The sequence below is a fragment of the Billgrantia saliphila genome (assembly GCF_002930105.1).
Classification (GTDB): domain Bacteria; phylum Pseudomonadota; class Gammaproteobacteria; order Pseudomonadales; family Halomonadaceae; genus Halomonas; species Halomonas saliphila.
Genome location: NZ_PJRN01000002.1, coordinates 113,352 through 226,239 on the forward strand (window position 1 = coordinate 113,352; position 112,888 = coordinate 226,239).

General features: G+C 65.6%; 107 protein-coding genes and 1 tRNA gene (2 of these 108 only partly in view). 42 read left to right on the forward strand and 66 right to left on the reverse strand.

From position 1 onward, the window contains the following. Positions 1–597: the 5' portion of an ion transporter gene (locus CYJ07_RS02645; protein ID WP_104202125.1), read on the reverse strand. 237 nt of this gene lie to the left of the window's left edge; the window shows 597 of its 834 coding nt (coding positions 1–597); it begins with the start codon at positions 595–597; its stop codon lies beyond the left edge, outside the window. A gap of 242 nt (positions 598–839) precedes the next feature. Between CYJ07_RS02645 and CYJ07_RS02650 the strand changes: the two genes are divergently transcribed. Further along, positions 840–1,694, forward strand: a complete 855-nt coding sequence (locus CYJ07_RS02650) for an SDR family oxidoreductase (RefSeq protein WP_104202126.1) — start codon at positions 840–842, stop codon at positions 1,692–1,694. Positions 1,695–1,797: 103 nt separating this feature from the next. On the opposite strand, the gene CYJ07_RS02655 is transcribed toward CYJ07_RS02650, so the two are convergent. From CYJ07_RS02655 to pgi, 6 genes are all read right to left on the reverse strand, one after another. Beyond that, positions 1,798–2,055 (reverse strand): TIGR02647 family protein, encoded by a 258-nt coding sequence (locus CYJ07_RS02655; protein WP_104202127.1) that lies wholly within the window; start codon positions 2,053–2,055, stop codon positions 1,798–1,800. 51 nt (positions 2,056–2,106) lie between these two features. After that, positions 2,107–3,327: a phosphoserine phosphatase SerB gene (gene serB, locus CYJ07_RS02660; RefSeq protein WP_104202128.1), complete on the reverse strand. Its 1,221-nt coding sequence runs from the start codon at positions 3,325–3,327 to the stop codon at positions 2,107–2,109. After that, positions 3,324–5,576 carry a DNA topoisomerase IV subunit A gene (gene parC, locus CYJ07_RS02665; protein ID WP_104202129.1) on the reverse strand — a complete coding sequence of 751 codons (2,253 nt, stop codon included), beginning with the start codon at positions 5,574–5,576 and terminating at the stop codon, positions 3,324–3,326. The genes serB and parC overlap by 4 nt, the downstream gene beginning before the upstream one ends. Positions 5,577–5,694: 118 nt before the next feature. Continuing rightward, on the reverse strand, positions 5,695–7,575 hold the full coding sequence (gene parE, locus CYJ07_RS02670; RefSeq protein ID WP_104202130.1) for a DNA topoisomerase IV subunit B: 1,881 nt from the start codon (positions 7,573–7,575) through the stop codon (positions 5,695–5,697). A gap of 96 nt (positions 7,576–7,671) precedes the next feature. Next, on the reverse strand, positions 7,672–8,289 hold the full coding sequence (locus tag CYJ07_RS02675; protein WP_104202131.1) for a YqiA/YcfP family alpha/beta fold hydrolase: 618 nt from the start codon (positions 8,287–8,289) through the stop codon (positions 7,672–7,674). Between the two features lie 39 nt (positions 8,290–8,328). Further along, on the reverse strand, positions 8,329–10,008 hold the full coding sequence (gene pgi, locus CYJ07_RS02680) for a glucose-6-phosphate isomerase (protein WP_104202132.1): 1,680 nt from the start codon (positions 10,006–10,008) through the stop codon (positions 8,329–8,331). Between the two features lie 213 nt (positions 10,009–10,221). Between pgi and cmoA the strand changes: the two genes are divergently transcribed. Next, positions 10,222–10,965, forward strand: coding sequence for a carboxy-S-adenosyl-L-methionine synthase CmoA (cmoA, locus tag CYJ07_RS02685; RefSeq protein WP_104202133.1), 744 nt, complete (start codon positions 10,222–10,224; stop codon positions 10,963–10,965). Position 10,966: 1 nt separating this feature from the next. Next, positions 10,967–11,959, forward strand: coding sequence for a tRNA 5-methoxyuridine(34)/uridine 5-oxyacetic acid(34) synthase CmoB (cmoB, locus tag CYJ07_RS02690; RefSeq protein WP_104202134.1), 993 nt, complete (start codon positions 10,967–10,969; stop codon positions 11,957–11,959). Here cmoB and CYJ07_RS02695 read toward each other — a convergent pair. Together CYJ07_RS02695 and CYJ07_RS02700 are read right to left on the reverse strand one after the other, a co-directional pair. After that, the gene (locus CYJ07_RS02695) at positions 11,956–13,275 is read right to left on the reverse strand and encodes an erythromycin esterase family protein (protein ID WP_104202135.1); all 1,320 of its coding nucleotides are present in this window, start codon (positions 13,273–13,275) and stop codon (positions 11,956–11,958) included. The genes cmoB and CYJ07_RS02695 overlap by 4 nt on opposite strands. An 83-nt stretch (positions 13,276–13,358) precedes the next feature. Next, complete coding sequence (locus tag CYJ07_RS02700; protein WP_104202136.1) at positions 13,359–14,033, reverse strand: zinc metallopeptidase; 675 nt, start codon at positions 14,031–14,033, stop codon at positions 13,359–13,361. A 146-nt stretch (positions 14,034–14,179) separates the two neighbouring features. Here CYJ07_RS02700 and hemP point away from each other — a divergent pair, with 146 nt between their 5' ends. The 6 genes from hemP (at position 14,180) to CYJ07_RS02730 (ending at position 20,231) form a co-directional block, all read left to right on the forward strand. Next, on the forward strand, positions 14,180–14,371 hold the full coding sequence (hemP, locus tag CYJ07_RS02705) for a hemin uptake protein HemP (RefSeq protein ID WP_104202137.1): 192 nt from the start codon (positions 14,180–14,182) through the stop codon (positions 14,369–14,371). 82 nt (positions 14,372–14,453) lie between these two features. Further along, entirely contained in the window at positions 14,454–16,451 is a 1,998-nt protein-coding gene (locus CYJ07_RS02710; protein WP_104202138.1) for a TonB-dependent receptor domain-containing protein, read from the forward strand. Between the two features lie 10 nt (positions 16,452–16,461). Further along, the gene (locus tag CYJ07_RS02715) at positions 16,462–17,520 is read left to right on the forward strand and encodes a hemin-degrading factor (RefSeq protein WP_104202139.1); all 1,059 of its coding nucleotides are present in this window, start codon (positions 16,462–16,464) and stop codon (positions 17,518–17,520) included. Continuing rightward, a complete protein-coding gene (locus CYJ07_RS02720; RefSeq protein ID WP_104202140.1) occupies positions 17,517–18,434 on the forward strand; it encodes a heme/hemin ABC transporter substrate-binding protein in 918 nt (305 codons plus the stop codon). Before CYJ07_RS02715 ends, CYJ07_RS02720 begins: the two co-directional genes overlap by 4 nt. After that, on the forward strand, positions 18,424–19,476 hold the full coding sequence (locus CYJ07_RS02725) for a FecCD family ABC transporter permease (RefSeq protein ID WP_104202141.1): 1,053 nt from the start codon (positions 18,424–18,426) through the stop codon (positions 19,474–19,476). The genes CYJ07_RS02720 and CYJ07_RS02725 overlap by 11 nt, the downstream gene beginning before the upstream one ends. Next, entirely contained in the window at positions 19,470–20,231 is a 762-nt protein-coding gene (locus tag CYJ07_RS02730; RefSeq protein ID WP_104202142.1) for an ATP-binding cassette domain-containing protein, read from the forward strand. Before CYJ07_RS02725 ends, CYJ07_RS02730 begins: the two co-directional genes overlap by 7 nt. 81 nt (positions 20,232–20,312) lie before the next feature. Here the strand turns inward: CYJ07_RS02730 and CYJ07_RS02735 are convergent, their stop codons facing one another. From CYJ07_RS02735 to CYJ07_RS02770, 8 genes are all read right to left on the reverse strand, one after another. Beyond that, positions 20,313–20,804: a 20S proteasome subunit A/B gene (locus CYJ07_RS02735; protein WP_104202143.1), complete on the reverse strand. Its 492-nt coding sequence runs from the start codon at positions 20,802–20,804 to the stop codon at positions 20,313–20,315. A gap of 166 nt (positions 20,805–20,970) precedes the next feature. Next, on the reverse strand, positions 20,971–22,071 hold the full coding sequence (locus CYJ07_RS02740; RefSeq protein WP_231489511.1) for an App1 family protein: 1,101 nt from the start codon (positions 22,069–22,071) through the stop codon (positions 20,971–20,973). Between the two features lie 177 nt (positions 22,072–22,248). After that, a complete protein-coding gene (cysN, locus tag CYJ07_RS02745) occupies positions 22,249–23,691 on the reverse strand; it encodes a sulfate adenylyltransferase subunit CysN (RefSeq protein WP_104202144.1) in 1,443 nt (480 codons plus the stop codon). Beyond that, complete coding sequence (gene cysD / locus CYJ07_RS02750) at positions 23,691–24,662, reverse strand: sulfate adenylyltransferase subunit CysD (RefSeq protein WP_231489512.1); 972 nt, start codon at positions 24,660–24,662, stop codon at positions 23,691–23,693. The genes cysN and cysD overlap by 1 nt, the downstream gene beginning before the upstream one ends. 119 nt (positions 24,663–24,781) lie before the next feature. Further along, on the reverse strand, positions 24,782–25,516 hold the full coding sequence (locus CYJ07_RS02755) for a metallophosphoesterase (RefSeq protein ID WP_104202341.1): 735 nt from the start codon (positions 25,514–25,516) through the stop codon (positions 24,782–24,784). Then, positions 25,516–25,965 (reverse strand): DUF1249 domain-containing protein, encoded by a 450-nt coding sequence (locus tag CYJ07_RS02760; protein WP_104202145.1) that lies wholly within the window; start codon positions 25,963–25,965, stop codon positions 25,516–25,518. The genes CYJ07_RS02755 and CYJ07_RS02760 overlap by 1 nt, the downstream gene beginning before the upstream one ends. A 1-nt stretch (position 25,966) precedes the next feature. Next, positions 25,967–26,611 carry an NUDIX domain-containing protein gene (locus CYJ07_RS02765; protein WP_104202146.1) on the reverse strand — a complete coding sequence of 215 codons (645 nt, stop codon included), beginning with the start codon at positions 26,609–26,611 and terminating at the stop codon, positions 25,967–25,969. An 80-nt stretch (positions 26,612–26,691) separates the two neighbouring features. Further along, a complete protein-coding gene (locus CYJ07_RS02770; RefSeq protein WP_104202147.1) occupies positions 26,692–27,327 on the reverse strand; it encodes a tetratricopeptide repeat protein in 636 nt (211 codons plus the stop codon). A gap of 179 nt (positions 27,328–27,506) precedes the next feature. On the opposite strand from CYJ07_RS02770, the gene greB reads away from it, so the two are divergent. After that, complete coding sequence (gene greB / locus CYJ07_RS02775) at positions 27,507–28,055, forward strand: transcription elongation factor GreB (protein ID WP_104202148.1); 549 nt, start codon at positions 27,507–27,509, stop codon at positions 28,053–28,055. Here the strand turns inward: greB and CYJ07_RS02780 are convergent. From CYJ07_RS02780 to CYJ07_RS02790, 3 genes are read right to left on the reverse strand one after another with little or no spacing between them, the layout of a single operon-like run. Continuing rightward, a complete protein-coding gene (locus tag CYJ07_RS02780) occupies positions 28,025–29,035 on the reverse strand; it encodes a methyltransferase (RefSeq protein ID WP_104202149.1) in 1,011 nt (336 codons plus the stop codon). The two genes, greB and CYJ07_RS02780, sit on opposite strands and share 31 nt — an antisense overlap. Then, positions 29,032–29,847 (reverse strand): methyltransferase domain-containing protein, encoded by an 816-nt coding sequence (locus CYJ07_RS02785; RefSeq protein WP_104202150.1) that lies wholly within the window; start codon positions 29,845–29,847, stop codon positions 29,032–29,034. The genes CYJ07_RS02780 and CYJ07_RS02785 overlap by 4 nt, the downstream gene beginning before the upstream one ends. A 33-nt stretch (positions 29,848–29,880) precedes the next feature. Beyond that, a complete protein-coding gene (locus tag CYJ07_RS02790) occupies positions 29,881–31,407 on the reverse strand; it encodes an amidase (protein WP_104202151.1) in 1,527 nt (508 codons plus the stop codon). Positions 31,408–31,486: 79 nt separating this feature from the next. Here CYJ07_RS02790 and CYJ07_RS02795 point away from each other — a divergent pair. The 4 genes from CYJ07_RS02795 to CYJ07_RS02810 all read left to right on the forward strand — a co-directional run bounded on the left by CYJ07_RS02795 (position 31,487) and on the right by CYJ07_RS02810 (position 33,698). Beyond that, positions 31,487–31,563 (forward strand) — tRNA-Arg (locus tag CYJ07_RS02795). A 302-nt stretch (positions 31,564–31,865) separates the two neighbouring features. Beyond that, the gene (locus CYJ07_RS02800; RefSeq protein ID WP_104202152.1) at positions 31,866–32,834 is read left to right on the forward strand and encodes a YihY/virulence factor BrkB family protein; all 969 of its coding nucleotides are present in this window, start codon (positions 31,866–31,868) and stop codon (positions 32,832–32,834) included. A gap of 146 nt (positions 32,835–32,980) precedes the next feature. Next, positions 32,981–33,355, forward strand: a complete 375-nt coding sequence (locus tag CYJ07_RS02805; RefSeq protein ID WP_104202153.1) for an SPW repeat domain-containing protein — start codon at positions 32,981–32,983, stop codon at positions 33,353–33,355. A gap of 85 nt (positions 33,356–33,440) precedes the next feature. Further along, complete coding sequence (locus CYJ07_RS02810) at positions 33,441–33,698, forward strand: hypothetical protein (protein WP_104202154.1); 258 nt, start codon at positions 33,441–33,443, stop codon at positions 33,696–33,698. Between the two features lie 319 nt (positions 33,699–34,017). Here CYJ07_RS02810 and CYJ07_RS02815 read toward each other — a convergent pair whose 3' ends face one another. The 10 genes from CYJ07_RS02815 to CYJ07_RS02860 form a co-directional block, all read right to left on the reverse strand. Beyond that, positions 34,018–35,109, reverse strand: a complete 1,092-nt coding sequence (locus CYJ07_RS02815; RefSeq protein WP_104202155.1) for a porin — start codon at positions 35,107–35,109, stop codon at positions 34,018–34,020. 463 nt (positions 35,110–35,572) lie between these two features. After that, entirely contained in the window at positions 35,573–36,724 is a 1,152-nt protein-coding gene (locus CYJ07_RS02820; RefSeq protein ID WP_231489513.1) for a ProQ/FINO family protein, read from the reverse strand. A 130-nt stretch (positions 36,725–36,854) separates the two neighbouring features. After that, the gene (locus CYJ07_RS02825; RefSeq protein WP_104202156.1) at positions 36,855–37,379 is read right to left on the reverse strand and encodes a dihydrofolate reductase; all 525 of its coding nucleotides are present in this window, start codon (positions 37,377–37,379) and stop codon (positions 36,855–36,857) included. Then, positions 37,376–38,215 carry a thymidylate synthase gene (locus CYJ07_RS02830; RefSeq protein ID WP_104202157.1) on the reverse strand — a complete coding sequence of 280 codons (840 nt, stop codon included), beginning with the start codon at positions 38,213–38,215 and terminating at the stop codon, positions 37,376–37,378. Before CYJ07_RS02830 ends, CYJ07_RS02825 begins: the two co-directional genes overlap by 4 nt. A gap of 78 nt (positions 38,216–38,293) precedes the next feature. Beyond that, positions 38,294–39,091: a prolipoprotein diacylglyceryl transferase gene (gene lgt, locus CYJ07_RS02835; protein ID WP_104202158.1), complete on the reverse strand. Its 798-nt coding sequence runs from the start codon at positions 39,089–39,091 to the stop codon at positions 38,294–38,296. A gap of 7 nt (positions 39,092–39,098) precedes the next feature. Beyond that, positions 39,099–39,893 carry a sulfite exporter TauE/SafE family protein gene (locus tag CYJ07_RS02840; protein WP_104202159.1) on the reverse strand — a complete coding sequence of 265 codons (795 nt, stop codon included), beginning with the start codon at positions 39,891–39,893 and terminating at the stop codon, positions 39,099–39,101. Further along, complete coding sequence (locus CYJ07_RS02845; RefSeq protein WP_197038240.1) at positions 39,890–41,296, reverse strand: response regulator; 1,407 nt, start codon at positions 41,294–41,296, stop codon at positions 39,890–39,892. Before CYJ07_RS02845 ends, CYJ07_RS02840 begins: the two co-directional genes overlap by 4 nt. 34 nt (positions 41,297–41,330) lie before the next feature. Next, entirely contained in the window at positions 41,331–42,131 is an 801-nt protein-coding gene (locus CYJ07_RS02850; RefSeq protein WP_104202161.1) for an NRDE family protein, read from the reverse strand. 6 nt (positions 42,132–42,137) lie between these two features. Further along, positions 42,138–44,399: a phosphoenolpyruvate--protein phosphotransferase gene (ptsP, locus tag CYJ07_RS02855; RefSeq protein ID WP_104202343.1), complete on the reverse strand. Its 2,262-nt coding sequence runs from the start codon at positions 44,397–44,399 to the stop codon at positions 42,138–42,140. 125 nt (positions 44,400–44,524) lie between these two features. Beyond that, on the reverse strand, positions 44,525–45,016 hold the full coding sequence (locus tag CYJ07_RS02860) for an RNA pyrophosphohydrolase (RefSeq protein WP_104202162.1): 492 nt from the start codon (positions 45,014–45,016) through the stop codon (positions 44,525–44,527). 206 nt (positions 45,017–45,222) lie between these two features. On the opposite strand from CYJ07_RS02860, the gene CYJ07_RS02865 reads away from it, so the two are divergent. After that, positions 45,223–45,879, forward strand: a complete 657-nt coding sequence (locus CYJ07_RS02865; protein WP_104202163.1) for a histidinol-phosphatase — start codon at positions 45,223–45,225, stop codon at positions 45,877–45,879. A gap of 240 nt (positions 45,880–46,119) precedes the next feature. Here CYJ07_RS02865 and CYJ07_RS02870 read toward each other — a convergent pair whose 3' ends face one another. Beyond that, positions 46,120–47,094 carry a malate dehydrogenase gene (locus CYJ07_RS02870; RefSeq protein WP_104202164.1) on the reverse strand — a complete coding sequence of 325 codons (975 nt, stop codon included), beginning with the start codon at positions 47,092–47,094 and terminating at the stop codon, positions 46,120–46,122. Positions 47,095–47,347: 253 nt separating this feature from the next. Here CYJ07_RS02870 and CYJ07_RS02875 point away from each other — a divergent pair, with 253 nt between their 5' ends. Both CYJ07_RS02875 and CYJ07_RS02880 read left to right on the forward strand, forming a co-directional pair. Further along, positions 47,348–48,454: an efflux RND transporter periplasmic adaptor subunit gene (locus CYJ07_RS02875; protein ID WP_104202165.1), complete on the forward strand. Its 1,107-nt coding sequence runs from the start codon at positions 47,348–47,350 to the stop codon at positions 48,452–48,454. Between the two features lies 1 nt (position 48,455). Continuing rightward, on the forward strand, positions 48,456–51,539 hold the full coding sequence (locus CYJ07_RS02880; protein ID WP_104202166.1) for an efflux RND transporter permease subunit: 3,084 nt from the start codon (positions 48,456–48,458) through the stop codon (positions 51,537–51,539). A 121-nt stretch (positions 51,540–51,660) separates the two neighbouring features. Here CYJ07_RS02880 and rsd read toward each other — a convergent pair whose 3' ends face one another. Next, positions 51,661–52,152: a sigma D regulator gene (rsd, locus tag CYJ07_RS02885; RefSeq protein ID WP_104202167.1), complete on the reverse strand. Its 492-nt coding sequence runs from the start codon at positions 52,150–52,152 to the stop codon at positions 51,661–51,663. Positions 52,153–52,553: 401 nt separating this feature from the next. Between rsd and CYJ07_RS02890 the strand changes: the two genes are divergently transcribed. From CYJ07_RS02890 to CYJ07_RS02950, 13 genes are all read left to right on the forward strand, one after another. Next, positions 52,554–54,839, forward strand: a complete 2,286-nt coding sequence (locus CYJ07_RS02890; RefSeq protein ID WP_104202168.1) for a bifunctional salicylyl-CoA 5-hydroxylase/oxidoreductase — start codon at positions 52,554–52,556, stop codon at positions 54,837–54,839. Continuing rightward, on the forward strand, positions 54,836–55,594 hold the full coding sequence (locus tag CYJ07_RS02895; protein ID WP_231489514.1) for an SDR family NAD(P)-dependent oxidoreductase: 759 nt from the start codon (positions 54,836–54,838) through the stop codon (positions 55,592–55,594). The genes CYJ07_RS02890 and CYJ07_RS02895 overlap by 4 nt, the downstream gene beginning before the upstream one ends. Beyond that, positions 55,591–56,061, forward strand: a complete 471-nt coding sequence (locus CYJ07_RS02900; RefSeq protein ID WP_104202170.1) for a MarR family winged helix-turn-helix transcriptional regulator — start codon at positions 55,591–55,593, stop codon at positions 56,059–56,061. Before CYJ07_RS02895 ends, CYJ07_RS02900 begins: the two co-directional genes overlap by 4 nt. Next, positions 56,058–56,867: an enoyl-CoA hydratase family protein gene (locus CYJ07_RS02905; RefSeq protein ID WP_104202171.1), complete on the forward strand. Its 810-nt coding sequence runs from the start codon at positions 56,058–56,060 to the stop codon at positions 56,865–56,867. Before CYJ07_RS02900 ends, CYJ07_RS02905 begins: the two co-directional genes overlap by 4 nt. Before the next feature lie 20 nt (positions 56,868–56,887). Continuing rightward, entirely contained in the window at positions 56,888–58,018 is a 1,131-nt protein-coding gene (locus CYJ07_RS02910) for an acyl-CoA dehydrogenase family protein (protein WP_104202172.1), read from the forward strand. 84 nt (positions 58,019–58,102) lie between these two features. Then, the gene (locus tag CYJ07_RS02915; protein WP_104202173.1) at positions 58,103–59,740 is read left to right on the forward strand and encodes a benzoate-CoA ligase family protein; all 1,638 of its coding nucleotides are present in this window, start codon (positions 58,103–58,105) and stop codon (positions 59,738–59,740) included. Between the two features lie 66 nt (positions 59,741–59,806). Next, entirely contained in the window at positions 59,807–60,952 is a 1,146-nt protein-coding gene (locus CYJ07_RS02920) for an ABC transporter substrate-binding protein (RefSeq protein WP_104202174.1), read from the forward strand. Positions 60,953–61,159: 207 nt separating this feature from the next. After that, positions 61,160–62,074, forward strand: coding sequence for a branched-chain amino acid ABC transporter permease (locus CYJ07_RS02925; RefSeq protein WP_104202175.1), 915 nt, complete (start codon positions 61,160–61,162; stop codon positions 62,072–62,074). Next, positions 62,067–63,110, forward strand: a complete 1,044-nt coding sequence (locus CYJ07_RS02930) for a branched-chain amino acid ABC transporter permease (RefSeq protein WP_104202176.1) — start codon at positions 62,067–62,069, stop codon at positions 63,108–63,110. The genes CYJ07_RS02925 and CYJ07_RS02930 overlap by 8 nt, the downstream gene beginning before the upstream one ends. After that, positions 63,107–63,850, forward strand: a complete 744-nt coding sequence (locus CYJ07_RS02935; RefSeq protein ID WP_104202177.1) for an ABC transporter ATP-binding protein — start codon at positions 63,107–63,109, stop codon at positions 63,848–63,850. The genes CYJ07_RS02930 and CYJ07_RS02935 overlap by 4 nt, the downstream gene beginning before the upstream one ends. 1 nt (position 63,851) lies before the next feature. After that, positions 63,852–64,532, forward strand: coding sequence for an ABC transporter ATP-binding protein (locus CYJ07_RS02940; protein WP_104202178.1), 681 nt, complete (start codon positions 63,852–63,854; stop codon positions 64,530–64,532). Between the two features lie 10 nt (positions 64,533–64,542). Continuing rightward, complete coding sequence (locus CYJ07_RS02945; RefSeq protein WP_104202179.1) at positions 64,543–64,968, forward strand: acyl-CoA thioesterase; 426 nt, start codon at positions 64,543–64,545, stop codon at positions 64,966–64,968. Beyond that, complete coding sequence (locus tag CYJ07_RS02950) at positions 64,961–65,377, forward strand: RidA family protein (protein ID WP_104202180.1); 417 nt, start codon at positions 64,961–64,963, stop codon at positions 65,375–65,377. Before CYJ07_RS02945 ends, CYJ07_RS02950 begins: the two co-directional genes overlap by 8 nt. Before the next feature lie 12 nt (positions 65,378–65,389). Here CYJ07_RS02950 and CYJ07_RS20530 read toward each other — a convergent pair whose 3' ends face one another. The 6 genes from CYJ07_RS20530 to CYJ07_RS02975 all read right to left on the reverse strand — a co-directional run bounded on the left by CYJ07_RS20530 (position 65,390) and on the right by CYJ07_RS02975 (position 71,193). Then, on the reverse strand, positions 65,390–65,536 hold the full coding sequence (locus tag CYJ07_RS20530) for a hypothetical protein (protein WP_231489515.1): 147 nt from the start codon (positions 65,534–65,536) through the stop codon (positions 65,390–65,392). Then, positions 65,497–66,240, reverse strand: a complete 744-nt coding sequence (locus tag CYJ07_RS02955) for an alpha/beta hydrolase (RefSeq protein WP_231489516.1) — start codon at positions 66,238–66,240, stop codon at positions 65,497–65,499. Before CYJ07_RS02955 ends, CYJ07_RS20530 begins: the two co-directional genes overlap by 40 nt. Positions 66,241–66,257: 17 nt before the next feature. Beyond that, the gene (locus tag CYJ07_RS02960) at positions 66,258–66,779 is read right to left on the reverse strand and encodes a disulfide bond formation protein B (RefSeq protein ID WP_104202181.1); all 522 of its coding nucleotides are present in this window, start codon (positions 66,777–66,779) and stop codon (positions 66,258–66,260) included. Further along, positions 66,779–68,395: a glutamate--cysteine ligase gene (gene gshA / locus CYJ07_RS02965; protein ID WP_422666939.1), complete on the reverse strand. Its 1,617-nt coding sequence runs from the start codon at positions 68,393–68,395 to the stop codon at positions 66,779–66,781. Before gshA ends, CYJ07_RS02960 begins: the two co-directional genes overlap by 1 nt. Positions 68,396–68,512: 117 nt before the next feature. Continuing rightward, complete coding sequence (locus CYJ07_RS02970; protein WP_104202183.1) at positions 68,513–70,879, reverse strand: Tex family protein; 2,367 nt, start codon at positions 70,877–70,879, stop codon at positions 68,513–68,515. A 71-nt stretch (positions 70,880–70,950) separates the two neighbouring features. Beyond that, the gene (locus tag CYJ07_RS02975) at positions 70,951–71,193 is read right to left on the reverse strand and encodes a DUF1127 domain-containing protein (protein WP_104202184.1); all 243 of its coding nucleotides are present in this window, start codon (positions 71,191–71,193) and stop codon (positions 70,951–70,953) included. Between the two features lie 106 nt (positions 71,194–71,299). On the opposite strand from CYJ07_RS02975, the gene CYJ07_RS02980 reads away from it, so the two are divergent. Continuing rightward, the gene (locus CYJ07_RS02980; RefSeq protein WP_104202185.1) at positions 71,300–72,154 is read left to right on the forward strand and encodes a LysR substrate-binding domain-containing protein; all 855 of its coding nucleotides are present in this window, start codon (positions 71,300–71,302) and stop codon (positions 72,152–72,154) included. A gap of 206 nt (positions 72,155–72,360) precedes the next feature. Continuing rightward, positions 72,361–74,028 carry a methyl-accepting chemotaxis protein gene (locus CYJ07_RS02985; protein WP_104202186.1) on the forward strand — a complete coding sequence of 556 codons (1,668 nt, stop codon included), beginning with the start codon at positions 72,361–72,363 and terminating at the stop codon, positions 74,026–74,028. Between the two features lie 21 nt (positions 74,029–74,049). Here CYJ07_RS02985 and msrB read toward each other — a convergent pair whose 3' ends face one another. Further along, positions 74,050–74,547: a peptide-methionine (R)-S-oxide reductase MsrB gene (gene msrB, locus CYJ07_RS02990; protein WP_104202187.1), complete on the reverse strand. Its 498-nt coding sequence runs from the start codon at positions 74,545–74,547 to the stop codon at positions 74,050–74,052. Between the two features lie 169 nt (positions 74,548–74,716). Here msrB and CYJ07_RS20880 point away from each other — a divergent pair, with 169 nt between their 5' ends. Both CYJ07_RS20880 and CYJ07_RS03000 read left to right on the forward strand, forming a co-directional pair. Then, positions 74,717–75,097 carry a DUF2946 family protein gene (locus tag CYJ07_RS20880; RefSeq protein ID WP_422666941.1) on the forward strand — a complete coding sequence of 127 codons (381 nt, stop codon included), beginning with the start codon at positions 74,717–74,719 and terminating at the stop codon, positions 75,095–75,097. A gap of 68 nt (positions 75,098–75,165) precedes the next feature. After that, entirely contained in the window at positions 75,166–76,557 is a 1,392-nt protein-coding gene (locus CYJ07_RS03000; RefSeq protein WP_231489517.1) for a PepSY-associated TM helix domain-containing protein, read from the forward strand. 55 nt (positions 76,558–76,612) lie between these two features. Here the strand turns inward: CYJ07_RS03000 and CYJ07_RS03005 are convergent, their stop codons facing one another. The 4 genes from CYJ07_RS03005 to yrfG all read right to left on the reverse strand — a co-directional run bounded on the left by CYJ07_RS03005 (position 76,613) and on the right by yrfG (position 80,525). Then, complete coding sequence (locus CYJ07_RS03005) at positions 76,613–78,169, reverse strand: phosphoenolpyruvate carboxykinase (RefSeq protein WP_104202190.1); 1,557 nt, start codon at positions 78,167–78,169, stop codon at positions 76,613–76,615. A 317-nt stretch (positions 78,170–78,486) separates the two neighbouring features. After that, entirely contained in the window at positions 78,487–79,362 is an 876-nt protein-coding gene (gene hslO, locus CYJ07_RS03010) for an Hsp33 family molecular chaperone HslO (RefSeq protein WP_104202191.1), read from the reverse strand. Positions 79,363–79,427: 65 nt separating this feature from the next. Next, complete coding sequence (hslR, locus tag CYJ07_RS03015; protein WP_104202192.1) at positions 79,428–79,814, reverse strand: ribosome-associated heat shock protein Hsp15; 387 nt, start codon at positions 79,812–79,814, stop codon at positions 79,428–79,430. A 15-nt stretch (positions 79,815–79,829) separates the two neighbouring features. Further along, positions 79,830–80,525, reverse strand: coding sequence for a GMP/IMP nucleotidase (yrfG, locus tag CYJ07_RS03020; protein ID WP_104202193.1), 696 nt, complete (start codon positions 80,523–80,525; stop codon positions 79,830–79,832). Positions 80,526–80,638: 113 nt separating this feature from the next. Between yrfG and nudE the strand changes: the two genes are divergently transcribed. Continuing rightward, positions 80,639–81,226, forward strand: a complete 588-nt coding sequence (nudE, locus tag CYJ07_RS03025; protein ID WP_104202194.1) for an ADP compounds hydrolase NudE — start codon at positions 80,639–80,641, stop codon at positions 81,224–81,226. Positions 81,227–81,253: 27 nt separating this feature from the next. On the opposite strand, the gene CYJ07_RS03030 is transcribed toward nudE, so the two are convergent. The 5 genes from CYJ07_RS03030 to CYJ07_RS03050 form a co-directional block, all read right to left on the reverse strand. Then, complete coding sequence (locus CYJ07_RS03030; protein ID WP_104202195.1) at positions 81,254–82,351, reverse strand: oxidoreductase; 1,098 nt, start codon at positions 82,349–82,351, stop codon at positions 81,254–81,256. 81 nt (positions 82,352–82,432) lie between these two features. Continuing rightward, positions 82,433–84,277, reverse strand: coding sequence for a dihydroxy-acid dehydratase (gene ilvD / locus CYJ07_RS03035; protein ID WP_104202196.1), 1,845 nt, complete (start codon positions 84,275–84,277; stop codon positions 82,433–82,435). Positions 84,278–84,411: 134 nt separating this feature from the next. Then, the gene (locus CYJ07_RS03040) at positions 84,412–84,957 is read right to left on the reverse strand and encodes a hypothetical protein (protein ID WP_104202197.1); all 546 of its coding nucleotides are present in this window, start codon (positions 84,955–84,957) and stop codon (positions 84,412–84,414) included. Between the two features lie 24 nt (positions 84,958–84,981). Continuing rightward, positions 84,982–86,793: a TRAP transporter permease gene (locus CYJ07_RS03045; protein ID WP_104202198.1), complete on the reverse strand. Its 1,812-nt coding sequence runs from the start codon at positions 86,791–86,793 to the stop codon at positions 84,982–84,984. 63 nt (positions 86,794–86,856) lie between these two features. After that, the gene (locus tag CYJ07_RS03050) at positions 86,857–87,834 is read right to left on the reverse strand and encodes a TAXI family TRAP transporter solute-binding subunit (RefSeq protein ID WP_104202199.1); all 978 of its coding nucleotides are present in this window, start codon (positions 87,832–87,834) and stop codon (positions 86,857–86,859) included. Between the two features lie 122 nt (positions 87,835–87,956). Between CYJ07_RS03050 and CYJ07_RS03055 the strand changes: the two genes are divergently transcribed. Further along, complete coding sequence (locus tag CYJ07_RS03055; protein WP_197038242.1) at positions 87,957–88,700, forward strand: SDR family NAD(P)-dependent oxidoreductase; 744 nt, start codon at positions 87,957–87,959, stop codon at positions 88,698–88,700. 62 nt (positions 88,701–88,762) lie between these two features. Here CYJ07_RS03055 and lon read toward each other — a convergent pair whose 3' ends face one another. From lon to CYJ07_RS03105, 10 genes are all read right to left on the reverse strand, one after another. Then, positions 88,763–91,201 (reverse strand): endopeptidase La, encoded by a 2,439-nt coding sequence (gene lon / locus CYJ07_RS03060; protein ID WP_104202201.1) that lies wholly within the window; start codon positions 91,199–91,201, stop codon positions 88,763–88,765. Positions 91,202–91,298: 97 nt separating this feature from the next. Then, positions 91,299–92,537: a DUF945 family protein gene (locus CYJ07_RS03065; protein WP_104202202.1), complete on the reverse strand. Its 1,239-nt coding sequence runs from the start codon at positions 92,535–92,537 to the stop codon at positions 91,299–91,301. 53 nt (positions 92,538–92,590) lie between these two features. After that, positions 92,591–93,064, reverse strand: coding sequence for a phosphatidylglycerophosphatase A family protein (locus CYJ07_RS03070; RefSeq protein WP_104202203.1), 474 nt, complete (start codon positions 93,062–93,064; stop codon positions 92,591–92,593). Continuing rightward, on the reverse strand, positions 93,061–94,014 hold the full coding sequence (thiL, locus tag CYJ07_RS03075) for a thiamine-phosphate kinase (RefSeq protein ID WP_104202204.1): 954 nt from the start codon (positions 94,012–94,014) through the stop codon (positions 93,061–93,063). The genes CYJ07_RS03070 and thiL overlap by 4 nt, the downstream gene beginning before the upstream one ends. A gap of 10 nt (positions 94,015–94,024) precedes the next feature. After that, positions 94,025–94,531: a transcription antitermination factor NusB gene (gene nusB / locus CYJ07_RS03080; RefSeq protein WP_104202205.1), complete on the reverse strand. Its 507-nt coding sequence runs from the start codon at positions 94,529–94,531 to the stop codon at positions 94,025–94,027. After that, complete coding sequence (ribH, locus tag CYJ07_RS03085; RefSeq protein ID WP_104202206.1) at positions 94,528–95,031, reverse strand: 6,7-dimethyl-8-ribityllumazine synthase; 504 nt, start codon at positions 95,029–95,031, stop codon at positions 94,528–94,530. The genes nusB and ribH overlap by 4 nt, the downstream gene beginning before the upstream one ends. Positions 95,032–95,130: 99 nt before the next feature. Next, entirely contained in the window at positions 95,131–96,285 is a 1,155-nt protein-coding gene (gene ribBA / locus CYJ07_RS03090; RefSeq protein WP_104202207.1) for a bifunctional 3,4-dihydroxy-2-butanone-4-phosphate synthase/GTP cyclohydrolase II, read from the reverse strand. A gap of 220 nt (positions 96,286–96,505) precedes the next feature. Continuing rightward, entirely contained in the window at positions 96,506–97,642 is a 1,137-nt protein-coding gene (ribD, locus tag CYJ07_RS03095) for a bifunctional diaminohydroxyphosphoribosylaminopyrimidine deaminase/5-amino-6-(5-phosphoribosylamino)uracil reductase RibD (RefSeq protein ID WP_104202208.1), read from the reverse strand. A gap of 63 nt (positions 97,643–97,705) precedes the next feature. Further along, complete coding sequence (gene nrdR, locus CYJ07_RS03100) at positions 97,706–98,188, reverse strand: transcriptional regulator NrdR (RefSeq protein ID WP_104202209.1); 483 nt, start codon at positions 98,186–98,188, stop codon at positions 97,706–97,708. Positions 98,189–98,331: 143 nt separating this feature from the next. Beyond that, on the reverse strand, positions 98,332–98,799 hold the full coding sequence (locus CYJ07_RS03105) for a copper chaperone PCu(A)C (protein ID WP_104202210.1): 468 nt from the start codon (positions 98,797–98,799) through the stop codon (positions 98,332–98,334). 228 nt (positions 98,800–99,027) lie between these two features. Between CYJ07_RS03105 and dsbG the strand changes: the two genes are divergently transcribed. Next, on the forward strand, positions 99,028–99,783 hold the full coding sequence (gene dsbG, locus CYJ07_RS03110; RefSeq protein WP_104202211.1) for a thiol:disulfide interchange protein DsbG: 756 nt from the start codon (positions 99,028–99,030) through the stop codon (positions 99,781–99,783). 136 nt (positions 99,784–99,919) lie between these two features. Here the strand turns inward: dsbG and glyA are convergent, their stop codons facing one another. From glyA to CYJ07_RS03130, 4 genes are all read right to left on the reverse strand, one after another. Continuing rightward, the gene (gene glyA / locus CYJ07_RS03115) at positions 99,920–101,185 is read right to left on the reverse strand and encodes a serine hydroxymethyltransferase (RefSeq protein WP_104202212.1); all 1,266 of its coding nucleotides are present in this window, start codon (positions 101,183–101,185) and stop codon (positions 99,920–99,922) included. Between the two features lie 123 nt (positions 101,186–101,308). Next, on the reverse strand, positions 101,309–102,724 hold the full coding sequence (locus CYJ07_RS03120; RefSeq protein ID WP_104202344.1) for a hypothetical protein: 1,416 nt from the start codon (positions 102,722–102,724) through the stop codon (positions 101,309–101,311). 139 nt (positions 102,725–102,863) lie between these two features. After that, a complete protein-coding gene (locus tag CYJ07_RS03125) occupies positions 102,864–105,482 on the reverse strand; it encodes an ABC transporter permease (RefSeq protein ID WP_231489518.1) in 2,619 nt (872 codons plus the stop codon). Next, entirely contained in the window at positions 105,479–106,231 is a 753-nt protein-coding gene (locus CYJ07_RS03130; RefSeq protein WP_104202213.1) for an ABC transporter ATP-binding protein, read from the reverse strand. The genes CYJ07_RS03125 and CYJ07_RS03130 overlap by 4 nt, the downstream gene beginning before the upstream one ends. On the opposite strand from CYJ07_RS03130, the gene CYJ07_RS03135 reads away from it, so the two are divergent. Then, positions 106,230–106,904, forward strand: a complete 675-nt coding sequence (locus tag CYJ07_RS03135; RefSeq protein ID WP_104202214.1) for an arylesterase — start codon at positions 106,230–106,232, stop codon at positions 106,902–106,904. The genes CYJ07_RS03130 and CYJ07_RS03135 overlap by 2 nt on opposite strands. Here CYJ07_RS03135 and CYJ07_RS03140 read toward each other — a convergent pair. Both CYJ07_RS03140 and CYJ07_RS03145 read right to left on the reverse strand, forming a co-directional pair. Next, on the reverse strand, positions 106,895–107,788 hold the full coding sequence (locus tag CYJ07_RS03140) for a DMT family transporter (RefSeq protein WP_231489519.1): 894 nt from the start codon (positions 107,786–107,788) through the stop codon (positions 106,895–106,897). The two genes, CYJ07_RS03135 and CYJ07_RS03140, sit on opposite strands and share 10 nt — an antisense overlap. Before the next feature lie 17 nt (positions 107,789–107,805). Continuing rightward, entirely contained in the window at positions 107,806–108,075 is a 270-nt protein-coding gene (locus CYJ07_RS03145) for an Rdx family protein (RefSeq protein ID WP_104202215.1), read from the reverse strand. A 55-nt stretch (positions 108,076–108,130) separates the two neighbouring features. On the opposite strand from CYJ07_RS03145, the gene CYJ07_RS03150 reads away from it, so the two are divergent. The 4 genes from CYJ07_RS03150 (at position 108,131) to ettA (ending at position 112,239) form a co-directional block, all read left to right on the forward strand. Continuing rightward, complete coding sequence (locus CYJ07_RS03150; protein WP_104202216.1) at positions 108,131–109,447, forward strand: MFS transporter; 1,317 nt, start codon at positions 108,131–108,133, stop codon at positions 109,445–109,447. Between the two features lie 105 nt (positions 109,448–109,552). Next, complete coding sequence (locus CYJ07_RS03155) at positions 109,553–109,987, forward strand: PAS domain S-box protein (protein ID WP_104202217.1); 435 nt, start codon at positions 109,553–109,555, stop codon at positions 109,985–109,987. 210 nt (positions 109,988–110,197) lie between these two features. Continuing rightward, the gene (locus CYJ07_RS03160; protein ID WP_104202218.1) at positions 110,198–110,416 is read left to right on the forward strand and encodes a PA3496 family putative envelope integrity protein; all 219 of its coding nucleotides are present in this window, start codon (positions 110,198–110,200) and stop codon (positions 110,414–110,416) included. 161 nt (positions 110,417–110,577) lie between these two features. Beyond that, positions 110,578–112,239: an energy-dependent translational throttle protein EttA gene (ettA, locus tag CYJ07_RS03165; protein ID WP_104202219.1), complete on the forward strand. Its 1,662-nt coding sequence runs from the start codon at positions 110,578–110,580 to the stop codon at positions 112,237–112,239. An 83-nt stretch (positions 112,240–112,322) separates the two neighbouring features. Here ettA and CYJ07_RS03170 read toward each other — a convergent pair whose 3' ends face one another. After that, entirely contained in the window at positions 112,323–112,481 is a 159-nt protein-coding gene (locus CYJ07_RS03170) for a DUF1328 domain-containing protein (protein ID WP_104202220.1), read from the reverse strand. Between the two features lie 149 nt (positions 112,482–112,630). After that, positions 112,631–112,888 carry the 3' end of an LpxL/LpxP family Kdo(2)-lipid IV(A) lauroyl/palmitoleoyl acyltransferase gene (gene lpxL, locus CYJ07_RS03175; protein ID WP_104202221.1) on the reverse strand. 657 nt of this gene lie beyond the right edge of the window, so 258 of the gene's 915 nt are visible here — the last part of the coding sequence; its start codon lies off the right edge, out of view — the gene reads right to left on this strand; the stop codon is at positions 112,631–112,633.

The following is a 112,888-nucleotide window of genomic DNA, read 5'->3' on the forward strand; positions in this document are numbered from 1 at the left end:
CATGGTCGGGTAGAGCACCGCGGTGGCCCAGCTCTCGAAGGTAGCCACCTGGAACAGCGTCAGCATGGCCAAGGAAATATTGCCCCATAGCTTCTCGTCGACGCTGGCGAAAAGAAAACTGCCGATGGCGCCGTAGATGTAGAAAATGATGAACATCAACAGCGCCACATAACCCATCCGCGGGATCGACTTGAACAGCGCCGCGATCAGCATGCGCAACTCGGGAATCATCGATACCAGGCGCAACACGCGGAAGATGCGCAGCAGCCGCGCCAGCAGAACCATCTCGGAGTCATCCATGGGGATCAGGCTGGCGGTGACGATGAGAAAGTCGAAGACGTTCCAGCCGCGCTTGAAGAAGTTTCGAAGGCGCTTCTCCGCCGCCATGCGAATCAGAATTTCTACCAGGAAGAAGACGGTCACCGCCATGTCGAGCAGCAGCAGCCACTCCTGAAAAGGGCTGACTTCCTCCTCGTAGGTCTTGGCACCGATCAGCAGGGCCGAGACGACGATGATGGCAATCACCGTCAGCTCGAATGCCTTGTGCGCACGCAGCCGCTCGAAGCGGTCGCGCCAGGTCTCAAAGGTCGCACTCATGGGTATTCTCGAAAGCACTCTATGACAATAAGACGAACCCGCCGGAACCCTGAAGCCCCGCAGTCGCCCGGGCGGCGTGATGGTAGCACGCGTGCGAAACGAGGGGGCATACCCAGTGCGGACAGGCGAACTCACCCGACGTTACGGCAGCGAAACCTTTATTAACGCTCCCCGCCTTGTCCAGCCTGTCGCGTGCTGCCTACTTTCAAGTCATCACCTGCAACGGGAAAAGGAGTCCTGCCATGAGCGAACGGAAGCAACCTCCTCAGGAACAAGCCCATCAGCCCGGCGCCGAGTACAAGATGGACCCCAAGCCGGAGTACATTCGCACCAGCTACCGGGGCGTCGACAAGCTGAAGGACAAGGTGGCGATCATCACCGGCGGCGACAGTGGCATCGGCCGTGCCGTGGCGGTGCACTACGCCCGCGAAGGGGCAGACTGCACCATCGTTCACCTGGAAGAGGATACCGACGCCCGAGAGACCCAGTCGCTGATCGAGGCAGAGGGTCGGCGCTGTCTGGTGCTCAAAGGGGACGTAGGCGACCCGCGATTCTGCGACGAGATCGTCGACAAGACCCTGGCGGAATTCGGCAAGCTGAACATCGTGGTGCACAACTCGGCAGAGCAACATGCCTGGGACGACATCACCGATATTCCTCCGGACCAGTTGCAGCGCACCTTCCAGACCAACGTCTTCAGTCACTTCTATCTGACCAAGGCGGCCTTGCCCCACATGCACGAAGGCGACAGCATCATCTGCACGTCGTCGATCAATGCCTTCAAGGGCAACCCTTCACTGATCGACTACACCGCTACAAAAGGGGCGATCCAAGGCCTGGTGCGCTCACTGGCCAAGCCGCTGGCTGAAAAAGGCATCCGCATCAATGCCGTGGCACCGGGACCGGTGTGGACGCCGCTTATCCCGGCAAGCTTTCCCGCCGAGAAGGTCGAATCCTTCGGCGGCCAGGTCCCGATGGACCGTGCCGGCCAGCCTTCCGAGATGGGCCCGGCCTACGTCTACCTGGCCTGCGAGGAGTCCTCGTACATGAGCGGCCAGACACTGCACCTCAACGGTGGCGTAGTGCTCAACACCTGATGGCGAACCGCCCGCAAGACGCCCGCTCCATGTTTGGGGCGGGCGTCTTGCGTCGCGATTCCGCGCTGACATCGCGGCCGCTCGCTGGGGGAGAGAGAGCGGCTCAGGTGGTCAGCGGCGTCGGGGCGAGCAGCCCCAGCAACTCCTGGGCATGGTGAGCGGCCTCGCGACCCAGCGGGGTCATGTAGCCGCCGTCCGCCTGGGTCACGAGCCCCTTGGCGTGCAGACGCGCCGTGGCGGCGATCGCCGCAGGCGAGGCACTGGAGTGCACCTTGATGCCCTCCTGGTTGGTATCGAGATTGAACAGGCAGAGCACGTTCAGCTCTTCCAGCAAGTCAGCCGAAAACTGCGCTTGGGACATGATGACCTCCGATGCGATGGCGTCCTTCGAAGTTAAGCCAGTTGGGCTTGCTCAACCAGCGCGACCTTCGTCTTCAAGGTCTCCTTCGCGATAGCCCATGAGGAAGAGCACCGCATCGATGCCCAGGGTCGAGATCGACTGCCGGGCCTGGCTGCGTACCAGCGGCTTGGCGCGAAACGCGATGCCGAGCCCGGCGGTGGCGAGCATCTTGAGATCGTTGGCGCCGTCGCCCACGGCGATGGTCTGCTCCAGGGCCAAGCCTTCGCGCTCGGCGATCTCGCGCAGCAGATCGGCCTTGCGGCTAGCGTCGAGGATCGGCTCGCGCACCTCGCCGGTGACCTTGCCGTTCTCGATGACCAGTTCGTTGGCGTGGATCTCGTCGAAACCGAGCTTGTCCTGCAGGTGGCGAGCGAAGTAGGTGAAGCCGCCGGAGAGGATCGCAGTCCGATAGCCCAGGCGCTTCAAGTGTTTCATCAGCCGCTCGACGCCATCCATCAACGGCAGTGCCTCGGCGATCTCGGCGAGCACCGCCTCATCGAGCCCCTTGAGCTTGGCCATGCGCTCGCGAAAGCTCTGCTGGAAGTCGAGTTCGCCGCGCATGGCGCGCTCGGTGACTGCCGCCACGTCCGCGTAGACGCCGTGGCGGCGCGCCAGCTCGTCGATCACCTCGGCCTGGATCAGGGTCGAATCCATGTCGAAGCAGACCAGGCGACGATGGCGGCGCCAGATCGAATCCTCCTGAATGGCGATGTCGACTCCGTGCATGGCCCCTAGCGCCAGAGCCTTCTCGCGCAGGCTGTCGAGGTCGATCTCGTCGCCACGCAACCAGCACTCCACGCACGAACCGAACGGCGGCGCCCCGCCATCGAGCGGCTCACGGCCGGAGAGGCGGTGTATCAGCTCCACGGTGAGGCCGTGCTCGGCGGTGAGCGCGCCGACTTCGGCCAGGATGCCGGCCGGCAGGTGCGGTGCCAGCAGGGTCAGGATCAGACGCGGCCGGTTGGCCTGCATGCTCCAGCGCTGGTAGTCCTCGGCTCCGACCTGAATGGCTTGCACGTCGAGCCCCAGCGTGTCGCCGGCCTCGGCCAGTGCGCCTTCCAAGTCGCTGTCGCGATCCAGTCCCACCAATGCCTCGAGCGAAACCATGCCGAAGGTCACACTCTGGTTGATGTCGAGCAGCCGTGCGCCGCTGCGCGCCATGGCCTGGCCCAGGCCGGCCAACTGGCCGGGTCGTGCCGCGCCGGTGGCGCGAATCAGCAGTCGTCGTGTCATTCCCCACTCTCCAGCCTATCGACCTTCTGCAGGCCGCGGGGCAACTTGCTGCCGCGACGCCCACGCTCGCCGCGATAATAGTCCAGGTCGCCATCCTTCAGGGTCACGTGGCGTTTGCCGGAATGTACCACCAGCGCCGCTCCGGTGGGCAGCACGACGAAGTCGCGCATCAGTTCCTCGCGCCGGGCCGCCCGGGCACCGGGAATGTCGATCATCTTGTTGCCCTTGCCCTTGGCCATCTCCGGCAACTGCTCCAACGGGAAGACCAGCAACCGCCCTTCGTTGGAAACGGCCGCCACCCACAGATCCTCGCCCTCCGGCACGCGGACCGGCGACATGACACGGCAGCCCTTGGGCACCGAGAGCACGGCCTTGCCCGACTTGTTCTTGCCGATCAGCTCATCGAGACGCGCGACGAAGCCGTAGCCGCCGTCGCTGGCCAACAGGTAGCGTGCATCCGGCGACGCCAGCATCAACCCCGCCATGTGAGCGCCGGCCACCACGTTGGCCCGGCCGGTGACCGGCTCGCCCTGGCTACGGGCGCTGGGCAGGTTGTGGGCGGCCAGCGTATAGGCGCGCCCGGTGTCGTCTAGCAACACCAGCGGCTGGTTGGTCTTGCCGCGAACGGACAGGGCGAAGCGATCGCCGGACTTGTAGGAGAGCCCTTCCGGGTCGATGTCGTGCCCCTTGGCGGCACGAATCCAGCCCTTTTCGGAGAGCACCACGGTGATGGGGTCGGCGCCGACCAGCTCGACTTCCGACAGCGCCCTGGCCCCTTCGCGCTCGACGATGGGCGAGCGGCGTTCGTCGCCGTGCTCGCGGGCCGCCTCGCGCAGCTCTTCCTCGATCAGGTCGGTGAGCTTGGCCTCGCTGCCGAGCAACTCCTTGAGGCGCTTGCGCTCGGCCTCGAGCGCATCCTGCTCACCGCGGATCTTCATCTCCTCGAGCTTGGCCAGGTGGCGCAGGCGCAGCTCGAGGATCGCCTCGGCCTGGCGGTCGGAAATGCCGAAGGCCGCCATCAGGGCACTCTTGGGCTCGTCCTCCTCGCGGATGATGCGGATCACCTCGTCGATATTGAGGTAGGCGGTAAGCAGGCCCTCGAGGATATGCAGACGATCCTCGACCTTGCCCAGGCGGTACTCCAGGCGCCGGCGCACCGTGGTGCGACGGAAAGTGAGCCATTCGCCCAGCATGTCGGGCAGCGGCATCACCCGCGGGCGGCCGTCGAGTCCGATCACGTTGAGGTTGACCCGGATATTCTTCTCGAGATCGGTGGTGGCGAACAGGTGCGCCATCATCGCCTCGATGTCGACGCGATTGGAGCGCGGCTCGATCACCAGCCGGGTCGGCTCCTCGTGGGTCGACTCGTCGCGCAGATCGTCCACCATTGGCAGCTTCTTTGCCTGCATCTGCGCGGCGATCTGCTCCAGCACCTTGGATCCACTGACCTGGTAAGGCAGCGCGGTGACTACCACCTTGCCCTCTTCCATCACGTAGCGGGCACGCAGCTTCACCGAGCCGCGACCGCTCTCGTAGAGCTTCTGCAGATCGGCGCGCGGAGTGATGATCTCAGCCGCGGTGGGAAAGTCCGGTGCCGGCAAATGGTGGACCAGGTCGGCGGTGGTGGCCTCGGGGTGGCGCAGCAAGTGACAGGTGGCCTCGACCACTTCATGCACGTTGTGCGGCGGGATGTCAGTGGCCATGCCCACGGCGATGCCGGTGCCGCCGTTGAGCAGCACATGGGGCAGCCGCGCCGGCAGCACCACCGGCTCGTTCATGGTGCCGTCGAAGTTGGGCGTCCAGTCGACGGTACCCTGGCCCAGCTCGGCGAGCAGGACCTCGGCGAACTTCGAAAGCCGCGACTCGGTGTAGCGCATCGCCGCGAACGACTTGGGATCGTCGGGGCTGCCCCAGTTGCCCTGGCCGTCCACCAGCGGGTAGCGGTAGCTGAACGGCTGCGCCATCAGCACCATCGCCTCGTAGCAGGCGCTGTCGCCGTGCGGGTGGAACTTGCCCAACACGTCACCGACGGTACGCGCCGACTTCTTGTACTTGGCGCTGGCGTTCAGCGCCAGCTCGCGCATGGCGTAGACGATGCGACGTTGCACCGGCTTCATGCCGTCACCGATGTGCGGCAGCGCCCGGTCGAGGATGACGTACATCGAGTAGTCGAGGTACGCCTTCTCGGTATATTCGCGCAGCGAGAGACGCTCGACGTCGCCCTCCGCCACCTGGATATCCATGGTCATGGGGTTAGCGCCCTTCTACCATCGATGAAAATTCGCGGACAGTGCCCGCACGAAACGTTCAGGAGAGCTCCGAGCCGCGAGCTTCGGGCTTCACACCCCGCGGCTCGTAGCTCATAGCTCAGACTTCGATATCCGCAAGGTTGCCGTAGTCCTCGAGCCAGCTCTTGCGATCCGAGGCCCGCTTCTTGGCCAGCAGCATGTCCATCATCTCCATGGTGCCGTCGCCGACCTCGCGGGTGAGCTGCACCAGACGACGGGTCTCCACCGCCATGGTGGTCTCGCGCAATTGCAGCGGGCTCATCTCGCCCAGGCCCTTGAAACGCTGCACATTGGGCGTGCCGCGCTTGCCCTCGAGCCGACGCAGGATCGCCGCCTTCTCACTCTCGTCCAGCGCGTAGTGCACCTCCTTGCCCAGGTCGATGCGATAGAGCGGCGGCATGGCGACGTAAACGTGGCCGGCATCCACCAGCGCCGGGAAGTGACGCACGAACAGTGCGCACAGCAGCGTGGCGATGTGCAAGCCGTCGGAATCGGCATCGGCAAGAATGCAAATCTTGTGGTAACGCAGTTGGGTGAGGTCGTCGCTGCCCGGGTCCATACCCACGGCCACGGCGATGTCATGCACTTCCTGGGAGCCGTAGATATCGTGGCTGTCGACTTCCCAAGTGTTGAGGATCTTGCCGCGCAGGGGCAGGATCGCCTGGGTTTCGCGATTGCGCGCCTGCTTGGCGCTACCGCCGGCCGAATCGCCCTCGACCAAAAACAGCTCGCCCTGAGCCGGGTCCTGACCGGAGCAGTCGGCCAGCTTGCCGGGCAACGCCGGGCCGGCGGTGACCTTCTTGCGCGCCACCTTCTTGGCGCTCTTCTGGCGCCGCTGGGCGGCGCTGATGACCAGCTCGGCGAGTGCCTCGGCCTGGTCCACATGGTGATTGAGCCATAGCGAGAAAGCGTCCTTCACCACGCTGGAGACGAACGCCGCCACGGTGCGCGAGGAGAGGCGCTCCTTGGTCTGGCCGGCAAACTGCGGGTCGAGCATTTTCACCGAGAGCACGTAGGCGACTCGCTCCCACAGGTCCTCGGGAGTCAGCTTGACACCCCGCGGCAGCAAGCTGCGGTATTCGCAGAATTCGCGCAGTGCCTCGAGCAGCCCCGAGCGCAGGCCATTGACGTGGGTGCCACCCTGGGGGGTGGGGATCAGGTTGACGTAGCTTTCCATTACGGTCTCGCCGCCTTCGGGAAGCCACTGCACCGCCCAGTCCACGGCCTGCTCGTCATCGGCGAAGTGGCCCACCAACGGCGAGGCGGGCAGCACCTCAAAACCGTCGGTGGCCTGAGCCAGGTAGTCGCGCAGGCCGTCCTCGTACTGCCAAACGCTCTCGGCACCGTCGGTTTCCACCAGAGTGACCTTGAGTCCCGGGCAGAGCACCGCCTTGGCCCGCAGCAAGTGCTTGAGCCGACCCATGGCCAGCCTGGGGCTGTCGAAGTAGGACTCATCGGGCCAGAAGCGCACCAGGGTACCGGTGGTACGCTTGGACACGCTGCCGATCACGGCCAGCTCCGAGACCTTGTCGCCATGCTCGAAGGCCATGGCGTGGCGATTGCCGTCGCGCGACACCTCGACCTCGAGGCGGCGCGACAGAGCATTGACCACCGAGACGCCGACGCCATGCAAGCCGCCGGAAAAGCGATAGCTGGACTGAGAGAACTTGCCGCCTGCGTGCAGCCGGGTCAGGATCAGTTCGATGCCGGACACCCCGTGTTCAGGATGGATGTCGATCGGCATGCCGCGGCCGTCGTCAGCGACTTCGACCCCGCCATCGTCGAGCAGCCGGACGACGACCTCCCGCGCGTGACCCGCCAGCGCCTCGTCGACGCTGTTGTCGATGACTTCCTGGACCAGGTGGTTGGGGCGGGAGGTGTCGGTGTACATGCCGGGGCGCTTGCGCACCGGGTCGAGGCCGGAGAGAACTTCGATCGAGCTGGCACTGTATTGTGTCATGCGTGTTCCGTAGCCGTTACAGAATTCGGTGGCGCTTCCCGCGGTTTGCTTGCTTCTTCCCTGCGGCCATCCCCGCTTCCGCCGGGTTGGCAGTCACTACCCCGACGTCCCCGGCGCCAGGCGATGCCCGCCATGAGCGAAGATCGCGGGCAGATAGTTCGCCAGCGGGCTGAAGACATGATCGCCACCCGGATGGATGACGGTTCTGGCGCCGCGATAGAGCGCGAAGGCATCGGCCGGGTCCAGGGTCTTGTCGGCGGAACCCAGCAGCAGCAGATAGCGCTCGGGCGCAACGACCCGCGGCGTCAATGCATCCAGCTCGTCGCGGTGGACCGTCTCGACGGTGAAGCGTTCGCCGGTGTGCTCGTTGATGAACGCCTCGCCGATCCATTCCGAGACCAGCCGCGCCGGCCGCACCGCCGGGTTGATCAGCGCCGCCGAGAGGTCGTGGCGCTCGGCCAGACAGGTCGCCAGGAAGCCGCCCATGGAACTGCCGACCAATAGCGGACGGGGGCCGAGCTTCGTCAGCAGCGATTCCGCCAGCCGCAACGCCGCCAGCGGCCGGTGCGGCAGCTGCGGCGTCTCGCAGGGCAGCGCCAGCGCCGTACAGGCATCGCGCATCAATGCCGACTTGGGCGAACCGTAGCCGCTATTGAAACCATGCAGATAGAGAACCCCGCTGGCCTGCTGCGGCGTCAGTGGCACAGTCAGCATACCCAAGTCACTGTATACATTACCAGCGCTTCCCTTGCATCAACGTTTGCTCTCTTTCTCCATTCTCCATACCGCCTCGATCAACGCCCGGGTGGAGGCGTCCATGCCCTCGTGGCCGCCATGCTCGGCCAGGATGCGCTCGGTCTCGCCGGCAATCTGCTTGCCCAGCTCCACGCCCCACTGATCGAAGGAGTTGATGCCCCAGATGGTGGCCTGGACGAATACCTTGTGCTCATAGAGCGCGATCAACGCCCCCAGCGTCGCAGGCGTCAGGCGGTCGAGCAGCAGCGTGGTGGAGGGTTGGTTGCCCCGGTAGCGCTTGTGCCCCGGCCGCTCGCCGGGCTCGTCGATGGCGTCGTCACCGAGCATCAGCAGGCGCGATTGAGCAAAGCAGTTGGCCAGGGTCAGTCGGTGCTGGGCCTTGAGATGCTCGCGGGTCGCTGCGTCCTCGACGTCGTCGTAGCGCCTGAGCGGGGCGATGAAGTCGCAAACGACCGGCTGCGTGCCCTGGTGCAGGAGCTGATAGAAGGCATGCTGCGCATTGGGACCGAGCTGCCCCCACAGTACCGGGCAGGTCGAATAGCTTACTTGACGCCCGTCGTGGGTCGCCGACTTGCCGTTGGATTCCATCTCGAGCTGCTCGAGGTAGGCGGCGAAGTACTCCAGACGGCCATCGTAGGGCAGGATCGAGTGGGCGCGAATGTCGATAAAGTTGACATTCCAGATGCCCGCCAGCGCCAGCAGTACCGGCAGGTTGTCACCCAGCGCGGCCTGCTCGAAGTGGCGGTCCATGGCGTGGGCTCCGGCCAGCAGGTCGCGGAAGTGCTGCATGCCGATGACCAGGGCAATGGGCAGACCGATGGCGCCCCATAGCGAATAGCGACCGCCGACCCACTCCCAGAACAGCAACTGGTTGGACTCGGCGATGCCCCACTCGCTCATCTTGTCGGGCTTGGCGGAAACGCCGATGAAATGCTGGCGCATGACCATCTCTTCGTCGACGCCCTGAATGCCGTCCTCCACCAGGCGCGCCAACAGCCAGTCACGAGCGGTGCGAGCGTTCGACAGAGTGTCGATAGTGGTGAATGACTTCGACGAGATGACGAACAGCGTGGTCTCGGGATTGAAACGGGCGAGATAGTCGACGAGCTGGGAGCCGTCCATGGTGGAGGCGAAATGCACGTCGACATGGTGGGCGTCGTGGGGGCGGCAGTCGGCCAAGGCGTGGGTCACCATCAGCGGACCGAGGTCGGAACCGCCGACACCCAGATTGACCACGTCATGGATCGGCCTTCCGGTGGCGCCGCGCCACTGGCGAGCGTGGAAGCGCTCGACCATGGTGGCCATGCGATCCAGCGTGGCGTGAACGCCGGGCACCACATCTTCGCCGTCGACCTCGAGCGCAGCCTCCGGCGGCAGGCGCAGCGCGGTATGCAGCGCCGGACGATCCTCGCTGACGTTGACATGCTCACCGCTCAGCAGAGCCCGGATGCCTTCCGGCACACCGGCCTCGCGGGCCAATGCCAGCAGCAGTTCCAGCGTCTCGCCATCCCAACGCTGCTTCGACAGGTCGAGGGTGAGTCCCGCCGCCTCGCGGGTGAAGACCTCGCCTCGCGAGGCGTCCGTGAACAGCTCGCGCAGATGGCGCTGTCGCATCTCCTCGGCGTGCTCCGCCAGCCGCGTCCAGGCGGCCGTCCGGTCGATGGGGGCTTGGTTCATGTCAATCCTCCTTGACGTCGTTTCGCAAAGCGACTACTTCGGCGCCGGCGCAACGGCGCCGGGCGGGCATTCCATCGCCTCACAGGCTAGCCTTGTTTCCGCCTGTAAATCTACATTGGGCGTTTGTCATCGAAACATCGGCAGGGCCGCAGCCGTGCAGCCATGGGCCAGCCGGCGTAGAATGCGGGCCTGACCCATGCAACCGGCCCTATCATGAGTGACGCATCTTATCGCGACGCGATCTTCACCACACCCCTGGATAAAGTGGCGCGCTTCTCCTTCGACGAGCGGGTGGTGGCCTGCTTTCCCGACATGATCCGCCGCTCGGTGCCGGGCTACGGCCAGATACTGGGCATGCTGGGGCTGATTGCCGCCCGTCACCTGCGTCATGGCGCCCACGTCTACGACCTGGGTTGCTCGCTGGGCGCCGCCAGCCTGGCGCTCGCTGGTCAACTCCCCCCGGATGCCTTCCGTCTCACCGCGGTGGACATCTCGCCGGCGATGGTCGCCCGCGCTCGTGAGACGCTGGCGGAAGAGTGCCCCCGGCATGCCATCGAGGTCATCGAAGGCGATATCCGCAATCTGGACTATGAGCCGTCGGGCATGGTTATCCTCAACTTCACCCTGCAGTTCCTGCCGCCCGCGGATCGCGAAAGCCTGCTGGCTCGCCTCTATGCAGCGTTGGAGCCGGGGGGCGTCTTGGTGCTTTCGGAGAAAGTGGTGGATCCCGACGAGCGCGACAACGCCTGGCGGGTGGAGCGCTACCACGATTTCAAGCGGGCCAACGGCTACAGCGACCTCGAGATCAGCCAGAAGCGCACTGCGCTGGAGAACGTACTGGTGCCGGACACCCTCGAGGCGCATCACGACCGTCTGACCCGCGCCGGCTTCTCGCGCTCGCTGACCTGGTTTCAGTACCTCAACTTCGCCTCGCTGGTCGCGTTCAAGGAGGCCTGACGTGGCGATTCCTCCCGAACAGCGCCCGCTCTATCGCGCCTTCATCGACCAGGGCCTGGATACCTGGCTCTCGCGCCTGCCCGCGCAGATGGCGCGCGGACTCGACCGCAGGCGCTACGGCGATCTGCCGGCCTGGGAAAAGGCGGTGGCCAAGCTGCCCACCCTGCCCCAAGCTCGCGGCGTACGGCTGGACTGCGACATAGTGACGGTCGACTGTCGGCTCGACGACAGCCAGCGCCGCCAGTGCGAGAATCTGCTGCGCAAGCTGATGCCTTGGCGCAAGGGCCCCTATTCGCTGGCCGGCATTCATATCGATACCGAGTGGCGCTCCGACTGGAAGTGGCGGCGGGTCGCCCCGCACCTGGCCCCGCTGGCCGGCCGTCGCGTGCTCGACGTGGGCGGCGGCAGCGGCTACCACGCCTGGCGCATGGCCGGCGCGGGAGCGGCCTTCGTGCTGGTGATCGACCCCTCGCCACGCTTCTACTACCAGTTCCAGGCCCTGCGCCATTTTGTCGGCGATGCCGACAATGGGCGCACCCACTTCCTGCCGGTGGGCGTCGAGGACGTGCCCGAGAAGCTCGCCTTCTTCGATACGGTGTTCTCCATGGGCGTGCTCTACCACAGACCCTCGCCGCTGGAGCATCTGCTGCAGCTGAAGGATGCCCTGCGTCCCGGTGGCGAACTGGTGCTGGAAACGCTGGTGGTGGAAGGCGACGAGACCACCGTGCTACTGCCCGGCGAGCGCTATGCCGCCATGCCCAACGTCTACTTTCTGCCCTCGTCCAAGGCGCTGTGTCAGTGGCTCGTGCGCTGCGGCTTCGACAACGTGCGGATGGTGGACGAAGCGCCCACTTCACTCGACGAGCAGCGCTCCACCGAGTGGATGACCTTCCAGTCGCTGGCCGACTTCCTCGATCCGAATGACCCGACGCGCACCCGGGAAGGCTATCCCGCGCCGCGTCGGGCCGTAGTCATGGCCGAACGACCGAGCTAGATCCCGAAGGGATAGGTATCGGGGACTTCCTCGGGCCGCCACAGCTCGCCCTTGTCGAACGGTTCCACGGCGCGAGTCTCGTCTACATGGAAGACGGCGTCGAACTGATCGGCCACCGATGTCTGGAAATAGTGGCTGATGCGTTCCGACTCGGGGCGGTAGATCACGCCGATGGCGCGTTCCCATAGCGGTTCCTTCAGCGGCGCGGCACGCTCGCCGAGCGACAAGTAGAAATCGCCGACACCGCTATCGTGGAACAGCCGCTCGACACTGCCTGCCATGGAGGGCCTGACCTTGCGATGCTCCACCGGGCCGTCCCAGTCGCGGGCGGCCGAGACGAAACCGGTATGGGTGGTGAAGCCCACCAGCAGCGCCTGGTCGGCACCGAAACGGTGGCGCACCAGCTGGCCGACGTTGTGCTGGCCGCGGTGCCAGCCCATGTCGGTGAACGAGGCATCGCCCAGGTGCGAGTTATGCGCCCACACCACCACCTTGCCCTGGCCGCCCTGGCGACGCAGGTGTTCGCGCAGCTCGACGATGGTGTCGGTCATGTGCTCATCGCGCAGGTTCCAGGTATCCACCCGGGAGCCAAACATGGCGCGATAATAATGCTCCGCATTGACCACCACTCGGGCGTTCTGTTCGGCGAAGAACTGCTCGTCCTGCGAGCACCGGCCATCTTCATGCAGGTAACCGCTCGATTTTTCGAGCAAGTCGGCGAGCAGGCGCACGGCGGCATCCTCGCAGATTCGGCTCAGGCCGAAGGCGGCATCGTGCCCATAGCGAACCGGGTCACCACCGTGATCGAGACAGCCGTAGCCCTCGCGGGCGAGGCGCGCCTGCTCGGGGTCGATGCCCTCGAGATACTCGATCACCGCCTCCGCCGAGCGGTGCAGGCTGTAGATGTCCAGGCCATGGAAGCCAACCTGACGCTCGGCAGGCAGGTCCGCATTGTGCTCCTTGAGCCAGCCGATGAAGTCGCGCACCTCGGTATTGCGCCACATCCACTGGGGAAAACGCTGGAAGTCGTCGAAGGCCGTTTTCAGTGAATCGTCGCCTTCGCCGCGCGTATAGCGATTGAGCCGTAGCGCATCGGGCCAGTCGGCCTCCACGATGACCGCCTCGAAGCCCTTCTCGCGGATCAGGCGCCGGGTGATCTCGGCGCGCATGCGGTAGAACTCGGCGGTGCCGTGGGACGCCTCGCCGAGCAGTACCAGTGAGCGCTCACCCACCTGATCCAGCAGGCCGTCGTAATCGGTACTACGGCCGGCAAGCGGTATGGCGTTGTCACGCACGAAATCCTGGGGAGTCGTCATGATCGCACCTCCTCCTTGAAGGTCGGGCACTGCTCCCAGAACTGTAGAAACTCGCGCCGCTTACGCTCAAGGTGTGGTGTGGGTCAGCGACGAAGGATCACCAGCCAACGCCCCAAGTTAAGGATGCTCGCCAACGATGCCGCTACGTAGGTAAAGGCGCAGGCGGTCAGCACATGGCGCGCGCCGGGCATGTCGTAAGGAGGCACATACTCCTTGAGCAGCGGCAGGGCGCGCTGAAAGCTGGCGTCGAACTCCACCGGCAGGGTAACCAGATGGACGAGGGCCGCCGTACCGAAGCTGATCACCGCGGCCGCCACCACGATGGCAAGGCCACCCGGCAGACGCGTCAGCACGAACAGGAAGGGGGCCGCCATCATCAGCAGGGCGCCGAGCTTCTCGGCCCGCTGCGCCACGCCGACCATGCGCGCCCGGGCGATCAGCGGCGCGTAGCCTTCGTGATGCTGGATCGCATGGCCCACCTCGTGGGCGGCGACCGTTACCGCGGTGAGCGATCGCCCTTCGTAGTGCTCGCGAGAGAGGCGCACCCGCCGCGCCTCGGGATCGTAATGGTCGCCCTGCTCGGTCATCTCCACCTTGACCCCTTCGATACCGAGACGGCGCAGCAAGTGGTCGGCCAGCTCGGCGCCGGTGCCGGGATAGTCGTCGCGGCCGCGGGAGTGACGCGCCAGCACCCAGCGCGCCCAGACGTTGGGCAGGAGAAAGATGGCCAGCAACAGGGCGATCAGCAGAACGATCATGGGCGTAGGAAACTCGGTTCGTTGTCACGTTTAGGACCAGCGTACCCGTTCCCGGTTCTCGTTGTCGCGAAGAGGAGACTTGACGCCACACTCCATACAAACAATAATTATTCGCGTTTGATACAATAACCCATCAGGCCCTCGCCATGTGCGCAACATCCCCGGACCCATCCACACCACGCGCGCCAACCGCGGCGTCCGGTGACGCATCGCGTCCACCCGGCATCGTCGAGAGCAGCGCCCTGCTCGACGCACAGGGCCAACTCATCATCGAACACCGCGGCAAGCGCTATCAACTGCGCGAAACCCGCAACGGCAAGTTGATACTGACCTCCTAACCCCGACGACAACGCCAGCCAGGTAGCCCACGCCACCCAGCCAGCCGCTCATCGCCTGATTCGACAAGGGAACTTCAGGAACATGAAGCGAGCAACGAGCTGTACCGGCGCCCTGGCGCTGTTCCTCCTGTCACCGCTGGCCCAAGGCCAGGCGGCCCCGATGACACCGGCAATGCAGCCCGAGCTGCCTCCGCTGGTGGTGACCGGCACCCGAACCCCCACCGACACCTTTCGCGCACCGCTGATCATTGACGTGATCGGGCGGGACGACCCGGCGCTCTCCACCGCATCGCGGGTGGAGGACATTCTCGCCGACCAGCCCGGCCTGCACGTGGCCGGCCAGGGACGGCGCAACGGCCAGACACTGAGCCTGCGCGGCTTCGACAGGAGCGGCGTGTTGGTGCGCCTCGACGGCGTGCGGCAGGACATCGACACCGGCCACATCGGCAACTTCTTCGTCGACCCTGCGCTGCTGCGCGAGGTGCAGATCGCCCGCGGCGCGCTGTCGAGCCTCTACGGCAGCAATGCCATGGGCGGCGTGGTCAGCTTCGAGACGGTGGACGCCGAGGACCTGTTGCGCCCGGGCGAGACGCGTGGCGCACGCCTCTCGCTGCGCGGCGCCACGGCCAGCGACGAGCTCGGCGCAACGTTGACCCTGTTCGGCCGACGCGATACCGCCGCCGGCCCCGTCGACGGCCTGCTCGCCATCGGGCGCAGCGAATCCGGCGACATCCGGCGCGCCGGCGGCCAGACCACGCCGGAGGACGCCAGCCTGAACAGCCTGCTGGCCAAGGGCGGCTGGCGCCTCAGTGACGACCACCGCCTCTTCGCCAATTGGCAGCACTATCGGGAAAATGCCGAGCAGCCGCCTAATCCGCAAAGCCTGACCGTCGAGAACGACGCTCTACGCGATCGCGATACCACCAGCGACAACGTACAGCTCGGACATCGCTGGTCGCCCGCCGCCGTCACCCAGCTCGATACACGTGTCACCCTGAGTCGCCAGGAGGTCGAGGAGCCCGCGGCGGAGCGTACCTTGCAGCGACTCGGCGTGCAGAGCGACGGCTATCATCGCCTCGAGCACGGCTGGCTGTCGCAGACGCTGGCCTTCGGCGCCGAGGCGAGCCGCGCCACCCAGCGCCCGGGAGGCACCGCCTCGGGGTTCCCCGACGCGGATATCGATAGCACCGCGTTCTATCTCGACGACACGCTCACCGTGGGCCGCTACCTCGACGATGGCGGTGTCGGCGAGTTCGACCTCGGCCTGGGTGCGCGCCACGACCATTACCGCGCCGAGGACAACGAAGGCCGCGAGAGCGACGAGAGCCGGCTCTCGCCGCGTCTGAGGCTGGCCTGGAGGCCGAGCGACGACCTGATGTTCTACAGCGGATACGCCGAGGCCTTCCGCGCCCCCACCCTCTCGGAGCTTTATGCCGACGAGCGGCACTTCGGCGGCTTCTGCATGGGTCCCTTCGTCTGCGTTCCCGACAACTTCTGGGTGCCCAACCCCGACCTGAAGCCGGAGACCAGCAAGAGCTGGGAGAGCGGCCTGGCCTGGCGCTTCGGCGACTGGGGGCTGCGCGCCAGCTATTTCGATACCCGAGCCGAGGACTTCATCGACACCGTGGTCGACATCTTCGCCGGCACCACTCAAGACGTTAACGTCAATCGCGCCCAGCTTTGGGGCTATGACGCGCGCCTCGACTGGTCGCCTTCGGGCGCTCCCGTCACGGCCTTCGTGGGCCTCGCCGAGGTCAGCGGGCGCGACCGCGACAGCGGCGAGCCGCTAGGCAGCCTGACCCCGCTGGAGGCGCTGACCGGCCTCGACTATCACCTCGCCCACCCGAACCTGGTCCTGGGGTGGCGCGGCCGCTTCGCACAATCCTTCAACGAACAGGCAAGCGACGACGAAACGCTGCCCGGCTACGGCCTGCACGACCTGCAGCTGGCCTGGCAGTTCACGCCCATGCTCAGCGCATCGCTCAAGCTGCGCAATGTCGCCGACAAGGAGTGGTACCGCCCCGACGGCAGCCTCGGTGACGGTCGCAGCCTGCTCGCCAACGTCAGTCTGCAGTGGTGAAGGAGTTTTCATGAACGCAACGACACAGACCCGACAAGCCATTCTCGACGCCCTCGACGCCACCCGTGCCGCAACTCCGCACTTGCCGGCGCGGGACATCGCCCAGCGCCTCGGCATCAGCGAGGGCGAGCTACAGGCCGCGCGGCTCGGCCGCGACGTGCTCACGCTGCCGCTGTCGCCCCATGCGCTGGCTGCACGCTTCCAGCAACTGGGCCAGGTCAAGGCGTTGACCCGCTCGCGCCATGCCGTACTCGAGCAGAAGGGGCAATATCCCGCACTGCGCGGCTCGGAGCAGGCCGGCCTGCTGCTCGATCCGGGCAGGCTCGATTTGCGCCTGCATCTGGCCCGGTGGCACTGGGCCTGCCTGATTCGCGATCAGTTGCCCAATGCCGTGGGCGACGGCGAGACGCGACTGAGCCTGCAGGTTTTCGATCGCCACGGCCGCGCCCTGCACAAGATCTTCTCCCTGGCAACTGACGCGCTGGCGGCTTGGCAAGCTCTCGAGGCGCTGGGCGACACGCAGGCACCCGCCTTCACCCAGCTCGCCGAGCCGCAGCCGCGCCCCCTGCCGCAGATCCCCACGCTTGCCGATGAATGGTCGCGCATGCGGAACGTCCACCAATTCCTGACCCTGCTGCGACGCCATGCGCTGCGCCGACACGAAGCCAACGCTCTGATGGAGGGACGCTTCACGCGAGCGCTTTCGCCCGCGGCCTGCGCTCAGGCCCTGCACCGGGCCGCCGAGAGCGGATTGCCGCTGATGCTGTTCGTGGCCAGCCCCGGCTGCGTACAGATCCGCACCGGCCGCATTCCGGCGCCCCAGCGCATGCGCGGCTGGCTCAACTTGTTCGACGACGACTTCACGCTGCACCTGAACGATGCCGGCATCGTCACGGCCTGGCAGGTGCACAAGCCCAACCGCGACGGTGGCGTCACCAGCCTGGAGCTCTTCGACGCTCAGGGCGGGTTGGTGCTCCAGATCTACGCCGAGCGACGCGAGGGCCAGGTCGAGAGAGATGAGTGGCGACAACTGTTGGACGATCTCGACGCCCGGGAGGTCGCGGCATGACCCCGACTCGCCACCTGCGTCTGGTCGTGACGCTGGTGGCCTGCCTGTGGCCAGGCTGGCAGGTGGCATTTGCCGACTCGACTCCACGCAGCGTGGTAATCGGCAGCGACATCGCCGAGATCATGGCCGCCCTCGATGCACTGGGAGGCGTGGTGGGACGCGACGATACCAGTCAGTATCCCGCGGCAGTCGCCGCCCTGCCCTCGGTGGGCTATCTGCGACACCTGGCGGCGGAAGGGGTACTGTCACTGGCCCCCGAGCGCGTGCTCGCCGCCGCGGCGGCCGGGCCTCGAGAGGTGCTTGCGCAGCTTGAAGTCGCCGGCGTCGAAGTCGTGCGCGTCGAACAAGGAGCCAACCTCGCGGCGCTGCCCGACAAGGTTCGGGCCGTGGCTCGAGCCGTCGAGCGCGAGCGTCATGGCGAAGCGCTGGTGGCCGACATCGAGGCGGATCTCGCTCGCCTTGAGGAACTGCGCAACGCCACCCAGTCAGTCGCTCCGCGTGCCATGTTTCTGCTCAGTCACAGCGGCATGACACCCATGGCGGCGGGCCGGGACACCGCGGGCCAGGTCGTGATCGAGGCCGCCGGCGGACGTAACGCCTTCGAGCAGTTCGGCGGCTACAAGGCGGTGGGCGCCGAGGCGCTGGTGGCCCGTTCACCGGAGGTGGTGATCGCCACCCGCAGCGGTCTCGAGGGCATCGGCGGCACGGCCCGGCTATGGCAGTTGCCGGGACTAGCCATGACCCCGGCGGGGCGCGAACGCGCCCTGATCGTCTGCGACGACCAGGCCCTGCTCGGCTTCGGGCCGCGTACCCCGACCGCGCTGATCGCGCTCCACCGCGCCCTGCATGCGGCGACGGAGGACGCGAACGACCATATCAGGGAAGCCTGCGGGAGAGTCGCAGATGAGTCGTAGCCTTGCCTCTCCCCTCCGCTGGCGCCCCCGGGTTGAACGCCGACTGACACGTCCTCCCGCCACAGTGCTCACCGCGCTGGCCCTGGCCACGCTGCTGGCGCTGATGATTGCCGCCATGAGCGGCAGCGTCGGGCTATCGCCCAAGGTGCTGCTCGGCGACTGGCCAGCTCCGCTCGCCTGGCAGGTGTGGTGGCAGTTGCGCCTGCCACGGCTGATCCTGGCTGCCCTCATCGGCGCCATGCTGGCCGGTAGCGGTGCGGCCATGCAGGGGTTGTTCCGCAATCCGCTGGCCGATCCGACCCTGCTGGGCCTGGCCAGCGGCGCGGGGCTCGCAGTGGCGCTGTGGGTCGTGTTGCTGGAGGGTGCCGCCGGCGCCTTGGGGCTGTACGGACAGTTCCTGGCCGGCTTTCTCGGCGCACTGGGCGTGTGCGTGCTGGTGTTCGCGCTGGGCGAGCGCCAGCGCGGCCAGGAAGCGCTGTTCACTCTGCTGCTCGCGGGCCTGGCGATCAATACCCTGGCCGGCGCGCTTGGCGGCGTGATGGCCTTCATCGCCAGCGACGAGCAGCTGCGCCAGCTCAGCCTGTGGGGCATGGGCAGCCTGTCGCATGCGCTGTGGAGCGCTGCGCTCGGTGCCCTGATCGGCATTCCGCCGGCGCTCTGGTGGCTACTGCGCAGCGCCCCGGGGCTCGATCTGCTGCAGCTCGGCGAACTGACCGCCCACGGCGCCGGGCTCGACGCCCCACGACTCAAGCGCCGGGTGGTACTGGCCACGGCGCTGGGTGTCGGGCTCTGCGTGGCGCTGGCCGGCATCATCGGCTTTCTTGGGCTGCTCGTGCCGCACTGCCTGCGCCTGTGGCTGGGACCGGGACACCGGCTGCTGCTGCCCGCCTCGATGCTGGGCGGCGCCCTGCTGTTGATCGTGGCGGATACGCTGGCCCGCACTCTGGCGAGTCCCGCCGAGATACCGGTGGGGCTGATCACCAGCCTTCTCGGCGGCCCCTACTTCCTGTGGCTGCTGCTCAAACGGAGGATGCCATGCTGACCCTGTACAATGCCGGCTTCATCGCGTCCCCTTCGCTCGCCCCCATCAGCGACCGGCTCCAGCCTGGCGAACTGCTCGCCATCGTCGGCCCCAACGGTGCCGGCAAGAGTACATTGCTCACGCTGCTATCGGGATACCGCCGCCCGGATCGCGGCAGCGTCTGCCTGGGCGGCGTGCCGCTGCATTGCTGGGATCCCAGGCAACTTGCGCGCCGCAGGGCCCTGGTGGCGCAGAAGCTCACCCTCGGCTTCGACTGGCCGGTGCGCGATCTGGTGGCCCTGGGCAGCGATGCCGCACCGGACGAAGTCGAGGCAGCGCTGTCTCTGCTCGACCTGCAACCGCTGGCAGCGCGCGGGGCGCAGCACCTTTCGGGAGGAGAGACCCAGCGCGTCATGGTGGCCCGGGCGCTCTGTCAATTGGGGCTGGGGAGTATCGCGGGCATGCCGCTGGGCGGCATGCTGTTGCTCGACGAGCCGACCAGCGCACTGGACATCGGTCAGCAGCAACGGCTGATGCGCCTGCTGCGCCGCCTGGTGGAGGTGCAGCGCATGACCGTCTGCTGCGTGCTGCACGATCTCAACCTGGCGGCGCGCTATGCCCACCGGGTCTGGCTGCTGGAGCGCGGCGAGCGCATCGCCGCCGGCACGCCCGAGGCCGTACTCACGCCGGGCTGCCTGGCCCGCGTCTTCGATGCCGAACTGGACGTCAGCGTATCGCGAACGGATAACGCACCGCTGGTATTGCTGGCTCCCTGAGCGAAGTGCAGACGGCGAAGCCCCGGCCTTGGCCGGGGCTTCGTACTGTCCGCTAGCGCGATACCAGACGCGATCGAGAGGCTATGAGAACTGCGCCTCGGCGGGTGTCGTCTCGACGTCGCGCATCAGCGTCTCGAAAGGCATGCCGGCCCGCGTCGCGGGCGTGACCGACTGCACCTCACCGCCGGTGTCGTGGTCGCGGGTGATGGCGTACCCGACCGCTTCGATGGCGCTCTTGCCGTGATCGATAGCGGCCAGCGCCCACTTCCAGCCAGTGCCATAGGCAACCGGGCCGTGAACCGGGATTCGCACCAGCTTGTTGAACATTTCGAAGACCCCGTCTGGGCCGGCAATGATCATTTCAACACGCGTTACGTGAGGCTTGGCATCCCTTGGTGCCCCGGCATTGAGCCATTCCATGACCTCCCACCACTCCTGCTGTTCGCCGGCGAAGGCCACCCACTCACCGCTGTCGAGCTGGAACAGCTTCTGCGCGTGGTTGTAGGTCGAGCCATTGACACTAATCAGCGAATCCGTCGCGAGAGTCGTTCCATCCCATACAATTGTGGTCATGTGGGCACCTCGGTATTGATAGTGCGCGGGCTTCAACGTCAATTCACGAAGCCCCTTGCGTCAAGCGCAGGGTAATGAACAAAAACGCAAGAAATCGATACATAGCGTAACGCTTTCGCTGGGTGTCAAAAGGCTCGACAGAGCGAATCCGTGACGCTAAATCGAGCTATCGGGAGGATTCCCGGCGCACCTTTTCCAGCCCCGTTTGGGAGATGAGATTTTGCTCGAAGGCATGCTCGGCCATGGCGACGCTGTCTTCGGCCAGCATCAGATCGCAGCCGGTATGGCGGATCTCGTCGCGCAGTCGGTCGATGGCGCGCTCACGATCAGGCTTGCGCTCGACCCGCCGTATATAGACCGCGCGGACCCGCTCGGGGAATTCATGCACGATTCGCGTATAAACCTCGGGATCGTGCTGGCCGCTGTCCCCGATCAGCACGCAGGGCAGATCGTCGCGCATCGACAGCATGTGCAGGATCATGTCGTACTTGTGATCCTCGGCACGGCGCGGCCATGGCTTGCGCCAGGAGATGCCCCACTCGCGCAGGAACAGGATCGGCCCGACGGGGATGCGGTTGAGCTGAAAGAACTCCTCGAGCATTTCGTAGATGCTCCAGGGCCCGCGGGACACATAAAGGATCGGCCGTTTGGCATGCCCGCTCGCCCCCGCGTGCAGCGCCTGGTACAACGCCGCCGCGCCGGGAAAGGCCATGCGCTGGTGCGCCTGCTTGACGAACAGGCGGTGCAACATGCGCAGCTTGTTGGCCACCCCGGTATACATCACCGTGTCGTCGATATCACTGATCACCAGCAGATCGGCATCCGCCGGCGGTATGTAGACCTCGGCGAAGGAGTGGACCGGCTTCGCCTCGGGTAGCACCACGTGCAGCTCGGCATGGTGCCAGGCGGTATCCGCCGGCAGCGGACGCTCGAGGGGAAGATGCACGTCGAAGTAACCGTCGCGGTCGGTGGTCACGGTCGTGACGTTCTCGCCCAGGCTCACTTCCACATCCACTTCAGGCAGCCCGCGACGGATGATTCGTCGGAGTAAATCCGCCAAATCGCGCAGGACACCGTAGCGGGGAATGCGATCGCTCAGCGCCGTCTGGCGAAAGACCCGGCCCATCAGGAACACTTCGCTACGCGAGCCATAGCCGCGGTACGGGTGCACGAAACAACCGCCGCGTCCACGATCGCCCCACATGGGCCGTGCCGCGATGCGCAGCAGACGTCGCAGGAAGCCCCCGGCTCGACGCCGACCTACCATTGGCCGCCTCGCCCGGCGCCCCGTGATCCGTGAAGGCTCGGTCTTTCTTGGCGTGGGTCCATAGCGTCCTCCCTGACACTCGACGTGACCCGGCCCAATGACCGGGTCACCTACAGTGTGGAGGATCGGGAGACGAGATCAACCGTTAGAAAGAGACGCTTCGTTAACCTGCATCTTTCAGTGCTTGAGCAGCTCGCGCACATCCCTGGCTTCCCAATGGGGGAAGTGGCGACGAATCAACGCGTTCAGCTCGATCTCGAAAGCCGCCCAGTCGACCTCGCTCCGAGCAGGCTGCCCCGCCTCGGCGGCCGCACGGATCATCCCCGCGCCCACGGTGACGTTGGAAAGCCGGTCGATGATGATGAAGCTGCCGGTACCGGGGCTCTGCTCGTAGGGGTCGAGCGGCACCTCGGCGGTCAGCTCGACCCGGCAACGGGCGATGGCGTTGAGCTCGAGGCGCTCGGCGGCATGCCGCTCCAGCGTGTTGACATCTACCTGATGCTGGATGGCACTCACCTGCCCCGCCACCGAGCGACCCGCCAGGCGAATGTCGTACTGTCGTCCCGGCAGCAGCGGCTGCTCGTGCATCCAGACGATGTCGGCGTCGAAGGCGTTGGCGAGCGCCACCTCGGCATCCTCGGCCACGATCCAGTCACCGCGAGAGATGTCGATCTCGTCCTCCAGCGTGACGGTCACCGCCTGGCCGGGCCAGGCCGCCTCCAGGTCGCCGTCATAGGTCACCACACGTTCGACACGACTGGTCTTGCCCGATGGCAGCGCCTTAACGACCAGGCCGGGGCGCAGCACGCCGGCCTCCAGCGTGCCGGCATAGCCGCGGAAGTCGAGATTGGGCCGGTTGACGTACTGCACCGGAAAGCGCAGGTCCACCAGGTTGCGATCACGGGTGACCTCCACCGTTTCCAGCAGCTCGAGCAGCGCCGGTCCGGCCTCGTTACCGTGGCGATACCATGGCGTCCGGTCGCTGCGGTTGACCACGTTGTCACCCTCCAGCGCCGAGATCGGCACGAAGTGCAGGTCTCGCACCGAGAGCTGCTCGGCAAAGCGACGGTAGTCGGCGACGATTTCGTCGAAACGCGCCTGCGAAAAGTCCACCAGGTCCATCTTGTTGACCGCGATGACCAGGTGCTTGATGCCCAACAAATCGGCAATGAAGCTGTGCCGGCGGGTCTGGGTCTGCACGCCGTAACGCGCGTCGATCAGAATGATCGCCAGGTTGGCGGTGGAGGCCCCGGTGGCCATGTTGCGGGTGTACTGCTCATGGCCCGGAGTGTCGGCAATGATGAACTTGCGCTTGTCGGTGGAGAAAAAACGGTAGGCAACGTCGATGGTGATGCCCTGCTCGCGCTCCGACTGCAGCCCATCCACCAGCAGCGCCAGATCCACGGCGTCGCCGGTGGTACCGCTCTTCTTCGAGTCACGCGTTATCGCCGCCAGGTGATCGTCGAAGATCATCTTGGAGTCGTGCAGCAGCCTTCCGATCAGGGTCGACTTGCCGTCGTCCACGCTGCCGCAGGTGATGAAGCGCAGCAGGTCCTTGTTCTCGTGCTCGTGCAGGTACTGCTCGATGTTGTCGGCGATCAGTGTCGATTGATGTGCCATCAGAAATAGCCCTCACGCTTTTTCTTTTCCATCGAGCCCGCCTGGTCGTGGTCGATGGCGCGGCCACTGCGCTCGCTGGTACGGGTGAGCAGCATTTCCTGGATGATCTCCGGCAGCGTGTCCGCCTTCGATTCCACCGCGCCGGTCAGCGGGTAGCAGCCCAGGGTGCGGAAGCGTACCCACTTCTCCTGCGGCACTTCGCCGGGCTCGAGCGGCAGGCGCTCGTCGTCGACCATGACCAGCATGCCGTCGCGCTCGACCACCGGGCGCGGAGCGGCATAGTAGAGCGGCACGATGGGAATCCGCTCGAGGTGGATGTACTGCCAGATATCGAGCTCGGTCCAGTTGGAGAGCGGGAAGGCACGAATCGATTCGCCCTTGTTGACCCGCGCGTTGTACAGATTCCACAGTTCGGGACGCTGGTTCTTGGGGTCCCAGCGATGGTATCTGTCGCGAAACGAGAACACGCGCTCCTTGGCGCGGCTGGCCTCCTCGTCGCGACGGGCGCCGCCGAAGGCGGCATCGAAGCCGTACTTGTCCAGCGCCTGCTTGAGCGCTTGGGTCTTCATCACGTCGGTGTAGCCGCTGGAGCCGTGATCGAACGGGTTGATGCCAGCAGCACGACCCTCCTCGTTGATGTACTCGATCAACTCCATGCCGGACTCGGCCGCCATGCGATCGCGGAAGGCGATCATCTCGCGGAACTTCCAGGTGGTGTTGATGTGCATCAGCGGAAACGGCGGCGGCCCGGGATAGAAAGCCTTGCGCGCCAAGTGCAGCATCACCGAGGAGTCCTTGCCGATCGAGTAGAGCATCACCGGGTTACGGAATTCGGCCGCCACCTCGCGGATGATGTGGATCGACTCGGCCTCAAGCTGCTGGAGGTGGGTCAGGCGGCGATGGGGCAGGGATGCCGACTTGCCGGCGATCTCGTCGGCCGGCTTCTTCTCGGGAGCATGGAGACTGGTCATCGGCCCGGGTACCTCGCATGACGATGGGCAAAGGGAATCATGCGAGACAGGGTAACGTCAGGCCGGAAATAACGTAAAAGAATGATTACCTATCTTTTTAGCTCAAAAAAGAATATTCGCTAGAGATCGACCCGCTCCACCCAAGTGAGCCATTCGTCAGCCTGCAGATCCACGATCCGGTAACCGGGGCGCGAAGCCTCGTCGACAGCAAAGTCCTCGGCGCCGGGCAGGAACTGGTCGGTGGTGGAGGGGCAGCCATAGATCGCCACTTCGCCGTCGGGCAGCGCCTGGCGAGCGTGGAACGCCTGATGGATATGACCGCACAGGATCAGCTTCAGTTGAGGAAATGGTGCCAGGGTCTGCCACAGCGCGTCGCGATCCTTAAGCCCGATCCGATCCAGCCAGGCCGACCCGACGACAACGGGCGGGTGATGCATCGCCAGCAATGTCGGTCGCTCATCCTCGCCCAGGCGCTCGGCGAGCCGCGCCAGGCGCTCCTCGCCCAGCTCGCCGTGGGCCTGGCCCTTGACGCCGGTATCGGCGATCAACAAGCGCCAGCGGTCGAGATCGATCTCCTCGTGAACAGCGTGCACGTCCGCCATCAGCGAGGGCTGATCGTGATTGCCTCCCAGCCAAAACCAGGGGCACTCCAGCCGCGACAACGCCTGCTCGGCCAATTCATAGGACCCCGCCGTCTCGTCCTGGCTGACGTCACCGGTCACCAATACGACGTCCGGACGCTCGCCACGCACGGCCTCGACAACGGCCTCGAGCTGGCGCAGGGGAAAACCGGCACGTGAACGGGCCCAGGGATCGGCGTGCAGATGACAGTCGCTGATCTGGACCAGGCGCATCATCCCGGCAGTTCCGTCACGCTGGTCGGGTGGCCGTGGGCCAGGCCATGGGCCAGCCACTCGCCGAGAAAGCGGTTGAGCTGCAGCTTCTCGTCGGGCTGGAACATGCGCACGTTGGGATAGCGATAGCGGCCGTTGAAATGGCGCTCGCGCTGGAAATCGGTGACCTCGGCCATGCGCACGTCGTGATAGAGGTGCACGCGCATGCGCGGCGGTTCGATGACCGCATCCATGAGGCCGCTCTGGCTCACCCGAGCGATAGTGGTATAAGGCGCCTGCTCAAGCACCGACAGCCAAAGAGTACCGAAGCGGCCACGCTTGCCGCTCAGCTCGAGCTCGAGCGTCTCGCCCTCGCCGAGATCGCCCAGCAGGCGCGTCAGACGCAGGTAGTTGGCGCTGCATTCGCCCTGCAGGCTCTTCAGATCGGTGACATAGGCGGTTCTCGCCACGCTACCCCCTTGCTCGTAAAGATGCTCGTTCGCCTGCCAGCCAGTAGAAGGCGATCAGACACATGGCATTGTCGAGTCGACCCGCCTGCAAGAGTTCCCAGGCGCGATTAAACGGTAGCACGTGGACACGGATGTCTTCATGTTCTTCCTCCAACCCGTGCACGCCGCCCAGTCCATCGCAGTCGACCAGAGCACAGAACAGCGTGACCCGCTCGTCGCAGGCACCGGGGCTGGGATAGTAGGTGTGCAGTTCGATCAGCTCGTTGACCTCGCAGTTGGCCTCCTCCAGCGCCTCGCGCCGCGCCACCTCGGCCGCATTCTCACCGGTCTCGACCAGGCCGGCCACGACTTCGAGCTTCCACGGCGAAACGGGATCGTCCATGGCACCGGCCCGGATCTGCTCCACCAGCACCACGGCGTCGCGCTCGGGGTCGTACAGCAGCACCCCCACGGCATCGTGGCGATGGTGCACCTCGCGCACGACTTCATCGCTCCAGCCGCCCTCGAAGAGCCGATGGCGCAGATGTACCTCATCCAGGCGGAAAAAGCCCTGATGCAGGCAGCGACGCTCGATCAGCTCGGCGTCGCTGCTGTTGAACGAGGGAAGGCGGTCGACATTTCGTCCATGGTCACGGTTGTCGGTCATGCGATTCTCCGAATCGACGAATGGCGACCATTATCATGACCCCGGGCGGGTATGCCAACCGCCGCAGTGACGGGCGTGGCTCAGAGCCGCGACTGCAGGCGGCGAGCCTGCTCGCGCAGGGCCTCGTCGGAAGCCTGGCGATCCTCGCGTGCCGTGCCTTCCACGGCACGACGCGCGTGCTCGCGAGCCTCATCCAGGCGTCCCTCGTCCTCGAGGAAAGCCGCATAATAGTAATTCACGTCGATGCCGTCGGGGCGGATCTCCAGCGCTCGCTGAAACATGCGCTCGGCGGTATCGCTGTTGCCGAAGCCGAGCGGGCGGCCCGGGGCACGGTCATAGAGCGCCCCCAGCGTGACGTAGGCCGAGCCGTTGCCGCCCTGCGGGTCGAGCTCGATGGCCTGCTCCAGCGCCTTGCGCGCGCTGCGGGCACTGCTGAGCGCCCCCAGGCCGCTGCGCTCCCGCGCATGAGAGGCCTCGATGATGCCGTACCAGACCAGTGGCTGAGCCTCACCTGCGTTGGCCTCCGCCACACTCTCGGCCTCGTCGGACAGCGATTTCAGCGCGGCGCGGCGCTCGCCCTCGGCTTGCTGCGTGTTGATCTGTTCCCAGCGCTGCTTGAGCGACTCCACCTCGCTCTCCCATGCCAAAGCTCCGGCAAACGGGGCGAGCAGTAGACCGGCACCCAGGGCGGCACCGATGAGCTGACGTCGTAGCATGTCCAGACTCCTTCCTTATCCATCGAGGATTGTTCTTGGGGTACGGCACTGCCGCACTCAAAATGTAACGAACGTTTGAATGATACGCCAGTTCTCTTCACCCCGCCTGGCTCCACAACAGGGAATGACGTATGTTGCCTCTCTTGTCGTCACCGCGACCGAAGGAGGATAGAAACGGCATGAAAGGCCGCAACATGACGCGCTGGCGCGACCCGGCCAAGGATCCGCGCCAGGAGCCGAAGAGCAACCTGATCACGGCCGAGGGCGCCGAGCGCCTGCGCGGCATCCTCGATCACCTGTCGCGGATCAAGCGCCCCGCCCTATCGGCCAAGGTCGGCGAAGCCGCCGCGCTGGGCGATCGCAGCGAGAACGCCGACTACACCTACAACAAGAAAGAGCTCAATCGGGTCATCGCGCGCATCCGCTACCTGACCAAGCGGCTCGACGAATTGCAGGTGGTGGATCGCCTCCCGGCGGATACCGGTCGGGTCTATTTCGGCGCCTTCGTCACGCTGGAGGACGAGGACGGCGAGGAGATGAAGATACGTATCGTGGGCCATGACGAGACCGATACGGCCAAGCGCTGGATCAGCGTCGACGCTCCGCTGGCCAAGGCCTTGCTGGGCAAGTCCCTGGACGACGAGTTCACCGTGGCGGCACCGGCCGGCAACACCACCTACGTGATCACCGAGATCGGCTACCGCGACCCGGCCAGGCAGGCCCGATAGACTCGAAAGCGACGGTCGTCGGCAAGAATCTCGAATCCGCCGAAGGCCTGCTGCAGCAGATCCGCATAGGGCAGGAAGGCATTGGCCACCAGTACGAGCTGCCCCCCCGGTTGCAAGTGTGCGGGCGCCTCGCGAATCAAGCGGCCCGCCGGACCGTAGTCGATGCTGCGCTCCTGATGGAACGGCGGGTTGCTGACGATGGCGGCAAAGCGGCGAGCCGGCAGCGCCGAGTAGACATCGCTGGCCAGGGTGTGCCCAGCGAGCCCGTTGGCGGCCAGGGTGCGCCGGGCCGCCTCCACGGCGAAGAGGTTGACGTCCACCGCCGTCACGGCGTGGCCACGGCGCGCCAGCCAGGCCGAGAGAATGCCGTCGCCGCAGCCCATGTCGAGGACATCGCTCGCACCGCTGGAGCCCGGCAGCACGCCGGGAAGGGTCTCCAGCAGCAAACGGGTACCGTCATCGAGCTTGCCGTGGCCGAACACCCCCGGGTGGCTGGCAAGCGTCATTCCCTCGGCCTCGAACGCCGTCCAGGCGGCCTCGGGCTCGATCCCCACCCGCCCCAGGCGCGTCTCGACCAGAAGGCAGCGCCGGGCGCTGTCGCGCTTGCGACAGCCAAGCCCGAGCGCCGCCAGTACCTTGAGCACGCGCTTGATGCCGCCCTGGTTCTCCCCCACCACCTGCAGCGGAGTGCCTTCCGGCAACCCGGCGCACAGCCATAGTAGCCACCATTCGCCCAGCGCATGGCTCTTGGGCCAGAACAGCACCGCGCCGGGCGGCTCGGCAACCTCGGGGCCATCGAAGGGAGAAAACGCCGGGCGACCCCGCTCACGCCACGCCTTCAGTACGCCATGATCGCCGCTGAGCACGCTGCCCTCCCCGCCCTCCAACCAGGCATCCCGCGGCGGCGCCACCCAGAGCCAACCGCGGTAGTCGAGGTCTTGACGCTCCAACAGCTGACAGACGGGAGTCTCGGCACTCATCGGACAGGCTCCTCCTTGGCTGGCGAGGCAGCCTCGCCGGCGACGAACGTATAGAGCAGGTAGCGCCCCAGGCGCCAGTGCGGCTCGCTGCGGCAATAGCGCTGCTCCAGCGCCACCAGCCGCTCCCAGTCGGCTTCGCTCGCCGGCGGCTGGCGCAGATAGTCATGGAAGACGCGAATCCCGGCCACCGCCTGGAGCGATAGCCCGCACTCGCGGCTCCAGGCGACGATCCACTCATGACTCAGAGGCGAGATGGGAGTCAGGCGCTGACGCTTGCCGGTGCCCTCCAGGCGATCGTCCAGCGCCTTCTGCAGGTTACCCTTGACCACATTGGAGAATCGCAGGGCATCGCGGTTGAACACCATCAGCGACAGCTGCCCGCCCGGAGCGAGCCGGCCGGCCAGGATGTTCAGCGCCGTACGGGGATCGTGCATCCACTCCAGCACCGCGTGGCAAGTGATCAGCGGCCAGGGGCCGGCGGCCCGGCTGGGCAAATCCTGCAGCGAGGCCTCCACGTAGCGTACCGGCAGGCCCTCGAGTTCGAGCCGGGCCCGCTCGAGCATGTCCCGGGCGGGCTCGAGCAGCGTTACCGCGTGCCCGCGCCGGGCGAACCAGGCAGCCAGTTGACCCAGGCCGCCCCCCACGTCGAGCATCGGCTGGCCGTCGAGGGCGAGCATCTCCGGCAGCAGCCGGTCGAGCAGGGCCAGGCGCAGCGCCCCGCGCGGGCCGCCGTAGAGGCTGCCGGCGAACTTATCGGCCAGGCCATCGAAGTGACGATCGCCGGCCGGCGAAAGCGATGTAGGATCGGACATGGGGCAACTCGAGCGGCGGCTGTGCCGCGCATTCTACTCGCCACGGCCGGGTGACGAAACGCGCGTGGCCATGGGCAGGCGCGGCGCCCAGGGCGTAGCGGCTTCCACCTGCGCGGCCAACGCCAGCAAGCGACGCTCGTCGCCCATGCCGCCCAGCACCTGCACACCCACCGGAAGGCCCTCCGGCGTGACATGCAGCGGCAGTGACATGGCCGGCTGGCCGGTCAGGTTGGCGAGCTGGGTGAAAGGCGTGCGAGCCAGCGCATCCCGCGTCAAGTGGTCGAGCGCCCCCGCCTTGAGTGCCAGCCGGGCCACGCCGGGTAGTGCCAGCAGCGACATCAGCCGCTCCCGCGCCGGGCTCGGATAGTGCTCTCCCAGGCGCGGCGCGGGCGCCGCCGTCACCGGCATCACGAGCACATCGAAACGGTCATGAAATTCGCCCATGGCACGCGCCGCCGCGTTCCAGTCGCGCTTGGCCAGCTCGTAGTCGCGTACCGGCAGATGCCGGCCCAGGCGGCCGATGGCACGGGTCGAGGGTTCGATGGCCAGGCGTGGCACGGGCACACCGGTCTCGTGGGCGATCCAGGCCAGGTCGGCGCTGACATGCCCCAGGTAGAGAGTCAGGTAGGCACTGGCCAGACGCGCGCCATCGACGGGCGGGTCGGCCCATTCCACTCGATGGCCGAGCGAATCCAATTGGCTTGCGGCACGCTCGACCGCCAGGCGTACTTCGGGATGGATCACGGTACCCAGCGGCCCGCCGAGCGGTTCGCCCAGCGACACCGCCACTCGCAGCGACTCGGGCGGCCTCTCCAGCGCTGCCAGGAATCCTCGCTCTTGTGGCAGCGGGCAAGAGGCGCCCCGGTCCATGCCGTTGATTGCATCGAGCAGTGCCGCGCTGTCACGCACGCTACGGGTTACGGCGTGCTCCACCACCGCACCCTGCCACACTCCGGCATATAGCGGCCCCTGCGGCACGCGCCCGCGCGAGGGCTTGAGGCCGAACAGGCCGCAATAGCTGGCGGGAATGCGGATCGAACCGCCCCCGTCGCCGCCCATCGCCAGTGGCACCAGCCCTCCGGCCACCGCCGCGGCCGCCCCGCCGCTGGAGCCGCCGGGAGAATACGAGGGCTGCCACGGGTTCACCGGATGGGGAAACGCTCGAGGCTCGGTGATCCCCATCAGACCCAGTTCGGGGGTGGCCGTCTGACCGAGGATGACGAAACCTGCCAGGCGCAGGCGGGAAACGAGAGTCGAATCAGCCGGCGCCTTCCACTCGGCCAACGCCGCGCTGCCGAAGGCCAACGGCTCCCCTGCGAGTGCCGTGAGCAGGTCCTTGGTCAGGGTCGGTACCCCGGCGAAGGGAGCGGCGGTATCGATCGCTTCCAGCTCTAGCCGCGCCCGCTCGAAGCGAGTGCGCACCAGCGCATGAAGTCGCGGGTCGTTTCGCTCGATGGCCAGGCAGGCAGCCTCGAACACCTCCGCCCGGCTCACTTCTCCGACGCGCAGCAACTGTGCCAGACCGAGTCCGTCATATCGTTGGTATTCCTCGATCCGCATCCGTCCCTCCGCGCCTGGCGGGTCCAAGCCCGACCGGTTTATCTTGCCGCCCTGAGCCCGTATAATGCGCAGCCGTACGGCCCCCATAGCTCAGCTGGATAGAGCGTCCCCCTCCTAAGGGGAAGGTCCCAGGTTCGAATCCTGGTGGGGGCACCAGCAACCCCCTTCGTGATCGATTTTTCCGCAAGCCTCTTCTTACCCTATTTTGCAAGCTAATGTAGCAGCAAGCGTTTGAGACTTCCGTTTACCAAAAAATGACTCTGATGTTCCGAGCCAAGATAGGCAGGTCACATCTTCATTGACGTTAGTTAAAGTAGCGCCAAGGATAGGCTAAACGCCGCGCGAACGAATGCCTGCATTTTCCAACAGACCGTAACCCTTTGCGCTTTGCAGAAGCTATTCACGTTACCTATTTTTTAATGTGAAGCTAATCTTGCTTTGCTATTCAGGGACGAAACATGGCAAACCGCAACGCGGCAACTTCCCAGCGTGGGCGGCAAGCAGACCGTCCAGGTCAGATACCCAAGCCCGGCTGGAAGGATATTCTCAAGCGAACCAAAGAAGAAATGGCCCGTGATCATGTCTCGATAGTGGCAGCGGGCATTGCTTTCTATGGGCTGCTGGCCATCGTTCCGGCCATCGTGGCGACTATCTCCATCTGGGCGCTCGTGTTCGATCCTCAACAAATCACTCAGCAAATCTCGAGCATCAGTCATCTGCTTCCTGAAGAAGCCGCAGATATCATCCAGCAACAGGCCGAGCAGGCCAGCCAGGACGCTGGCGTAGGCATGAGCCTGGCAGCCATTTTCGGGATATTGCTTGCTGTCTATAGCGCTTCACGAGGCATTGATGGGCTCATGGAAGGGCTGAACATCATCTACGACGAACAGGAAAACCGGGGAGTCATCAAAAGAACGGCGCTGAAGTTGATCCTGACGTTAGGTGCGATTCTCATGACGCTTGTAACGCTAGGCGTCATTACGGCCATCCCCGCCATCGTCGAGCTAATCGGGCTGCCCGATGTCTTCGGCACCCTTGTCAACTTGGTGCGCTGGCCACTGCTGATGATCGTTGTCATGCTGGCAATTGCAGTACTTTATCGTTATGGCCCGGATCGCGATAAACCCCGCTGGCAGTGGACAAGCATCGGCTCGTTCGTTGCCGTCCTGCTATGGATCGTGGGCTCGATCGCTTTTTCAATCTACGTGCGCAATTTCTCCAGCTACAACGAAACCTACGGATCCCTGGGCGCGATCATCATACTGCTGATGTGGTTCTGGCTCTCAGCGTTCATTGTACTCATGGGAGCGGAGCTCAATAGCGAAATGGAACATCAGACAAAGCACGATACCACGGTGGGCGGAGACGAGCGAATGGGTGAGCGAAACGCGCATGTGGCCGACACCGTAGGCAAAAGCAATACATGACCCCGACTCCGGCGCGCTTACGGTTCGTCAACCGGCGCAACATAAACGCACAATAATCCGAGATATAGAGTCTCCTCCTATGCCATGCTGAATTAGACTTCGGTATATGCCGAGGTTGTGACCCCTGGCTTACAAGGAGGATAGCCATGCGTTTCATCTCGACTCGTGTACACGGAATGGTCGATTACCTGATGGGTCTGCTGCTCATCGTGGCGCCTTTCATTTTCGGCTTTGCCACCGGTGGTGCCGCCCAGTGGGTGCCGATCATTCTGGGCGTGGTAATGCTGGCCCAAGCCATCATGACGAAGTACGAGCTTGGGCTCATGCATCTCATTCCCATGCCGACCCACCTCATCATGGACTTGCTCAGTGGTGTCTTGCTGCTGATCTCACCCTGGCTGTTCGGTTTTGCGGACGTCGTGTACTTGCCGCACGTGATTCTTGGTCTGCTCGAGATCGGTGCCAGCCTGACCACGGAGAAGGAGCCACGAGGGCTACGCTCGACGACTCATCATCCATGAAGATGGTGACGTGAACGACTCCCATACACGAGGAACCGTGTTAGGATAAAAGCGCCATTACTTGAACTTCAGGCAGGAGGCCAGAATGTTTCAACGTCCAAGGAAGGTTGCATGTCCCGAATGCAGCGGTAGCAATTACTGGAAAGCCAATCCGAAGCCAACGGATGTGCTGCATTGCCGCTACTGCCACGCTGCGATCGCTTCGTACGAAAAGTACGTGCAAGTCACGGCCCAGCAGGAAGCACAGCGGCTGCTGGCGGAGTTCGTCGAAAGCGACGTCTCGCGCGATCTCGCGCATCTGAAGGCCGTTCTGGCCACTCCCGAACTGCGCTCCAGTCTGTAAGCGGCGAGCCCCCCAAACCTAGTAACGGCCACCTTCGCGGTGGCCGTTTTCGCTTCAAGCCACAGCCGTAACCTTGGCCTTGGCACGACTTGGCGGACCATCCTCTCCTCTGCCACTGACACCAGCGCCGGGTAGTCGTGGATGGTCATCTCACGACCGGCCAGCGTCACCCCGTGCGAAACATGCCATTTCCGGCAAATGCTCAGCTTCCTTGACGCAAATCAACCATGCCGTTGAGAACATGGAGGCAATAAAAAACCGGCCCCGAAGGGCCGGTTTGTCGTCGATCGCTCGACGTATCTCGCTGTGCGAGGCTCGCTTAGAAGTGGTAGCGAGCGCCGGTCAGCCAGTACATGTCAGAGCCATCATCAACTTCGATACCACCGGAGCCGATAGTGGCATCCGGCTGATCTGCCTGGTGCAGCTCAAGGAAGACGTCGAAGTTGCTAGCGAGCTTGTAGTAGGTGCCAGCGGCCCAAGCCAGACGCTCATCGGAAGCATCTTCTGAGTCCACGTTGTAGACATCAGCGTTAAAGGCCCACTGACCCATGGCATAGGTCATACCCAGGCCCCAAGTGTCGAAGCCGCCGCCGTAAGTCTCGTTGTCGTCACGGGTTTCGTAACCCAGACGAGCAGAGAACTGGTCGTTGAAGGCGTAGGCGGCAGTGGCACCGTAGCGTACCTCGTCGTTGCCAACCGCATTGCTGTTGGTCAACCTAGCTCCGCTGGCATCCACGATGGCCTCGTCGTCGACATAACCCAGCGCCAGGCGCAGGCCGCCCACTTCGTACTTCACACCGCCCTGAGTGACGGTTTCAGAAGACGCTTCAGATGCTTCAAGGGTATTGCGATCGCTGTAGTGCTTGGCCTGCAGGAAGGCCTGGAAGCCGCCCAGATCCGGGGTGTAGTAGCCGATGGAGTCACCGCGGGAGTGAGTTCGATGACTGGCGAACTCGAGGCCGCGGTCGATGTAGACATCGAACGGGCTGGAGACGAACATGTTGTACATGCTGTCGAAGTTACCGGCCTGAACGGTACCGAAGGAGGCGCTGCGCAGGCCAAGGTACGCCTGGCGGGTCTCGCTGAAGGCATCGAAAGAGCTGACACCGTTGGAGCCGGCCTCGTCGGCACGGAAGCGCCACTCGAGGTGAGCGAAGGCGCTCAGGTCGCTGTTGATCTGCTGCTGGCCGCGCAGGCCCAGGCGGGAATAGACGTCGACAAACTCGGCGCCATTGTCGATCTCATTGCCCGCGCCGTCGTATTCGTCACCGCCGCCGGCGATACCCATGGCAATACGGCCGTAGACATCCAGACGGGTGCCGTCCTGGTCGTAAACGGTGGCAGCTTGGGCAGAAGTGGCGCCGTAGACCATGGCACCGGCAATGGCAGTCGCTAACAGTGTCTTTTTCATCGCGATAGTTCCTTTCACTAGCTTACTGTTTCGATCGTTACTGCACGGATCGGCGATCGGTGCAGGTAGCTTGCCGGGCATGGGTCCCGCCGTGCTTGGCTGGGTTCCTTCTCAGGAAGCGCCTGGGCCGGTCATGACCGCAGCGAAGCCTTGTTATAGTCCAATGCTCGCAGGTAGAACTCTATACCGGGAAAAATGGGAACGCAATAAGAAAAAACACTGTTTTCCTTCGAGCCCCACTTCCCCTGCGGAACTTTACCCTGCTTTTGCGGTCGCGGGCTTTCCCGCCTCGTGACCGCCTGCCGCAGGCGGCATACAGCAGCTTGCCTGGCAGCGATGAGCCCGCACATGATGCCCCGCTGATACAAGGCTGGCAAGCATGGGCGATTCCACGCTTTTCGCTGCTTCCAAATCAAATAGTTAGGTAAACCCAAGGATAAAGGGTCATCGCGCTCGCGCGTCTTCAGTGCCCTTTCGCCCCGCCGTTGTGCTTGGCCAGCAGCGCCGAGAGCTTGGCTTCCATGCGCTCCTTGGGATTCGTCGGTTCAGCGGAAAAGATGGGCTGGCCCTCCGCGGCGCTCGCTCGGCGCGACTCGGGCGCGGCGTTGTCTGGCGCCTTCGCCTGGGCGCGCCGCGAATTTTCTTCACGCCGTTTGGTTTTGCCCTGCCGAACGGCCCTATCCTCTTTCTGACCCTTGTGATCCTGGCCCTTGTGCGGGTTCGCCCGTCGCGGGGAGTCTCCTGCCGCACCGCTGCGGCGACGGCGTTCGACCTGTAGGCGCTCCAGCTTACGCTTTGCATGCTCGGCCGCCTGGGTGTCGACCTCGCCAGCGGGCTTGCCTTCCAGGTCGATGCGCTCGGCGCCCTCGCGTACGGCCTTAAGGTAGCGCGGCAGGTTTACGTAGCCCGCCAGTGCCCGACGCACCAGCTTCTCGGGCCAGGGCTCGCGCTCGGCCAGGTCCTGGTGAATGCCCACCTTGAGGGGACGGGTATGCCCCTTGAAGAACGTCGCGGGATAGCGCTGATACCACTGCGCCAGAAGCGCATCGGCGGAGGGCGCCTGCTCGATGGCGAGCGCCCCCTGGCGCTCGGTGTCGGCTTGGGCGGCCTTGTCCGTCGCGGCCGGCTCCGCGGTAGTCGGACGCCAGAGGGAAGCGGAAGCAGATGACGGTGCTGATGCTGGTGCTGGTGTTGGTGTTGGTGCCACAGCTTCGGCATCGTCCCGGATTGCGGCATCGTTGCCGCCACTCTCTTCTGCAGGACGCGCTTCCGCAGCAGGGCGCGGCGGCTCCTCCCGCGTGCGCCCCATCAGCGCGGCGAGCCCTTGGGCCCGACGCGTCGGGCCGGGAAAGGTCGGGGCCGGCTCGCCTTTGCGCAGCCGTTCGCGCAGCCGTCTGTTGTCTTCCTCGAGCTCGCGGTTCTGCTCGTCGAGCTCGCGGTTCTCTTCCATCAGTTCGAGCCGCGCCGCTTCCAGCTCCTGGCGCGCCGCTTCGGATTCGGCGAGCCGGGTCTCCAACTCCTGCAGTCTGGCGCGACAGTGGCGCAGCTCGTCGAGGGCGCTTTCGGCGCGCGCCTCGAGGGCACTGAACAGGTGGGGTGAGGGTTCTTTGATCAAACCGGCATCCTCCTAGGAAAACAACGCTTCCCTGCGAGCTCACGCGAACGGCGACAGCGATAGGCAGCAGTGGCGCATCCTTGATCCAGCAAGTGTGTGCCAGAAGCGAGACGCTGACAAACCATCCGACTCAATCCAGCCGACGGCGGTACTCGACGAAGCTGTAGTTCGGCTGCCCTTCCGCCGGCGAACCGGGCATCCGCTGCACCTCCTCCCATTCCCGCTCGTCCAGCTCGGGGAAGCGAGCGTCGCCCTGCACCTCGACATCCACCTCCGTCAGATAGATGCGACTGGCATGGGGCAGCGCCTGGGCATAGATCTGGCCGCCGCCCATCACCATGATCTCATCACAGGCATCGATGGTGGCCTGCTGGTCGGCCAGGAACAGCGCCGATTCGAGATCGTGACAGACCCGCACGCCCTCGTGGTGAAAGCCAGTGTCGCGCGTTATCACGATATTGAGCCGACCGGGCAGCGGCCGGCCGATCGAGGCGAACGTCTTGCGTCCCATGACCAGCGGCTTGGCCTGGGTCATGCGCTTGAAGAACTTGAGATCTTCGGGCAGGTACCAAGGTAGCTTGTTGTCGATGCCGATCACGCCGTTGCGCGCCACCGCGGCGATCATGGCCACCGGCACCAGGGTCTCGTCTCTCATACCGCAACCTCGGCCTTGATATGGGGATGGGGGTCGTAGCCTTCGATGGCGATGTGCTCGAAGCGAAAGTCGAACAGGTCGTCGATAGACGGGTCGAGCACCAACCGTGGCGCAGGACGCGGCGTGCGAGTCAGCTGCAGTTCGGCCTGCTCCAGGTGGTTGAGATAGAGGTGCGCATCGCCCAGGGTATGCACGAAGTCGCCGGGCTCGAGCCCCGAGACCTGGGCGACCATTTGGGTCAGCAGCGCATAGCTGGCGATATTGAACGGCACGCCGAGGAAGATGTCCGCGCTGCGCTGATAGAGCTGGCAGGAGAGTCGTCCCTCGGCGACATAGAACTGAAACAGGCAGTGGCACGGTGGCAGCGCCATCTCATCGACCAGCGCCGGGTTCCAGGCCGACACGATCAGCCGCCGGGAGCGCGGGTTGGTGCGGATCTGCTCGAGCAGCTTGGCTATCTGATCGACGTGACCGCCGCGCGGGTCGGGCCAGCTGCGCCACTGGGCGCCGTAGACCGGGCCGAGATCGCCGTTCTCGTCGGCCCACTCGTTCCAGATGCTGACGCCGTTCTCCTTGAGGTAGGCAATGTTGGTATCGCCGCGCAGAAACCACAGCAGCTCGTGGATGATCGAGCGCAGATGCAGCTTCTTGGTGGTTACCAGCGGAAAGCCCCGCGAGAGATCGAAGCGCATCTGATGGCCGAAGAGGGAGCGGGTGCCGACCCCGGTGCGATCGGCCCGCTCTACGCCTTGCTCTAGCACCAGATGCATAAGGTCCAGATAGGGCTGCTCGAGAGCGGGTTGCTCGAGCACGGGCCGGGCGTTGACGTCAGGCATGGTTGGCGAACTCTGCAAATGGTCGATAGGAACGAGAGTCTACCTCTCCCGTCCTCCGCTTCCTATTCCAGCTCCGTTTCACTCGGTGACCCCCACAGCATCCACCGGCTTGCGGCGCGACCACAGGATCAGTAGCACCCCGAAGGCGATCATCGGCAGGGTCAGCAGCATGCCCATGGTGAACCAGCCGAAGGCGAGATAGCCGATATGGGCATCCGGCAGGCGGAAGAATTCGACCATGAAGCGAAACACGCCATAGAGCAGCAGGAACAGGCCGGAGACCAGGCCACGCCGACGCGGCTTGGCCGACACCCACCACAAGATGACGAACAGCACCAGGCCCTCGAGCAGCGCCTCGTAGAGCGACGTCGGATGCCGCGGCTCCGGCCCCATGCCGGGAAACGGCATGCCCCAGGGGAGATCGGTCGTCCGCCCCGGCAGTTCGCGATTGATGAAATTGCCGATGCGTCCCGCGCCAAGGCCGATCGGTACCATCGGAGCGATGAAGTCGGTCAGGGTGAAGAACGCCAGGCGTTTCCTGCGGGCGAACCAGAGCACGGCTAGCAGAACCCCGATCAGACCGCCATGGAAGCTCATGCCACCGTCCCAGACGCGAAATACCCATAGCGGATCGGCCAGCCACTGTCCCATGCCATAGAACAGGGCGTAACCCAGCCGACCGCCGATCACCACGCCGAGGGCGGTATAGAACAGCAGGTCGCCGATGTCGTCGTGGGTCAAGCCGATGCGTGCGGCGCGCCTGCGCCCCAGCCACCAGGCGCCGGCGAAGCCGATGACGTACATCAAACCGTACCAATGGACCTGGAACGGCCCCAGCGAGATGGCGACGGGATCGATATCGGGATAGTCGAGCATGGTTACCTCAGAACAGGAATGTCAGGCCCACGAGCAGCAGCAGGCCGGCAAAGGAGAGTCGCAATACGCGGGCGGGAAGCGAATGGGCCAGCCGTGCGCCGATCCGCGCGCAGGGTACGCTGGCCATGACGATTCCCAGGAAGGCGGGCCACATTACGAAACCGGTCGCCCCCGCAGGCAGCCGCGGATCGTTCCACCCGACCGCAATGAAGGTTACCGCACCGAACAGGGCGATGGGCATGCCGCAGGCCGCCGCGGTGCCCACCGCCTGGGCCATGGAGGCACCGCAGCGTGAGAGCCAGGGCACGCACAGGGTACCGCCGCCGATACCGAACAGCGCGGAGACACCGCCGATCACACTGCCGGCCACGCCCATCACCGGCCGGCTCGGCATTCGACGCCCCAGCCTGGGGCCAAAGCCCATGGCCATTCTCGACGCCATCAGAATGACGAAGATGCCGAACAAGGTCCCCAGCAGGCCGCCGGAGAGCGCACCGGCTACGAAAACGCCGGCCACCGCCCCCAGCATGAGTCCGGGCAGCAATGCCAGGAAGGCGTCACGCTGAACGCTGCCTCGCTGATAGTGCGCCCAGGCCGAGGAGCCTCCGGTGATCACGATGGTGGCCAGCGACGTGCCAATGGCCAGGTGCATGGCGATGCCGGCGTCGACGCCCTGCAGGCCGAAGGCGAAGACCAGCGCCGGGACGATGACAAGCCCTCCGCCGACGCCGAACAGGCCCGCCATCAGGCCGGCAACCGCTCCCAGGGCAAGATAGCCTAGCAGTGTCAAAGCCAGGGTCATGACGTGAAGGTTTCCTCGAAGGCGTCGGGTCGCCAGCGCCGGAGCAGATCGAGCAGTGCGCGTGGGCCATAGGGCTTGGCCAGATAGTCGTCCATGCCGGCCTCCTGAAAGCGCCGGCGATCGCTCTCCGTGGCGTTGGCCGTCAGCGCGACCAGCACGCTGCGCCGGCGCTCCGTCATCTGCGCCTCCTGCTCGCGCCAGCGCCGGGCCGCCTCCACGCCATCCATGTCGGGCATGAAGATGTCCATCAATACCAGGTCGTAGGCCTGCCGCTGCTGACGCTCCAGCGCCTCCTGGCCGCCGGAGACGCTGTCGACCCGAAACCCACGCCCTTCCAGCACCTGGCGGGCGAGCATGCGATTGACGGGCCCGTCATCGACCACCAGCACTCTCAATGGCGCCTTCCGCTCCAGGCGAGGGGCTCCTTCGAGCTGGGTTTCATCCGCTGCATCGGGGTCGCGTTCGCCCCGCCCGTCACCGGCCAGGCTGCTGACCAGCAGCATCACATCCGCCATGCGCTCGCGCAGCTCGGCGAGATGGCGGGGGTCGTCACGCTCCGGCACCTTCTCCATCTCTCGCCCGAGATCGGTCAGCAGCGGCTCGAGCTCGCGCTGCAGCAAGGTCAGGTAATGCGACTTGAGTCGCGAGTCCTCGCGCGCGCGCTCCCGCGCAGCCACCAGATTGCCCAGGTGCGGCGTTCGCTCCTGATGAAAGAGCAACAGCTGGTAAGGCGACGCATCCAGGCATTCCATCTGCAGCGGCCGCCAGCGCCCTTCGGCATCCAGCATGCGTACTTCGGTCGGTCTGTCGCCGCTCTCCTCGTCTCTCTTCATGCGCGTCGAGAGATCCTGGCCCCTCAAGGACTCGGGACTGTCCCCGAGCAACTGCTCCATGGCCACATTGGTGCCGATGACGCGGCCATGGTAGAGCAGCAGCGCCGGTCGCGGACTCGCCACCAGCAACTCTTCAAGATTCGGTATCCGTGTCAAGCGCACCTGCAGCTCGGCCAAGCGCTCCTGCAAGCGCTCCAGGCGTCTAGGCAGGACGTCCTCCCTGGCTTCGCCCTGCTCGGGCGCACCTAGCCAATGGGGCAGCCCCCGTTCGGTCTCGCCCAACAGCCGCTCGATGCGGCTCAGGCGAGCGGTCATCTGGGCTTCGTAATCGCGTATGCGGTAGCGCAACTGCAGCAGGAAGGCGGTAGTGGTCAGCGTCGTGCCGATCAGTAGGGCCAGCAATAGCCATCCCGACTCAGCCCAGGACGTGGGGTCGGGGGTAGCCAGCCACAGCACCAACCCCACCACCAAGCACAGCAACACGAGTGCGGCCTGAGCCAACAGCAGCGGCCAGAGCAGCGGCCATACGAGAAACGACCAGAAGCGGTCCTTGCGCGTTGCGACGGGCATTCTCATCCTTATGCCATGCGACGATGCCGTGAGTTTACGCCGCCGGGCCTCGGCTGTCATGGCGGTGCAGCAATGCCACGCGCTCGCGATGCGTTCCCTGCGGATGCCCGTAGGGACCGTAACGCCGCTCCTCCAGCTCGATGACGCCGGCTTCGCCATGCCATGTCAACCAAGTGGTGGCGCGCGTCCCGTACTGTTCGCCGACAATGAAGGGTGCCGACAGCAGCCGCTCCAGCTCCAACCCCACTCCTGTATCGGGCAGGTGGGCGTCGTCCGCCGGGGTGTCGTCGTTCATCGCGATGAGGGCATCGTCCGGCCACTTTCGGCGCAGCGCGGTCAACAGCCCCTGGCGCGCGGCAATCAACTTGGGCCACGGCGTGTCCAGGCTGGCATTGGAGAGTCCATGCACGCCGGGCGCGACCCGCGTGAGCACCAGGCGTTCGCGTCCCCGATGCAGATGCCAGAGCCGTTCGCCGTCGCCGGCCAGCAGATTGAAGCCGGCGTATTTCCACCCGTCCCCCGCGGCCAGGGCCTCCATCCAGGCGCCCAGGTCGTCGCACTCGAGCGCCCGTTTCACCAACAGACCGCGACTCGGCGCATCGGCCGATACTCTGAGCGACGGGTCGCGCACGTTGGTCACCGCCGCCAGTCGCCCGCGACGATGCACGGCCAGCCAGCTGCCGCCGGCCTCCAGGTCCCGCCCACCGACGATATCCGGGACTTCCTCCCAGGCGCCCAGTGGCGCTGTGGGGCGATGATGGAATTCGTCGCGGTTGGCCACCAGCCGCAGCGGCACGGGGCTTCCGGGGCGATGGTCGAAGGCGATCAGACACATGCGCAGTCAGTCCCGGGGCGGCAGCAGATGCGCCAGCTGCCATTCGCTAAGGCGCGCGAACAGATGGCTGCGCACGGCGGAAGGCGTGTTCAGAGCCAGCGTCTCGTCCACCAGTTCCCGCGCCGCGTGCAGCGACACCCGGCGAATGGCGGCGCGCACCCGCGGTAGGCTGGGGGCATTCATCGACAGCGAGTCGAATCCCATGCCCATCAGCAACAGAGCGCCTGCCGGGTCGCCGGCCAGTTCGCCGCAGACGCAGATGGGCCGTTTCAGCCGCGCCGACTCCTCGGCCAGCCGCGCCAGAGCGCCCAGCACCGCCGGATGGCAGGAATCGTAGAGGGCGGCGACACGGGGATTGTTGCGATCGACAGCGAGCAGATACTGGGTCAGATCGTTGCTGCCGACGGAGAAGAAGTCGACTCGCTCGGCCAGCGCATCGAGCTGGTAGAGAGTAGCGGGTACCTCGATCATCACGCCGACTCTGGGCCGCGTCGCCTCGATGCCCTCCTCGCCCAGCTCGCGGATGGCGCGGTCGAGCAGGCGCAGGGCGTCGTCGACCTCGTCGACGTTGGTCACCATTGGCAGCAGCACTTGCAGATTGTCGAGGCCGTGGGAGGCACGCAGCATGGCCCGCAGCTGTACCATCAACACCTCGGGATGATCCAGGGTGACGCGAATGCCGCGCCAGCCAAGGAAAGGATTGGCCTCCTCGATGGGGAAATAGGGCAAATCCTTGTCGCCGCCGATGTCGAGGGTACGCATGACCACCGGCAATGGGGCGAAGCTTTCCAGTTGATCGCGATAGAGTCGCGCCTGCTCCTGCTCGCCGGGAAAGCGCTCGGCGATCATGAACGGCACCTCGGTGCGGTACAGGCCCACGCCGCTGATGCGCTTTCTCAGCGATACGGTGGTATCGATGGCCAGGCCGGTATTGACCATCAGCGGCATCTCATGGCCGTCGGGCGTCTCGCTGGGCAGGTCCTGCTCGTGCTCGAGTACCTCGGTCAGCGCCTGTTCCTCTGCGATCAGGCTGCGATAGCGGTTCTTGAGCTCGTCCGAAGGACGCACGAAGAGCCGCCCACGATGGCCGTCGAGCACCACCTCGGCCCCGGAGAGACGGGGTAGCGGCAGGTCGACCATGCCTAGTACGGTGGGTATGCCCATGGCGCGGGCGACGATCGCCACGTGAGAGGTGCTGGAGCCGCGCGCCGACACCAGGCCGGCCAGGCGTTCGCGCGGCACCTCGCCCAGGGTGGCGACGCTGATCTCGTCACCCACCAGAATGGTGCTTTCGGGAAAGACGTCGGGTATCTGCGGCGTCTCCTCCTGCAGGTGAGCCAGCACTCGACGCCCGAGGTCACGCACATCGGCGGCCCGCTCACGCAGGTAGTCGTCGTCGACGCGTTCGAGGTACTGCACGTGGCGTCGCACCACGTCGGCCAGCGCGCCGGGCGCCCACTGTCCCTCGCGGATACGCTTCTCGACTTCCTGGGAGAGCGCCGCCTCGCTGAGCATCTGCTGATAAACCTCGAACAGCGCCAGCTCCTGGGCCGAGATTCGGTTGGCCAGGCGCTCGCCGGCGGCGCGAATCTCTTCGCGGACCCGCCCGATGGCCTCCTTCAGCCGCGCGATCTCGTGCTCGACATCGGTGGGGATCAGATCGGGCACGCTATTGAGGTCGGCCAGCGGCGCCACCACCACTACCTCGCCGATGGCCATACCGGGCGAGGCCGCCACTCCGTTGAATAGCGCCTGGCCGCCGGGCAGCGTGGGCCGAGTCAGGCTACCGGTGGCCAGCGCATGCGCCAACACCCCGGCGAGCTGAGCCCCCATGGTGATGAGGAAAGCTTCATCTTCCTCGTCGTAGCGGCGCTTTTCGCTCTGCTGCACGACCAGCACCCCGAGCATGCGGCGCTGGTGGATGATCGGCACGCCGAGGAAGCTGGAGTAGCGCTCTTCACCGGTGGACTCGAAATAGCGGAATCGAGGATGCGCGCGCGCATCCTCGAGATTGAGCGGCTCCTCGCGCTCGGCCACCAGGCCCACCAGGCCCTCGCCCACGCGCAGGCTCACGCGCCCCACGGCCTGGCTGTGCAGACCGATGGTTTCCATCAGCACCAGTTGCTCGATCTCCCGGTCATAGAGATAGAAGGAGCAGACATCGGTACGCATCGCCTTGCGGATTCGGCGCACCATGGTGGCCAGTGCCGCGTCGAGGTTGCGAGCCCCGTTGACTTCCTGAATGACCCGGCGCAACACCTCCAGCATCGGCGTCTTGCTTTCCATTATTATCGTCCCCCGCCTGGCTGAGGAAACTAGGCCTTGACCGTCACCGAAGGCAGACGGGTCATCGTCTTGGGGCTCTGCGTCGGCCCCGGTCGTACTGCATGGACTCAGCGCCCTTCCAGCGCCAGCCGCTGTGCCCTGGGCGACAGCTCGCTCAACGCACGGCGATAGACCTCGCGCTTGAAAGGCACCACCTGGCCCAGCGGATACCAGTAGCTGACCCAACGCCAGCTATCGAACTCGGGCTTGGCCGAACCGTCCATGCAGATGCGGTTCTCCTGGCAGCGGATGCGCAGCAGGAACCACTTCTGCTTCTGGCCGATACAGACCGGCCGAGAATTCATGCGTACCATACGTCGCGGCAGGCGATAGCGCAGCCAACCCCGGGTACAGGCGAGAAGTTCGACATCGGCGGCGGTCAGCCCGATCTCCTCTTCCAGCTCCCGGTACAGAGCCTGCTGTGGTGTTTCGGTCGACTTGATGCCTCCCTGGGGAAACTGCCACGCATTCTGTCCTACCCGACGCGCCCAAAGCAGCTGCCCCTGGGCGTTGGCGATGATAATGCCAACGTTGGGGCGAAAGCCGTCAGCGTCGATCACGGACGTCACCTTGTAAATTCGTCATTGCAGCCATTCTTCCACATTGCCGCGAATGGCATCAATACAACAAAGAGGCAGTGTCAAGCGTTGTCAGGCGGCACGGCACACACGACAGCGGGCTTAGCAGCGCGATCGTTGTCTGACATAATCGCGTGCTTTCACGAAACAGCGGTACTTCTTTACTCAACGTCTGCAAGGGGCACGCCGTGAGCCTGGCCATCTTCGACCTGGACAACACCCTGCTTTCCATCGATAGCGACCACGCCTGGGGCGAGTTTCTGCTCGAACAGGGGGCCGTGGAACCACAGGCCTACCGCGAGGCCAACGACCGCTTCATGGCCGACTATGAAGCGGGCACCCTTGACATTCACGCCTTTCTCGCCGTGGCGCTCAAGCCCCTTGCGGACAATACCCCCGAGCAGCTCGCGGCATGGCACCAGCAGTTCATGGCCAGCAAGGTCGAACCCAGCATCCTGCCCAAGGGCGAGGAACTGCTTGCACGTCACCGTAGCCGTGGGGACACCCTGCTGATCGTGACCGCCACCAACCGCTTCATCACCGCCCCCATCGCCCAACGCCTGGGGGTGGATCATCTGATCGCGGTCGAGCCGGAAGTGGTGGACGGGCGCTACACGGGCAAGATCAGCGGCACCCCGAGCTACCGGGAAGGCAAGGTGAAACGACTCGAGGCGTGGCTCGCCGACACGGATTTCACCCTCGATGACGCCTGGTTCTACAGCGACTCTCACAACGACCTGCCGCTGCTGGAGCAGGTCGAGAACCCGGTGGCGGTGGACCCCGACCCCATCCTGCGCGAGGAAGCCGAACGGCGCGGCTGGCGCATCATGAGCCTGCGCGGCTGACCGACTTCGCCGGTTCAGAGTCGTAGGAACTGCGCTTCGCGCCTGGAAGAGTAAAGGCGAAAGACAAGAAAACCCCGGAGGCCTGACACCTCCGGGGTTTTTCTCGCTGGCTATGCTATGAGCAAATAGCCGAGCGAAATGAAGCGCAAGGCGCGCGGCGCACAGGAACCCGAGCATATGGGGTATATGTGAGGGTTACGAGCACCGCGCAACACAGCGATTCACTCGCGCAGGCATTTGTCAGCCCAGCAAGTGCTCGACGGCAGCGCGCTCTTCGCGAAGCTCGTCTTCGGTAGCCTTCATCTTGGCGCGGCTGAATTCGTCGACTTCAAGACCCTGGACGATCTCGTAGTCGCCGTTCTTGCAGCGCACCGGGTAGGAATAGATGATGCCTTCGGCGATGCCGTAGCTACCGTCGGAGGGGATCGCCATGCTCACCACCTGATCGGTACCCAGCGCCCAGTCGCGCATGTGGTCGATGGCGGAAGATGCCGCGGAAGCCGCAGAAGAGGCCCCGCGCGCCTTGATGATGGCGGCACCGCGCTGTTGCACGGTGGGGATGAAGTCGTTCTCGTACCAATCGCGCTCGACCAGATCGAAGGCCGGAGTGCCGGCCACCTTGCAGTGAGCCAGGTCGGGGTACTGGGTGGCGCTGTGGTTGCCCCAGATGATCATGCTGTCCACGTCCGTGACGCGCTTGCCGGTCTTCTGGGCCAGCTGGGTCAGGGCGCGGTTGTGGTCCAGGCGGGTCATGGCAGTGAACTGGCGCGGATTGAGGTCCGGCGCGTTGCAGGAGGCGATCAGCGCGTTGGTGTTGGCCGGGTTGCCCACCACCAGTACGCGCACGTTGCGGCTGGCGTTGTCGTTGAGCGCCTTGCCCTGCACGGAGAAGATGGCGGCGTTGGCCTCGAGCAGATCCTTGCGCTCCATGCCCGGGCCGCGCGGACGGGCACCCACCAGCAGGGCGAAATCGACATCCTTGAAGGCGACATTGGGGTCGTCGGTGGCCACGATGTCCTGCACCAGCGGGAAGGCGCAATCGTTGACTTCCATCACGACGCCGTTGAGCGCGTCCATCGCCTGCGGGATCTCGAGCAGCTGGAGAATGACGGGCTGATCCGGGCCCAGCATGTCACCCGCCGCGATACGGAAGATAAGGGAGTAGCTGATCTGGCCGGCACCGCCGGTGATGGCAATACGTACGGGATCTTTCATCATTGCTCCTTCGATTAGGTCGCCGTGAGGATGAGCCTTGCGGATCCGCGTCCGCCCTGGCCGAAATCCGGACCGCCAAGATGTTATGCCTGCACCGCACAAAACTCAATCCGACCTCCGGCTAGGGAGGCGCGGGCCGTGGCCCGTGCGCCCTCGATGAGCATTGGCTGATGCGCAGCTCGACCTGAGGTATGCTGTGCCGACTCGCGCCTAATCGCCACCTCGTCGTCAATCGCACTCCAGGGAAGGTTGCATGCTGAGACGCCCCCCCATTTCCGTTCTGCTGGCCATTCTCGTGCTGGTAGCGCTGCTGCTGTGGCTGGCCCTCGGCGACATACAGCGTTTCCAGAGCGAACCTCCCGAGTCGTCCGCCGCGACGGAAGACACGCCGACGCGGGTCGAGTACCGGCAGAGCCGCGCCACACCGCATACGCCACGCCTGGTGGCCCAAGGCCAGCTGGAGGCGGTGCGCGAGGTAGAGCTGCGCACGCGCCATGCGGGACGCGTCGTCGAACTGCCGGTCAACCAGGGTGCCTCGGTGTCGGCTGGCGATCGCCTGCTGGCGCTGTCCCGCGATGCGCTGGAAGCCCAGCTCGAGCGGGCCGAGCAACAGCTCGAGCTGGCTCGGGCCGAGCTCGCCGGTGCCGCCGACCTGCGCCGGCGCGACCTGATCTCCCAACCGGAATACCTGCGCTTGCAGAGCAGCGTCAGCGTGGCCGCAGCGGAGCTGGCCGAGCTACGCCAGACACTCGACGAGACGCGTCCGAGCGCTCCCTTCGACGGTGTGCTCGACCGCCTCGACGTGGAGCTGGGCGAGGTGCTGCAGGTCGGCGAGGCCTACGGTCGCCTCGTCGACGACCGTCGACTCGTCGCCAGCGCCTGGGTCGCCCAGCGCGATGTCCTGAAGCTGAGCCCCGGCCTGCCGGTCGAGGTGCGCCTGCTGGATGGGAGCCAATTGCCCGGCGAGCTGACCCATGTCGCCAGCCGTGCCGACGACGCCACCCGCTCCTTCCACATCGAAGCCGAGCTCGACAACCCGGAGCGGCGGCGCCTGGCCGGCGCCAGCGCCACTTTGTCGATCGTCCTGCCCGAGCGAGAGGTGCACCGCTTTTCTCCGGCCCTGCTGGAACTCGACGACCAGGGCCAACTGAGGGTCAAGCACCTCGACGACGACAGCCGCGTGGTCAGTACCGCCGTCGAACTGGTGGAAGCCGATGCCAGCGAGGTCAGCGTCGTGGGGCTGCCCGAGACGATCCGTCTGATCACGCTGGGCGGCGGTTTCGTCGCGCCCGGCGAACGTGTCACCGCCGTCACCGCCGATCAGATCGACGAGAACCCTCTTACCCAGGAGCTGCCCTGACATGCGCACGCTGATCGAGGCCGCCCTGGATCGTTCGCGCACGACCCTGCTGCTGCTGGTCACGTTGCTGTTGGCTGGTCTCGCCGCCTGGCAGGCGGTACCCAAGGAGGCCAACCCCGATATCGCGATTCCCATGATCTACGTCTCGCTGACGCTGGAGGGCGTGAGCCCCGAGGACGGCGAGCGGCTGCTGGTGCGCCCCATGGAACAGGAGCTGCGCACCATCGAGGGGGTGCGCAAGATGACCGCGCAGTCCAGCCAGGGTTATGCCGCCGTCACCCTGGAGTTCGATGCCGGCTTCGATCCGCGTCGGGCGCTGGCCGACGTGCGCGAGCGAGTCGACATCGCCAACGCCGAGCTGCCTGAGGAAGCCGACGAACCGCGGGTCATGGAGGTCAACGTGGGGCTCTTCCCGGTCCTGACGCTGGGCATCTCCGGGCCGATCGAGGAGCGCCAGCAGTTGGCCATCGCCCGCCGCCTGCAAGATGCCATCGAAGGTATCCCGGAAGTACTCGAGGTGGAGATCGGCGGCGAGCGCGAGGAACTGATGGAGATCGTTCTCGACCCGCTGGTGCTCGACAGCTACGGCGTCGACTTCGACCAGCTGTTCAACCTGGTCACCCGCAACAACCGGCTGGTCGCCGCCGGCAGCCTCGATACCGGGGCGGGGCGCGCGCCGGTCAAGGTGCCGGGGGTGATCGAGACCCTCGAAGACGTCATGAACATGCCGGTCAAGGTCGACGGCGACCGGGTCGTGACCTTCGCCGACGTGGCCTGGATCCGCCCCACCTTCAAGGATCCCCAGGGCTATGCCCGCATCGATAACGAGCCCGCTCTGGTACTGGAAATCGCCAAGCGCGCCGGCGCCAACCTGATCGCCACCATCGAGAGCGTGCACGACATCCTCGCCGAGGCCGCCCCGCTGCTGCCCGAGGAACTGACGGTCACCACCATCATGGATCAATCGGTAACCGTCGAGCAGATGCTCTCGGAGCTGCTCAACAACGTGCTCACCGCGGTGGCACTGGTGCTGATCGTGATCCTCGCCGCCATGGGGCTGCGCTCGGCGCTGATGGTGGGCCTGACCATACCCGGCGCCTTTCTCACCGGCATCCTGTTGATCTGGGCGGTGGGCTACACCCTCAACATCGTGGTGCTGTTCGCCCTGATCCTGGTCGCCGGCATGCTGGTGGACGGTGCCATCGTGGTCAGCGAGCTGGCCGACCGCCACCTGCGCGAAGGCCAGGCGCCGCGCGAGGCCTGGATCAACGCCGCCTCCCGCATGAGCTGGCCGGTCATCGCCGCCACCGCCACGACCCTCGCCGTGTTCTTCCCGCTGCTGTTCTGGCCGGGCGTGGTGGGCGAATTCATGAAATATCTCCCGGCCACGGTGATCCTCTGCCTGCTCGCCTCGCTGGCCATGGCGCTGATCTTCCTGCCCACCCTGGGTGGAGTGTTCAGCTCGCGCCGCACCAAGGCTCAGCATGGCGACGAATTGATCAGCGCCGGGGGGCGATGGTATCGCGCCGTGCTTGCCCGCCTGCTGGCTCGGCCAGGCATCACGTTGCTGTTCACCCTGCTGCTGATGGCCTTGATCTTCGTCGGCTACGGCCGCTTCAACCACGGCGTGGAATTCTTTCCCGAGGTGGAGCCCGACAATGCCCAGGTAGTGATCCGCGCCCGCGGCGACTACGCCACCGACGAGAAGGACGTCATCGTGCGCCGGGTCGAGGCGCGGCTGGCGGGCATGAGCGAAGTGCAGGCGCTCTACGCCCGCTCCTACGGCGCGCCCGACGAGCAGATCGGCAGCGATGTGATCGGCGTGGTGCAGTTCCAACTGATCGACTGGCAGCAGCGGCGTCCCGCGCGAGTCATCATGAACGAAATGGCCGAGCGTACCGCCGACCTGCCGGGGGTGGTGCTGGAGTTTCGCGAACAGGACCAGGGGCCCAGCGGCGGCAAGCCCATCGTTCTCGAGATCAGCGCCCGGGAAGCCTCCGAGGGCGAGGCCGCCGTCGAGGCCATTCGTCGCGAGATGGGGCGGCTCGGCGGCTTTCGCGACATCGAGGATAACCGCAGCCTGCCCGGCGTGGAGTGGCGGCTGAATGTGGATCGTGCCGCCGCTGCGCGCCTGGGAGCCGACGTCGCCGCGGTGGGCAGCGCCGTGCAGCTGATCACCAACGGCTTGCAGGTGGCCACCTACCGCCCCTCCTACGCCCGCGACGAAGTCGATATTCGCGTACGCCTGCCTGAGACCTGGCGCAGTCTCGATCAGCTGGATCGGCTGACCCTGAACACGCCGCGCGGCCAGGTACCCGTCTCGCATTTCGCCAGTCTGGAGCCGGCCCCGAGGGTAGGAACGCTGCATCGCATCGATGGCCAGCGCGCCATTACCCTGGAAGCGGACGTCGCCAGCGGTTATCAGCCCGACGAGCGCTTGCGGGCCCTGCTGGACGCCCTCGGCAGCCCGCCCGAGGGCGTCCAGGTCAACGTCGCCGGCGAGCAGGAGGATCAGGAACAAGCGAGCCGTTTCCTGGTCACCGCCTTCCTGGTGGCCATCGGGTTGATGCTGCTGATTCTCGTCACCCAGTTCAACAACCTCTACCAGTCGATGCTGGTGCTCTCGGCTATCGTCTTCTCCACCGCCGGCGTGCTGATGGGGCTGCTGGTCAACGGCCAGCCCTTCGGCATCGTCATGGTCGGCATGGGCATCATCGCCCTGGCCGGCATCGTGGTGAATAACAACATCGTACTGATCGACACCTACAACGAGCTGCGAAAGGCGGGACTCGCCCCGTACGACGCGGCGCTCGAGGCCGGGGGCCTGCGCCTGCGCCCGGTGCTGCTCACCGCCATCACCACGGTGCTCGGACTGATGCCGATGGTGCTCGAGATCAACGTCAACCTGTTCGCCCCCAGTCTCGGCATCGGCGCTCCCTCGACGCAGTGGTGGACGCAGCTCTCCAGCGCCATCGCCGGCGGGCTGACGTTCGCCACGGGACTGACGCTGCTGCTCACGCCCTGCATGCTGGTGCTGGGGCGTGGCAAGCGTCGTCATGCGGGCGTAGAACCAGCCGAGGCATAGCGAGCCCAGCCATGCGAGTCGGTCGGCCAGCCTCCAACGAAAACGCCCCGAGGTGACTCGGGGCGTTTTCGTTGGTTCTATCGTGCCAAGGCGGCCTCGCCACTCGTACCGGGAACCCGCTCTAACTGACGGAGGAAGTCTCGGTCCGCGGCGTGTGCGCCGCGTGCAGGCGGGCGATCAACTGGTCTTCCAGGGCGAAGCGCTCGGTCAGCCCCTTGGCCAGACGATCTAGCCAGGCAGGCAGGCGCGGCAGGAAGTGCTGGCAGCGAACCGGCGTGGAGTAGTCGGAGTCGAAGGCAAGCACCAGCTCGGTGGAAAGCTCGAGCCGCTCCAACAGCTTGGCGGCGATTTCGAGGGCATCGTGATCCTCGAAGGCCTGGGCCTCTTCACGCAGCTGTGGGTAGATCTCGAAGTGGCCCGCGCTGATGTAGTCCATCAACAGCTCGCTGAAACGATCGATCTGCGTCTTGCTGACCGCCTCGAGTTCGGTGTCGCAGGCTTCCTTGAGATCAACGAAGCTCACCAGCAGTTCACGGCGCTCATCGAGCCATCGGTCGATGAGCTGATGCACGCCTCCCCAGCGCTCTCGAGCGGTCTTGCACTGTTCCAGCATCTTGCGAGCCTCCTTCCCTTGTGAAGCCTGTCGATTTCGGCAGCTTGCCAAGCTCGAAACCACAGACTCACCCCTGCCAACGGTAGTGTCAATCCTTCCGAAGACGAAAAACGCAGGCAACCGAGGCACGACCGGTACGCTTCGCTGTGCTCCATTGCCAGCCGCTGGCGCTCAACTACGCTAACCCCGCCTGACGACTCAGCTTTTACCCTGTTGCCAGCCCGACCGGCCTGGCTCCGATCGTCGCAGCACAGGACCGTTGCGGCACATTTTTGTGCGCCCGGCGCGACGAAAGGTGGTAATTTCAAGAAAAGTTCAAGCTTGAAACTTTAAGCTTGAACTATTATCCGATCCGACCTAGGCTCGAGATAACGACAACGACAACGACACGGTTCCAAGCCATGAGGATTGCCTGTCTTGGCGGAGGCCCTGCGGGGCTCTACTTCGCCATCAGCATGAAACTGCACGACCCCGCCCATGAGGTCGTGGTGATCGAACGCAACCGGCCCGACGACACCTTCGGCTGGGGCGTGGTGCTCTCCGACGAAACGCTCGACAACCTGGCCGCCAACGACGCCGTGAGCGCCTCGCGCATCCGCGAGCATTTCGCCTACTGGGACGATATCGCGGTGATCCACAACGGTGTGCGGACGGTTTCCACCGGCCACGGCTTCTGCGGCATCGGCCGCCGCCAGCTATTGATACTGCTGCAGCAGCGCGCCCGCGAGCTCGGCGTCGAGATGCGCTTCGAGACCGACATCCCCGAGGCGGATATCGACGACCTGCGCCGCGAGTTCGACCTGGTGCTGGCTGCCGACGGGCTCAACTCGCGTGCCCGCCAGCGCTACGCCGAGCACTTCGAGCCCGATATCGAGGTGCGCGCCTGCAAGTTCGTCTGGCTCGGCACCCGGCAGACCTTCAACGACGCCTTCACTTTCATCTTCGAAAAGACCGAGCACGGCTGGGTGTGGGCTCACGCCTACCAGTTCGACGCGAACACCGCGACCTTCATCGTCGAATGCAGCGAGCCCACCTGGCGCGCCTTCGGTTTCGGCGAGATGAGCAAGGAAGAGTCGGTCGCCACCTGCGAGCGTATCTTCGCGCGCCATCTCGGCGGTCATGCGCTGATGAGCAATGCCAACCACATTCGCGGCTCGGCCTGGATCAATTTTCCGCGCGTGCTATGCGCGCGCTGGAGTCTCGGCAACATGGTGCTGATGGGTGACGCCGCCGCCACCGCCCACTTCTCCATCGGCTCGGGTACCAAGCTGGCGCTGGAGAGCGCCATCGCGCTCGCCGAGTACCTGCACAGCGAGCCCGACATGGCCGCCGCCTTCGCCCGCTACGAGGAGGAGCGCCGCACCGAGGTACTGCGTCTGCAGTCGGCGGCACGCAACTCCACCGAGTGGTTCGAGCAGGTGGAGCGCTATCTCGACCTCGACCCGGTGCAGTTCAACTATTCGCTGCTGACCCGCTCCCAGCGCATCAGTCACGAGAACCTTCGCCTGCGCGACCCCGACTGGCTGGAAAGTGCGGAGCGCTGGTTTCAGGCCCGCGCCGGCAACGAGGGCTCTCGTCGGGCACCGATGTTCGCCCCGTACAAACTGCGCGACATGACGCTGGCCAATCGGATCGTGGTCTCCCCCATGGCCCAGTACAAGGCGGTGGAGGGAAGGCCCACCGACTGGCATTTCGTGCATTACGCCGAGCGCGCCAAGGGCGGCGCCGGACTGATCTACACCGAAATGACCTGCGTCTCCCCCGAGGGGCGTATCACGCCGGGCTGCCCCGGCTTCTACGCCCCCGAGCACGAGGCGGCGTGGCAGCGGCTGTGCGATTTCGTCCACACCGAGACGTCGGCCAAGCTATGCGCCCAGATCGGTCACTCCGGCCCCAAGGGGTCGACCCAGCTCGGCTGGCAGGAGATGGACGCCCCGCTACCCGAAGGCAACTGGCCGATCATGGCGGCCTCCGCCGTGCCCTGGTCGACACGCAACCAGGTGCCGAAAGCGATGGACCGCAGCGACATGGACCGGGTACGCGACGAGTTCATCGCCGCCGCGCGCATGGCCGAGCGCGCCGGCTTCGATATGCTCGAGGTGCACGCCGCCCATGGCTACCTGCTGTCGTCGTTCATCACGCCGCTGACCAATCACCGCAACGACGAGTACGGCGGTTCGCTCGAGAACCGCATGCGCTATCCGCTGGAGGTAATCCGCGCGGTGCGCCAGGCGTGGCCCGCGCACAAGCCGCTCTCGGTGCGCATTTCGGCCAACGACTGGGTCGGCGACGAGGGCATCACCCCCGATGACGCGGTAGCGATTGCTCGTCTGCTTCAGGCCGCCGAGGTCGACATCGTCGACGTCTCCGCCGGGCAGACCTCGACCCGCGCCCGACCGATGTACGGCCGCATGTTCCAGACGCCCTTCTCGGATCGCATCCGCAACGAAACCGGCATGGCCACCATGGCGGTGGGCAACATCTACCAGGCCGACCACGTCAATTCGATTCTGATGGCCGGACGCGCCGACCTGGTGTGCCTGGCCCGGCCACACCTGGCCGATCCCTACTGGACGCTGCACGCCGCCGCCGGCCTCCAGGATGCCGAGTGCGACTGGCCGGCGCCCTACCGTGCCGGTCGCGACCAGCTTCAGCGCCTGGCCGAGCGCGGCGAGGGCTGGACATGAGCATGAGCAGAAACGCCACGATGCTGGGCAAGCGGGTCGTGATCACCGGCGGCGGCAGCGGCATCGGCGCCGATATGGCGCTGGCCTTCGCCGATGCCGGCGCCGATGTCGTCATCACCGGTCGTCGGGCCGAACCGCTCGAAGAGGTGGCCGCTCGCCACCCGTCGATCACCTACGCCGTCGCCGACGTCACCCAGGAAGACGACATGGTGTCGCTGTTCGATCACCTGGGTGGGGTCGATATCGTGATCGCCAATGCCGGGGCGGCGGAGAGCGCCCCGCTCTCGCGCACCGAACTCGACCAGTGGCAGCGCATGCTGGAAGTCAACCTGACCGGCGTGTTCCTGACCCTGCGCGAAGGGCTCAAGCACCTGCGCGATGGCGGCCGGCTGATCGCCGTGGCGTCGACCGCCGGGCTCAAGGGTTATGGCTATGTGGCCCCCTATTGCGCGGCCAAGCACGGCGTGGTGGGCCTGGTGCGCGCCCTGGCCCAGGAGACGGCGGGGCGCGATATCACCGTCAATGCCCTGTGTCCCGGCTTCACCGAGACCCCGCTGCTCGAGGCGAGCGTCGCTACCATCGTGGCCAAGACCGGCCAGACAGCGGAACAGGCCCGCGCCCACTTACAATCGACCAACCCCACGGGGCGCCTGATTCAACCCGCCGAGGTCACCGCCACGGCGCTGTGGCTTTGCGGTCCGCATAGCGGCGCCATCCACGGCCAGGCGATCTCGATCTCGGGAGGCGAGACATGACAGCCCCGCTGGCGGAACAGGGAACCCTGAGCAAGGAGCGCCTGCGCCTTTGGCTGCGCATGCTGCGGGTGACACGCCAGGTGGAGGCGGCACTGCGCGAGAAGCTGCGCGTGGAGTTCGATTTCACCCTGCCGCGCTTCGATGTCATGGCCGCGCTCTACCGTGACTGCGATGGGCTGAAGATGAACGAGCTTTCGAAGCGTCTGCGCGTCTCCAATGGCAACGTCACCGGCATCGTCGATCGCCTGGCCGACGACGGCCTGGTCGAGCGAATCGCCATCGAGGGCGACCGCCGCGCCACCCTGGTACGCCTGACCCCCGACGGGCGTGACGCCTTCACCACCATGGCGGTGGCCCACGAGCGCTGGGTCGATGCCCTGCTCGACGGGGTCAGCCCAGAGGATGCCCACCATATCGGCGAGCTGCTCCACCGCTTGCCGGCCGATACCGGAGTCCAACGATCATGAAGCTGGCAGCATTGACGCCCCGCCATTTCCAGTGGCGCATGGAGGGCGAGGTGGCGGTGATTCGCCTGGATCGCCCCGAGCGCAAGAACCCGCTCACCTTCGATAGCTACGCCGAGCTGCGCGATACCTTCCGCGACCTGGTCTACGCCGAGGACGTCAAGGCCGTGGTGTTCGCCTCCAACGGCGGCAACTTCTGCTCCGGCGGCGACGTCCACGAGATCATCGCCCCGCTGGTCGGGCGCGACATGAAGGGGCTGCTCGAGTTCACGCGCATGACTGGCGACCTCGTCAAGGCGATGATCCATTGCGGAAGACCGGTGATCAGTGCGGTCGACGGCGTCTGCGTCGGTGCCGGCGCCATCATCGCCATGGCCTCGGATATCCGCTTCGCCACACCCCAGGCGAGTACCGCCTTTCTCTTCACGAGGGTGGGGCTTGCCGGCTGCGACATGGGCGCCTGCGCCATGCTGCCGCGCATCATCGGCCAGGGCCGCGCCGCCGACCTGCTCTACAGCGGGCGCAGCATGAGCGCGGAAGAGGGCCATCAGTGGGGCTTCTACAACCGCCTGGTCGAAGCCGATGCGCTAGAGGCCGAGGCCATCGACTACGCCACCCGCCTGGCCCGCGGCCCGACCTTCGCTCACGGCATTACCAAGACCCAGCTCAACCAGGAGTGGTCGATGAGCCTGGAGCAGGCCATCGAGGCCGAGGCCCAGGCACAGGCAATCTGCATGCAGACCGGCGACTTCGAACGCGCCTACCGCGCCTTTGCCGCCAAGCAGAAGCCCCGATTCCAGGGGGACTGAGCGTCCAGGGAGACTTAGCAATGAGCGATACGAGTTTTCTCGACTGGCCCTTCCTCGAGGCGCGTCACCGCGACCTGGCCAAGCGCCTCGATGCGTGGTGCCAGCGCGAGCTGCCCCGCGACCACAGCGACGTCGATGCCACCTGCACCGCGCTGGTGCGCGACCTGGGCCGGGCGGGGTTTCTTGAGGGCACCGCGGGCGATGCCATCGATGTACGCAGCCTGTGCCTGATCCGCGAGACCCTGGCCCGCCACGACGGCCTGGCCGATTTCGCCTTCGCCATGCAGGGGCTGGGTACCGGCGCCATCAGCCTGTTCGGCACGGATGAGCAGAAGCAGTGGCTGGAAAGGACCCGCCGCGGCGAGGCGCTCTCGGCTTTCGCCCTGAGCGAGCCGCGCTCGGGTTCCGACGTGGCTCAGCTCGACACCGTGGCCGAGCGCCACGGCGACGACTACCGCCTCAACGGCGAGAAGACCTGGATCTCCAACGGCGGCATCGCCGATCTCTACACCGTTTTCGCCCGCACCGGCGAGGGGCCCGGCGCCAAGGGTCTCTCCTGCTTCCTGGTGCCCGCCGATACACCGGGGCTCGAGATCCGCGAGCGGTTGGAGACGATTTCACCGCATCCGCTGGCGCGGCTCGGCTTCGACGACATGCGCCTGCCGGCAAACGCCATGATCGGCCAGCCCGGCCAGGGGTTTCGCATCGCCATGTCAGTGCTCGATGTGTTCCGCTCCACCGTCGGCGCCGCCGCGCTGGGCTTCGCCCGCCGCGCGCTGGACGAATCCCTCGATCGCGCACGGAAACGGGAGCTGTTCGGGGCGAGCCTGGCCGACCTGCAGCTGGTGCAGGGGCACCTGGCCGAGATGGCGCTGGACGTGGATGCCGCCGCGCTGCTGGTCTATCGCGCCGCCTGGACCAAGGACATGGGGGCCGAGCGAGTCACCCGCGAGGCGGCCATGGCCAAGCTCTACGCCACCGACCGCGCCCAGGACGTGATCGACAAGGCGGTACAGCTGCACGGCGGCGACGGCGTGCGCAAGGGCCATATCGTCGAGAGCCTCTACCGTGAGATCCGCGCGTTGCGCATCTACGAAGGCGCCTCGGACGTGCAGAAGATCGTGATCGCCCGGAGCTGTCTCGCGACGTAAGAAGAACCTGACGACACGCCAGACCCGTATCCCCTTCGACGCCTCGGTGCGCCGAACAACAACAAAGAAGTACGGAGAATGGTCATGAACACACCGTCGGCCCAAGCCGATACCTTCGTCCGGGACAACCTGCCTCCCGCTGAAGAGTGGCCCGAGCTCAAGCTCGATGGCTTCGACTATCCCGAGCGCCTCAACGCCGCGGTGGAGCTTTGCGACCGCTGGGTCGAGCGCGGCCACGGCGAGCGCGTGGCACTGATCGGCAACGGGCGCCGGCGCAGCTACCGCGAGCTCGCCGAGTGGACCAACCGCCTGGCCCACGCGCTAGTGGACGACCTCGGCGTGCGTCCCGGCAACCGGGTGCTGATCCGCTCGGCCAACAATCCGGCCATGGTCGCCTGCTGGCTCGCCGCCACCAAGGCCGGTGCGGTGGTGGTCAATACCATGCCGATGCTGCGTGCCGGCGAGCTGGCCCAGATCGTCGACAAGGCGGAGATCGCGCTGGCCCTGTGCGATACCCGCCTGCTCGACGAGCTCGACGCCTGCGCCGCCGACAGCGCCTTCCTGAAGCGCGTGGTCGGCTTCGACGGCACGGCGAACCACGATGCCGAACTCGACCGCCTGGCGCTGGACAAGCCAACCCATTTCGAGGCGGTGGCCACCGCCCCCGACGACGTTGCGCTGCTCGGCTTCACTTCCGGCACCACCGGCATGCCCAAGGCGACCATGCACTTCCACCGCGACCTGCTGATCATCGCCGACGGCTATGCCCGCGAGGTACTGCAGGTAGGGCCGGACGATGTCTTCGTCGGTTCGCCGCCTCTGGCCTTCACCTTTGGCCTCGGAGGGCTGGCGATATTCCCGCTGCGCTTCGGCGCCAGCGCCGTGCTGCTGGAGAAGGCCACCCCACCCAGCATGCTCGACATCATTCGCGAGCATCGCGCCACCGTCGTCTTCACCGCGCCTACGGCCTACCGCACCATGCTCGCCTCACTGGGCAGCGATGAGGCGTTGGCCAGCCTGCGCGTGGCGGTGTCGGCCGGCGAGACGCTGCCGGCCCCGATCTATCACGACTGGATAGAGAAGACGGGCACACCCATCCTCGACGGCATCGGCGCCACCGAGATGCTGCATATCTTCATCTCCAACCGCCTCGACGACCACCGCCCCGCCTGCACAGGCAAACCGGTGGCAGGCTACGAGGCGAAGATTGTCGGTGGCGACATGCGCGAACTACCTCGTGGCGAGATCGGCCGGCTGGCGGTGCGCGGCCCCACCGGCTGCCGCTACCTGGCCGACGCACGCCAGCGGGGCTACGTGCAGCAGGGGTGGAACCTCACCGGCGACGCCTTCTATCAGGACGAAGAGGGCTACTTCCACTTCGCCGCACGCAACGACGATATGATCGTCTCATCCGGCTACAACATCGCCGGCCCCGAGGTGGAGGCTGCCCTGCTGGCCCACGAGGCGGTGGCCGAGTGCGCCGTGATCGGCGCACCGAATGGGGAGCGTGGGCAGATCGTGGAAGCCTTCGTGGTACTGTCTTCCGGTGTCGAGCCGGACGCGGCCTGCGTCGAGCAGCTGCAGGCGTTCGTCAAGCAGCGCATCGCCCCCTACAAGTATCCGCGCTCGATTCGCTTCGTCGAGACGCTGCCGAAAACCGCCACCGGCAAGGTGCAGCGGTTCCGGCTGCGTCAGACGTTCTACCCGGATGGCACTGCCTGACGGGCAGCGGAGGCGCCGGACGCCGCGCCGACAAACACAACAAACGAGAACGAAGAGGGTACCGCAATGAAAAAACTAGCCAGCGCTGGCCTCGGCCTGCTAATGACAGCCTCCATGATGACCGCGGCCCAGGCCGAAGAGGTCAAGATCGGCATGATCACCACCCTGTCGGGCGGCGGCTCGCACCTGGGCGTCGATGTGCGAGACGGCTTCATGCTCGCCATCGAACGGGCCGGCCGCGACGATATCGAGGTTCTGGTACAGGATGACGGCAACCGCCCCGACCTGGCGCGCAGCCTGGCCAACGAGTTCATGCAGCGCGACGAGGTCGACATCCTCACCGGCATCATCTTCTCGAACCTGGCCATGGCGGTAGTACCGGCCGCCGTGCGCCAGGGCACCTTCTATCTTTCGCCCAACGCCGGTCCCTCGGATCTCGCCGGGCGCATGTGCCACGAGAACTACTTCAACGTCGCCTACCAGAACGACAACCTGCACGGCGCCATGGGCGCCTACATGCGTGAGCAGGGTTTCGAGAAGCCGATCATCATGGCGCCGAACTACCCGGCCGGCACCGACGCCCTGGCCGGCTTCAAGCATCTCTACGAAGGTGAAGTGGTCGACGAGATCTATACCCAGATGGGCCAGACCGACTACGCCGCCGAGATCGCCCAGATACGCTCCAGCGATGCCGACAGCCTGTTCTTCTTCCTGCCCGGCGGCATGGGCATCTCGTTCATGAAGCAGTGGCAGAACTCCGGCGTCGACATGCCGGTCTTCGGCGCCGCCTTCTCCTTCGACGAGATCATCATCAAGGCGGTAGGCAGTGCCGCCATCGGGGCCATGAACACCTCGCTGTGGGCCTATGACCTGGACAACGAGGCCAATCACGCCTTCGTCGAGGCCTTCCGTGAAACCTACGGCCGAACCCCGACGCTCTATGCGGCCCAGGGCTACGATACCGCCAACCTGATCCTCAGCGCGCTGGAGAAGGCCCACCCGGACGACCAGGACGCTTTCCGCGAAGCGCTGCGCGAAGCCGACTTCGATTCGGTGCGCGGCGAGTTCCGTTTCGGCCCCAACCATCATCCGATTCAGGACATCTACGTGCGCGAAGTCGTCGAGGGCGACGATGGGGAACCCACCAATCGCCTGGTGGGCATCGCCGTCGAAGACATTCAGGACGTCTACCACACCCAGTGCGAGATGTGACCCGGCCAGGCCGGCCCTCCCGGGCCGGCCGCCTTTCCTTCAAACTAGGGAAACGCTTCACACATAGTCGAGCGAGATGAAGCGCAAGGCGCACGGAGCACAGGAACCGGAGCATATGCGGTATATGTGAGGATTTCGCGCACCACGCAACGCAGCGATTCGCTCGCGCAGACATTTGTGCAGTGTTTATCAGAGCCTGACGATCTCATGACATTATTCATCGAACAGCTCATCAACGGCCTTCAGCTCGGTACCATGCTGTTCCTCATGGCCAGCGGGCTGACCCTGATTTTCGGCGTGATGGGCCTGATCAACCTGGCCCACGGCTCCTTCTACATGGTCGGCGCCTATGCCACGGCGCTGGTCAGCGCCGCTACCGGCTCGTTCCTGATCGGCCTGGCGGCCGGCATCACCGCGGCGGCCGCGGTCGGCGCCCTGGTCGAGCTGATCGTGATTCGCCGGCTCTACCATCGGCCCCATCTCGATCAGGTACTGGCCACCTTCGCCCTGATCCTGATCTTCTCCGAGGGCACCCGCTGGCTGTTCGGCTCCTCGCCGCTATGGCTCAACGCTCCGGCAGCGTTGTCGGGTTCGATCGCCCTGCCCGGCGGCTCGCGTTACCCGATCTACCGCCTGGTGATCATCGCCGTCGGCATCATGGTGGCGGTGGGCATGTACATTCTGATTTCGCGCACCCGGCTCGGCATGCGCATCCGAGCCGGCGAGAGCGACCGCGAGATGATCGGCGCTCTGGGCGTCAACATCGCCCGACTCTACACCCTGGTGTTCGCCATGGGCGCGGCGCTGGCCGGCCTGGCCGGCGCCATGGTCGGCGCCCTGCAGTCGGTCCAGGTGGGCATGGGCCAACCGGTGCTGATACTGGCCTTCGTGGTGATCGTCATCGGCGGCATCGGCTCGATAAAAGGCGCGCTCTACGGCGCCATCCTGGTGGGGGTGGTCGATACCCTGGGGCGGGTCTTCCTGCCTCTCTTCTTCCGCCAGTTCATGACCTCCTCGGAAGCCGCCGGCGTCGGTTCGGCGCTGGCCGCCATGCTGATCTACATCCTCATGGCCCTCATTCTCGCGTTCAAGCCGAAGGGACTGTTTGCCGCCCATGATTAAGTCCACGACCTCTAGCCTCGCTCCGCATCGGGAGCTGCCGGCGCCGACGGCTTCCTGGCACGATCGCAAGGGCCTGGTGCAGATCGGCCTGCTGGCCGTGCTGCTGCTGGCACCGCTGGCGGCCTACTTCCTGGGCCACGTCTATTACGTCAACCTGGCTTCGCGCGTGACCCTGATTGCCATGGCCGCAGTGGGGCTGAACCTGGCCATCGGTTATGGCGGCATGGTGAGCTTCGGGCATGCCGCCTACTTCGGCCTGGGCGGCTACGTGGCCGGCATCAGCGCCTATCACGCCTTCGACCTCACCCCCGTCATCGCCTGGCCGATTGCCATACCCGGCAGCGACAGCATGCTGGCGATCTGGCTCGCGGCGATCGTCGTCTGCGGCCTGCTGGCGCTGGCCATCGGTGCCGTCTCGCTACGCACCACCGGGGTCTACTTCATCATGATCACGCTGGCCTTCGCCCAGATGGTCTACTACTTCGCCAACTCCTGGCCCACCTACGGTGGCGAGGACGGGCTGCCTATCTACCTGCGCAATTCGCTGCCCATGGTCGATACCCAGGACCCCCTGACCTTCTTCCTGATCTGCTTCGGCGGACTGCTTCTCTCGCTCGCCCTCACGTCACGCATCATGAAGTCGCGCTTCGGTGCCGCCCTGACCATGGCGCGGCTCAACGAGACCCGCCTGGCCACCGCCGGTATCGCGCCCTACCCCATCCGCCTGGTGGCCTTCGTCATCTCGGCGATGATCACGGGGCTTGCCGGCGCGCTGTACGCTGATCTCAACGGCTTCGTCAGCCCCACCATGCTCAGCTGGCACATGTCGGGCGAGCTGATGGTGATCGTGATCCTGGGAGGTGTGGGTCGGCTCTACGGCCCGCTCGCCGGCGCCATATTGTTTGTGATGATGGAGACTCTGCTGGGCGGGCTCACCGAATACTGGAAACTGTTCCTGGGCCTGGTGCTGCTCGGCGTGGTGCTGTTCGCCAAGCATGGCGTGATGGGTTGGCTGGCAGGGAGGGAGCACCCATGAGCGATGCCGTGCTTTCACTTACCCATCTCAATAAGCGTTTCGGCGCCCTGCAGGCGACCCGCGACGTTTCCCTGGACCTGCGGCCCGGCGAAATCCACGCGCTGATCGGCCCCAACGGGGCCGGCAAGTCGACCCTGATTGCCCAGATCGCGGGCAGCCTGAAGCCCGATTCGGGCGGCATCCAATTGGCAGGCCAGGAGATCACGTCGCTCAGCGTGGCGCAGCGCGCGCGACTGGGGCTCGGCCGCAGCTTTCAGGTGTCGTCGCTGGCCGAGCCGTTGACAGTGCTGCGCAACGTGATGATCGCCGTGCAGGCGCTGCAGGGACACAGCTTTCGCTTCTGGAAACCGGTACACCGCGACGAGAGCCTGCTCGCACCAGCCCGTGATGCACTGGCACGCATGCAGCTCGAACCACGTGCCGATACGCCAGTATCGGAGCTTTCCCACGGCGAACGCCGTCAAGTGGAAGTGGCTTGCGCACTGGCGCTCAAGCCTCGCGTGCTGCTGCTCGACGAACCCATGGCCGGGTTGGGGCCGGAGGGGTCGGCGCGCCTCACTGAGCTGCTGGAGGCGCTAAAGCATGAGGTGCCGATCCTGCTGATCGAGCACGACATGGATGCGGTGTTCCGCCTGGCCGACCGCATCTCGGTGCTGGTGGCGGGCGGAGTGATCGCCCACGGCGACAGCGCCACGATCCGCCGCGATCCGCAGGTTCGCGAAGCCTACCTGGGAGACTGACATGCTCAACGTCAACGCGATCGAGACCTTCTACGGCCCCTCCCAGGCGCTGTTCGGCGTCGACCTGAGCGTCCAGGCGGGCGAGATGGTGGCATTGATGGGGCGCAACGGCATGGGCAAGACCACCACTATTCGCTCGATCTTCGGCCTCACCCCACCCCGCCGCGGCAGCATAGAGTTCGAAGCGCGGGATCTGTGCCGCCTGCCCGCCTATCGCATCGCCCAGGCGGGGCTAGGGCTGGTTCCCGAGGGTCGCCGCTGCTTTCCCAATCTTTCGGTACGCGAGAATCTATTGGTCACCGCGCGCCCTGGGCCCTGGAGTCTCGCACAGGTGGAGGCGCTCTTCCCGCGCCTGTCCGAACGACGCAACCAGATGGCACGCACCCTCTCCGGCGGCGAACAGCAAATGCTGGCCATTGGCCGTGCCCTGATGACCAATCCGCGACTGCTGGTGCTCGACGAAGCCACCGAGGGCTTGGCCCCGGTCATCCGCAAGGAGATCTGGACGGCCATTCGCGAGCTCAAGGCTCAGGGACAATCCACGCTGATCGTCGACAAGTCGCTCGCGGAGCTGCTGCCGGTGGCCGACCGCTGCACCATCCTCGAGAAAGGTTGCACGGTGTGGTCGGGCACGCCGGATGCTCTCGACGAGACGCTGCGCGACCGTTACCTCGGCGTATAGGGAGCCTGCCATGACATTCACGACCCAACGCAAGGTGCGCTTCCAGCACTGCGACCCGGCGGGCATCGTCTTCTACCCGCGCTATTACGAGATGCTCAACTCGGTGGTCGAGGACTACTTCGCCGAGGTGGTGGGCCACGACTTCAATCGACTGCACGTCACGTCACGTACCGGCGTTCCCACGGCCCATATCGAGACCGACTTCCACGCCCCCAGCCGACTGGGGGAGACGCTCACCTTCGAGCTTTCGCTCCGGGACGTCGGCCGCACCAGCCTGACCCTGCGCACCGAGGCCCATTGCGACGGCGACCCGCGCCTGACCTGCGATTCCACCCTGGTCTTCGTCGACCTGGAAAGCGGCCGCCCCCTGCCCTGGCCGGACGCCATGCGCCGCCATTTCGAACATGACATCACACAAGGATCTCACGATGAGTGACGCCAGCGACCATCAACTTCTTCATCCCGCTCACTGGAAAGCCGCGGTGGGGTACGCCAACGGCGTGCTCGCCTCCGGCCGTACGATCTTCGTCGGCGGTCAGATCGGCTGGAACGCCGCCCAGGTCTTCGAGAGCGACGACTTCGTCGCCCAGGTGCACCAGGCCCTGGCCAACATCGTTGAGATACTGCACCAGGCCAATGCCGGACCGGAGCACGTGGTGCGCCTGACTTGGTACGTGACCGACAAGCGGGAGTACCTGGCGCGGCTCAAGGAGGTGGGTGCCGCCTATCGCGAGGTGATGGGCAAGCACTTCCCGGCCATGACCATGGTTCAGGTGGCCGATTTGATCGAGGATCGGGCCAAGGTAGAGATTGAAGCCACCGCGGTACTGCCCGAGGGGAAGTGATCTGCTCCGACCTCAGCGTGTGTGAAAGGCGGCGATATGCTGAACGAAGCGTCCGCTCGGCGCATAGTGATCGAGAATCGAGAAGTGGTCGTCGCCGGGCAATAGCTCGGCACCTACCGCTACGCCATGAGCCTCGAGATGCTCGGCGTGGGCCTGCATCTGGCGTGCGAACTCCGAAGACTCCTCCCCACCCGCGACCAGATGCACCGGCGCGGGTACCCGGCAGGGCAGGAAGAGCGGGCTGTAGTCGTTGACGTCGCGCCCGGTGAGCTGCAGCTTGGGCTGCAGCCACGACCAGGGGAAGGGGCGCAGGTCGTAGAGACCACTGACGCACAGGGCCCGCCGATCAAGTCGTCGGGCAGCCCAAAGCCCCCCTGCCAGTCGGTGGCCAGCAACATGGCGCAGAGATGGCCCCCGGCCGAGTGGCCCGAGACACTCATACCCCCAGAATCGACACCCAACGATTCGCCGTGGCATTTTAGCCAGGCCACCGCGGCGCGGCTCTGGCGCACCACTTCGCCGAACGCCACCGTGGGACACAGCGCGTAGTTGACCACCGCCACGTTGATGCCGGTCCGGACGAGTCCCTCGGCCACGAAGCCGAACTCGCGATGACCGAGCGAGCGCCAATAGCCGCCATGGAAGAAGACGTGCAGCGGGGCGCCCTCGTTCCCGGCATGGTACAGGTCCAGCCGTTCGGCCAGCGTCGGGCCGTAGGCGATGTCGAAGGAGACCCGCGTCGTCTCGCACACGCGTTCGCTGCGGCGTCGCCAATCGGCGAGCAACGCGGCCGGATCGCGACCGCGCATGGGATCGTACTCGCGGTCGATCTCCTCCTGGGTGGCGAAGTCGCGATAGAGCATGCGCTCGTTCTCCAACCTCAGGGCCACAGACCGCGAACGGCGCGGTACAGAATGCCCAGCGGCGCCAGCGAGAGGACGAGAAAGCCGATCAGCGTCCAGCCGGGCAGCGAGATTCCCAATAGCAGGAAGTCGATCTCGGCACACTCCCCCGAGCCGGAAAGCACCATGGCAACCACGTCGCGCATGGGCAGGATGTCCATCATGTAGTCGAGCCCCGGACCACAGCTCGGCACCTCGCTGGGCGGCAGCGACTGCAGCCACAGGTGCCGCCCGGCGACACCGATGCCGGCGAGCACGGCGGAGAGCGACAGCCCGCCGTAGACCACCGGCCCCAGGCGTCCGTCTGGATTGTGGATGGCCGCCACGATGAATACCGCGGCGGCGGCCAGTACCGCCACGCGCTGGAAGATGCACAGCGGGCAGGGCTCGAGCCCGGCGATATGCTCCAGCCCCAGGGCGACCAGCATCATGAGAACGCAAAAAGCCAGCCCGGCCAGGCTCCATTGGCGCACGGAGAGACGCCGCAATCGCGAGATCATCAAGCGCCCCCCTGGCCGGCCATCACCACGCGGGGCTCGCGGGCACTGGCGAAATAATGTTCGAGAAACTCCTCGAAGCGCTCGACGTCACCCGCCTCGATGTCATGCTGCTGCTGATGCGAGGTGGTCGTCAGCTGTTCGAACAGCGCTTCGCGCGAGCGGCTGATCTGTTCGCCGCCCAGCCGTTCGGCCTGTTCGCGGGCGATGTCGCGGATGACCTCGATGAACTCCTCTCCGGTCTCCTCGAGCCGCGCCTGCAGCTTGCCGGAGGGCGTCAGCGACGCATCCTCCAGCCACGGGGCGAGCGCCACCACGGCGTCGGCATGGGGCGTTCCCTCCTCGAGGGCGTCGAGCAGCTCGGCGGCCCGGCTGATCTCGGCGAATATCTCACCCCCCCAATCCGCAACCGAGCGATGCCGGCCGTTCTGCTCCAGCCTGAGCTCTGGATCACGGCCACGCTCGACCACGCGGCGGCGGTTATCGTCCAGCCGATCGCATTCGTCGTCGGGAATCCACGGACTGTCGGCCAGCAGGCACCACATCAGGAAGGCATCGATGAAGCGCAGGCGGGTCTCGTCGATGCCCAGCGGCAGGAACGGGTCGAGGTCGAGGCAGCGAAGTTCGATGTACTCGACGCCGCGCGCCTCGAGCGCCTGGCTCGGCGTCTCGTTGTGACGAGTGACGCGCTTGGGGCGGATGTCGCTGTAGTACTCGTTCTCGATCTGCAGGATGTTGGCATTGAGCTGCCGCCAGTCGGTACCGTCGCGTACGCCCAGCGCCTCGTAGGCGGGCCATGGCGTGGAGATGGCATGGCGCAGGGTACCCACGTAATTGGACAGCGAATTGAAGCAGATCTTGAGCTGCGACTGGACCTTGTTCTGGTAGCCCAGGTCGGACATGCGCAGGCTGGTGGCATAGGGAGACAAGAGCGTCTCACGGCCATGCGCCCGGAGCTTCTCGGGAATGTTGCCTTCGGGCAGGAAGCTGCGGTCCAGCGCCGGCGAGGCACCGAACAGGTAGAGCAGCAGCCAGCTGTGGCGGCGGAAGTTGCGGATCAGACCGAAGTAGCGGTTCGAACGGTAGTCGTCGAGCGACGTTTCTTCGGCACCGTCACGCTCTCGCAGCAGTGTCCACAGTTCATCGGGCAGCGAGACATTGTAGTGGATACCGGCGATGGCCTGCATGATCCGGCCATAGCGTACATCGAGCCCACGACGATAGACATGCTTCATGTAGCCCACGTTGGAGCTGCCGTAGTCGGCAATCGTCACGCTGTCGTTGCCATCGAGCCGGGCCGGCATGCTGGCCGGCCAGATCAGCTCGTCGCCCAGGTGGCGATAGCTGAAGCGGTGCAGGTCGGCGAGAAACCCGATGGCGTCGTCCGGACGGCAGTAGACCGGAGTGATGTACTCCAGCAGCGCCTCGGAGTAATCCGTGGTGATATGCGGATGCGTCAGCTTGGAACCCAGCGCCTGCGGATGCGGAGTGGCGGCGATACGCCCAGCGCGATCGACGCGCAGCCCCTCCTTCTCCAGGCCTCGGCGCAGCCGCCCGAAGCGCTTCCGGGCCGCCAGACCGGTCAGATGCGAAACGATGGCGGAGTATGAATCAGACAAGGCAGGGACCCCATGTCGCGGAGGCCCGGCGCGGGCCTCCCGGTCGAAGCATGCCGGCCGCTCGCGACGGCCGGTCATTCGGATGTTGACGAGAGTATGGCGACAGGTCTATCGGGATCAAGATTTGCCCTTCTTCGCCTTGAGCAATGCGGCGCCGAGCGCCCCCATCGGAGCCGACGATTCCTGACCGCCCCGTGTCCCCGTACGCTGCGCCTTGCCCGGACTGCGCCGGCGCGTATCGCCATCGCCATGCGACGAACGGCCGCTGCCCCGGCCGGCCTCGGCCTCACCCGGTTGGTCGTCGAGGCGCATGGAGAGACCGATGCGGGCGCGCTCGAGATCCACGCTCATCACCTTCACCTTGACGATATCACCGGCCTTGACCACCGAGCGCGGGTCCTCGACGAACTTGTTCGAAAGCGCCGAGATGTGCACCAGCCCGTCCTGGTGCACACCGATGTCGACGAAAGCACCGAAGTGAGTGACGTTGGTCACGCTGCCCTCCAGGACCATGCCCGGCTCCAGGTCCTTGAGGGTCTCGACGCCTTCACGGAATTCGGCGGCCTTGAATTCGGGGCGCGGGTCGCGGCCCGGCTTGTCGAGCTCCTTGAGGATGTCGCTGACGGTAGGCACGCCGAAGCGCTCGTCGGCGAATTCGTCCGGCTTGACCGCCTTCAGCGTGGCGCTGTCGCCAATCAGGCTCTCAACCGGTCGTCCGCTGCGGCTGGCGATTCGCTCCACCAGCGGGTAGGCCTCGGGGTGAACGGCGCTGGCATCGAGCGGATTCTCTCCGTTCATGATGCGCAGGAAACCGGCGCACTGTTCGAAGGTCTTGGGCCCCAGGCGGCTCACATCCAGCAATTGCCGGCGGCTGGCGAAAGCGCCCTCGGCGTTGCGCCGGGCAACGATGGCTTCGGCCAACGCCGGATTGAGCCCGGCGACTCGCGACAGCAAGGCGCTCGAAGCCGTGTTGAGATCGACCCCCACGGCGTTGACGCAGTCCTCGATCACGGCCTCCAGGCTCTTCGATAGCTGCAGTTGGGAAACGTCGTGCTGATACTGGCCCACGCCGATCGACTTGGGCTCGATCTTGACCAGTTCGGCCAGCGGATCCTGCAGACGGCGGGCGATGGAGACCGCGCCACGGATGGTGACGTCGAGGTCGGGCAGCTCCTTGGAAGCATATTCCGAGGCGGAGTAGACCGAGGCGCCGGCCTCGCTGACCATCACCTTGGCAAGCTGACGCTTGCCGGCGAAGGCCTTGACCAGGTCGCCGGCCAGCCTGTCGGTCTCGCGGCTGGCGGTGCCGTTGCCCACCGCGATCAGCGCCACGTCATGCTTGTCGATCAGCCTGGCCAGTTGGGCCAGCGACTCGTCCCAGCGGTTCTGCGGCGCGTGAGGGAAGATGGTGGCGTGTTCGAGGAACTGGCCGGTGGCATCCACCACCGCCACCTTGCAACCGGTGCGTAGACCCGGGTCGATGGCCAGCGTCGACTTCTGGCCCGCCGGGGCGGCCAACAGCAGGTCCTTGAGGTTGGCGGCGAATACCTCGATGGCATCGTGCTCGGCGCGCTCTCGCAGCCGCCCCATCAGCTCGGTTTCGAGATGGGTATAGAGCTTGACCCGCCAGGTCCAGCGCACCACGTCGGCCAACCACTTGTCGGCCGCACGCCCCTCGTCGCGGATGTCGAAGTGCCTGGCGATGGCCACCTGGGCCGGATGGACCGGCGCCTCGTCTTCGCCGGGAAGGCGAATGGCCAGCGTCAACACGCCCTCGTTGCGGCCGCGGAACATGGCCAGAGCGCGGTGCGACGGCGCCTTGGCCAGCGGCTCGTCGTGCTCGAAGTAGTCGGAAAACTTGGCGCCTTCACGCTCCTTGCCTTCCAGCACCCGCGAGGAAAGTTCACCCTCGTTCCACAGCCGCTCGCGCAGCTTGCCCACCAGCTCGGGATCTTCGGCGAAGCGCTCCATGAGAATCTGTCGTGCACCGTCGAGTGCCGCCTTGGCATCCTCCACGGCCGGTACGTCTCCCTCGGCGGGACGAAGGTACTTGGTCGCCTCGGTTTCGGGGTCCAGGGTCGGATCGGCCAGCAGCGCATCGGCCAGCGGCTCGAGCCCTGCCTCGCGGGCGATCTGCGCCTTGGTGCGCCGCTTCTTCTTGTAGGGCAGATAGAGATCTTCCAGGCGCTGCTTGGTGTCGGCGGCCTGGATCAGCCCCTCGAGTTCCGGCGTCAGCTTGCCCTGCTCGTCGATGGTCGCGAGCACGGCGGCACGACGCTCCTCGAGCTCGCGCAGGTAGCGCAGCCGCTCGTCGAGGTTGCGCAACTGGGTATCGTCGAGGCCGCCGGTGACCTCCTTGCGGTAGCGGGCGATGAAGGGCACGGTGGCGCCACCGTCGAGCAGCTCCACCGTGGCGGCGACCTGCTGGGGGCGTACGGCGAGTTCCTCGGCGAGGCGCGAAATGATCCGGGTCGTGGCGTCCATGACTTCCTTGGTATTGCGACTACGAAAGATCGCGCCAAGTTACCACAAACCTCCCCGTGTCGCTGCCGGGATCAACGCCGCCAGCCGATGTCGTCCCAGTAGTGGCGTCGACTCTCTAGCCTGGCCTGCTCGCGGGTCAGGCCGACATCGCGCAGCAGTTCGTCGGGCAGCGCCTGAAGCTGATGGCGCTCGCGGCGCAGCTGGCTGTAGCGTTTCAATCGACGCCACACGCCGGCCCTGCCGAAGATGCGAAGCCACGGCGCCCACGGGCGCTCGGAAACGGTGCCGGACTCGCAGCAAACGTGAGGATTCATGATGTTTCCACCTAAGTATCAGCGAAGATGGTGGAAGTCTCGCCCCTGGTTTAAAATCAATCCAACGAATAGATCTTATGTCTTACATCAAACGAGGTGATGCCTTATGGGTGCGACCATCGACCACGAACTGCTGCGCACTTTCGTCGCGATCGTCGATCACGGGGGGTTCACCCGAGCGGCACGGGCGGTCAACCGCACCCAGTCGGCAGTGAGCATGCAAATCAAGCGACTCGAGGAGGACGTGATCCAGCGTCCTCTATTCGAGCGTCAAGGCCGTCAGATGCACCTCACCAGCGAGGGCACCACGCTGCTGGGCTATGCCCGCCGCATTCTCGAATTGCAGGGCGAGGCGCTGAACATGCTGCGTGAGCCGGAGATGGTCGGCCGGGTGCGGATCGGCGTCCCCGACGACTTCGTGATGCGTTTCCTGCCCGGCATCCTCAAGTCGTTCTCCCGCACCTGGCCACTGGTCGACGTCGAAGTACAGTGCGCCCCCTCTTCCGAATTGCTCAGCCGCCCCCATGGCAGCCTCGATCTGAGCATCGTGACTCGGGAAGTGGGTCAGGAGATCGGCACGATCCTGCGCCGCGAGGAGACGGTTTGGGTCGCGGCCGAAAGCCATACCGTTCATCGTCAGTCGCCGCTGCCCCTGGCGCTGTTCGAGGACCCTTGCTTCTGCCGCCGGCACGCCTGTCACAGCCTGACCCGGGCCGGCCGTCAGTATCGCATCGCCTACTCGAGCCCCAGCCTGGCCACCCTGCAGGCGGTGGTCGGTGCCGGCCTCGCAGTCTCGGCATTGATGCGCAGCTTGGTCACACCGGGCATGCGCGTGCTCGGCGCAGCGGACGGCTTCCCCCCGCTACCCGACGGTTCGATCGTACTGCTGCGCTCGCCGGACAATGCCTCGCCTGCGGTCGACGGCCTGGCGCAGCATATTATCGAGGGCTTTCGAAATTAGTTTTACTTAGCTTGCGTTTGTTTCTTGTTTAATAAGACGTCTATTTTAGATCTTGCCACTTCAATACGCGCATTAAAGTTCGAGACCAAAAAGCCGATAACTTCTATGAAGTTTCGTCCCTCCCAAGCGCGCCTGTCGCGCCACTTATAACAAAGTTGGCTAAACAACACTCGAACAGCTCTCACTCCGGCAAGGGAGTCACACCAATGCGCAGCAATATCATGAACAAGATACGCGTCAAATATGCCGTCGCCTTCATCAGCGTCGCTCTTTCATTGCTGGTCGTGGTCACGGCCGATCTGCTGTTGGTGCATTCGGTCAGGGATCGAATGACCGAATTCAGCGGCACCTTCAATGCCGCCATTTCCGCCGTACTCAACGCCGACCGCGATCTTTACCAGGCGCGCGTCGCGGAACTGGAGTACCTGCAAGTCTCGACGGACTCGGACCGGGCTCAGGCCCTGCGCGACGATTACGAGGAGAACGCGCAGCAGGCCTACGACCGCATGCACGAGTTCACCCGCCTGCTCGCCGCCTACCCCGAGATCGTCGAGCGCCTGGACGGTTTCGAATCGCTGTTTTCACAGTGGTCGACACAATCAAGCGAGGTACTCGCGCTTCACGCCGACGGCAACACAGTTACCGCCCGAGAGCGGCTCGAGGGAACGTCGCTTGCCGCCTTCGACCAGTTGAGAGATGTCTACAACCAGGCAGGCGAACTGGCCGACGCAAAGGTCGTCGAACTCGAAGCCCTGACGCTGGCACGCGTCAGGACACAGCAGTTCGGCGTGCTCGGCTTCTCGTTTCTGGTCTTTCTCGCCGCTGTCGCGATTGCCCTGGTCGGCCCCATGTTGATGTCGCGAGCCATTCGCCAGATCACGAGCCGCATAAAGGAGATCACGGAGGGTGACGGCGACCTGACGGCACGCATCGAAAGTCGGCGCAAGGATGAACTGGGCGAGCTGGCCGAGCAGTTCAACGCCTTCGTACTGCGCATCGACAAGACCCTGCAGACCGTGCGCAGCAGTACCCATAGCGTGCACCACGCTTCAAACGAGATCGCCAGGAGCAGTCAGGATCTGGCCTCGCGAACCGAACAGACCGCCGCCAACCTGCAGGAGACCTCGGCCTCGATGGAGGAAATCACGGCCACGGTGGGCAACACCTCCGACGCCACGCAGCAGGCCAATCAGTTGGTACAGGAAACGGTGGGCGTCGCTCGCCGCGGCCAGGAGGCCATGGCCCAGGTCGAATCCACCATGGACGACATCAGCCGCTCCGCGACGCAGATCAACGAGTTCATCGGCCTGATCGACGGCATTACATTTCAGACCAACATTCTCGCACTCAATGCCTCGGTGGAGGCCGCACGCGCCGGTGAACACGGGCGCGGATTCGCTGTGGTGGCTCAAGAGGTTCGCACCCTGGCCAGCCGTTCGAGCGATGCGTCTCGCGGAATCCGCGAGCTGATCGATACCTCCGTCTCCCGCACCCAGTCGGGGGCCAGCCTGGTCAAGAGCACGGGCAAGACCATGCAGGAGATCGTCGCCAGCATCGAGCGCATCACCGGCGTCATCAGCGAAATCAGCGCCGGTGCCAAGGAGCAGAGTCAAGGTATCGCCCAGGTCAACACCGCGGTCTCCGAACTCGACAACATGACGCAGCACAATGCGTCGCTCGTCGAGCAGACCAGTGCCGCGGCGGCGGAGATGCGTGAACAGGTCGCACGACTGAACGACCTCATCGCCAGCTTCCGCCTGAGCGATTCCACCGACACGGAGCAGACCTTGCTGCCCGCCCCGGTCGCTCCGAGCCACCGACACAGCGACTCTCGCCGACGTCAGGAAGCGCTGCCGACCGCAGCGTCGTTCTAACCGTGGTATCGACGGCCTTGGCTAGGCTGGCACGAAATGCAGCGCAAGGCCGTTGTTGCACCAGCGCAGCCCCGTGGGCTCGGGACCGTCGGCGAAGACATGACCCTGATGGCCGCCGCAGCGGGCGCAATGATACTCGCGCCGCGGCCATACCAGGCTGAAGTCGAGCTGGCTCAGCAGATGTCCCTCGATGTGTTCGTAGAAGCTCGGCCACCCGGTGCCGGAGTCGTACTTCATGGCACTCTCGAACAGCGGCAGGTCGCAGCCGGCGCAGCGGTATTCGCCCTCGCGGGTTTCCTTGTCCAGCGGGCTGGACCAGGGTTCCTCGGTACCGTGATCGCGCAAGATCTCGAACTGCTCGGGCGTGAGCCGCTCCCGCCACTCGTCGCGCGACAACTCGAGGCGCTCGAGGCCGGGCGCCGCCTCCAGCGACAGGCGCGGAAATCCCCAGCCGACGCCGGGCAACAGACTGGCCGCGCCGGCGGTACCCAGCAGGCCGAGAAAAAGACGGCGTTTCATGCTCTCCCCCAAGCGCTGCAGCGCAGCGCCACAGTGCCCATAGCTGAATGTATGGCTGTTTCCGTTCAGACTCGCTGGGTGGCGGTAGGTTCAGGTATTGGCCCAGCAACGTTTCTCGACTAGAGTCGAGTCCCCTGCCCACGCATCAGGATAGCTCGTGCATCGCTTCATGATTCGCCGGCATCGCCTACTGGCTTGCCTAGGTCTGCTCGCTCTGGGCCTGGCCATCGGCGGACCGTTGCTGAGCCAGTCCCAGCGCCTGCTCGAGGCCGAGCACGCAGCGCATGGTGCGCCCCGTCACGATGAACAGCCTACCTCTCATCACGAGGCTTACTCTTCCGGAGAACCGAGCAAGCACCACGCAACGCTTGAAGCCTGCGACTACTGCACTCTCTTTCTGCATATGCCGGGAATGCTGCTGGGCAAGACCGTCGCGCCCGACCTGCGCCATGCCTCGCCCAGCCCACCTGTCGTACCAAAATGGCGTCTCGGCCCTGGCGAGCGGTATCCGCGCTATCGCGGACGTGCCCCACCCCCGCGCTCCGTCTGACCCACCCCGTTCGCCCAGGCTTCCTGGCAGGCCTGGCGGCCGTTCGTTCTCGGTTCAGGAGCACATTCGTGACATCTCGATACCCGGCGACGCCTACCCGTCGCACCGGCAGGCTGTTGCTTGCCTTGTTAGCCCGCCTTCATGGCTATATCGGTCTCTTCGTCGCTCCTTTCATACTGGTGACGGCTCTCTCCGGCATCGCCTATGCCCTCTCTCCCTCGCTTGAAGCCTGGCTCTATCGCGATGCACTGAATAGCGTGCAAAGCGGAACACCGAGGCCCCTTGCCGAGCAGGTCGAAGCAGCACAGCGCCGCCTGGGCGAGGCTACCCTGCCGGCCGCCGTTCGACCGGCACCACGCCCCGGCTCTACCACCCGGATAATGTTCGCCGACCCCGGCCTCGGCCCATCCGAGCATCGCGCCGTCTTCATCGACCCCATCTCCCTCGAGATCAAGGGCGACATGACCGTCTACGGCACCAGCGGCGTGTTGCCCTTGCGCACCATCATCGACCAATTCCATCGCGGGCTGCTGCTGGGCGATGCAGGTCGGCTCTACAGCGAGCTCGCCGCCTCCTGGCTATGGGTCGCCGCCTTGGGCGGGCTTACGCTGTGGCTGCAGCGGCGTCGCGCGCTGCGCACACAGGTAGGACGGCATGCCCTGCGTCGCCGCCATGCCACCCTGGGCGCACTCGCCGCCCTGGGCCTCGTGCTTTTTTCCGCTACCGGACTCACCTGGTCGAAGTGGGCAGGGGGGAATATCGCCGAATTGCGGCATGCCTGGGGCTGGGGCACACCGAGTGTGTCGACGCAGCTGCCCGAGCAGAGCGTCAGCAACGCGCAGGCTCACGATGAACACAGCGAACACGGACACGCGCATGCGCCGGGCGCGGGTCCATGGAGTCTGGCGGATTTCGATCGCGCCCTAGGCGTTGCCCGTGCGGCCGGCATCGATGCCAGGCTGGTGCAGATCGAACCGCCCGCTGGCGCGGACAGAGCCTGGCGCGTAGCCGAAATCGACCGCAGCTGGCCCACCCAGGTGGATCAGGTCGCCCTGCATCCGCATACTCTGGCAATCACCGATCGCGCCGATTTCACTACATTCCCGCTGGCCGCCAAGCTCACCCGCTGGGGTATCGATCTGCACATGGGCACGCTGTTCGGCCTGCCCAATCAACTTGCCTTGGCGGCAGTCGCCATCTGCCTGGTGGTGCTGGTGTGCTGGGGATACGCGATGTGGTGGCGCCGTGTGCGGGCGGCCCAAGGGAGACGCCAGGAGACGTTGAGCGAGATAGTCATGGCGCTGCCATGGCCAACGCGGTGCTGCCTGCTGGGTATCGCCATGGCGCTGGGGCTGGCACTGCCGGTATTGGGCGCGAGCCTTCTGCTGTTCGCCGTCATCGATCTGTTGCGCTGGCAAGTGACGCGACGACGCAAAGCGGCACGCGTACCGGGCCATTAACACAGCGGGGGAGGAGCTTACGCCCCTCCCCCGCTGTTGCCGCGTTCGGCTCGCTTCAGGTCAGGCTGGGCCCGGCCTTGACGATGGACTCGCTGACACCATCGAACTTCTTGAAGTTGTCGACGAACTTGGCCGCCAGGTCGCGCAGCTTGCGATCGTAAGCGGCCTTGTCTTCCCAGGTCTCGCGCGGGTCGAGCAGGCTGGAGTCGACGCCCGGCACGGAAACCGGTACGTCCAGGTTGAGCCCCTCGATGCGCCTGGTCTCGACTTCGCGCAGCACACCGGACTGGATGGCGCTGATGATGGCGCGGGTGGTCGGGATCGAGAAGCGCGAGCCGCCCTCGCCGTAGGCGCCGCCGGTCCAGCCGGTATTGACCAGATAGACCTGGGCGTCCTTGGCCTCGACGCGCTTGATCAACAGGTCGGCGTAGACACGGGCCGGACGCGGAAAGAACGGCGCGCCGAAACAAGTGGAGAAGGTCGCCTCCAGGCCCGAGGAGGAACCCATTTCGGTGGACCCCACCTTGGCGGTATAACCGGAGAGAAAGTGGTAGGCCGCCGCTTCCTTTGACAGCACCGACACCGGCGGTAGCACGCCGGACATATCGCAGGTGAGGAAGATGATGGCGTTGGGCTCGCCGGCACGGTTCTCCGGCACACGCTTCTCCACGTGCTCCAGCGGATAGGCGGCACGTGAGTTCTGGGTCAGGCTGTCGTCGGTGTAGTCGGGCTCGCGGCGGTCGTCGAGGACCACGTTCTCGAGCACGGTGCCGAACCTGATGGCGTTCCAGATAACCGGTTCGTTCTTCTCGGAGAGGTCGATGCACTTGGCGTAGCAGCCGCCCTCGATGTTGAACACGGTGCCGGGGCCCCAGCCGTGCTCGTCGTCGCCAATCAGGTAGCGCGCCTGGTCGGCGGAGAGCGTGGTCTTGCCGGTGCCGGAGAGACCGAAGAACAGCGCAGTCTCGCCGTCCTCGCCGACGTTGGCGCTACAGTGCATGGGCAGCACGTCGGAGGCCGGTAGCAGGAAGTTCTGTACCGAGAACATCGCCTTCTTCATTTCGCCGGCGTAGCGCATGCCGGCGATCAACACCTTCTTCTGGGCGAAGTTGAGGATCACGCAGCCTTCGGTGTTGGTGCCGTCGCGGCTCGGGTCGCATTCGAAGAACGGTGCGTTGAGGATGGTCCACTCCTCCTTGGCCGAAGGATTGTAGCCCTCGGGACGCACGAACATGGTACGGCCGAAGAGGTTGTGCCAGGCCGTCTCGGTGGTTACCCGCACCGGCAGGTAGTGGGTCGGGTCGCTGCCCACGTGGAGTTCGGAAACGAAGCGCTCGCCGCTGTTCAGGTAGTCCTCGACGCGTCCCCAGAGGGCGTCGAACTGATCGGCGGGGAAAGGCCGGTTGACGCTGCCCCAATCGATCTCACCGCTGGTCGAGGGCTCGTCGACGATGAAACGGTCCTTGGGGGAGCGGCCGGTACGCTCACCGGTATTCACTACCAGGGCGCCGTTCGCGGCCAGACGCCCTTCACCGCGTGCCACGGCACGCTCGATGAGTTCGGCGCTACTGAGATTGACGTGTGCTTGAGGAGCGGCTTGGGATGTGGTCATGTCGTTTCCTGGGCCTTGCGGCCGGTTCTCTCTCGTGTGCCAGGCGTCCGTAACGCGAAGGCGTCGTTGAGGTTTCCGATCGTCCGTGCGGATACTTTGCCGTCTTGTCATGTGGCGATCGGCCTTAAGGCGGCGCCATTATGGCAAAAAGGGAGCCGTCAGGAAACGGTAACGTTGGCCGAAGTTCTTGTAGTTTTACTACTACATCGGGCCATATCGCAGCAGTTTGACTACCGTCATGCTTGTGCGTCGCAGCAAAGTCAGGCGAACGAACGAGACGACTCCTCGAATTCTCGCTCGTTCCAGCCAGCACCGGCCTAATGCAGGGTCGGCGGCGGACCATCCTGCGCGCTGATCAACGCCTCGACCTCGCTCTCCCCGAAGCGGTAATGGGTATGGCAAAAATGGCACTGGGTCTCGATCTCGCCTCTTTCGACGATGATCTCGCGCAGTTCCTGAGCACCGAGAGTCAGCAACGCCTCTCCAATTCGCTCGCGCGAGCAGGTGCAGCCGAAATGCAGCGGCTTGGGATCGAATACACGCACCGTCTCTTCGTGGTAGAGGCGATGCAGGAATTCGCGCTGCTCGAGCCCCAGCAGTTCGTCGGTGGTCAGGGTGTGCGCCAGTTGAACGGTCCGTTCCCAGGCGTCCTCATCCTGGTTGTGCGACTCGTCCGGCAGACGCTGGAGCAGCAGGCCGCCGGCGCGCTGCCCGTCGGCACGCAACCATAAATGCGTTGGTAGCTGCTCGGATTGGGCGAAATAAGCCTCGAGGCAACCGCCCAAGCTATCATGATCGAGCGCCACGATGCCCTGATAACGGTTGCCCTCGCGCGGGTCGAGGGTAATCATGATATGGCCGTCGCCGACCAGTTCGCGAAAGCTGGCCTCGCCTTCGGGCAGGGAGGCGTCTTCATCCACCCGGGCAATGGCACGCAACTCACCACCAGGGTTGGACTCGGCCATCAGCAGCGACAGCTCGCCCTGGCCGCGCACTTCGATGCTGAGGACGCCGTCGAGCTTGACAGTGTCGGTGAGCAGCGCCACGGCGGCCAGCAGCTCGCCCAGCAGGCGATTTATCGCCGGCGGGTAGCCGTGGCGGTCGAGCACCTCGGCATAGGCGCGCTCGAGAGTGACGATTTCGCCACGCACGTTGGTGCGCTCGAACAGGAAACGCTGGATCTGATCGGTCATGGGAATCCCAGGTGAAGTCGTTCGCAATGGTCGGCAGGCGCTCTGATGCATTTACCTACAGACACTCATTCGTCCTGCTGGCGCTGGAAGCGCTGGATCTCGCGGCGCTGCTTCTTGTCGGGACGCTTGAGAGGATGCTGCATGGCCTGGTTCGTCAGGCGCCGACCTTCCGCCTCGCGCGTCCGGCGCTCGGCACTCTCGGGCGTCTCGCGATAGAGTTCACGCGCCTCGGGGGCGCCTCGGCGCTGATCGGAGAGCGCCACGACTTCCACTTCCCAAACGTCCCAGCCCTGCGGCACGCGGATCAGGGCGCCCACTTCGACGCTCTTGCTGGTCTTGGCGCGGGCCCCGTTATAGTGCACCTTGCCACCTTCGATGGCCTTCTTGGCCAGGGCGCGGGTCTTGAAGAACCGCGCGGCCCATAGCCACTTGTCGAGTCGTACGCTATCCACTCCACCTCCCCTGCGTCATAGCCCTTGGGCAGCACTGTCGCCACGCAGCTCCGGCGGCAGCTCCTGCGGCAATATCGTCGCGAAGCGATCCAGGGCGACGAACTCCTCCAGCTCCTTCTCCGGCCGGGTGCTGTCGGGTTGCTTGATGCCGAGTAAATGCCGGATGCCGAACTCGCGCGCGCTCTCGAGCACCTCGGGATTGTCATCGATGAACAAGGTACGCGCCGGGTCGAACGGTTCGACCTGCTGCAGGGCGAACCAGAACGCCTGTGCCTCCTTCGGCACGCCGAGGTCGGCCGACGAGACGATGGCATCCAGATAGCTCTCGAGACCCGTCAGGGGCAGCTTGAGTTCCAGGCTCTCACGGTCGGCGTTGGTGGCGAGCACCACGCGCGGGTGCGCCTGTTTCAGCCATTTGAGGAAATCCAGCGCGTCGCTGCGCAGGCCGATCAGATGCTGCACCTCGCGTTTGAGGGCGACGATATCCACGCCCAGCTCGCGACTCCAGTAGGCCAGGCTGTACCAGTTGAGCGTGCCTCTTTCGCGCAGGATGCGTGCTCGCACGGTTTCCTGTGTGGCCTCGTCGAGACGGTGCAGCTCAACGTAGCGTCGCGGCAGATGTTCCAGCCAGAAATGGCTATCGAAGTGAAGGTCGAGAAGCGTACCGTCCATGTCCAGCAGAACGGTATCGATGCCGCGCCAATCGATCATGGCGACTCCCGGTGCGTCTTGGCGATGGAAGGCGTGGTATTGTACTCAAAGCATTCCCCCGGCGCATTCCCGCGATCGCTAGCCGGGGCTCGCACGCCCGCCACGGAGTTTTCATGACCGACACACCCCGACTGCAGAAACCCCAGGTGCTGTCACGCCAGTCGGTGGCAAAAAGCCGCCTGTTCCACGTCGAAGCGCTGGAGCTGCGCTTCGCCAATGGCGCCGAGCGCACCTTCGAGCGACTGACCGGCAGCGATCAGGGGGCGGTGATGATCGTCGCCATGCCCGATCCCGAACATGTCCTGCTGATCCGAGAATATGCCGCCGGATTCGAGGATTACGTGCTGACGCTGCCCAAGGGGCTGGTCGACCCGGGCGAGGACATCGTCACTGCCGCCAATCGCGAATTGATGGAAGAGTGCGGCTTCGGCGCGCATCACATAGAGCCGCTGGTGGAGCTGTCGCTGGCTCCCAACTACATGCGCCACCGCATGCAGGTGTTGCTGGCCACCGACCTCTACCCCAAACGACTGCCCGGCGACGAGCCGGAGCCGCTAGTGGTGGAAACCCACGCCCTCGAGGAGTTGCCGGCGCTATTGATGCGCGACGACTTCCACGAGGCCCGGGCCATCGCCGCGCTGTTCATCGCCCGCGATACCCTGCGTCTGCGTCGGCACGAGGCTTCTCCGCTGAGCTGGTGAGCTGCAGCGACGTGCCAAGGTTCGCGCTCAGGCGCCGCGGCGATGCAACAGCTTGCGCATGCTGCCATTGCCCTCCTTGAGGCGGATCCAGCGATCCTGGCGGTAGCTGTCCAGCCCCGCCTCCAGCAGCACCATCACCTCGGTGGCCTCTTCGACCGTCACCGGCGGCGGCGAGCCTTTCGTCAAGGTTTCGACAAGACCGGCATAGTACGCCAGGTAATCCCCCGGCAGCCCCGGATGCTCGCGGGAGGTCAACGAAATGGCATCGTCGTCGCCCTCGTCGATCGAGAGCTTCCCAGGTCGCGGATCGATGCCCCAGTCGCGAGTCGGCGTGCGCCCCTCGCGCAGCCAGTTCTCCTGCGGATCACGCCCATACTTGACGAAGCTGCCGCGCGTCCCGTGCAGCGCCAGCTGCGGCGTGGGCTCGGCCACCAGCGAGCTGGCGCGCAGGGTGACGCGAATGTCCTCGTAGTCCAGCAAGGCGTGAAAGTCATCGTCCACCTGGGCGTCGTCGCGCGCCGCCATTAGGTCGAGTAGGATCGCACGCGGCATGCCGAACAGTTCGCGCGCCTGATCGAGCAGATGCGCCCCGAGGTCGTACCAGATGCCGCTGCCGGGCTTCTGCTGCTCCCGCCAACGATCGGCCACCTTGGGGCGGAAGCGATCGAAGCGCAGCTCGAGCGCCACCGGCCGGCCCACGGTACCCGCCTTGATCAGCGCCTGCAGGGTACGGAAATCGCTGTCCCAGCGACGATTGTGGAAAACGCTGAGCATGCGCTCGGCCTTGTCGGCCTCGGTCTTGAGCAGCTTGGCTTCGGACAGCGTTACCGTGAACGGCTTGTCGATCACCACGTGCTTGCCGGCAACCAGCGCCGCCTTTCCCAGCGGGAAATGGGTCTCGTTGGGACTGGCGATCACCACCAGGTCGATGTCGGGACGGCTCAAAAGCGCCGCCGCCTTGGGCAGTACTTCCACGTCAGGCAACGCCTCGCGTACCTTGTCGGCAGAGCCGCTGACCACGGCCAGCAGCTCGAGCCCGGGGGTTGCCTGAATCAGGGGGGCGTGGAAGACGCGGCCAGCGATACCGAAACCGATCAGGCCGACGCCGAAGGTCTGCTTGTGCATACGTCGTTTCGCCTTGCTGCTTGGAATGGAAAGTGCGCACGACGCACCGGGCCAGGCCGCCCGATGCGTAGAACGGGAAGTTCAGTCGAGCTTGGAGAGGTCGCGCACTGCCCCCTTGTCGGCGGAAGTGGCCAGCAGCGCATAGGCCTTGAGCGCCGCCGAGACCTTGCGCACACGTTGAATGCTCGGCTTCCAGGCATCGGCGCCCTTGGCTTCCATCGCCTCGCGCCGGCGCGCCAACTCGTCGTCGGAGAGCAGCACGTCGATACGCCGGTTGGGAATGTCGATACGAATGACATCACCGGTCTCGACCAGGCCAATGGCACCGCCCGCTGCCGCCTCGGGCGACACGTGGCCGATGGAGAGCCCCGAGGTACCGCCGGAGAAGCGGCCGTCGGTGAGCAGCGCGCACGCCTTGCCCAGGCCCTTCGACTTGAGGTAGGAAGTGGGATAGAGCATCTCCTGCATGCCCGGCCCACCCTTCGGCCCTTCATAGCGGATGACGACGACGTCGCCCTCCCTCACCTGGCCGCCAAGAATGTGCTCGACCGCCTGGTCCTGGGACTCGACCACATGGGCCGCCCCCTCGAAGACCAGAATCGAATCGTCGACCCCGGCGGTCTTGACCACGCAGCCATCCAAGGCGATGTTGCCGCGCAGGACGGCCAGACCGCCCTCCCGGGAGAAGGCGTGCTCGAGATCGCGGATGCAGCCGCTGGCACGGTCGCCGTCGAGGCTCGGCCAGCGTGCGCTCTGGGAGAAAGCCACCTGGGTGGGAACGCCGCCGGGGCCCGCCCGGTAGAACTCCACGACCTCGGGGCTGGGGTTCCTCATGATATCCCACTCGTCCAGCGCGTCCTTGAGGGTATCGCCGTACACCGTCGGTACGCGGGTATCGAGCACACCGGCCCGGTCAAGCTCGCCGAGGATCGCCATGATGCCACCGGCACGATGAACGTCCTCGATGTGGTATTTCTGTGTGTTGGGCGCCACCTTGCACAGCTGCGGCACTTCCCGTGACAGACGGTCGATGTCGGTCATGGTGAAGTCGAGCTCGGCCTCCTGGGCGGCGGCCAGCAGGTGCAGGATGGTATTGGTCGAGCCCCCCATGGCGATGTCCAGCGTCATGGCGTTCTTGAACGCGGCGAGCGAGCCGATGGCACGCGGCAACAGATGGGCCTCCTCGCCCTCGTAGTAGCGCTTGGCCAGCTCGACGATGCGATGGCCGGCGGTCTCGAACAGCCGGCGGCGGTCGGCATGGGTCGCCACCACGGTACCGTTGCCCGGCAGCGCCAGGCCCAGTGCCTCGGTCAGACAGTTCATGGAGTTGGCGGTGAACATGCCGGAGCAGCTGCCGCAAGTGGGGCAGGCGCTGCGTTCGACCTCGGCCAGCAACTCGTCGTCGACGCTGTCGTCGGCGGCCATCACCATGGCATCGACCAGGTCGAGGCCGTGATCGAGCAGCTTGGTCTTGCCGGCTTCCATAGGGCCGCCGGAAACGAAGATGGCGGGAATGTTGAGGCGCATGGCGGCCATCAGCATTCCGGGCGTGATCTTGTCGCAGTTGGAGATGCATACCAGAGCGTCGGCGCAGTGGGCGTTGACCATGTACTCGACGCTATCGGCGATGATGTCGCGGCTCGGCAAGGAGTAGAGCATGCCGTCGTGGCCCATGGCGATGCCATCGTCCACGGCGATGGTATTGAACTCCTTGGCCACCCCACCGGCTTTCTCGATCTCACGCGCCACCAGCTGGCCCATGTCCTTGAGATGCACGTGACCGGGCACGAACTGGGTAAAGGAATTGGCCACGGCGACGATCGGCTTGTGGAAGTCGTCGTCCTTCATGCCGGTGGCACGCCACAGGGCGCGGGCCCCGGCCATGTTGCGGCCGGCGGTGGTGGTGCGGGAGCGATATTCGGGCATGGTGTCCTCTTTTTTTTGCGCTGGTGCGCTATACGATTCGCGCCGTCTCGGGCCGCCCTTGGGCAGCGACGGTCTCGGTGTCCAGACTGTCCGTTGATTCTGTCACGCGACCGGCCGTCAGGCTAGTGAGCCGGTCACAGCACCAACGGGTTGTCAGCGGGAAGCGGCTGAGTGCCATAGAGCACCCAGACGTCCAGCGCCGGCCCCAGGTCCTCGATCAGGCGCAGCTTGTCGGGGTGCTGCTCCAGCGCCTGGCGAGCACAGATACCCGCCTCGAAGCGGCCTGCCAGCAGCCCCTCGGCCACCGCCACGGTAGTAGGAGCCTCGATCTCCTCGGCGAACCCCGTGAGGTCGGTGTAGTAGCGGGTGGCCGGCTGCCGTGCTACCTGGCGAGGTTCGGCGATCTCGCGCCGCGCCAGTAGCGCCAGCGGATGGCTACCGGCGATGAAGGCGTCCACCGGAAAGGCGCGATGCATGTAGCGGCCCACGCAATCGGCATGGCTGAAGTGGGCCGTGCACTGCAGGACCCGTTCCACCTCCCCCGCTACCAGCGCTGCGAACGCCGTGGGAAAATCGTCGAACAGCCTCGCTTCGGCAGCGGCGGGACCGCGAGCCTCGAGGTATCGGCGCAGCACCAGCGCGTGATTGCTTCCCTCGGGCCCCAGCGTGGCAATGATCATCTCGTTCTCCTCCGGCCTTGCGGCTCATAGCAAAAAGATCACCAGTGTTCCGGCGATGACCAGCGCGACCCGCAGCCACGCCGCACGCCGCGCAATCACACCGAAGGAGATCGCCGCCAGGCCCGCACCGACCTTCAACATGTCGATGATGGCGGCAACGGGGTCGTAGGCCAGGCGAATGATGTCCGGATTGGCGATCATGGCCAGCGGTATGATGTAGAGCCCGATGCCCAGCGCCATGGCCTTGATCGCCACCTTGAGCCAGTTCTCCCCCACCATGCCGGCGGCGATGAAGACCCCGCCGCACACCGGCGGCGTGATGGTCGAGAGCAGCGCGAACCAGAACACGAACAGGTGCGCCAGCAGCGGCTCGAGCCCCAGCGCGGTGAGCGCCGGGCCCGCCACCGAGACGCAGATCACATAGGCGGCGGTGGTCGGCACCTCCATGCCCAGCACCAGGCAGGCAAGCGCAGTGAACAGCAGCGCCGGCCACAGCATTTCTCCTGAAAGCGAAAGGATGGCGGAGGTGATCTTGACGCCGAGTCCCGTCATCGACAGTACGCCGATCACCAGCGAAGCGCAGATGATGATCGCCCCGATCACCGCCACCTGGCGGCCCGCGATAACCATCGCCTCGCCCATGCGCATGGCGAAGCCGCGCAGCGAGAAGCGCAGGCGCACATCGAAGCACAGCAGCAACATGCCGGCGAAGATGGCGACGCTCGCTGCGTACTGGGGCGTGACGCCGCCGAGAAAGATGCGCTCGAGCAGCAGCACGAAGGGTACGGCGAAGAACAGCGAGGTGATCAGCACCTCCTTGCCGCTGGGTTGTTCGCTCGCGGCCATCGGCCGCAGGTCATGTCGCGTGGCAAAGGCGTCGATACCCATCCACACGGTAGCGAAGTAAAGGATCGCCGGCAGTGTCGCCGCCGCCATGATCTGGGTGTAAGGCGTGCCGGTGAGCTCCACCATGACGAAGGCCCCTGCCCCCATCAGTGGCGGCATGATCTGCCCGCCCGACGAGGCCACTGCCTCCACGCCGCCGGCCAAGGCGCGCGGATAGCCCAGCCGAACCATGGAGGGAATCGTGACCGCCCCGGTGGACGCCACGTTGGCCGAGGCGGAGCCCGAAATCGAACCCATCAGGGCGGATGAGATCACCGAGACCTTGGCCGCCCCGCCAGTCAGCCGTCCGGCGACGGCGCTGGCCATGTTCATGAAGCCGCGCCCCGCCTCACCGGCGTTGAGCACTGCGCCGAAGATGACGAAGATCGCCACCACCCCGACGCTGACCCCGGTCAGCTTGCCCCACAGTCCGCCCTCGGCGATGGTCAGCGTGCCGACGAAGCTCGGCAGTGGCAGCCCCGGATGGCCGAACTGCCCGGGTATCAGATCGCCAAACAGCCCATAGAGCAGCGCTGCAAGCGCCACCAGCGGCAGCGGCCAGCCGATCGCTCGGCGCGCCGTCTCCAGCGCCAATACGATCAAGAAGCCACCGACCAGCATCTGGAAGGCGGTGTCGATGAAACCGTACTGGTTCGACAGCGCCTCCTCGTTGAGCACGATGTAGGCGCAGGCGGCAAGGCCGAGCAGCGTCAGCCCCCAGCCGCTCCACTGCTCGTAGCGTGACCGCGCGGCGTGGATCAGTATCCACGGCAACGCCAGCGCCATGTGGATCGGCCGGCTCACCAGGGCCGGCGCCAGGCCGTAGAAGATCAGCCCCAGATGAAACGCCACGGTGATGGCACCCAGGCCCACCCAGAGGGGCTGCAGTCGCACCGAAACGCCGCCGGCGACCGCGGCGGCCGCCGGCGAGGAACAACGGGTCGATGACATAGACGATCCAGTCTGTCGGCCCGGGCCGTATCGGTGGGAGTACCGACCCGGCCCGGTGATTGGTTAACGCAACTCGTCGGGAATTTCGATGCTGACTTCGTCGTAGTAGCGTACGGCGCCCGGATGCAGCGATCCGGCGATATTGCCGATCATGTCGTGGGTGATACTACCCCACCAGGGTGACTCCTCGGCCATGGCCTCGCGCCGCTCCCAGAAGGTTTTGGTCAGGGTATAGGCGGTCTCGTCGTCCATCCCGGTGGTGGTATAGGCGATCACCGGCAGCGAAGTGGTCTGGACATCCTCGTCGACGCCGGCGTAGGTCCCCCCCGGTATGGTCTGACGTGTCGCCCCGGTCTGCTCGATCTGTTCGTCGGTGAAACTGACCAGGCTGATCGGCATGCTGGCCGCGGTCTCGATCACGTTGGGCGTGGGAAATGAACTCGCCGTGACGAAGGCGTCGATCTGGCCGTTCTTCAGTGCATCGGGGCCACTGCCGATCTCGGCGTTGGCCACCTCCACCTTGTCCTGCATGTCGAACAGTTCCAGATAGCGCTCGGCCTCTCGGGCACCGAAGGTGCCGCGACCGATCAGGATCTCCTTGCCCTCGAGTTCCTCCAGGCCGATCACGCCCGCGTCATCGGCCACCACGAAATGCATGGTAATGGCGGGAATGGGGAACAGACCGCGGATCTCCTCGAAACGCGGGTGTTGACGCTCGGCGAAGGGACCCTCGCCCTCCAGCGCCCGCGTCACCAGCCCGGGCGGCGTAGTGAAGACGTAGTTGCCCTGGCGCGCCATTACCTCCATGACGTTCTGCACCGAACCCTGGCTCTCTTCCAGCGTCACGACGATCTCGCCGTCGGTCCCCTTGCGGATCGCCTCCGACAGTTCGACCCCCATCTGGTAGTAGGCGGTGCCCGCCGAGGCGGATTTGTAGGTAACTCGAGTCTCGGCCTGGGCCGACAGAGCGGCGGCGCCCACCAGTACGGCAGTGGCCGATGCCAGAAGCGTGCGAGCGAGGAAATGCGTGCGGTAAGGCATGTGTCTCTCCGTTCATGTCCAGCATCGCTGAGCGATGATCTTGTTATCGTGATGTCATGCAATGGCGTAGCAGTGAAACGTTCTGCAATCACATATAATGCCGATTTTTCAGGTAAATGAGTATGCGCAAAACAGCCATGCGAATCACGGCCGTCCTGGGAGGAGCCGGCGGAATCGGCCTTGCCGTCGCCGAGGCGCTGCTGGAGGCGGGCGACTTCGTCTTCGTGCTCGATCTCGAAAAGGCGGAAGAGCGGGTAGCCCACTTGTTCGAGCGATGGCCCGGACGCTGCTGCTTCGTGGCTTGCGACATGGGCGACGCCGAAGGCATCTCACGCGCCTTCGCCCGGATCGGGGCACATGGCGAGGGGCTCGACGCCTGTATCAATGCGGCCGGCGTGATCCGTCGCGGAAAGTTCGTCGACGTCTCACCCGACGAGCTCGGGGAGATGCTTGCGGTCAACGTCAACGGCGCCTATCAGGCGCTGCAGGCCGCCACGCGTCTGATGATCGGCGGGCACGGCGGTCGCCTGGTCGTCGTCGCATCGGCCCATGGCCTGCGCACCACCGCCGAGCGCACTGCCTACGCCATGTGCAAGGGGGCCATGCTGGCGCTGGCCCGTGCGCTGGCGGTGGAACTCGGCCCGCACGGCATTCTGGTCAATGCCGTGGCACCGGGGCCGGTCAGCGCCGGTATGCAGGACGCCGCGTCCGAGTCACGCCGCCGGTGGCAGGCGGCCACCCCCCTCGGGCGGGTCGCCGAGGCCAGTGAGGTGGCCCGCGCGGTCACCTTCCTGGCTTCCGCCGACAATACGTTCATTACCGGCGAAACCGTGGTCGTGGATGGTGGCGCCAGTGTCGCCATGTAGCGCCCTGCGGAGATGGCTCCGCTGCCCCGAAAGGCAGCGAGATCAACCATTGGCGGCAGGACTCAAAGGTCGAAGGCGACCCGAGCCACATCGCGATAGCGCTTGGCGAAATGCGCCGTCATGCCCTCCCTGAGGAAGTCGGGCAGCTCTTCATAGTCGCGACGGTTGGCCTCCGGCAGAATCACCTCGAAGATTTTGCTGCGCCGCGCGGCGATGATCTTCTCGCGAATTCCGCCCACCGGCAGCACCTGCCCGGTCAGCGTCAACTCGCCGGTCATCGCCAGCGGCCGGTCGATGGCCTGGTGACGTGCCAGCGACAACAGCGCCGTGGTCATGGTCACGCCCGCCGAGGGGCCATCCTTGGGCGTGGCGCCCTCCGGCACGTGCAGATGCACGAAAGCGGAGTCGAAGAAATCGGTATCGACACCGTATTCGGCGAGATGCCCCAGCGTGTAGCTGTAGGCGATATTGGCCGACTCCTGCATCACTTCACCGAGCTTGCCGGTGAGCTTGAAGCCACGCGTCAGCGAGTGCACCTTACCCGCCTCGATGGGCAGCGTGGCGCCACCCATGGCGGTCCAGGCCAACCCGGTGACCACTCCCTCGCCCTTGAGTACCTGCTCTTGGCGGAACAGTGGCGCGCCGAGGTACTCCTCCAGGTTCTTGACCGAGATGCGCACCGACTCCTGATCGCCCTCGAGTAGCTTGACCGCCGACTTGCGCACGATGCTGTGCAGCTGCTTCTCGAGCTGGCGCACCCCGGCCTCGCGGGCATAACCCTCGATCACCTGGCGCAGCGCCGCATCGGTCAGATTGATGCGCTTCCTCGGGATCTTGTCGCGCTCGAGCAGCTTGGGCCAAAGGTGATGCTTGGCGATCGCCATCTTCTCCTCGGCGATATAGCCGGACAGACGGATCTGCTCCATGCGGTCGAGCAGCGGGCCGGGGATGGTATCCAGCGCGTTGGCGGTGCACACGAACAGCACCTTGGAGAGATCCAGACGCACATCGAGATAGTGATCGAGGAAATCGACGTTCTGCTCGGGATCGAGCACCTCGAGCAGCGCCGAGGCGGGATCGCCCTGGAACGATTTGCCCAGCTTGTCGATCTCGTCGAGCATGATCACCGGATTCTCGACTTCCACTTCCTTGAGCGCCTGCACCAGCTTGCCCGGCATGGCGCCGATGTAGGTACGACGATGGCCCTTGATCTCGGCCTCGTCGCGCATGCCGCCCACCGAGAAGCGGTAGAACTCCCGCCCCAGCGCCTCGGCGATGGAGCGGCCGACAGAGGTCTTGCCCACCCCGGGCGGCCCCACCAGCAGCAGAATGGAGCCGCCGACGTCGCCCTTGAAGGTACCTTCGGCGAGAAACTCGATGATGCGTTCCTTGACGTCCTTGAGGCCGTCATGGTCGCGGTCCAGAATCGCGCGGGCATGCGCCAGGTCGAGCTGGTCCTCACTGCGCACGCCCCACGGCATGGAAGTCAACCAGTCGAGGTAGTTGCGAGTGGTGCCGTACTCCGGCGAACCGGTCTCGAGTACCGAAAGCTTGTCGAGTTCCTCCTCGATGCGGGTGAGCGTCTTGGGCGGCACCGTCAGCCCCTCGAGCCGATCGCGGAAAGTATCGACGTCGTTCTCGCGGTCATCCTTGGAGATGCCCAGCTCGCGCTGGATCACCTTGAGCTGTTCGCGCAGGAAGAATTCCCGCTGACGCTCCTGCATCTGCGCGTTGACCTGCTCGCTGATCTCGGTCTGCAACTGGGCGACGTCGATCTCCTTGCGCAGCAGCGGCAGCACCTTTTCCATGCGCGCCTGGACCGGCATCGTCTCGAGCACGCTCTGAAGTTCGTGCCCCTTGGCCGAGGTGATCGCCGCGGCGAAATCGGTCAGCGGCCCCGGCTCGTGCGGACTGAAGCGATTGAGATAGTGCTTGAGCTCCTCGCCGTAGAGCGGGTTGATCGGCAGCAGTTCCTTGATACCGTTGATGATCGCCATGGCGTAGGCGCGAGTCTCGTCCTCGTCGGCCTTGACCGGCTCGCGCGGATAGCTGACTTCGACCAGGTAAGGCGGCTTTTTCGACAGCCAGCGCTGGATGCGGAAACGGCGCAGGCCCTGGGCGATGAATTGCAGCTGCTGGTCCTCGCCTTGCAGCTTGTGCACCTTCACCGCCGTGCCGATCTCCGGAAAGTGCTCATGACCGAGCTCATCCACCGAAGCGTCGCCGACGAAGGCCACGCCCAGGGTATGATGCGGCGTGTTGCCGACCCGGCGGATGGTCTCCTCCCAGCGCTCGCGGTTGATCACCAGCGGCTGAACCTGAGCCGGGAAGAAGGGTCGGTTGTGGATCGGCAGCAGATAGATGCGCTCGGGCAGGTAATCGCTGGCCGGTACCACGGCATGGCTGGCCACTTCGTCGACCTCACCATCGGAGCCCAGCGCCTCGTTCGCCTCCCCTTTCGCCTGCTGCCAGTTCCGTTCGTCCTGATCATGTTCGCTCATGAACACCTCGTCCTGAAGCTGAAAAGCCGAAAGCACACTGCCCTGTGGAATGTGGGCAGCATAGGCCAACTTCAAGTCGAGCCAACATTTTGTCGACTCAGCGTGCCAGGTTGGGCAGCGGGCGCCCGTTGACCCTCACCTGGCCGCGCCCGATATCGACTTCCAGTGTGCGAGTGTCCAGCGGCAGGCCGAGCCACAGCGCCACCACCGTGGGCAGCTCATACCAGGTAAAGTCGCCGTCGATGCGACGGCGCCAGCGCTCGCGCATGTCCGGTTCGTCGAGTTCGACCACGCTCAGCTCGTCGAGGCGACGCCCGTCGAAGAACAGCGAGCCATCGATGCGGGCCGAGAGACCCAGCATGGGACTGTCGAGTTCGAGACGCTGCAGATCGAGACGCGGCGAATCTCGTAGTATCCGCAGCAGCTGTGGCTCGATCGCGGCCAGCAGCGGCCGCTCTCCACCCCCATGCCGCCCGCCGGCGGCCAAGCGGCGCAAGCGCTTGATGGTGCTGCGGATGGCGTCGGCATTGAGCCGCGACAGCTCCGCCTCGAGCTGACCGGTGAGCAGCACCTGCTCGGCGGTGTGGATATCGCCCAGGTCCAGCGAGAGCTGCATCCTGAGCTCCTGGTCGTCGAGCGCAATGCGGTTGGCCAGCTGCACGGTACCGCCATCGAGTTCGAGTTGTGGCTGTTGCCAGTTGAACGAGGCGATCTCCAGGCGATCCTCCTGCGTGAAGGAGTGGGCGCCTTCGGTGTAGGCATACTGGCTGTTGAGAACGGAGGGGCCGATCTCCAACCGGGCCGCCCCGTCGCTCAGCACCCAGCGCTTGAGTTGAGCGCGCAGACGCCAATTGCCACGTTCGCCGCTGAAGCGCAGCCGACCGCCATCGAAGGACAGTTCACGCTCTTGCTGGGTGATGCGCAGCGGGGCGAGTTCGAGGCCGCCTTCCAGGGTACCGGTCAGGGTGCGGTAGCTGGCTTCCCAGCGGGGCGGAGGAGACGCCAGCGAATCGCCGAAAAGATCGGCGGCTTCCGGGCCGTACTGCAGCGACGCCTCGCCGTCGAGGTGAGTGCTGAGCACGCCGTGCCTGGCGCGGTAGGTCAATTCCAACTGCCAACTGTCGCCCAACAGCGGCGCCAGGCGGATACGGCCGGTCGACTGCCACCAGCCCCGATCGACATCCACGCGTTCAACGTCGAGCTCCCCTCGCGCCTCCAGATCGGTAAGAGTGCGCGCCATCTCGCGTTCGAAGAGCCAGCTCGAGGCCGCCTGCGCGGCCAGCCACGCCAGCAGCAGCGCGACCAGCAGCGGGACGATGAGACGTTCCTTGCGCATTGCTCCGCCCCCCTTGTCGTTTCCTTGACCCAGGCTCTATCCCACCGTATCCATCAATGAAGCCAGAGCCACAGGTGCATCGTGCTCCAGGCATAGATGCCGGCCAGCACATCGTCGATCATGATGCCGAAGCCCCCGGCCACCCGTCGGTCGGCCCAGCGTATGGGCCAAGGCTTGAACACGTCGAAGATGCGAAACAGCACGAACCCCCACAGGGCCGCTTCCCACGAGAAGGGAACCGCCGCCATGGTAATCCAGTAGCCGACGAATTCGTCCCACACGATACCCGAGTGATCGTGGACGCCGAGGTCGCGGGACGTCCTGTCGCACAGCCAGACACCGACCATGAAGGAGACGGTAACCAGCGTCAGATACCAGTTCAGCGGCAGCTCCGACAGCAACCAGTAGAAGGGAATCGCCGCCAACGTTCCGAAGGTGCCCGGGGCCCACGGCACGGCGCCGCTGCCGAGCCCGAAGGAGAAGAAGTGTATGGGGCGTCGCCAGACGCTCTGGGGGGCGCGGTTCATCCTCCGCCTCCCTGGAAATGCTGCCAGCCATGGGTACCGTCCAGAGCCACGCCTACCACACCGCGCTCGTCACGGGCCACGCCGATCGGCGTCAGCGCCAGACCCAATCCCGCCAGGCGCCGCGTGGCCTCGTCCAGTGCCGTGGATGGCAGGCTCACCAGCAGCTCGTAATCATCGCCGCCGCTGATAGCGGCGCGGTGCGCCTCCTCGCACCCCAGCGCTTCGACCAGGCCCTCGGCCAGCGGCAGTGCTTCGGCCTCGAGCCGGGCGCCGACCCCCGAGGCGGCCAGCAGATGTTCGAGATCTGCCAGCAGGCCGTCGGAGATGTCGATCGCCGCGTGTATCAGGTCGCGCAGGGCCAGGCCGGCGGCCAGCCGGGGCTGCGGCATCAGGTAGCGTGCCAGCAGCGGGTGCGACAGGTCGCGCTCACCGCGCCGCCACAGGGCCAGGCCGCCGGCACCACCGCCCAGCGCGCCGGTCACGGCCAGTATATCGCCGGCCCGAGCACCGCCTCGCGTCAGTGCCTGGTCGGGTGATACTTCACCCATGACCGTCACGCCGACGGCCAGCTCACCGCGGGTCACGTCGCCGCCCACCAGCGCAGTGCCGCTCGACCGGCACAGTCCATGGAAGCCGCGTGCGAACTCGGCCAACCAGGCATCGTCGTCGGCGTGCAGCGAAAGCGCCATCAAGCACCAGCGCGGCTCGGCCCCCATCGCTGCCAAGTCGCTCAGACTCACCGCCAGCGCCCGGTAGCCGATGGCCTCGGGCGGCGCGTCGGCGGGGAAATGCACGTCGGCCACCGATGTGTCGACGCTGACCGCCAGGCGCAGACCCGGCCGCGGAGCTAGTAGCGCACAGTCGTCGCCCACGCCGAACGCCACGCCGGACTCGGGAGCCGGCGTGGCAGGCGTGAAATGGCGGGCGATCAGTTCGAATTCGCTGGCCACCGGGAATCTCTCAGCGGCGACGTGCGCTGACCTCGGCGCTACGCAACCGAGCGGCCAACTTGTCGAGGATGCCATTGACGTACTTGTGTCCGTCAGTGGCGCCGAAGGATTTGGCGAGTTCAACCCCTTCGTTGATCACGACCCGATAGGGCACCTCCAGTCGCCGGCTGAGCTCATAGGTGCCGAGACGCAGGATGGCCAGCTCGATGGGATCCAGTTCCTCGAGGCGACGATCGAGCAGCGGCGAGATGGCGGCATCCAGCTCGCCGCGAAAGCGCACCACGTTGTGCAGCAGCTCATGGAACAGCGCCAGGTCGGCGATCTGCATCACCTTGACCCAGTTCTCGTGATCCTCAAGATCCTCGTCGGGCTGTTGGCCGCGAAATTCCGCTTCCACGGCACTCGCCGACTTGCCGGTCAACTGCCATTGGTACAGCCCCTGCACGGCCAGCTCGCGGGCCGCGCGCCGAGCCTGCTGGCCCGCCGACGGGGTGCGCTGCCGACGCGATTCACTCATGCCTGCTCTCCGCTCTGCGAAACGTCGTCGCCGAAGCCGCGCATCAGCGACACCATCTCCATGGCGGCCATGGCGGCTTCAGCGCCCTTGTTGCCGGCCTTGGTACCGGAGCGCTCGATGGCCTGCTCGATCGAGTTGACCGTCAGCACGCCGTTGGCGATGGGGGTGTCGAACTCGAGCTGAAGGTTGCCCAGCGCTGCATTGCAGCCGCCCGCCACGTACTCGAAGTGGGGCGTGCCGCCGCGAATCACCGCGCCCAGGGCGATGATCGCGTCGGGGCGCACCACCTGCAGGGCTCGCTTGACCGCCAGCGGCAGTTCCCAGGCCCCCGGCACGTGCACGATATCGATATGGTCCGGGTCCACGCCGTGGCGAACCAGGCTGTCCACGGCACCTTCTACCAGGCTATCGACGACATGGTGGTTGAAACGCCCCACCACGATGACGTAGCGGCCGTCGACGTCGACGAAGTTACCTTCCAGTTGAGACAGGGTAGTCATCGCTAATTCCTGAAAATGGTCTTGCTGAAATCGGTTTGGGTCCGGAAGAGCCGAGCGGGCCCGACAGCGACCGCGGCCCCTGCACGGGACGAAGCGGACTCAGCCTTCGTCGTTTTTTGCGCCTTCTCCCGGCGCGATCAGCTCGACCACTTCCAGGTCGAAGCCGGACAAGGCGGAGAACTTCCACGGCGAACTGAGCAGGCGCATGCGCCCCACGCCCAGGTGCCGCAGAATCTGCGAGCCGGTGCCTATGCTCAGATAGTTGCCGGCGCCATCCGAGTCGCTGGTGCGCGGCAGGCGGCGACGCTCCAGGAACACTTCGAACTGATCGCGGAGGTCCTGACGCGGGCGGCCGTCGTCGAGCAGTACGAAAACGCCCTGCTCGGACCGAGCGATCTCCTCCAGCGCGCTGTGAATGGTCCAGTTACGGCTCTCGCCCTTCTGCAGCCCCAGCAGGTCGCGCATGGTATCGGCCAGATGCACGCGCACCGTGGTCAGCGTGTCGGGAGTCGGCTGCCCCTTTACCAGCGCCAAATGATGGGCGTTCTGGATGCGATCGTGGAAGATATGCAGGGTCAGCTGCCCCACGGCGGTTTCCACCGGCGCGGCTTCCACGGGCTCGACGGTGCGCTCGTTGTGGATACGGTAATGGATCAGATCGGCGATGGTGCCCATCTTGAGCCCGTGCTCGGCGGCGAAGCGCTCCAGCTCGGGACGCCGGGCCATGCTGCCGTCGTCGTTCATGATCTCGCAGATCACCCCGCTGGGATCGCAGCCGGCCAGGGCGGCGAGGTCGCAGGCCGCCTCGGTATGCCCGGCGCGGCGCAGCACGCCGCCCGGTTCGGCCATCAGCGGGAAGATGTGGCCGGGCTGGACGATATCCTCGGCCTGGGCGTTGCGCGCCGCGGCCACACGCACCGTATGCGCGCGATCGGCGGCCGAGATGCCGGTGGTGACGCCCTCGGCAGCCTCGATCGACAGCGTGAACTTGGTACCGAAGCCGGAACCATTGTCGCTCACCATCAGCGGCAGCCGGAGTCGCTCGCAGCGCTCGCGGGTCATCGGCATGCAGATCAGGCCACGCGCGTGGCGCGCCATGAAATTGATGTGTGCGGCCTCGACCTTCTCGGCGGCCATGATGATGTCGCCTTCGTTCTCGCGATCCTCATCGTCCATGAGGATCACCATCTTGCCCTGGCGAATGTCCTCGATCAGCTCTTCGATGGGAGCCAGGCCCCCGCGGGAGGATTTCACTTGGGAATCTCCGAATGGTCTAATTCCTGGCACGACAGTGCGCCGCAGCAGGGCGCTGTCGCTCATGTCGCACCGAATTGAATGGGCGTCAGAGTACATTGGCGCGGCGTCGGGCGCCAGTAGTGAGACATTGGCGCGGCGTCGGGCCGCAACACTCCTCGTCGACCTACCCCGACCATCCGCCACGCCTGGCAAACTTGCCCCCGTGCCCTTTGTACACTCAACCTTGCCGGCTTTCGGGTCGCGCAGTGATTCGCCAATCGCGACCGATGGCGCGGATGTCGAGTATCTCCAAAGGGCGCTGCTCGGCCATGCGGGTCAGTCCCGGCAGCGCAAACAGCGGCCGCGCCTCGCCGCCCAGCAGCGTCGGGGCGACGAACAGCTGCATCTCGTCGACCAGGCCGGCATCCAGCATCGCACCGGCGAGCGTCGCCCCCGTCTCCAGCAGGAGTTCATTGACCAGCTCCTGCTCGGCCAGGTAGCGCATCAGCGCGTGCAGCTCCACACGCCCTTGCTCGCCGCTCGGCAGCACCAGCACCTCGGCCCCGGCAGCCTCCAGCCGCTTGCGACGCTGGGGATCGTAGCCGCTTACGGTCGCCACCAGGGTGCGGCCGGGCTCGCGCAGGCAAGCCGCGGCCTGGGGCAGGCGCAGTTGGGTGTCGACCACGACCCGCAGGGGTTGGCGCGCGGCGACGGCCTCGGCCTCCTCCAGTCCCAACTGAGCGGCCCGCACCGTCAGCCGCGAATTATCGAAGATAATTGAATCGACCCCGGTCATGATCGCGCTCGAACGGGCCCTCAACCGCTGCACCTCGCTGCGCGCATGGGGACCGGTGATCCACTGCGACTCGCCCGACTGCATGGCGGTACGTCCGTCGAGGCTCATGGCCATCTTCAGCCGCACGTAGGGGCGCAGGCGAGTCATGCGCGAAACGAAGCCCGGGTTGAGCGCCCGTGCCTCGTCTTCCAGCAAACCGACGTCCACTTCTATGTCGGCATCGCGCAACATGGCGATACCACGCCCGGCCACCTCGGGGTTGGGATCCTGCATGGCCACGACCACCCGTTGCACGCCGGCCTCGATCAATGCCACCGCACAGGGGCCGGTACGACCATGGTGAGAGCAGGGTTCCAGCGTCACATAGGCGGTGGTACGGCGAGCACTCTCCCCTGCCATGCGTAGGGCATGAATCTCGGCGTGCGGCTCTCCGGCACGCTCGTGCCAGCCCTCGCCCACGACTCGGTGATTCTTGACCAGTACGCAACCCACCCTGGGGTTGGGGTGCGTAGTATAGAGGCCGCGGCGGGCCAGTTTTAGCGCCCGGGCCATCCAGGCGGCGTCGGTCGGTTTGGCCATGTCGCTCCTACGCTGGGTCTTAAAGCTGGCTGCGCTCAGCGATACAGGCTAGCCGGTCACGCTTTAATCGTCGGCGTTGCCAGGCGAGAAGCCGGGCTCCTGCGAAAGCCGATCGATCTCGGCACGAAACTCATCGAGGTCCTGGAAGCGGCGATAGACCGAGGCGAAGCGGATGTAAGCTACCTGATCGAGGCGCTTGAGCGCTTGCATCACGGCTTCGCCGATATCGCGCGCCTGAATCTCGCGCTCGCCGCTGGCACGCAGCCGATGACGGATCCGTTCCACGGCAGCCTCGATCGCCTCGGCACTGACCGGGCGTTTCTCCAGCGCTCGCAGCATGCCGGCGCGCAGCTTCTGTTCGTTGAAGGTTTCGCGCGAGCCATCGGCCTTCACCACCCTGGGCATGACCAGCTCGGCGGTCTCGTAGGTAGTGAAGCGCTCACCGCAGGCGGTGCATTGGCGGCGTCGGCGCACCTGGTCGCCTTCCGCCACCAGGCGGGAGTCGGTCACACGCGTGTCATGGGCGCCACAGAAGGGGCAATGCATGGTCTCGTTCCGAACGCGAAGCGGGCGACCCGGAGGTCGCCGGGCTCATGATTGGGTATCTTATTCGGCCAGTAGTGTACCCGCTGGGCCACGCGCCGCCCAGCATCGGTGGCTAGGGCACGGGCGGCGGCGCCCATCGGGAGTTACTGATGGCCATGCGCATGGTCGTTCCCGCTCTGCTCCAGAATGCGCTTGACCGGTGCTTGCAGTGCCTGGGTCTCGCCCGTATCGAACTCGAGTTCGATACGCACCGACTCTCCTTCCACCAACGGTTCCGTCAGCCCGATCAGCATCATGTGCAAGCCACCCGGAGCCAGTTCGACGCGCCCACCGGCGGGGATGGCGATCTCGCCGGCCCGGCGCATCTGCATGACACCGTCCACGCTCTGGTGGTTGTGCAACTCGATCACCTCTGCCGCCGACGTGCTGGCCCCCACCAGCCTGACGTCCCGCTCGGCCGGATTATGCAGCGACATGAAGGCCGCTGACGTTGGTGAGCCCGGCGGCACGGCACGCACCTGAGCGTGTTCGATGACCACCGCGTCGGCCAGCGCCGGCAATGTGACCACAATGAGGCCGACGGCGGCCAGCAGTTGACGGGGCAGCTTCATGTAGGCTCCTTGCTGTATCGTTGCGCCATGCAGGCAGGAAGAGGCAAACAGCATACTATGGACCTGGCGGATACAAGGCCTGGATGCGTCAACTCGACACAGCGAGGCGTTAATCGGCAGTCAATGGCTGACCGCCACACTGTCGATTCTCGCGCTGGCGTCGACGTCTCGTCGGCGCCAAAGCCAAGCCGCTTTCATCGACCTGCATGGATCCCGAGGACTCTCGACATGGCTTTTCGTATCGCGCTGCTCTCTGCCACCCTGGCAAGTCTTTATGCCACCACATCGGTTCATGCCGACGCATGGCCGGCCCCCGTACAGGCCCTGGTCGAGCAAGGCCTCGAGATCCATGGTGAATTCGAGGCGCCGAGCGGTCTCACCGGCTACGCGGCCAGCCATCAGGGTCGCGAGATGACCGTCTATCTCACCGCCGACGGCAACCATGCCATCGCCGGCAGCTTGATCGATGCCGAAGGCAACGACGTAGGCGAAGCGGCACTGGACGAACTGGTCCGGCAACCCCAGGAGGAAAAGGTATGGCAGCAGCTGGAAGCGAGCCATTGGATCGCCGACGGTCGCGACGACGCGCCCCGCGTGCTCTACACCTTCACCGACCCCAACTGCCCCTACTGTCACCGTTTCTGGGAAGCCACCCGGCCCTGGGTGGAAGCCGGCGACGTTCAGCTGCGCCATATCATGGTGGGCATTCTGCAGCAGGACAGCCCGGCCAAGGCAGCCTCGCTGCTGGGTGCCGAGGATCCCGAAGCGGCGCTGCGCGAACACAATGGCGGGGATGAGATCGCCCCGGCAGCCCAGCCGCGTGACATCGAGGACCAGGTATTTCGCAACAACCAGCTATTCGAGGAGCTGGGCTTCTACGCCACTCCCACGACGGTCTACTACCGCGATGAACGCCTGGATCGTGTCGCCGGCATGCCGGATGAGGAGCGCCTGAGAGAAATGATGGGCGATGAGGCGCCCTGAGCCGTCTCAGACGACAGATCCCAGGCGGCGGCTGCAAGCACTTGCAGGACGCGCCGAGTGCGGGTTCACCGAAGGGGAAAACGAAACCCCGCCCTGATCAAGGGCGGGGTCGATTATGCTGCGGCAGCTCTACGTCTCAGCGATAGACCGGCAAGCGCGAGCAAACGCTCTCGACCTTGCCCTTCACTTCGGCCTCGATGGCGGCGCTGTCCTCGCCCTTGGCCATCACGTCGAGAATGTCGCAGATCCAGCCGGCCAGCTCGCGACATTCGCTTTCGCCGAAGCCACGGGTGGTCACCGCCGGCGTGCCGATGCGCAGGCCGGAGGTGACGAACGGGCTCTGGGGATCGCCGGGCACGGCGTTCTTGTTGACGGTGATGTGGGCGCGACCCAGGGCGGCATCCGCATCCTTGCCGGTCAGGCCCTGCTTGATCAGCGAGAGCAGGAAGAGGTGATCCTCGGTCCCCCCGGATACCACGTCATAGCCGCGCTCGACGAAGACGCCGGCCATGACCTGGGCGTTCTTGACCACCTGCTGCTGGTAGGTCTTGAACTCGGGCGCCATGGCCTCCTTGAAGCACACCGCCTTGGCAGCGATGACGTGCTCGAGCGGACCGCCCTGACCGCCGGGGAAGACGGCGGACTGCAGCTTCTTCTCGATCTCGGCATCGCCCTCGGCGGAGAGGATCAGGCCGCCACGCGGGCCGCGCAGGGTCTTGTGCGTGGTGGTGGTGACCACGTGAGCGTGGGGCATCGGCGTCGGATAGATGCCGGCGGCCACCAGGCCGGCGATGTGGGCCATGTCGACCAGCAGGTAGGCGCCCACCTCGTCGGCGATCTCACGGAACTTGGCCCAGTCGATGACCTGGGAGTAGGCGGAGAAGCCGGCGATGATCATCTTCGGCTTGTGCTCGCGGGCGAGCCTAGCCACTTCCTCGTAGTCGATGCGACCGCTGTCGTCGATGCCGTACTGCACGGCGTTGTAGTGCTTGCCCGAGAAGTTGGGCTTGGCGCCGTGAGTGAGGTGGCCGCCCGCGTCGAGGCTCATGCCCAGCACGGTATCGCCCGGCTTGACCAGCGCCTGGAACACGGCGCTGTTGGCCTGGGAGCCGGAGTGGGGTTGCACGTTAGCGTAGCTGGCGTCGAACAGCTGCTTGGCGTAGTCGATGGCGAGCTGCTCGACAATGTCGACGTACTCGCAGCCGCCGTAGTAGCGCTTGCCGGGATAGCCTTCCGCGTACTTGTTGGTCAGCTGGCTGCCCTGAGCTTCGAGAACGCGCGGGCTGGCGTAGTTCTCGGAAGCGATCAGCTCGATGTGCGCTTCCTGGCGTGCGACTTCTTTCTGCATCGCATCGAACAGGGCGTCATCGAAACCGGCAATCGTCATGTCACGGCTGAACATCGGCGGGAAACCTCGCATCACGGGAAGAGTCGGAAGGCGCCATGATACCCCAGCCCATGACGCCTTTCACATGAAAGGCCGTCATGAGTGGATGCAGGATTTCTCATGCAAGGTTTAGTCGCTTCAGCGCGTCTCCACTTTCACCCCGAGCTTGCCCGGCAGGCCCAGCGGGTCGTCAGCATAAGTGGACAGTTTGCTCTGGGCCGGCAGGGTGAGGCGCAGGTCCAGCTCCTCGGCGCTGCCTTCCAGCAGGTCCACCAGCGCCACCAGCACCGCCTGCACCTCGGGACCGAACATCATGCCGAAGCCCTGGGCCTGGGTACGCGCCTGCTCGATGTACTGCGCCTCGGTGACGCCCTGCGTGGCGGCGCCCAGGGTGACAAGGCGGGGGAACAGCCCTTGATCGGACAGCATCAGATGCATGTCGCCGCCAAGTAGCGTCGCACGCTCCAGCCAGTCGGCATCGGCAAAGACCTCGGCCGGGGTCACGCCCTCGGGTAGCAGCACCGGCAGGTTGGCGTCGAATGCCAGGCGCAGGGCATCTTGAATGTCGATGCGGCTGTCGCTGGTCAGCACGCTGTGCTCCCCCGTGTCCTGCCAACTGCCGAGCAGTGCAGCATCCATCCGCAGCTCCCCGGTGCCGCCGGTGAGCACGTTGCTGGCCATGCGCAGCTGGGTACGCTCCTCGGCCGGGGCAAGTTCGATCATGCGCGCCAGGTCGAGCTCCAGCGACTCCAGCCGCAAGCCGCCCTTGCCGTCTTCGAAGGCGCCGTCGAGATCGAGCTGCGCCACACTGCCGGCGAACTCGCGTGAGTCCACGACGAGATTGCGCAGCAACAGCGTGTCGAGTCGCTCCTCACCTTCGACATCGATCCCGCGCAGGCCTTCGAAACGCATCGACTCCAGCGTGAAGGAGCCCGAGCCGAGCCCGTCGACATCCTCGGTCGAGCCGGCTACGCCGGTCATCTCGAACACGCCGATAGCATCGTGGGTGAGATCCTTGCCGCGTACGCTGTCGATGGACATGCGTCCCTGACGCGTCTGCAGCGGCGTATCGATGAACATCTCCTCGGCCAGCTCAGAGGCAAGCTCGATAGCGATGTCGTCGATGGCCAGGCTGCCCAGGCGCACGTCTTCGGGGGCCAGCCCCTCATGCAGCGGAAAGACCGCGCGCGATGGTTCGCCCAGCACGATGCGCTCGGCCGTCATCAGCGTCAGTTCGGTGAGGCTGTCCTCGATGCGCACCCCTTCCAGGGTCACTTCGTCGGGACTGTCGTAATCTCCGCTGACGATGTAGCGGTCGATATGCAGTCGCTCGCCCTCCTGCGCCTCGAACATCACGTCCTCGGCGGTAACGCGGGAGCGCAGCATGGCGCTGGAGACGTCGCCCAGCGTGAGGTTGCCGCCCGCCCCGAACGCCGCACGCAGATCGGCCTCGAGCCGCTCGGCGTCGGCGAGCACCGCGCCGGAGGCGCCCAGCAGCGCAGCGAGAGTCAGAGATCGGGCCAGGCGCGAAGCCCCGGTTTGCGTAGCCTTCATCGACATCCCCTTGTTCATATTCATGCGAAAGGAAGTGGCGATGATCGGCAGCGCCACGTTTACGGAGTGTAACCGGGAATGCCCCGCCGGCGCGTCTGCAGCGGTGGGGCATTGACCCCCAGTCGTTCAACGCTGTCCGTCACGCCTCGCCGAGCAGCCCCAGGCTCGCCGCCGGTGCCTGGCGTCGCAGGCCATGCGACAGCAGGTGGCCGATGACACCGACCAGCAATGCGCCGCCGACAGGCAGCGCGAACCACAGCCAGGGATGGGGACGTGGAGCCAGGTCGAGCCAGGCCAGGTAGATTCCGGCGGTGGCCAGCTCGGCCAGCAGCGCTCCCATCGCCCCGCTGGCCAGACCGAGAATGGCGAACTCGGCGCCCTGCACCCGCGAGATCAGCCGACCGCCGGCACCGAAGACCCGCATCAGGCCGCTTTCGTGGGCACGCGCCGGCCGGCTCGCGGTCAGCGCCGCATAGAGCACGCTGATGCCGGCCAACAGCACGAAGCCCAGCACCAGCTCCACCGCCCGGGTGACTTGTGTGATGACCTCGCGCACCTGGGCCAGAATAGCGTCGACATTGAGCAGCGACACCCCGGGGAACGCCTGCACCAGGCGCCTCATGGTATCCCCTTCGCCGCTGTTCAGGTGGAAGGCGGTGATATAGCTGTGTCCGAAGCGTTCCAGCACGCCGGGAGGGAAGATGACGAAGAAGTTGGGACGGAAACTGTCCCAGTCCAGATCGCGCAGGCTGGCCACCTCACCGACGACCTCATCGCCGCCGATGGTGAAGGTCACCCGGTCGCCTAGTGCCAGTCCCAGCCGCTCGGCCAGGCCGCGTTCCACCGAAATGGGCACTGCCGTCGCGCCCGGCTCGGCGTCCACCGCCCCGAGCCACCCGCTGGGAGGCTCATCCGGCGTGAGTTCGTCGAACCACTGTCCCGCGACGATCCGATTGCCCTCGGGCAGCTCGGCCTGCCAGGTCAGGTTGAGCTCGCGGCGCAGCGAATTGTCGCCCCGCGCATCCGCCGGCACGACGTCACGTGGCGGACGCTCATTGATCGCGGTGAGCCGGCCCCGCACCATGGGATAGAGCGCCGTACGATCGTCGGCAGCGTTCTCCAGAACATCGACGAAGCCGTCGCGCTCGCCGGGCTGGATATTGATGGCGAAATAGTTGGGCGTGTCCTCGGGCAACTGCGCCTGCCAAGTGGAGAGCAGGTCGCCGCGCACCAGGGCGATCATCGCCATGGCGAAGAAGGTCACAGCGAAGGCCAGCAGCTGCCCCAGGCTGGCATTGCGTCGCCGGGCCAGCTGCCGTCCGCCGAGTCGCACGGCCTGGTACCATTCGGCACCGTTACCTGCTCCCTGCAGCGGGAGACGCGTCGTCATGCGCAGCACCAGGCTGAGCAGAAGCGTGCCCAAGCCCCACAGCACCACCAGCATGATCAGGCCGCCGACCAGCAGCGACGCGGCCAGGGCGAAATCGCCGGAGTAGAGCCACAGCAGGCCGCCGAACACCAGACTGGCCACCAGCACCACCAGCCAGGCCGAGGCTGGCAGCGGGTCAAGCTCCCGACGCAGCACCTTGAGCGCGCTGACGCGTCTCAGGCGCAGTAGCGTCGGGCCGGCGAAGCCCACCAGCACCGCCAACGCGGTAAGCACCCCGAGCGCAAGGGGCAGCCAACCCGGCGGCGGCAGCGTGAGCGGCAGGAAGGCGGTCAACAGCGCCAGCAGCACGGCCTGCCCGGCCAGGCCCAGCAGCGCACCCAGCGCCGAGGCCGCCAGTGCCAGCCATAGCAGCTGCAGGGCAAAGAGCCGCGCCAGCTCGCGCTGGGTGGCACCGAAGCAGCGCAGCAGCGCCGCGGTGTCCAGATGGCGCTCGACGTAGCGCCGCGTCGCCATGGCCACCGCCACCCCGGCCAGCAGCACCGCTGCGAGCCCCGCCAGGCTGAGGTACTTCTCGGCACGCTCCAGGGCGCTGCCGAGGCCCGGTCGGTCACGGCGCACATCGCGCACTTCCACTCCGTCTCGGCGCAGGCGATCGAGCCGCGACTCCACGCGTTCCACCGCCTGGGGCGGTCCCGCAGCGAGAATCTCGTACTCCACCCGCGATCCCTCCTGCACCAGGTTAGTGGCACCGAGGTCGTCGACGTGCATCATCAGACGCGGGTTGAAGCTGCCGAAGCCGGCCGATTGGTCAGGCTCCCGCTCGATCAGACCACCCAGCGTCAGTTCGGCCTCGCCGACGCGAATGCGATCGCCGGGCTCGGCCTCGAGCAGCAGCGCCAGCCGCGGCGACACCCACACCTCCCCTGCCGCGGGTCCTTGCGCCGTCGTCTCGACGCCGTCACCGAAGTCGACGTGCAACACGCCGTAGTGCGGGTAGACGTTATCGACCGCCTTGAGGCTGGCCGGCTGAAAAGCCTCCCCATGGCTGACCATGGTCACCATGTCGATCTGATCGCTGAGGGTCAGCCCGGCCTCCTCCAGTGCGAGACGCAGTTCGCCATCGAACGGGCGTCCCTGCTCGAGCACCAGATCGCCGCCCATCAACTGGCCGGCCTGACGCGTCAGGCCGCGATCCAGCCGATCGAGAAAGAAGCCGATCATGGTCGAAGCTGCCACCGCCAGGGCCAGCGCCACGAACAGCGCGCGCACATCGCTGGCGCGAAGGTCCCGCAGCAGGCCGCGTGCCGAAAGCCGCAGCAGGCTGGCCGCCGTCGCCGCTTGCATCGGCGCGGCCGAGCTCCGACTCATGCCTCCACCTCGTCGCGCGCCAGCTCGACGAGGTGCCCCTCCTCGAGCCGCAGGCAGCGGTCGCAGCGCCTTGCCAGGGCATGATCGTGGGTCACCAGCACCAGCGTGGTACCGGCCTCGCGATTGAGCTGGAATAGCAGCTCGATGATGCGCGCACCGGTGGTCGGGTCCAAGTTGCCGGTGGGCTCGTCGGCGAAGACCAGCTCGGCGCCGGTGACGAAGGCGCGTGCCAGCGCCACGCGCTGCTGCTCACCCCCGGAAAGCTGCTTGGGCAAATGCTCGAGTCGCTCACCGAGGCCCACTCGCGTCAGCCAGTCGCGGGCGCGCTCGGAGGCATCCGGCCGCGGCGACAGCTCCAACGGCAACAGCACGTTCTCCAGCGCCGTCAGGGTCGGCAACAGCTGGAAGTTCTGGAACACGAAGCCCACCCGACCTGCCCGCAGCCGTGCACGTCCGTCCTCGTCCAGCTCGGCGAGCGACTCACCGAACAGCTCCAGCTCGCCATCGCTCGGTGCATCCAGCCCGGCGAGCAGTCCGAGCAGGGTGGACTTCCCCGCCCCGCTCTGGCCAAGGATCGCCACGCTTTCGCCGGGGAACACTTGCAACCCCAGGTCACTCAGAATGGTGAGCCGGCGCTCGCCGCTCGCCACCTGCTTGTTCAGGTGGCGGGCGTGTAGAATCGGGCTGACCGCGTGTCCCGCAACGGGAGCACGCTTGACATCCGCGTCTTGGATCGAGGAGTCGGACATGGTGAGAGGCTTCCCCTTGGATTGGATACGAAAAAGCATCGGCCTGGCGCTGTGCGCCCTACTGATGACGCTGCCACCGCTGGGCCATGCCGATGAGCGACCGGTATTGCTGATTGTGGGCGATAGCCTGAGCACCGCTTACGGCATCGAGCGTGAAGCAGGCTGGGTCAGTCTGCTTGAGGCCCGACTGGGCGAAGAGGTGCGCGTCGTCAACGCCAGTATCAGCGGCGAGACGAGCAGCGGCGGTGCGAGCCGACTCCCCGAGCTTCTCGGACAGCACGACCCCGACATCGTTCTGCTCGAACTGGGCGGCAACGACGGTTTGCGTGGCCTGCCGCCGTCCCAGCTCGAGGCCAACCTGGCCGGCATGATCGAAGCCAGTCTCGAGGCGGACGCCCAGGTGTTGCTGCTTGGCATCGATATTCCCCCCAACTATGGCCAGGCTTACCGCAACGCCTTCACCGGTGTGTTTCCCCGCCTGGCCGCTACCTACGAAGTACCGCTGGTGCCCTTTCTGCTCGAGAACGTGGCGCTCGAACCCGGCATGATGCAGGAGGACGGTATCCACCCCACCGCGGATGCCCAGCCGACCATCCTCGACAACGTCTGGCCCGAACTCGCCCCGCTGCTGAAACGATACGGTGAGCCGACGGCCGCCATTGGTCAGGACTGAGCCGGCACCGGACTCTGCCACTGCTGTAGTCCCAACCCGCCGAGGATCAGCACCAGCCCCACCAGGGTTGACGCCAGGATCGGCTCGCCGACCACCAGATGCAGCAACAGCAGCGATATCGGCGGCGAGAGAAAGATCAGGTTCGAGACCCGCGCCGTGCGCGACACCCGGTGCACGGCCAGTTGCCACAGCACGAAGGCGATGCCCATTTCGAACAGCCCGACATAGATGCCGGCCGTCACTCCGGCCCAGCCGGGCCAAGCAAATCCGGGCCCGAGTAGCATCAACAGGGTCAGCACCGGCAGGCCGACGCTGAAGTTCTGCCACTGGGCAACCAGCGGCGGGCGGCGGTCACGCACATTGAGCAACCAGTAGAGCGCCCACAGCAGGGTCGAGGCCAGCGCCAGCCCCACGCCGAGCGGATCGGCGAAGGCGACGTCGAACACCGCGCCCCGAGTGGCAATGACCCAGACCCCCGAGTAGGCAACCAGCCCGGCCAGGATATCGACGCGGGTCAGGCGCTGGCCGAGGATGGGCACTGCCAGGAACGCCATGGTCAATGCCCAGGTGTAGTTGAGCGCCATCGCCTCCTGCCCCGGCAGGCGGTCGTAGGCGCCGAACAGCACCAGGTAATAGGCCACCGGGTTCATCAGCCCCGCCCAGGCGGCCGTGCGCCAGCCGCGACGCAGCGCCTCGCGCAGCAGCCCCTGGCGCAGCATCAGCCCGCCGATCAGCAGCCACGACACAAGCGAAGCCAGCCACATCAGCTCCAGCGGCGTCATGTGTCCGAGCGCCACCTTGAACGCGGTGGCCACGGTGGACCACAGCGCCACCGCACCGAGGCCGAAGAGCATCGCCTGGCGGTCCCGGGAAGGGACGTCCATGTCCATCGCCTCGCTTTTCATCGATCGATATGGCCCAGGTCGCGTTCGGGATCGAGCCGGTCGCGGACCCGCTGCTTGAGCTGTTTCACGTCGGGAAAGCCGCCGTCGCGCTTGCGTTCCCACAACGATTCGTCGTCGTAGAAGATTTCGAAGTAGCCGCCGTGGGAGGGCACCAGGGCCACCTCCTCCAGCGTCTCGCCGAAGGTGGAGAGCAGCTCCTGAGCGTACCAGGCGCTACGCAGCAACCAGTTGCACTGGGTGCAGTAGTGGATGCGGATACGTGACATGGCGTTCACCTGTCGCAAGAATGGAGCCGTTGATCATAGCAGCCGAGGAGCCCGGATGGCCGAACGTGACATCAGCCAATCCCGTCTGTACGAATGGCTGACCGGCGACGAGGACAGCCGGATGTGCCTCGACATTCCCGACGAGGCGTGTGTCGAGCAGCCGCGCAACTTCTTCCTTCACCTGTTCGCCGCGCTGGGCAACAAGCTCGCCGACGAACTGGCCAGCGCCCGTCTGGTGCTGCCCTGGCTGCTTGGGGTGATCGGCGCCCCGCTGTGGATGGTCGGCCTGCTGGTGCCGATCCGCGAGGCCGGCGCTCTGCTGCCGCAACTGTTCGTGGCCGGCTTCATCCGGCTCAGACCCGAGCGCAAGTGGGCATGGGTACTGGGCGGTACCTTGCAGGCCCTGGCGGCGGCAATCCTTGCCCTGCTCGCGCTGTTCGGCCATGGCAGCCTCGGCGGTGCCCTGGTGTTGGCCGTACTGGTGGCGCTGTCGCTGGCCCGCGGGCTCTCCTCGATCGCCACCAAGGACGTATTGGGCAAGACCATCGCCAAGCGTCGCCGCGGCAACCTGATGGGCTGGAGCGGCAGCGTGGCCGGCGCCGTCACCTTGGCCGCCGGCAGTGTCCTGATGCTTTTCGACGACCGCCCCGGCGAGTTGGCCCTGGCGATACTGCTCGGTGTCGCCGCCCTGGGATGGGCGCTCAATGCAGTGTGTGCGGCACGCATCCACGAGACGCCGGGGGCAGTGGAGGGTGGCGAGAACGCCTGGCACAGCATCAAGTTGGGCCTACGCCTGCTGCGCGAGGATCGTGCCTTCCTGCTTTTCAACCTGACCCGCTCGCTGCTGCTGGCCAGCGCCCTGGCGCTGCCTTACGTGGCCCTGCTCGGTCAGCGTCAGAGCGGCACCGAGCTGGGCGGCCTGGGAGTCCTGATCGTAGTGTCCGGCGTCGCGGGCATGGTGGCGAACCCGATCTGGGGCAAGCGTGCCGACACCTCCAGCCGCATCGTACTGCGCAATGCGGGGCTGGGCACGGCGGGCTGCTGCCTGCTCGGCGCCGCCATCGCCTGGCTGCCCGGCGACTGGACGGACCGGGTATGGCCCTTCGCCGCGGTCTACGCTCTGCTCACGATCGTGCACGCCGGCGTGCGCCTCGGCCGCAAGACGTATCTGGTCGACATGGCGGGGCAGGATCGACGCGCGCTCTACGTCGCGCTCTCCAACACCCTGACCGGTGTCATGATGCTGCTTGTGGGCGGCGCTACGGGGCTGCTGGCGCAGTGGCTGGGTACCGACTGGCTGCTGGTGGCGCTGGCCGGCATGGGGCTGGCGGCCTCCGCTATCGCCGGCGGGCTCCCCGACGTGGAGCGGTGACGCCGGCCGACACGGCCTTTTCACCCTGGCACCGGCTGGCCAAGATATCGCATAGTGACGTTTACGCACGCCAAGCCGTCAGGATCCGAGACAGGAATGCCTTGAATGAAACGCACGCCACTGATCAGCCCCGAACTGCTGGAGCGCATCGTCGACGCCTCGGAGGACGGCATTGTCATCGCCGAGCAAGAGGGCGACGACAACATCCTCATCTACGTCAACAAGGGCTTCGAGCGTCTCACCGGCTACAGCACCGACGAGATCCTCTACCGGGACTGCCGCTTCCTGCAGGGTGACGATCGCGACCAGCCGGCGCTGGAGAAGATTCGCAAGGCGCTGGCCCAGGGACAGCCGTGTCGCGGAGTTCTGCGCAACTACCGCAAGGACGGCACCCTATTCTGGAACGAGCTGTCGATCACTCCGGTATTTGACGATGCCGACGAGCTGACCTACTTCATTGGCGTGCAAAAAGACGTCACCGAACGCGTCGAGGCTCAACAGGAGCTCGAGAGACTCAAGGCCGAGCACGGTCCTTCTTGACGGTGGCCCCTGCTGCTGGCACTCATCGACATTCCGTGTCGGTTTTTTTACTCAACGAGACTTGCTCTCGGCCTCTTCTAGATATATATAGCCGTCAGGTACCAGCCACTGGTACCGATGGCGCTTCAGGTCCGTCGCTTCGGACACGAAGCGAACTCGCGATACGTCGATCGCCAGAGCGGTCGGCACCGGGCCATGGGAGGATGTCGCATGAGCCATGAACCCCTTGTCAACGACTCTCACGATGACGAACAGGATTTCCTGGAAGCCGTGAACGATGACGAATACGTCCGTCCGCGCGCCTCTAGCCGCGCCGACACCCTACGCGCCCGACGACGCGTCGAGGCCCTGCTCGAAGAGCGGCGCCTGCAGCGTGCCATCGAAGACGACTGGATGCTGCCCGACGAGGAAGAGGAGGAAGAGGAGTAGCATCACCTCACCGGGCGGGGCATCCAGGGCTGCCCCGCCACCCATCTCCGTCCGGGCCCAGATCTCGGCATTCAGCCCACAGGCCACGTCGAAGCTGGCCTTTGCCCCGCTCGGCCACTATCATCGTGGCCACAGAAACCCCTCAACCCCAGTGGAATTCCATGGCGCAATACGTCTTCACCATGAACCGGGTGGGCAAGGTCGTTCCGCCCAAGAAACAGATCCTCAAGGACATCTCGCTGTCCTTCTTCCCGGGAGCCAAGATCGGCGTGCTGGGCCTCAACGGTGCCGGCAAGTCGACCCTGTTGCGCATCATGGCAGGGGTCGACAAGGAGTATGAGGGAGAGGCTCGCCCCATGCCCGGCATCAATATCGGCTACCTGCCCCAGGAACCCGAGCTCGACGACGAGAAGAGCGTGCGCGAGACCGTGGAAGAGGCGCTGGGCGAAATCCAGGAAGCACAGACCAAGCTCGACGCCGTCTATGCCGCCTACGCCGAGCCGGATGCCGACTTCGATGCCCTCGCTTCCGAGCAGGCTCGGCTGGAGAACATCATCGAGGCCGCCGACGCACACAACCTGGAGCGCAAGCTGGAAGTCGCCGCCGAGGCCCTGCGTCTGCCGTCCTGGGAAGCCAAGGTCGGCAACCTTTCGGGCGGCGAGCGTCGCCGCGTGGCGCTATGTCGCCTGCTGCTCTCCAACCCCGACATGCTGCTGCTCGATGAGCCTACCAACCACCTCGACGCCGAGTCGGTGGCCTGGCTCGAGCGTTTCCTGCACGATTACAGCGGCACCGTGGTGGCGATCACCCACGACCGCTACTTCCTCGACAACGTAGCCGGCTGGATCCTCGAGCTCGACCGCGGCCACGGCATCCCCTTCGAGGGCAACTACTCACAGTGGCTCGAATCGAAGGAGAAGCGCCTGGAACAGGAGGCCAAGCAGGAGGCCTCGCGCCAGAAGGCGATCAAGCACGAACTGGAGTGGGTGCGCAGCAACGCCAAGGGCCGCCAGGCCAAGAGCAAGGCACGCCTCAATCGCTTCGAGGAGATGCAGTCAGGCGACTTCCAGAAGCGTAACGAGACCAACGAGATCTACATTCCACCCGGCCCGCGCCTGGGCGACAAGGTGATCGAGTTTCACGGGGTCTCCAAGCGCTTCGAGGACAAGCTCCTCTACGAGGATCTCACCTTCGCCGTGCCCAAGGGGGCGATCATCGGCATCATCGGCGGCAACGGCGCCGGCAAGTCGACCCTATTCAAGCTGATCACCGGCAAGGAGCAGCCCGACAGCGGCGAGGTGGTCGTCGGCGAGACCGTCGACATCGCCTACGTCGAGCAGCTTCGCGATGCGCTCGATGACAAGCAGACTGTGTGGGAAGCGGTCTCGGACGGCCAGGACATCCTCAACATCAACGGCTACGAGGTCTCCTCGCGTGCCTATGTCGGTCGCTTCAACTTCAAGGGCAACGATCAGCAGAAGTTCCTCAAGGACCTGTCCGGCGGCGAGCGCGGCCGACTGCAGCTGGCCCAGACCCTGAAACAGGGCGCCAACGTGCTGCTGCTCGACGAGCCGTCGAACGATCTCGATATCGAGACCCTGCGTGCGCTGGAAGAAGCCCTGCTCGCCTTCCCCGGCTGCGCCCTGGTGATCTCCCACGATCGCTGGTTCCTCGACCGGATCGCCACCCATATTCTCGCCTTCGAAGGCGATTCCCAGGTGGTTCTCCTCGAAGGCAACTATACCGACTACGAAGCGGACCATCGCAAGCGGGTCGGCAGCGACACACCGCATCGCATGAAGTACAAGCGTATCGACGCCTGATCCCGCGGGTATCGTAATCGACGAGGCCTCGCCCTAGGGCGAGGCCTCTTGCCGTGCGGCATCGGATAGGCGTCTACGCCTCGTCACGGTCGCCGACCGGTGATCAGCGAGACGATGAACAGCACGATGAACAGGAAGAACAGGATCTGGGCGATGGTTGTGGCCGCACCGGCGATACCCGAAAACCCCAGGACACCCGCGATGATCGCAATAATCAGGAACAGCATTGCGTTGCCGAGCATGATAGACCTCCTTGATCGTCATGGCGCCATCCGTTGACGCCGAACCATCCCGCTTAGGTGTCTTTCAGGCTTGCGTGTACGGGGCGCAGCGTCAAGTTACCGAGGGTCATCCCTCGTAACGCCATGCGTCGCATTGAAACCTGCAGGCCTCAGTAAAAGCCCGGCTCGCCTCTTGGGCGGGTCTTGAAGCGTCGATGCAGCCACAGGTACTGCTCGGGATGCTTGCGTATCGCCTCCTCGATGAACGCATTGACACGTGCGGCATCGGCCACCTCGTCATCGCTGGGAAAATTCTCCAACGGCGGCCGGCATTCGATGGTGTAGGTGCGGTCGTCGGGGTTGCGATGGAACATCAGCGGCACCACCGGTGCGCCGGTCATCCGGGCGATCTTGGCCGTCAGCCGGAT

Excerpts from the sequence above, each read along its gene's own strand:
- CYJ07_RS02650 (WP_104202126.1), top strand. The coding sequence starts at position 840 with ATGAGCGAACGGAAGCAACCTCCTCAGGAACAAGCCCATCAGCCCGGC.
- CYJ07_RS02655 (WP_104202127.1), bottom strand. The coding sequence starts at position 2,055 with ATGTCCCAAGCGCAGTTTTCGGCTGACTTGCTGGAAGAGCTGAACGTG.
- serB (WP_104202128.1), bottom strand. The coding sequence starts at position 3,327 with ATGACACGACGACTGCTGATTCGCGCCACCGGCGCGGCACGACCCGGC.
- parC (WP_104202129.1), bottom strand. The coding sequence starts at position 5,576 with ATGACCATGGATATCCAGGTGGCGGAGGGCGACGTCGAGCGTCTCTCG.
- parE (WP_104202130.1), bottom strand. The coding sequence starts at position 7,575 with ATGACACAATACAGTGCCAGCTCGATCGAAGTTCTCTCCGGCCTCGAC.
- CYJ07_RS02675 (WP_104202131.1), bottom strand. The coding sequence starts at position 8,289 with ATGCTGACTGTGCCACTGACGCCGCAGCAGGCCAGCGGGGTTCTCTAT.
- pgi (WP_104202132.1), bottom strand. The coding sequence starts at position 10,008 with ATGAACCAAGCCCCCATCGACCGGACGGCCGCCTGGACGCGGCTGGCG.
- cmoA (WP_104202133.1), top strand. The coding sequence starts at position 10,222 with ATGAGTGACGCATCTTATCGCGACGCGATCTTCACCACACCCCTGGAT.
- CYJ07_RS02695 (WP_104202135.1), bottom strand. The coding sequence starts at position 13,275 with ATGACGACTCCCCAGGATTTCGTGCGTGACAACGCCATACCGCTTGCC.
- CYJ07_RS02700 (WP_104202136.1), bottom strand. The coding sequence starts at position 14,033 with ATGATCGTTCTGCTGATCGCCCTGTTGCTGGCCATCTTTCTCCTGCCC.
- hemP (WP_104202137.1), top strand. The coding sequence starts at position 14,180 with ATGTGCGCAACATCCCCGGACCCATCCACACCACGCGCGCCAACCGCG.
- CYJ07_RS02710 (WP_104202138.1), top strand. The coding sequence starts at position 14,454 with ATGAAGCGAGCAACGAGCTGTACCGGCGCCCTGGCGCTGTTCCTCCTG.
- CYJ07_RS02715 (WP_104202139.1), top strand. The coding sequence starts at position 16,462 with ATGAACGCAACGACACAGACCCGACAAGCCATTCTCGACGCCCTCGAC.
- CYJ07_RS02720 (WP_104202140.1), top strand. The coding sequence starts at position 17,517 with ATGACCCCGACTCGCCACCTGCGTCTGGTCGTGACGCTGGTGGCCTGC.
- CYJ07_RS02725 (WP_104202141.1), top strand. The coding sequence starts at position 18,424 with ATGAGTCGTAGCCTTGCCTCTCCCCTCCGCTGGCGCCCCCGGGTTGAA.
- CYJ07_RS02730 (WP_104202142.1), top strand. The coding sequence starts at position 19,470 with ATGCTGACCCTGTACAATGCCGGCTTCATCGCGTCCCCTTCGCTCGCC.
- CYJ07_RS02735 (WP_104202143.1), bottom strand. The coding sequence starts at position 20,804 with ATGACCACAATTGTATGGGATGGAACGACTCTCGCGACGGATTCGCTG.
- CYJ07_RS02740 (WP_231489511.1), bottom strand. The coding sequence starts at position 22,071 with ATGGTAGGTCGGCGTCGAGCCGGGGGCTTCCTGCGACGTCTGCTGCGC.
- cysN (WP_104202144.1), bottom strand. The coding sequence starts at position 23,691 with ATGGCACATCAATCGACACTGATCGCCGACAACATCGAGCAGTACCTG.
- cysD (WP_231489512.1), bottom strand. The coding sequence starts at position 24,662 with ATGACCAGTCTCCATGCTCCCGAGAAGAAGCCGGCCGACGAGATCGCC.
- CYJ07_RS02755 (WP_104202341.1), bottom strand. The coding sequence starts at position 25,516 with ATGCGCCTGGTCCAGATCAGCGACTGTCATCTGCACGCCGATCCCTGG.
- CYJ07_RS02765 (WP_104202146.1), bottom strand. The coding sequence starts at position 26,611 with ATGACCGACAACCGTGACCATGGACGAAATGTCGACCGCCTTCCCTCG.
- CYJ07_RS02770 (WP_104202147.1), bottom strand. The coding sequence starts at position 27,327 with ATGCTACGACGTCAGCTCATCGGTGCCGCCCTGGGTGCCGGTCTACTG.
- greB (WP_104202148.1), top strand. The coding sequence starts at position 27,507 with ATGAAAGGCCGCAACATGACGCGCTGGCGCGACCCGGCCAAGGATCCG.
- CYJ07_RS02780 (WP_104202149.1), bottom strand. The coding sequence starts at position 29,035 with ATGAGTGCCGAGACTCCCGTCTGTCAGCTGTTGGAGCGTCAAGACCTC.
- CYJ07_RS02785 (WP_104202150.1), bottom strand. The coding sequence starts at position 29,847 with ATGTCCGATCCTACATCGCTTTCGCCGGCCGGCGATCGTCACTTCGAT.
- CYJ07_RS02790 (WP_104202151.1), bottom strand. The coding sequence starts at position 31,407 with ATGCGGATCGAGGAATACCAACGATATGACGGACTCGGTCTGGCACAG.
- CYJ07_RS02800 (WP_104202152.1), top strand. The coding sequence starts at position 31,866 with ATGGCAAACCGCAACGCGGCAACTTCCCAGCGTGGGCGGCAAGCAGAC.
- CYJ07_RS02805 (WP_104202153.1), top strand. The coding sequence starts at position 32,981 with ATGCGTTTCATCTCGACTCGTGTACACGGAATGGTCGATTACCTGATG.
- CYJ07_RS02810 (WP_104202154.1), top strand. The coding sequence starts at position 33,441 with ATGTTTCAACGTCCAAGGAAGGTTGCATGTCCCGAATGCAGCGGTAGC.
- CYJ07_RS02815 (WP_104202155.1), bottom strand. The coding sequence starts at position 35,109 with ATGAAAAAGACACTGTTAGCGACTGCCATTGCCGGTGCCATGGTCTAC.
- CYJ07_RS02825 (WP_104202156.1), bottom strand. The coding sequence starts at position 37,379 with ATGAGAGACGAGACCCTGGTGCCGGTGGCCATGATCGCCGCGGTGGCG.
- CYJ07_RS02830 (WP_104202157.1), bottom strand. The coding sequence starts at position 38,215 with ATGCCTGACGTCAACGCCCGGCCCGTGCTCGAGCAACCCGCTCTCGAG.
- lgt (WP_104202158.1), bottom strand. The coding sequence starts at position 39,091 with ATGCTCGACTATCCCGATATCGATCCCGTCGCCATCTCGCTGGGGCCG.
- CYJ07_RS02840 (WP_104202159.1), bottom strand. The coding sequence starts at position 39,893 with ATGACCCTGGCTTTGACACTGCTAGGCTATCTTGCCCTGGGAGCGGTT.
- CYJ07_RS02845 (WP_197038240.1), bottom strand. The coding sequence starts at position 41,296 with ATGCCCGTCGCAACGCGCAAGGACCGCTTCTGGTCGTTTCTCGTATGG.
- CYJ07_RS02850 (WP_104202161.1), bottom strand. The coding sequence starts at position 42,131 with ATGTGTCTGATCGCCTTCGACCATCGCCCCGGAAGCCCCGTGCCGCTG.
- ptsP (WP_104202343.1), bottom strand. The coding sequence starts at position 44,399 with ATGCTGGAGGTGTTGCGCCGGGTCATTCAGGAAGTCAACGGGGCTCGC.
- CYJ07_RS02870 (WP_104202164.1), bottom strand. The coding sequence starts at position 47,094 with ATGAAAGATCCCGTACGTATTGCCATCACCGGCGGTGCCGGCCAGATC.
- CYJ07_RS02875 (WP_104202165.1), top strand. The coding sequence starts at position 47,348 with ATGCTGAGACGCCCCCCCATTTCCGTTCTGCTGGCCATTCTCGTGCTG.
- CYJ07_RS02880 (WP_104202166.1), top strand. The coding sequence starts at position 48,456 with ATGCGCACGCTGATCGAGGCCGCCCTGGATCGTTCGCGCACGACCCTG.
- rsd (WP_104202167.1), bottom strand. The coding sequence starts at position 52,152 with ATGCTGGAACAGTGCAAGACCGCTCGAGAGCGCTGGGGAGGCGTGCAT.
- CYJ07_RS02890 (WP_104202168.1), top strand. The coding sequence starts at position 52,554 with ATGAGGATTGCCTGTCTTGGCGGAGGCCCTGCGGGGCTCTACTTCGCC.
- CYJ07_RS02895 (WP_231489514.1), top strand. The coding sequence starts at position 54,836 with ATGAGCATGAGCAGAAACGCCACGATGCTGGGCAAGCGGGTCGTGATC.
- CYJ07_RS02900 (WP_104202170.1), top strand. The coding sequence starts at position 55,591 with ATGACAGCCCCGCTGGCGGAACAGGGAACCCTGAGCAAGGAGCGCCTG.
- CYJ07_RS02905 (WP_104202171.1), top strand. The coding sequence starts at position 56,058 with ATGAAGCTGGCAGCATTGACGCCCCGCCATTTCCAGTGGCGCATGGAG.
- CYJ07_RS02910 (WP_104202172.1), top strand. The coding sequence starts at position 56,888 with ATGAGCGATACGAGTTTTCTCGACTGGCCCTTCCTCGAGGCGCGTCAC.
- CYJ07_RS02915 (WP_104202173.1), top strand. The coding sequence starts at position 58,103 with ATGAACACACCGTCGGCCCAAGCCGATACCTTCGTCCGGGACAACCTG.
- CYJ07_RS02920 (WP_104202174.1), top strand. The coding sequence starts at position 59,807 with ATGAAAAAACTAGCCAGCGCTGGCCTCGGCCTGCTAATGACAGCCTCC.
- CYJ07_RS02925 (WP_104202175.1), top strand. The coding sequence starts at position 61,160 with ATGACATTATTCATCGAACAGCTCATCAACGGCCTTCAGCTCGGTACC.
- CYJ07_RS02930 (WP_104202176.1), top strand. The coding sequence starts at position 62,067 with ATGATTAAGTCCACGACCTCTAGCCTCGCTCCGCATCGGGAGCTGCCG.
- CYJ07_RS02935 (WP_104202177.1), top strand. The coding sequence starts at position 63,107 with ATGAGCGATGCCGTGCTTTCACTTACCCATCTCAATAAGCGTTTCGGC.
- CYJ07_RS02940 (WP_104202178.1), top strand. The coding sequence starts at position 63,852 with ATGCTCAACGTCAACGCGATCGAGACCTTCTACGGCCCCTCCCAGGCG.
- CYJ07_RS02945 (WP_104202179.1), top strand. The coding sequence starts at position 64,543 with ATGACATTCACGACCCAACGCAAGGTGCGCTTCCAGCACTGCGACCCG.
- CYJ07_RS02950 (WP_104202180.1), top strand. The coding sequence starts at position 64,961 with ATGAGTGACGCCAGCGACCATCAACTTCTTCATCCCGCTCACTGGAAA.
- CYJ07_RS20530 (WP_231489515.1), bottom strand. The coding sequence starts at position 65,536 with ATGCAGGCCCACGCCGAGCATCTCGAGGCTCATGGCGTAGCGGTAGGT.
- CYJ07_RS02955 (WP_231489516.1), bottom strand. The coding sequence starts at position 66,240 with ATGCTCTATCGCGACTTCGCCACCCAGGAGGAGATCGACCGCGAGTAC.
- CYJ07_RS02960 (WP_104202181.1), bottom strand. The coding sequence starts at position 66,779 with ATGATCTCGCGATTGCGGCGTCTCTCCGTGCGCCAATGGAGCCTGGCC.
- CYJ07_RS02970 (WP_104202183.1), bottom strand. The coding sequence starts at position 70,879 with ATGGACGCCACGACCCGGATCATTTCGCGCCTCGCCGAGGAACTCGCC.
- CYJ07_RS02975 (WP_104202184.1), bottom strand. The coding sequence starts at position 71,193 with ATGAATCCTCACGTTTGCTGCGAGTCCGGCACCGTTTCCGAGCGCCCG.
- CYJ07_RS02980 (WP_104202185.1), top strand. The coding sequence starts at position 71,300 with ATGGGTGCGACCATCGACCACGAACTGCTGCGCACTTTCGTCGCGATC.
- CYJ07_RS02985 (WP_104202186.1), top strand. The coding sequence starts at position 72,361 with ATGCGCAGCAATATCATGAACAAGATACGCGTCAAATATGCCGTCGCC.
- msrB (WP_104202187.1), bottom strand. The coding sequence starts at position 74,547 with ATGAAACGCCGTCTTTTTCTCGGCCTGCTGGGTACCGCCGGCGCGGCC.
- CYJ07_RS20880 (WP_422666941.1), top strand. The coding sequence starts at position 74,717 with ATGATTCGCCGGCATCGCCTACTGGCTTGCCTAGGTCTGCTCGCTCTG.
- CYJ07_RS03005 (WP_104202190.1), bottom strand. The coding sequence starts at position 78,169 with ATGACCACATCCCAAGCCGCTCCTCAAGCACACGTCAATCTCAGTAGC.
- hslO (WP_104202191.1), bottom strand. The coding sequence starts at position 79,362 with ATGACCGATCAGATCCAGCGTTTCCTGTTCGAGCGCACCAACGTGCGT.
- yrfG (WP_104202193.1), bottom strand. The coding sequence starts at position 80,525 with ATGATCGATTGGCGCGGCATCGATACCGTTCTGCTGGACATGGACGGT.
- nudE (WP_104202194.1), top strand. The coding sequence starts at position 80,639 with ATGACCGACACACCCCGACTGCAGAAACCCCAGGTGCTGTCACGCCAG.
- CYJ07_RS03030 (WP_104202195.1), bottom strand. The coding sequence starts at position 82,351 with ATGCACAAGCAGACCTTCGGCGTCGGCCTGATCGGTTTCGGTATCGCT.
- ilvD (WP_104202196.1), bottom strand. The coding sequence starts at position 84,277 with ATGCCCGAATATCGCTCCCGCACCACCACCGCCGGCCGCAACATGGCC.
- CYJ07_RS03040 (WP_104202197.1), bottom strand. The coding sequence starts at position 84,957 with ATGATCATTGCCACGCTGGGGCCCGAGGGAAGCAATCACGCGCTGGTG.
- CYJ07_RS03045 (WP_104202198.1), bottom strand. The coding sequence starts at position 86,793 with ATGTCATCGACCCGTTGTTCCTCGCCGGCGGCCGCCGCGGTCGCCGGC.
- CYJ07_RS03050 (WP_104202199.1), bottom strand. The coding sequence starts at position 87,834 with ATGCCTTACCGCACGCATTTCCTCGCTCGCACGCTTCTGGCATCGGCC.
- CYJ07_RS03055 (WP_197038242.1), top strand. The coding sequence starts at position 87,957 with ATGCGCAAAACAGCCATGCGAATCACGGCCGTCCTGGGAGGAGCCGGC.
- lon (WP_104202201.1), bottom strand. The coding sequence starts at position 91,201 with ATGAGCGAACATGATCAGGACGAACGGAACTGGCAGCAGGCGAAAGGG.
- CYJ07_RS03065 (WP_104202202.1), bottom strand. The coding sequence starts at position 92,537 with ATGCGCAAGGAACGTCTCATCGTCCCGCTGCTGGTCGCGCTGCTGCTG.
- CYJ07_RS03070 (WP_104202203.1), bottom strand. The coding sequence starts at position 93,064 with ATGAACCGCGCCCCCCAGAGCGTCTGGCGACGCCCCATACACTTCTTC.
- nusB (WP_104202205.1), bottom strand. The coding sequence starts at position 94,531 with ATGAGTGAATCGCGTCGGCAGCGCACCCCGTCGGCGGGCCAGCAGGCT.
- ribH (WP_104202206.1), bottom strand. The coding sequence starts at position 95,031 with ATGACTACCCTGTCTCAACTGGAAGGTAACTTCGTCGACGTCGACGGC.
- ribD (WP_104202208.1), bottom strand. The coding sequence starts at position 97,642 with ATGGCCAAACCGACCGACGCCGCCTGGATGGCCCGGGCGCTAAAACTG.
- nrdR (WP_104202209.1), bottom strand. The coding sequence starts at position 98,188 with ATGCATTGCCCCTTCTGTGGCGCCCATGACACGCGTGTGACCGACTCC.
- CYJ07_RS03105 (WP_104202210.1), bottom strand. The coding sequence starts at position 98,799 with ATGAAGCTGCCCCGTCAACTGCTGGCCGCCGTCGGCCTCATTGTGGTC.
- dsbG (WP_104202211.1), top strand. The coding sequence starts at position 99,028 with ATGGCTTTTCGTATCGCGCTGCTCTCTGCCACCCTGGCAAGTCTTTAT.
- glyA (WP_104202212.1), bottom strand. The coding sequence starts at position 101,185 with ATGTTCAGCCGTGACATGACGATTGCCGGTTTCGATGACGCCCTGTTC.
- CYJ07_RS03120 (WP_104202344.1), bottom strand. The coding sequence starts at position 102,724 with ATGAAGGCTACGCAAACCGGGGCTTCGCGCCTGGCCCGATCTCTGACT.
- CYJ07_RS03125 (WP_231489518.1), bottom strand. The coding sequence starts at position 105,482 with ATGAGTCGGAGCTCGGCCGCGCCGATGCAAGCGGCGACGGCGGCCAGC.
- CYJ07_RS03135 (WP_104202214.1), top strand. The coding sequence starts at position 106,230 with ATGGTGAGAGGCTTCCCCTTGGATTGGATACGAAAAAGCATCGGCCTG.
- CYJ07_RS03130 (WP_104202213.1), bottom strand. The coding sequence starts at position 106,231 with ATGTCCGACTCCTCGATCCAAGACGCGGATGTCAAGCGTGCTCCCGTT.
- CYJ07_RS03140 (WP_231489519.1), bottom strand. The coding sequence starts at position 107,788 with ATGGACGTCCCTTCCCGGGACCGCCAGGCGATGCTCTTCGGCCTCGGT.
- CYJ07_RS03145 (WP_104202215.1), bottom strand. The coding sequence starts at position 108,075 with ATGTCACGTATCCGCATCCACTACTGCACCCAGTGCAACTGGTTGCTG.
- CYJ07_RS03150 (WP_104202216.1), top strand. The coding sequence starts at position 108,131 with ATGGCCGAACGTGACATCAGCCAATCCCGTCTGTACGAATGGCTGACC.
- CYJ07_RS03155 (WP_104202217.1), top strand. The coding sequence starts at position 109,553 with ATGAAACGCACGCCACTGATCAGCCCCGAACTGCTGGAGCGCATCGTC.
- CYJ07_RS03160 (WP_104202218.1), top strand. The coding sequence starts at position 110,198 with ATGAGCCATGAACCCCTTGTCAACGACTCTCACGATGACGAACAGGAT.
- ettA (WP_104202219.1), top strand. The coding sequence starts at position 110,578 with ATGGCGCAATACGTCTTCACCATGAACCGGGTGGGCAAGGTCGTTCCG.
- CYJ07_RS03170 (WP_104202220.1), bottom strand. The coding sequence starts at position 112,481 with ATGCTCGGCAACGCAATGCTGTTCCTGATTATTGCGATCATCGCGGGT.